The following is a 115,343-nucleotide window of genomic DNA, read 5'->3' as shown; positions in this document are numbered from 1 at the left end:
CATCTCGCCGCGCGAGGCGCTGGGCATGGACCCGCAGCAGCGACTGCTGCTGGAGACGTCCTGGGAAGCCTTCGAGCGCGCCGGGATCGACCCGAAGTCGGTGCGCGGCCAGGAAATCGGCGTGTTCGCCGGCACCAACAGCCAGGACTACGCCGCGCTGCTGCAGAGCTCCGGCGAGGACGTCGAGGGCTACCTGGCCACCGGCAACGCGGGCAGCGTGGTCTCCGGCCGGCTGTCCTACACCTTCGGCTTCACCGGCCCGGCGGTCACTGTGGACACCGCGTGCTCGTCTTCGCTGGTGGCACTGCACCTCGCCGCGCAGTCGCTGCGTTCTGGCGAGTGCTCGCTCGCGCTCGCCGGTGGTGTCGCGGTGATGTCGACGCCCACCACGTTCGTCGAGTTCTCGCGTCAGCGCGGCCTCGCCGAGGACGGGCGGGTCAAGGCGTTCGCCGCCGCGGCCGACGGCACGGGCTGGGGCGAAGGCGCCGGCATGCTCCTGCTGGAAAGGCTTTCCGACGCCCAGCGCCACGGTCACCAGGTACTGGCCGTGGTGCGCGGCAGCGCGATCAACCAGGACGGCGCGTCCAACGGCATCACCGCCCCCAGCGGTCCGGCCCAGCAACGCGTCATCCGCCAGGCCCTCGCCAACGCCGGACTGTCCACTTCGGACGTCGATGCCGTCGAGGCGCACGGCACCGGCACGACCCTGGGCGACCCGATCGAAGCCCAGGCGCTGATCGCCACCTACGGCACCGACCGTGAGACGCCGCTGTGGCTCGGCTCGGTCAAGTCGAACATCGGGCACACCCAGGCCGCGGCGGGTGTCGGCGGGATCATCAAGATGGTCCAGGCGATGCGTCACGGCGTGCTGCCCGCGACCTTGCACGTCGACGAGCCGACCCCACACGTCGACTGGTCGGCCGGCACCGTCCGGCTGCTCACCGAGGCCACGGCCTGGCCGGAGACCGGCCGCCCGCGCCGTGCCGGTGTCTCGTCGTTCGGGTTCAGCGGCACCAACGCGCACACGATCATCGAGCAGGCGCCGCCATCGGAAGCCATCGTCGCGCCGGAAACGCTGCCCGCGCTCGTGCCGGTGGTGGTGTCCGGTGCGGACGAAGACGGTCTTCGCGCCCAAGCGCGTCGTTTGGCCGCATACCTCGACGAATTCGAGCCGGCCGAAGCCGCCGCCGCGCTCGCCGTCACCCGTTCCGCGCTGGAGCACCGCGCCGGATTCCTGGCGACGAGCCGGGAGGACCTGCTGGCCGGGCTCGCCGCTGTCGCCCGGGGCGAGGGCGCTCACGGCACCGCGACCGGCGGTGGCCTCGCGTTCCTGTTCACCGGACAGGGCAGCCAGCGGCTCGGCATGGGCCGGGAGCTGCACGAGACCTACCCGGTGTTCGCGGCCGCGTTCGACGAGATCCGCACCGCGTTCGACTTCGACCTCGACGGCGGCGACCTCGACCAGACGCAGTACGCCCAGGCGAACCTGTTCGCGCTGGAAGTGGCGTTGTTCCGGCTCTTCGAGTCTTGGGGCGTGCGGCCGGACTTCCTCGCCGGGCACTCGATCGGCGAGCTGGCCGCGGCCCACGTCGCGGGCGTGTTCTCGCTGGCCGACGCGGTCAAGCTGGTCTCGGCTCGCGGACGGCTCATGCAGGTGCTGCCGACCGGCGGCGCGATGGTCGCGATCCAGGCGAGCGAGGACGAGGTCACGCCGTTCCTGTCGGAGGCGGTCAGCATCGCGGCCTTGAACGGTCCCGAGTCGACGGTCGTTTCCGGTGACGAGGACGCCGTCCTGGCCCTCGTGGCGCGGTTCGAAGGCCGCAAGACCAAGCGGCTCACGGTGAGCCACGCGTTCCACTCGTCGCGTATGGACGCCATGCTCGACGACTTCCGCGCGGTGGCGGAAACTCTGACCTTCCACGCGCCGCGTATTCCTGTCGTGTCCACTGTGTCCGGTGAGCTGGCGACCGGCCTGACCGACCCGGGTTACTGGGTGGACCAGGTCCGCGGCACGGTCCGGTTCCTCGACGCGATGCGCACGCTCGCCGCCCGCGGCGTGACGACGTTCCTGGAGCTCGGCCCCGAGGGTGTGCTGACCGCGGCGGGCCAGGACTGCGTGACCGGCGACTTCACCGCCGCGCTGCGTGGCGGCCGCGCCGAGACCGCGTCGGTGCTGACCGCGCTGACCGAGGTCCACATCCACGGCGCCGACGTCGACTGGGCATCGGTGTTCGCTGGCGTCCCGACACGGCGCGTCGCGCTGCCGACGTATGCCTTCCAACGACGGCGCTACTGGCCGGAGCAGCCGGCCGCCGTCGTCACGACGACGTCGGCGAGCCCGGCCGAAGCCGAGTTCTGGACGGCGGTCGAGAACGCCGACTTCGCCACCGTCACCGGCACTCTCGCTCTCGATGGTGACCAGCCGCTCAGCGCCGTGCTGCCCGCTCTTTCCGCCTGGCACCGACAGCAACGCGTCGAGTCCGTTGTGGACGGCTGGCGCTACCGCGTCGCCTGGCAGCCGGTGACCGACCTCGCGGCGCCCGTACTGCGCGGCACGTGGCTGGTCGTCGGCGACGCCGAACACCCGCTGTGCGGCGCGCTCACCCGCGCCGGGGCCGACGTCGTCGTCACCGACGGCGAGATCCCCGAGGACACCGCTTTCGACGGTGTTGTCTCGCTGCTCGGCACCAACGACGAGCCGCACCCCGAACACCCCGGCGTCACGCTCGGCGCCGCCGCGAACCTCACGCTGGTCCGCGCGCTCGGCGAGGCCGGGATCGACGCTCCCTTGTGGATGGTGACACGCGGCGCGGTCTCGACCGGCCGCGCCGACGTCCTCGGCTCGGCGTCCCAGGCGCTGGTCTGGGGCATCGGCCAGGTCGCCGGCCTGGAGCTGCCGCACCGCTGGGGCGGCTTGCTCGACCTGCCCGCCGAACTGGACGACCGGGCGCTTGCCCGGGTCGCCGGCGCGCTGGCCGGCACCGAAGACCAGGTCGCGGTCCGCGGCTCCGGCGTCTACGTGCGCCGGCTCGTGCCCGCGCCGCTGCCGGCCGGTGTCACGTCGTGGACTCCGCGCGGCACTGTGCTGATCACCGGAGGAACCGGCGCGCTGGGTGCCGAGGTCGCCCGCTGGGCGGCTGCGGGTGGTGCGGAACGGCTGGTGCTGACCAGCCGCGCCGGACTCGCCGCACCCGGTGCCGGGGCACTGCGCGACGAACTCGCCGAGTCCGGTGTGGACGTCGTGGTCGCCGCGCTGGACGTCACCGATCGTGACGCCCTGACCGCGCTCGTCGCCGAGTACCCGGTCGACGCCGTCGTACATGCGGCCGGCGTCGAATGGGCGACACCACTGGACACTGTGGACGTCGCCGGGTTCGCCGAGGTGCTGTCCGCCAAGGTGACCGGCGCCGTCAACCTGGACGCCGTGCTCGGAACGTCCGAACTGGACGCTTTTGTGCTCTTCTCGTCGATCTCGGGCATCTGGGGCTCGGGTGGGCAGGCCGCCTACGCGGCGGCGAACGCCTACCTCGACGCCCTCGCCCAGGCCCGGCGGGCACGCGGGCTCGCCGCCACCGCCGTGGCGTGGGGCCCGTGGGCCGGGGGCGGCATGGCCGCCCGTGGTGACGCGATCGACCAGCTGCGCCGCCGCGGCCTCGAGCCCCTCGCGCCGGCCTCGGCGATTGCCGCCCTCGGCCGTGCGGTCGGTGCGGACGAGACCGCGGTCGTGGTCGCCGATGTCGACTGGGCGAAGTTCGCCCCGGCGTTCACCGCGGCCCGGCCGCGGCCGCTGCTGGACGGCGTGCCCGAGGTGCGCCGTGTGCTCGCTGATTCCACTGTGGACACGGCGTCCGCCGACGTCTCCGAGCTGGCCGGCCGGCTGGCCGGGCTGGGGGAGGCCGAGCAGGCCCGCCTGCTCGTCGACTTGGTCCGGACCGAGGCCGCCGCGGTGCTCGGCCACACCGGCACCGACGCGGTCGTGCCCGACCGCGCGTTCAAGGAGCTCGGCTTCGACTCGCTGACCGCCGTCGAGCTGCGCAACCGGCTCACCGCGGCGACCGGCATCCGGCTCCCCGCGACGCTGGTGTTCGACTACCCGAACGCGACCGTCCTGGCCGGGCACCTGCGCACCGAACTCACCGGTGGCCGGGAGGTCGCCGGCGCGGACGTCGTGTCCGATAAGCGCACTGTGGCCGACGACCCGATCGCGATCGTCGCGATGAGCTGCCGGTATCCCGGTGGCGTCCGGTCGCCGGAGGAGCTGTGGCGCCTCGTCGCCGACGGCGTCGACGCGATCGCGGGCTTCCCGGCCGACCGCGGCTGGGACCTGGGCGCGCTGTTCGACCCGGACCCGGACAACACCGGCACCAGCTACGCCCGCACCGGCGGCTTCCTCGACGGCGTCGACCGCTTCGACGCGGCGTTCTTCGGGATCAGCCCGCGCGAAGCGCTCGCCATGGACCCGCAGCAGCGGCTGCTGCTCGAGACGACCTGGGAGGCCTTCGAACGGGCCGGCATCGACCCGCACGCCGTGCGCGGCAGCCGGACCGGCGTCTTCGCCGGGACGAACCTGCAGGACTACGGCACGCTGCTGACCGGGCAGCCCGGCCTCGAAGGGCACCTGGCCACCGGCAACGCCGCCGCGGTCGTCTCCGGCCGGCTGTCCTACACCTTCGGGCTCGAAGGCCCGGCGGTCACCGTCGACACAGCGTGCTCGTCTTCGCTGGTCGCGCTGCACCTCGCGGCGCAGGCCCTGCGGGCGGGCGAGTGCTCGCTCGCCCTGGCGGGCGGCGTGGTCGTCATGTCGACACCGAACGCGTTCATCGAGTTCTCCCGCCAGCGCGGGCTGGCCGAGGACGGCCGGTGCAAGCCGTTCGCCGAGGCCGCCGACGGCACCGGCTGGGGTGAAGGCGTCGGCATGCTCCTGCTGGAGCGGCTGTCCGACGCCCAGCGCAACGGCCACCCGGTCCTGGCGATCCTGCGGGGGAGCGCGATCAACCAGGACGGTGCGTCCAACGGCCTCACCGCGCCGAACGGGCCCGCGCAGCAGCGCGTGATCCGGCAGGCGTTGACCAGTGCCGGTCTGTCCACTTCGGACGTCGATGCCGTCGAAGGCCATGGCACCGGCACGACGTTGGGTGACCCGATCGAGGCACAGGCGCTTTTGGCCACCTACGGCCAGGGCCGGACCGAGCCTTTGTTGCTGGGCTCCCTGAAGTCGAACATCGGACACACGCAGGCCGCGGCGGGCGTCGGCGGGATCATCAAGATGGTCCAGGCGATGCAGCACGGGCTGCTGCCGAAGACGCTGCACGTCGACAAGCCGTCGTCCAAGGTGGACTGGACGTCGGGAGCGGTCGAGCTGCTGACCGACTCGCGCGCATGGCCGGCGGTGGACCGGCCGCGACGCGCCGCGGTGTCGTCGTTCGGCATGAGCGGCACGAACGCCCACGTCGTTCTCGAGCAGGCGCCCGAGATCGTCGAAGCGGAACGCGTGCTCGCCGGGGAACCAGCACCGTGGGTGCTCTCCGCCCGCGACGCCGACGCCCTGCGTGACCAGGCGATCCGCCTCCACGCGCAGCTCGACGGCGTGGACTGGGAGCCGGCCGACGTCGCCTTCTCGCTCGCCACGTCCCGCGCCCGGCACGAGCACCGCGCGGTGCTGACCGGGGACCGGGCCGAACTGCTCGCCGCCCTCGGCGCGCTCGGCCGCGGTGAACCCGCCGCGCAGCTGGTGCGGGACGTCGTCGCCGACGGCTCGACCGCGTTCCTGTTCACCGGCCAGGGCAGCCAGCGGGCCGGGATGGGTCGTGAGCTGTACGCGGCGTTCCCGGTGTTCGCGGACGCCCTGGACGCGGTCTGCGCCGAGTTCGACACACACCTGGACCGTCCACTCCGGACGGTCGTCTTCGAGGACTCCGCCCTGCTCGACCAGACGGCCTACACCCAGGCCGCGTTGTTCGCGGTCGAGGTGGCGCTGTTCCGGCTGCTGGAAAGCCTCGGCGTCCGGCCGGGCTTCCTGCTCGGCCACTCGATCGGCGAGCTGGCGGCGGCGCACGTCGCGGGTGTTCTCTCGCTGACGGACGCGGTCACGCTGGTCGCCGCCCGGGGTCGCTTGATGCAGGCCCTGCCGCCCGGTGGCGCGATGGTGGCTGTGCAGGCGACCGAGGCGGAAGTTTCGGTATATCTGTCAGACCGTGTGACCGTTGCGGCGTTGAACGGCCCGACCTCGACCGTGATCTCCGGCGACGAGGACGCTGTGCTGGCAGTGGCTGCGCAGTTCGCCGAGCTGGGTCGCAAGACCAAGCGGCTGGTCGTCAGCCATGCGTTCCACTCGCCGTTGATGGACCCGATGCTGGCCGAGTTCCGCGGTATAGCTGAGTCTCTGTCTTACGGTAAGACGGTTATACCGATCGTCTCGAACGTCACCGGCGAACTGGTGACCGAGTTCGACGCGGACTACTGGGTGCGCCATGTGCGTGAGGCCGTCCGGTTCGTCGACGGCATCCGGACCCTCTCCGCCCAGGGCGTGACCAGGTTCGTCGAACTGGGCCCGGACGGCGTCCTGTCCGCACTCGGCCAGGACTGCCTGGACGAGCCCGCCGTGTTCACCGCCGTCCTGCGCGGCGACCGGCCGGAACGCCGGACCCTGCTCACCGCCCTCGCCACGGCCTACACCCACGGCGCGGACGTCGACTGGGCCGTGCTGACCACCGGCGCGCGCCGGATCACCCTGCCTACCTACGCTTTCCAGCGGAGCCGCTTCTGGCCGACGCCCACCGCGTCGAGCCGAGGCGCCGCCGCCGGGCTGGGCCTGGACGCGGCCGGGCACCCGATGCTCGGCGCGGCCGTCTCGCTGGCCGGCGGCGACGGCGTGCTGTTCACCAGCAGGCTGTCGACGCTGACCCACCCGTGGCTGGCCGACCACGCCGTGCACGGCACCGTGCTCGTGCCCGGCACCGGCCTGGTCGAGCTGGCCGTCCGCGCCGGGGACCAGGTGGGTTGTGACCACCTCGAAGAACTCACCTTGCAGGCACCGCTGGTGCTGCCCGCCGACGGCGGCGTCCAGCTGCAGGTCACCGTGGGCGAACCGGATGCGGACGGCCGCCGCGAGGTGACCGTCCACTCGCGACCAGAAGGCACCACGTTCGGCCACCCGTGGACGACGCACGCCACCGGTCTGCTCGGCACCGTCGCCGCGACACCGCCCGCCGAGCTGGCCGAATGGCCGCCCGCCGGGGCCACGGCGCTGGAGACGTCACGGCTCTACGACGACCTCGCCGGAGCCGGTTTCGGCTACGGCCCGGCGTTCCGCGGCCTGCGTTCCGCGTGGCAGCTCGGTGACGACGTCTACGCCGAGGTCACCCTTGAGTCCGAAGTGGACGAATCATTCGGACTGCACCCGGGACTGTTCGACTCGGTGCTGCACGCGATCGGCCTGAGCGGCCGGCTCACCGGTGAGGGCACGGGCATTCCGTTCGCCTGGACCGACGTCACGCTGCACGCCTCGGGCGCGTCGGCACTGCGGGCCAAGCTGTCCCCGGCCGGCAGCGGCGTCTCGCTGGAACTGTTCGACGCCGCCGGGCAGCCGGTCGCGACGGTCGGCTCGCTCGTGCTGCGCCCGGTCTCGGCCGACGCACTCGACACCGCCCGGACCGAGTCGATGTTCCGCCTGGAATGGACGCCGGTCCAGCCATCGGGAACGGCCGAGATCGGCCACCTCGACCGGCTCGGCGACACCCGGCCCGAGTTCGTACTGGCCACTGTGGACGCCGAGGACTCGGCGGCCGGAGCGCACGAAGCCGCGCACCGGGCGTTGGCGCTGGTCCAGGAGTGGATCGACGGGTCCGACGAGGCAAAGCTCGTGCTGGTCACCCGCGGCGCGGTCGCCGTCCAGCCGGAGGACGACGTCCCCGGCCTGGCCGCCGCCACCGTCTGGGGCTTGGTCCGGTCGGCGCAGTCCGAGAACCCGGACCGCCTCGTCCTGCTGGACACCGACACCGATGACGAGCAGGCCGTCGCCGCCGCCCTGGCGACCGGCGAACCGCAGCTCGCTCTGCGTGCGGGGGAGACGTACGTCCCACGCCTGGCGCGGGCCGCGCTCCCGGTGACTGAAGAGTCCACTATGGACGTCAACGGCACGGTGCTGGTCACCGGCGGTACCGGCGCGCTGGGCGCGTTGTTCACCCGCCACCTCGTCACCCGCCACGGCGCGCGGCACCTGCTGCTGCTCAGCCGTCGCGGCAGCGCTGCCGAAGGCGCCGACGCCCTCGCGGCCGAACTCGCCGAACTGGGCGCCGAAGTCCGGTTCGTGGCCTGTGACGCCGCCGACCGTGACGCCCTCGCCGCGGTCCTCGCGGCGATCCCGGCCGAGCACCCGCTGACCGCCGTTGTGCACACCGCCGGGGTGCTGGACGACGGCGTCGTCGGCACGCTCACCCCCGAGCGGATCGACACCGTGCTGCGGCCGAAGGTCGACGCGGCGCTCAACCTGCACGAACTCACCACGGACCTGTCCGCGTTCGTGCTGTTCTCCTCGGCCTCCGGCGTGTTCGGCGCCGCCGGCCAGGCGAACTACGCGGCCGCCAACGTGTTCCTCGACTCCCTGGCCGCGCGCCGTCGCGCCGCCGGGCAGCCGGCGACGTCGCTGGGCTGGGGCCTGTGGGCCGACGGCGGCAGTATGGCCGGCGGGCTTGGCGAGGCGGACCGGCGGCGGATGAACCGCGCCGGCGTCGCCGCGCTGGCCGCGGACGAGGGCGTCGTGCTGTTCGACGCCGCGCTCGCGTCCGGCGAGGCCGCGCTGGTCCCGATGCGGATGGACGCCGCCGCCCTGCGCGACCCGGGCACCGCGGTGCCGGCCGTGCTGCGCGGTCTGGTCCGGACCACCACCCGCCGCGTGGTGACGGCCGACGTCGTCGCGAGTGGCTCGGCGTTGGCCGACCGGTTGTCCACTATGGATGAGGCGGAGCGCGAGCGCACCCTGCTCGGCGTCGTCCGCCAGACCGTCGCAGCCGCCCTCGGCTACGACTCGTCCGACGCGGTGGACGCCGGGAAGGCGTTCAAGGAGCTCGGGTTCGACTCCCTGACCTCGGTCGACCTGCGCAACCGCCTCAACACCGCCACCGGTCTGCGACTGCCGGCCACCCTGGTGTTCGACTACCCGAACGCGACAACCCTCGCCGCGCACCTGCGCACCGAGCTGCTCGGCTCGGCCGAGCCGGTCGCGGTGGCACCGGTCCGCGCGGTCGACGTCGACGAGCCGATCGCCATCGTGGCGATGAGCTGCCGGTACCCCGGCGGCATCCGTGGGCCGGAAGACCTGTGGCGGCTGGTGTCGACCGGCGCCGACGCGATCTCGCCGTTCCCGGTCAACCGCGGCTGGGACCTCGAGAAACTGTTCCACCCCGAGCCCGGCCACAGCGGCACGAGCTACGCCCGCGAGGGCGGGTTCCTGCACGAGGCGGACGAGTTCGACGCCGAGTTCTTCGGCATCTCCCCGCGTGAGGCCCTCGCCATGGACCCGCAGCAGCGCCTGCTGCTGGAGACGTCGTGGGAGGTCTTCGAACGCGCCGGCATCGCGCCGGAAGCGTTGCGGGGCAGCCGGACCGGTGTGTTCGCCGGGCTGATGTACCACGACTACGCCGCACGCCTGCCGGAGATCCCGGAGGAGGTCGAAGGTTACCTCGGCACCGGCAACGCGGGCAGTGTCCTTTCCGGACGACTGGCGTACACCTTCGGGCTCGAAGGCCCGGCCGTCACGGTCGACACCGCGTGCTCGTCTTCGCTGGTGGCGCTGCACCTCGCCGCGCAGGCGCTGCGCAACGGCGAGTGCGAAATGGCGCTGGCCGGCGGTGTCACGGTGATGTCGACGCCGACGACGTTCGTCGACTTCTCCCGCCAGCGCGGCCTCGCCGCGGACGGCCGGTGCAAGTCGTTCGCCGAGGCGGCGGACGGCACCGGCTGGTCCGAGGGTGCCGGTCTCCTGCTGCTGGAAAGGCTTTCCGACGCTCGCCGCAACGGCCACCAGGTCCTCGCGGTGGTGCGCGGCAGCGCGATCAACCAGGACGGCGCGTCGAACGGCTTGACCGCGCCCAACGGTCCGTCGCAGCAACGCGTGATCCGGCAAGCACTCGCCTCAGCCGGTCTGTCCACTTCGGACGTCGACGCCGTCGAGGCGCACGGCACCGGCACCACCCTGGGCGACCCGATCGAGGCCCAGGCCCTGCTGGCCACCTACGGCGCCGGCCGCACCGGCGACCCGCTGTACCTCGGCTCGATCAAGTCCAACATCGGCCACAGCCAGGCCGCCGCGGGGGTCGCCGGGATCATCAAGATGGTCATGGCCATGCGGCACGGCGAGCTGCCGGCCACCCTGCACGTCGACGAACCCTCGCGGCACGTCGACTGGGAAGCCGGCGCGGTCGAGCTGCTCACCGAGCGGACGCCGTGGCCGGAGACCGGACGGCCGCGGCGCGCCGCGGTGTCGTCCTTCGGCATCAGCGGCACCAACGCGCACACGATCATCGAGCAGGCACCGGACTTCGCCGAGCCGATCGTGGGGGAGAAGCCTGCGATCGCCACGCCGTTCGTGCTGTCGGCGCGGGACGCGGACGCCCTGCGCGAGCAGGCGTCGCGTCTGCACGCCGTCGCCGCGGAGCAGGACGCGCTCGACGTCGCCCACTCCCTGGTGACCACACGCAGCCGGATGCCGCTGCGGGCGGTGGTGTCCGGTGTGGACCGTGACGAGCTGCTGCGCGGCCTGGCCGCGCTGGCCGCCGGTGAGTCCGGCGGTGTCGTGACGGGTGCGGTGTCGCCGGGTTCGCTGGCGTTCCTCTTCACCGGCCAGGGCAGCCAGCGGCTCGGCATGGGCCGTGAGCTGTACGAAAAGTTCCCGGTGTTCGCGGCCGCGTTCGACGAGATCCGCGCCGAGTTCGACTTCGACGTGGCGCTCGACACCGACGAGCTGCACCAGACCCAGCACACCCAGGCGGCGCTGTTCGCCCTGGAAGTGGCGCTGTTCCGACTCTTCGAGCACTTCGGCGTCCGGCCGGACTTCGTCGCCGGGCACTCGATCGGCGAGCTGGCCGCGGCACACGTCGCCGGTGTCTTCTCACTGGCCGACGCGGTCAAGCTGGTGTCCGCGCGGGGACGTCTCATGCAGGCGCTGCCGACCGGCGGCGCGATGGTCGCGATCCAAGCGACCGAAGACGAGATCACGCCACACCTGTCGGACCTGGTGAGCATCGCCGCGCTCAACGGTCCGATGTCGACGGTGATCTCCGGCGACGAAACCGCCGTGCTGGCGGTCGCAGCGCACTTCGCGGACCGCAAGACCAAGCGGCTCACGGTGAGCCACGCGTTCCACTCGCCGCTCATGGACCCGATGCTCGAGGAGTTCCGCGCGGTCGCGGAGACGTTGACGTTCGCCGAGCCGCGTATCCCGATCGTGTCCACCGTGGATGGTGACGTGACGTCGTCGGACTACTGGGTGGACCAGGTCCGCGGCGCGGTCCGGTTCCTCGACGCGGTGCGCACGCTGGAAAGCCGCGGCGTCACGACGTTCGTCGAGCTGGGTCCGGACGGCGTGCTGTCCGCGCTCGGCCAGGAGATCGCCGCGACCGCGACGTTCGTCCCGGTCCTGCGCAAGGGACGGTCCGAACCGGACACGCTGCTCACCGCGCTCGCCGAGGCCGACGTCCGCGGCGCCGACGTCGACTGGACGCGGCTGTGGGCCGGGTCGGGGGCACGCACTATCGACCTTCCGACCTACGCTTTCCGCCGTCGCCGTTACTGGCTGCACAGCGCGGCGTCCGCCGCGGACGCCTCCGGTCTCGGGCTCGGCAAGGCCGACCACCCGCTGCTCGGCGCGTCCGTCGAGCTGGCCGAAGGAGACGGTCTGGTCTTCACCGGGCGGCTCTCTGCGCAGACGCACCCGTGGCTGGCCGAGCACGCGATCCACGGCGTCACCGTGCTGCCGGGGACGGCCTTCGTCGAGCTCGCGATCCGCGCGGGCGACGAGGTCGGCTGCGACCGCCTCGAAGAGCTGACGCTCGAAGCGCCGCTGGTCATCCCGGCCCAGGGCGGTGTCGCCGTCCAGATCACCGTCGGCGCGGCCGACACGTCCGGGCGCCGGACCCTGTCCGTCCACTCGCGACCGGACGGCGAGCCGTGGGTCCGCCACGCCGGCGGCGTGCTCGCCGCGACCGGCGCCCCGATCCCGGCGACCCCGGCCGAGTGGCCGCCCGCCGGCGCCGAGGCCGTCGACGTCACCGAGCTGTACGACGGCCTGCAGTCGGCCGGCCTGGCCTACGGCCCGCTGTTCCAGGGCCTGACCGCGGCCTGGCGCCGCGGCACGGAGGTGTTCGCCGAGGTCAGCCTGCCCGAGGACGTCGAACTGTCCGGGTTCGGCCTGCACCCGGCGCTGCTCGACGCGGCCCTGCACGGCATCGGCCTCGGCGCCCTCCCGGCCGAAGGTGGCGCGCGCCTGCCGTTCGTCTGGTCCGGCGTTTCGCTGCACGCGTCCGGCGCCCGGGCACTGCGCGTCCACCTCGCCGCGACCGGCGCCGAGGCGGTGTCGGTGCACGTCGCCGACCCGGCCGGGGCGCCGGTGTTCTCGGCCGACTCCCTGGTGTTGCGGCCGGTTTCCGCTGGTCAGCTCACCGGCGGGATCGCCCGAAGCTCGCTGTTCCAGATCGACTGGACCACTGTCCCCAGGCCCGAAACGGCCGTCCCGGACGGCTGGCCGGAAGCCGACGGCTTCGTCATCGCGCCGGTCGCCGACGCCGTGTCCGCGCTCGCCGTGGTCCAGACGTGGCTGCCCACCGAGGCGACGGTCGTCGTCGTGACCCGCGACGCCGACCCCGCCGCCGCGGCGGCCCACGGCCTGGTCCGCTCGGCGCAGGCCGAGCACCCGGGCCGGTTCGTCCTGGTCGACCTGGACACGACCGCCGGTCCCGCGGAACTGCACGCCGCGGTGGCCACCGGCGAACCGCAGATCGCGGTGCGTGACGGCGTGCTCACGGTGCCCCGCCTCGCGCGGGCCGCACTGTCCGAAACGGACGTCCACTTCGGAGACGGGACTGTCCTGGTCACCGGCGGTACCGGCGCGCTCGGCGCGTTGTTCGCCGAGCACCTGGTCACCCGGTACGCCGTCCGGGACCTGCTGCTCACCAGCCGTCGTGGTGCGGACGCGCCCGGCGCGGCCGAGCTGGCGACGCGCTTGCGTGAACTCGGCGCCGACGTGACGATCGCCGCCTGCGACGTCGCCGATCGTGATGGCCTTGCAAATCTGCTGTCCGAACACCGCGTGACCGCGGTGGTGCACAGCGCGGGCGTCCTCGACGACGGCCTCGTCGAATCCCTCACTTCCGAACGCCTCGCGACCGTGCTGGCCGCCAAGGCGGACGCGGCGCAGAACCTGCACGACCTGACCACCGACCTCGACGCGTTCGTCCTGTTCTCCTCGGTCGCCGGGACGTTCGGCGGCGCGGGGCAGGCGAACTACGCCGCGGCCAACGCCTACCTCGACGCGCTCGCCGAGCAGCGGCGCGCGGCCGGTCTGCCGGCGACGTCCCTGGCCTGGGGCCTGTGGGACGGCGGCATGGCGGGCAGCCTCAGCGAGGCCGACGTCGCCCGGCTGGTCCGGGCCGGCACCGCGCCACTGTCCACTGAGGACGGATTGGCGTTGTTCGACGCGGCGCTGGCGGCGGACCGCGCGGTCCTGCTGCCGGTGCACCTCGACCCGGCGGCCATCCGCGCCGCGACCGGCGAGGTCCCGCCGTTGCTGCGTGGCCTGGTCCGCGCTCCGGCGCGACGGGTCGCGGCGACGACCGGCGCGGCCGGGGCGTTCGCGGACAGCCTGTCCGGGCTGGCCGCCGACGAGCAGCGTGACCGGCTGCTGACGCTGGTCCGCAGCGAGGTCGCGGGCGTGCTCGGCTACGACTCGGGCGACGAGGTCGACCCGGCCAAGGCGTTCCGCGACGCCGGTTTCGACTCGCTGACCGCGATCGAGCTGCGCAACCGCCTGCATACGGCCACCGGCCTGCGGCTGCCCGCGACGCTGGTGTTCGACTACCCGACACCGGACGCGCTCGCCGGACACGTCCACACCGAACTGTTCGGCGGCCGGGAAGCCGTCGAGGTCGTCGCGGCCACCGGTTCCGACGACCCGATCGCCATCGTCGCGATGAGCTGCCGGTACCCCGGCGGTGTCACGACACCCGAGCAGCTGTGGAACCTCGTCGCGGCCGGCGGCGACGCCATCACGACGTTCCCGGACAACCGCGGCTGGGACCTCGACGGTCTGTACCACCCGGACCCCGACCACCTCGGCACCAGCTACTCGCGCGAAGGCGGGTTCCTGCACGACGCGGGCGGCTTCGACCCGGTGTTCTTCGGGATCTCGCCACGCGAGGCCGTCACGATGGACCCGCAGCACCGGCTGCTGCTGGAGACGTCCTGGGAAGCCTTCGAACGCGCCGGCATCGCGCCGGAAGCGTTGCGCGGCAGCAAGACCGGCGTCTTCGCCGGCGTGATGTACCACGACTACTCCGCGCTGCTCGACGGCGCGGACGAGGACTACGAAGGCCACCTCGGCACCGGCAACGCGGGCAGCATCGCCTCCGGCCGGGTCGCCTACACCTTCGGGCTCGAAGGCCCGGCGGTCACTGTGGACACCGCCTGTTCGTCCTCTTTGGTCGCCCTGCACTGGGCGCTTCAGGCGCTGCGCAACGGCGAATGCACCATGGCGCTCGCCGGTGGCGTGACGGTCATGGCGACGCCGAACGCGTTCATCGAGTTCTCCCGCCAGCGCGGCCTCGCCGCCGACGGCCGCTGCAAGGCGTTCTCCGCGGACGCCGACGGCACGGGTTGGTCCGAAGGCGCGGGCATGATCCTGCTGGAGCGCCTCTCCGACGCCCAGCGCAACGGCCACCCGGTGCTGGCGGTCGTGCGCGGCAGCGCCATCAACCAGGACGGCGCGTCGAACGGCCTGACCGCGCCGAACGGTCCGTCACAGCAACGTGTGATCCGGCAGGCGCTGGCCAACGCGGGTCTCGTACCGTCCGATGTGGACGTCGTCGAGGCGCACGGCACCGGGACGTCGCTGGGCGACCCGATCGAGGCGCAGGCGCTGCTCGCGACCTACGGCGCCGAGCGCACCGGCGACCCGCTGTGGCTCGGCTCGCTCAAGTCGAACATCGGCCACAGCCAGGCGGCCGCGGGTGTCGGCGGCGTGATCAAGATGGTCATGGCGCTGCGCAGCGGCGAACTGCCCAAGACCCTGCACGCCGACGAGCCGTCGCCGCACGTCGACTGGGCGTCGGGCGCCGTCGAGCTGCTGACCGAGGCGCGAGCCTGGCCGGTGACCGGACGGGCGCGCCGCGCGGCGGTGTCGTCGTTCGGGTTCAGCGGCACCAACGCCCACGCGATCATCGAGCAGGCCCCGGAACCCGCGCCGAAGCCGCAGGTCCCGGCGCCGGCGGTGGTCCCGCTGGTGCTGTCGGCGAAGTCGCCGGCCGCGCTGGCCGGCCAGGCCGCGCGGCTGCGCGAGCACCTGACGGCCGGGTTCGCCCCGGCGGACGTCGCGGCCTCGCTGCACGTCCGCACCCGGTTCGAGCACCGTGCGGTGATCACCGGCGCCAGCGCTGACGACCTGCTGACCGGCTTGTCGACGGCCGAGGCCGTCGAAGCCGGGACGGGCGGGACGGCGTTCCTGTTCACCGGACAGGGCAGTCAGCGGCTCGGCATGGGCCGCGAGCTGTACGAGACGTACCCGGTGTTCGCGGCGGCCTTCGACGCGATCCGCGCCGAGTTCGACCTGGACCTCGACACCACGGAGATCGACCGGACGCAGTACACCCAGGCGACCCTGTTCGCCCTGGAAGTCGCGTTGTTCCGGCTCTACGAGTCGTGGGGCCTGCGGCCGGACGTGCTGGTCGGCCACTCGATCGGTGAGCTGGCGGCCGCGCACGTCGCGGGCGTGCTGTCCCTGACCGACGCCGTGACGCTGGTGTCGGCCCGCGGACGGCTCATGCAGGCGCTGCCGGAAGGCGGCGCGATGGTGGCGATCCAGGCCACCGAGGACGAGATCACGCCACACCTCTCGGACGCGGTGAGCATCGCCGCGCTCAACGGCCCGGACTCGACCGTGATCTCCGGCGTCGAGAAGGCGGTGCGGGCGGTCGCCCGGAAGTTCAAGGGCCGCAAGACCAAGCGGCTCAAGGTGAGCCACGCGTTCCACTCGCCGTTGATGGACCCGATGCTCGCGGAGTTCCGCGGTATAGCTGAGTCTCTGTCTTACGGTAAGACGGTTATACCGATCGTCTCGAACGTGACCGGTGAGCTGGTGACCGAGTTCGACGCGGACTACTGGGTGCGGCACGTCCGGGAGGCCGTGCGCTTCCTCGACGGCGTCCGCACGGCCGCGGCCCGGGGCGTCACGACGTTCGTCGAGCTGGGCCCGGACGGCGTGCTGTCCGCACTCGGCCAGGAGATCGTCCCCGACGCGACCTTCGTCCCGGCCATGCGCAAGGGCCGGCCGGAGGCGCTCACCGCTGTCACCGCGCTCGGGACCGCCCACGCCCACGGCGCCGACGTCGACTGGACCGCCGTCCTCGGCGGCGCCGGGCAACACGTCGACCTGCCGACCTACGCCTTCCAGCGCGACCTGTACTGGCCGAAGCCGGGCACCCGCACCGGGGACCTGACCGCGGCCGGCCTCGGCGCGGCGGACCACCCGCTGCTGGGCGCGGCCGTCGCCCGGGCCGACGACGGCGGGTTCCTGCTCACCGGCCGGCTCTCGCTCAAGACCCACCCGTGGCTGGCCGAGCACACCGTGCGCGACGTCGTCGTGCTGCCCGGGACGGCCTTCGCCGACCTCGCGCTGCACGCCGGCGAACCGGCCGGCTGTGACCGCGTCGAGGAGCTGGTCCTCGAGGCACCGCTGGTCGTCCCGGCCGACGGCGTCGTCGTGCAGGTCTCGCTCGGTGCCGAAGACGAGTCGGGCCACCGCTCGCTCGTCGTGCACTCCCGCACCGGCGACGCACCCTGGGTGCGCCACGCCACCGGTGAACTTGCCCCCGGCACCGGGGCGGCGACGCCGTTCGCGGCCGAATGGCCGCCGTCCGGTGCCGAACCGGTCGACGTCTCCGCGCTCTACGAAGGCCTGCTGGCCGGCGGGCTCGGCTACGGCCCGGTCTTCCAGGGCCTGACCACGGCCTGGCGACGGGACGGCGAGGTGTTCGCCGAGGTCACGCTGCCGGACGACGTCGACGTCACCGGGTTCGGCCTGCACCCGGCACTGTTCGACGCGGCCCTGCACGGGGTCGGGCTCGGCGCGTTCGTCGAGGACACCGGGACGGCGAGGCTGCCGTTCAGCTGGATCGGCATCGAGCTGCACGCCACCGGCGCCCGCACGCTGCGGGTCCGCCTGGCGGCCGCAGGCACCGACGCGGTGTCCGTGCACGCCGCCGACACCACCGGCGAGCCGGTGCTGTCGGTCGAATCCCTTGCCCTGCGCCCGGTTTCGGGTGTTCCGGCCGACGACGTCGCCCGCCATTCGCTGTACACAGTGGACTGGACGGCCGTCGCCGTGCCCGCCGGCACCGACCCGGACACCCCGGTGCTGCTGGTGCCGCGCGGGGAAACGCCGGACGAGGTCCGCGCGGCGGTGCACCTCGTGCTCGACGCGCTCCAGCGGCAGTCCGATCCGGACAGCCGGCTGGCCGTCGTCACCCGCGGCGCGGCCGCGGTGCTGGACGGCGACGTGCCGGACCTCGCCGGTGCCGCGGTCTGGGGCCTGGTCCGCGCGGCCCAGGCCGAGCAGCCCGGCCGGTTCACGCTGATCGACCTCGACACGACGGCCGACCTGGCCGAACTGCCGGGGATCCTCACCTCCGGCGAACCGCAGCTCGCCGTTCGCGGCGGAGCAGTGCTCGCGCCGCGGCTGGCGCGGGCCACCGTCGCGGACCACGAGCCCGCGACGTTCGACGGAACGGTGCTGGTCACCGGCGCGACGGGCGCGCTCGGCGCGGTCTTCGCCCGCCGGCTCGCCGAACGCGGCGCGCGGCACCTGCTGCTGGTCAGCCGGTCCGCCACCGCGGACTCCCTCTCCGACCTGACCGCCGAGCTGACCGAACTCGGCGCGGACGTGACCGTCGCGGCCTGCGACGTCGCGGACCGGGACGCCCTGGCCGCCCTGCTGGCCGAGCACCCCGTGACCGGCGTGGTGCACGCGGCCGGCGTCCTCGACGACGGCGTGCTGGCGTCGCTCACCCCCGAGCGCGTCGACGCCGTGCTGCGGCCGAAGGTCGACGCCGCGTGGAACCTCCACGAGCTGGCCGGCGACGCTTCCCTGTTCGTGCTGTTCTCCTCGGCCTCCGGGGTGTTCGGCGGCGCGGGCCAGGGCAGCTACTCGGCCGCGAACGCCTACCTGGACGCGCTGGCGCACCGCCGTCACGCCGCCGGGCAGGCCGCAACGTCACTCGCGTGGGGCCTGTGGGCCGGCGATGACAGCATGGCCGCCGACCTGGCCGACGCCGACTTGCGGCGGATGTCCGCCGCCGGCATCGGCGCACTGTCCACCGAGGACGGTCTGACGCTGTTCGACGCCGCACTGTCCACAGGGGACGCCGTGCTGGTCCCGGTGCGCTTGGACCTGGCTGCGGTCCGGTCCCGGGGCGCGGTGCCGTCGTTGCTGCGGGGGCTGGTGCCCGCGTCGAAGCGGCGGACGGCGGTCTCGACCGTCACCGCGTCGCTGGAGCAACGCCTCGGTGCCCTCGGCGCGGCCGAGCGCGAACGGGCGCTCGTCGACCTGGTCCGCACCGAGGTCGCGCAGGTGCTCGCGTTCGCCTCGACGGACGCGGTCGGCGCGGCCCGGACGTTCACCGAGCTCGGCTTCGACTCCCTCACCGCGATCGAGCTGCGCAACAAGCTGCACACGGCGACCGGCCTGCGGCTGCCCGCCACGCTGATCTTCGACTACCCGACCCCGGACGCTCTCGCCGCGTACCTCGCGGGCGAACTGTTCGGAGTGGACGGTCCGGCCGAGGTCAACACCGTGCTGGCCGTCGACGAGCCGATCGCCATCGTCGCGATGAGCTGCCGGTTCCCCGGCGGCGTCACGACCCCGGAAGAGCTGTGGGACCTGGTCGCCGGGGGAGTGGACGGCATGACGCCGTTCCCCGCCGACCGCGGCTGGGACGTCGAAGGGCTGTACCACCCGGACCCCGACCACGTCGGCACGAGCTACGCCCGCGAGGGCGGGTTCCTGCGCGACGCGGTGAACTTCGACCCCGAGTTCTTCGGCATCTCGCCGCGTGAAGCGGTGACGATGGACCCGCAGCACCGGTTGCTGCTGGAGACGTCGTGGGAGGCCATCGAACGCGCCGGCATCGCGCCGGAAGCGTTGCGGGGCAGCCGGACCGGCGTGTTCGCCGGGATCATGTACCACGACTACGCCAACCTCCTCGAGGCCGCGCCGGAGGACTACGTCGGCCACCTCGGCACCGGCAACGCGGGCAGCGTCGCCTCCGGCCGCGTGTCCTACACCTTCGGGCTCGAAGGCCCGGCGGTGACCATCGACACCGCGTGCTCGTCGTCGCTGGTCGCCCTGCACTGGGCGGTCCAGGCACTCCGTCACGGCGAGTGCACGATGGCCCTCGCGGGCGGTGCCACGGTGATGGCGACGCCGGGCGCGTTCCTGGAGTTCTCGCGCCAGCGCGGGCTTTCGGCCGACGGCCGCTGCAAGGCGTTCTCCGCGGACGCCGACGGCACGGGCTGGTCCGAGGGCGCGGGCATGATCCTGCTGGAGCGTCTCTCCGACGCCCAGCGCAACGGGCACCCGGTGCTCGCCGTGGTCCGCGGCAGCGCGATCAACCAGGACGGCGCGTCCAACGGCTTGACCGCGCCGAACGGTCCGTCCCAGCAACGCGTGATCCGCCAAGCGCTCGCCGACGCCGGTTTGTCCACTTCGGACGTCGACGCCGTCGAGGCGCACGGAACGGGCACGTCGCTGGGCGACCCGATCGAGGCACAGGCGCTGCTCGCGACCTACGGCGCCGAGCGTGCGGGTGACCCGCTGTGGCTGGGCTCGCTCAAGTCCAACATCGGGCACAGCCAGGCGGCAGCGGGTGTCGGCGGCGTGATCAAGATGGTGCAGGCACTGCGCAACGGCGTCCTGCCGAAGACACTGCACATCACCGAACCGTCGCCGCACGTCGACTGGGCATCCGGCGCGGTCGAGCTGCTGACCGAGACGCGGGACTGGCCGGACACCGGCCGGACCCGCCGGGCCGGTGTGTCGTCATTCGGGTTCAGCGGCACCAACGCCCACGTGATCATCGAGCAGGCCCCGGAAAGCGCCCCGCTGACGGTCGAGACCCCGGTCGTCACCCCGCTGGTCTTCTCGGCGCGGACGCCGGAAGCCTTGCGGGAACAGGCCGAACGTCTGCGCACGGCGCTGACCACAGTGGACGTCGCCGAGCTGGGTTCGGCGCTCGTCACCCGGCGCTCGCTGTTCGAGCACCGCGCGGTCGTCCTCGACCCGGCCGGTCTGGCGGGGCTCTCCGGTGCCGTCACCGGTGAAGTCACCGACGGCGGCACGGCGTTCCTCTTCACCGGCCAGGGCAGCCAGCGGGCCGGCATGGGCCGCGAGCTGTACCAGGCGTTCCCGGTGTTCGCCGCGGCGTTCGACGCGGTGCGGGCCGAGTTCGACTTCGACCTCGACGGCGGTGACGTCGACGAGACGCAGTACGCCCAGGCGAACCTGTTCGCCCTGGAAGTGGCGTTGTTCCGGCTCTTCGAGCACTTCGGCGTCACGCCCGGCACGCTGGCCGGGCACTCGATCGGCGAGCTGGCGGCCGCCCACGCGGCCGGGGTGTTCTCGCTGGCCGACGCGGTGCGGCTGGTCTCCGCCCGGGGCCGCCTCATGCAGGCGCTCCCGGCCGGCGGCGCGATGGTCGCGATCCAGGCCACCGAGGCCGAGATCACGCCACACCTGTCGGACCGGGTGGCCATCGCCGCGCTCAACGGCGACGAGTCCACAGTGGTCTCCGGCGACGAAGACGCCGTGCTGACCGTCGTGGCACAGTTCAAGGGCCGCAAGACCAAGCGGCTCACGGTGAGCCACGCGTTCCACTCGTCCCACATGGACGCGATGCTGGATGACTTCCGTGCCGTCGCCGAGACGGTGACCTACCACGAGCCGCGCATCCCGCTCGTCACCACCGGCGGGACGACCGAGCCGACGACGCCGGACTACTGGGTCGCCCAGGTCCGCAACACCGTCCGGTTCACCGACGCGATCCGGACCCTGGAAGCCGCCGGTGTCACGACGTTCGTCGAGCTGGGCCCGGACGGCGTGCTGACCGCGCTCGGCCGCGAGATCCTGCCGGAGGCGACCTTCGCGCCCGCGCTGCGCAAGGGCCGCCCCGAACCGGACACCCTGGTCACGGCGCTGGCCGAGGCCTATGTCCACGGCACGGCCGTCGACTGGACGGCCCTGTACCCGGTGGCCGCGCAGGTCGACCTGCCGACCTACCCGTTCCAGCGCGTGCGGTACTGGCCGCGGCCGGGCAACGCTACGGGCGACGCCACCGGTCTCGGCCTGGGCGCGGCGGAGCACCCGCTGCTCGGCGCGGCCGTGAGCCGCGCCGACGGTGACGGGTTCCTGCTCACCGGCCGGCTGTCCACGCAGACTCACCCGTGGCTGGCCGAGCACGCGGTGGCCGGCGCGATCCTCGTGCCGGGCACGGCGTTCGTCGAGCTCGCGGTGCGCGCGGCCGACCTCGCCGGATGCCGCCAGGTCGAGGAACTGACCATCGAGGCCCCGCTGGTGCTCCCGGAGCGCGGCGCGGTGCAAGTCCAGCTCTGGGTCGGCGCGGCGGACGCGGCTGGGCGTCGCGAGCTGACGCTGTACTCGCGGGCCGAGGACGCGGCCGACCTGCCGTGGACCCGCAACGTCGGTGGTCTTATCGCCGCCGACGCCCCCGAGGTCCCCGAGACGCTCGCCGAGTGGCCCCCCGCCGCTCAGTCGGTCGAGGTCGGCTCGCGGTACGACGACCTGACCGCCGCCGGCTTCGGCTACGGCCCGGCGTTCCAGGGCCTGACCGCGGCCTGGCGCCGTGACGGCGAGGTGTTCGCCGAGGTCAGCCTGCCCGAGGACGTCGAGGTCACCGGCTTCGGTGTGCACCCGGCGCTGCTCGACGCGGCCCTGCACGCGGTCGGCCTGGGTGACCTGCTCGACGACGACCGGGCGCGCCTGCCGTTCTCGTGGGCGGGTGTCGGCCTGCACGCCGAAGGGGCCCGCACACTGCGGGTCCGGCTGGCGAAGGCCGGCCCGGAAGCGGTTTCCCTGACCGCCGCCGACGAGTCCGGCGCGGTCGTGGTGTCGGCCGAGTCGCTGGTGCTGCGCCCGATGGCGGTCGAGGACCTCGCGAAGCGGCCCGAATCGCTGTTCCGGATCGACCAGGTGGAAGTCCCTGGTGGACAGTCCACAGCAGACTGGGACGTGTACGACCAGGCCGGCACCGGCGACACGCCGGACGACGTCCGTGCGGCCACCCACCGCGTCCTGGCCGTCCTGCAGGACTGGCTGACCAAGCCGGAAGACGCCCGGCTCGCGGTCGTCACGCGGGGCGACAGCCTCGCCGCGGCCGCGGTGCACGGCCTGGTCCGCTCGGCCCGTACCGAGCACCCGGACCGGTTCGCGCTGGTCAGCCTGGACGTCGAAGCCGGATCCGAGGACCTGCGGGCCGCGCTGACGTCCGGCGAGCCCGAGGTGACGGTCCGCGACGGCAAGCTGTACGCGCCGCGGCTGGCCCGGGCGACGGTGTCCGCACCGGCGTTCACCACCGACGGCACGGTCCTGCTCACCGGCGGCACCGGCGCGCTGGGTGCCGCCGTGGCGGAGTACCTGGTCACCGAGTTCGGCGTGCGCCGGCTGGTGCTGACCAGCCGTCGTGGCCCGGACGCTCCTGGCGCCGCGGAACTGCGGAACGCCCTGGTCAGCGCCGGTGCCGAGATCGATGTCGTCGCCTGCGACGCGGCCGACCGCGACGCCTTGGCCGCGCTGCTGGCCGGGATCACCGACCTCAAGGCCGTGGTGCACGCGGCCGGCGTCCTCGACGACGGCGTGCTGTCGTCGCTGACGCCCGAGCGTCTCGACGCGGTGCTGCGGCCGAAGGTCGACGCCGCGTGGAACCTCCACGAGCTGACCGCCGACCTCGACGCGTTTGTGCTGTTCTCCTCCGCGGCCGGCGTGTTCGGCGGCGCGGGGCAGGGCAACTACGCCGCCGCAAACGCTTTCCTCGACGCACTGGCCACCCAGCGCCGTGCGGCCGGGCTGCCCGCGACGTCGCTCGCGTGGGGCCTCTGGGCGACCGGCACGAGCATGGCCGGGCACTTGGGCGACACGGACCTGGGCCGGCTCGCCGGCGCGGGCGTCGCCGCGCTGTCCACCGAGGACGGTCTCGCGCTGTTCGGCGCCGGTCTGTCCGCAGAGGACGCCGTGCTGGTGCCGATCCGGCTGGACCTCGCCGCCGTGCGGGCGTCCGGCCAGGTGCCGCCGCTGCTGCGCGGCCTGGTGACCGCCCCGCTCCGGCGGACCGCGGTCGCCGTGACCGGCTCGCGGCTGAGCCAGGACGGGATCCTCGACCTGGTCCGCGACGAGGTCGCGACGGTGCTCGGGTTCGCCTCGGCCGCCGCCGTCGGCGCGACCAGGGCGTTCACCGAGCTGGGCTTCGACTCGCTGACCGCGATCGAGCTGCGCAACCGGCTCAACGCGGCCACCGGGCTGCGGCTGCCGGCGACGCTGATCTTCGACCACCCGACACCGTCGGCGCTGGCCGAAGAGATCGTCGGACGCCTGTTCGGTACCGAAGAGCAGGCCGTCGCGGAAGTGACCACAAGGGACGACGAGCCGATCGCCATCGTGGCGATGAGCTGCCGGTTCCCGGGTGGCATCACCAGTCCTGAGCAGCTGTGGGCACTGGTCGAGTCCGGGCAGGACGCGATCGGCCCGATGCCCGCGGACCGCGGCTGGGACCTCGACGCGCTGTACGACCCCGACTCCACACGCCCGGGCACGAGCTACACCCGCCACGGCGGATTCCTGCGCGACGTCACCGAGTTCGACCCCGAGTTCTTCGGGATCAGCCCGCGTGAAGCCCTGGCCATGGACCCGCAGCAGCGGATGCTGCTGGAGACGTCGTGGGAGGTCTTCGAGCGGGCCGGGATCCCGGCGGAGTCAATTCGCGGCAGCCGGACCGGCGTGTTCGCCGGCCTGATGTACCACGACTACGTCAGCCTCCTCGAGCGGTCGAAGGACGACGTCGCCGGGCATCTCGGCACCGGCAACTCGGGCAGCGTCGTCACCGGCCGCCTGTCCTACCACTTCGGACTCGAGGGCCCGGCGGTCACTGTGGACACCGCGTGCTCGTCTTCGCTGGTGGCGCTGCACCTCGCGGCGCAGGCCCTGCGCAACGGCGAGTGCACGATGGCCCTGGCCGGTGGCGTCACGGTGATGTCGACGCCCGCCGCGTTCATCGAGTTCAGCAAGCAGCGCGGGCTTTCGCCGGACGGCCGCTGCAAGGCGTTCTCCGCGGACGCCGACGGCACCGGCTGGGCCGAAGGCGCCGGCATGATCCTGCTGGAGCGTCTCTCCGACGCCCAGCGCAACGGGCACCCCGTGCTCGCCGTCGTGCGCGGCACCGCGATCAACCAGGACGGTGCGTCCAACGGCTTGACGGCGCCGAACGGCCCGTCGCAGCAACGCGTGATCCGCCAGGCCCTCGCCGATGCCGGTCTGTCCACTTCGGACGTCGACGTCGTCGAGGCGCACGGCACCGGGACGTCACTCGGCGACCCGATCGAAGCACAGGCACTGCTGGCCACCTACGGCGCCGACCGCGCCGGTGACCCGCTGTGGCTCGGCTCGCTGAAGTCGAACCTCGGCCACAGCCAGGCCGCGGCCGGCGTCGGCGGGATCATCAAGATGGTCATGGCGATGCGGCACGGCACGCTGCCGAAGACGCTGCACGTCTCCGAGCCGTCGGGGCACATCGACTGGACCGCGGGCGCGGTGGAACTGCTCACCGAGGCCCGGCCCTGGCCGTCGGTGGATCGGCCGCGCCGCGCGGCGGTGTCGTCGTTCGGGTTCAGCGGGACGAACGCGCACACGATCATCGAGCAGGCACCTGCTTCTGCAGAGGTTCCCCCGGGCGAGGACGTCCTCGCCCCGCTGGTGCTCTCGGCGAAGACCGCCGACGGCGTCCGCGCCCAGGCGGGTCGTCTGCTCGAACTGTTCGAGGTAGACCCTCCGCGCATGACCGACGTGGCACTTTCGCTGATTCAGTGCCGCCACCGGATGGAGCACCGCAGCGTCCTGCTCGCGCGGGACGCCGAGGAGGCCCGTACAGGTCTCGCCGCGCTGGCCGCGGGGGAGCCCGCCAACGCCGTCCACGGCTTGGCGGGCACCGGGAAGGTCGCGTTCGTCTTCCCCGGCCAGGGTTCGCAGTGGCCGCGGATGGCCGTCGAGCTGCTGGAGACCTCGCCGGTCTTCGCCGCGCGGATGGCCGACTGCGCCGACGCGCTGGCGCCGTTCGTCGACTGGTCGCTGCTCGACGTCCTGCGTGCGGCGGAACCCCTCGAACGCGTCGACGTCGTCCAGCCCGCGCTGTGGGCGATGATGGTCTCGCTGGCCGCGGTCTGGCGCCACCACGGCGTCGAGCCGGCCGCGGTGGTCGGCCACTCGCAGGGCGAGATCGCGGCGGCGGTCGTCGCGGGTGCACTGTCTCTTGAGGACGGTGCGCTGGTGGTCGCGTTGCGCAGCAAGGCGATCCTGGCGCTGGCCGGACGCGGTGGCATGGTCTCCGTGCCCCTCCCGTCGGCCGAGGTCACGACGGCCATCGAACCGTGGGGCGACCGGATCTCGATCGCCGTCGTCAACGGGCCGCGGGCGACCGTGGTCTCGGGTGACGCCGACGCCCTGGACGAGTTCCTCGCCCGCTGCGAGGAGCAGGAGATCCGGGCCAAGCGGATCCCGGTGGACTACGCGTCCCACTCGGCGCACGTCGCGTCGCTGGAAGCGGAACTCCTGGAGGTGCTCGCCCCGGTGCGCCCGCGCCCGGCGGAGATCCCGTTCTACTCCACGGTGACCGGCTCGCTGATCGATTCCGGCCTCGACGCCGGTTACTGGTACCGGAACCTGCGCCAGACAGTGCGCTTCACCGACGCGATCGAGGCCATGGCCGGCCACGGCCACGACGTGTTCGTCGAGGTCAGCCCGCACCCGGTGGTCGCCACCGGCCTGCAGGACATCCTCGAGGACGCAGGTGCGCCCGCAACGGTCACCGGCACCCTGCGCCGAGACCAGGGCGGCTTCACCCGGGTGCTCACCTCGCTGGCCCAGGCCCACACGGGCGGCGCGCGGGTGGCGTGGGACACGGTGTTCAGCGGAGGCCGGCGGATCGACCTGCCGACCTACGCCTTCCAGCGCAGCCGCTTCTGGCCGGAACTCGCCGACACGGTCACCACGGGTGACGGGTTCGCCGACAGCTCCTTCTGGGACGCCGTCGACAGCGACGACCCGGCCGCGGTCGCGGCCGCGTTGGAGATCGACGGCACCGACGAGGAGACACTGCGGGCCGCACTGCCCGTGTTGTCGACTTGGCGACGCAACCGCCGTGACAAGTCCACTGTGGACAAGTGGCGGTACCGGATCGCGTGGACTGCTTTGGACTTCGAGGCCGCGAACCTGGACGGCGACTGGCTGGTGCCGGTCCCGGCCGGCGCGCACGCCGAGATCGAGGCGGTCACCGCACTGCTGACCACCCACGGCGCCCGGCCACACGTGCTCCCGATCGAACCGGGCACGTCGGCAGAGGAACTGGCTGCGCTGCTCCCGGAGCTGGAGTTCCGCGGTGTGCTGTCCCTGCTGGCGCTCGACGAGCGGCCCGACCCCGAACACCCCGTCGTCCCGGCCGGGCTCGCGCTGACCGCCGCACTGATCCGGGCGCTGGACGGCGTCGCGGCTCCGCTCTGGCTCGCCACCCGCGGCGCCGTCTCCGCAAGCCGGTCCGACCGGCTGACCTCGGCCGTCCAGGCGCAGGTCTGGGGCCTCGGCCGGGTCGCCGGGCTGGAGCACCCCGAACGCTGGGGTGGCCTGCTCGACCTGCCGGAAGACCTCGACCCGCGGGCCTCGGCCCGGGTGGCCGCGGTACTGGCCGGCAACAGCGACGAGGACCAGCTCGCGGTGCGCCCGTCCGGCGTCTTCGCCCGCCGCCTGGTGCGCGCCCCGCTGGACGAGCGGCCGGCGATCACCGGCTGGACCCCGCGCGGCACGGTGCTCGTCACCGGCGGTACCGGTGCGGTCGGTGCGCAGATCGCGCGCTGGCTGGCCCGGCACGGCGCCGAGCACCTGGTGCTCACCAGCCGTCGCGGTCTCGACTCGCCTGGCGCACAAGAGCTGGTCGAGGAGCTGACCGGGCTCGGCGCCCGGGTCACCGTCGACCCGTGTGACGTCGCCGACTTCGAGTCGGTGCGACGCCTCGTCGCCGAGCACCGGTTCACCGCGGTGCTGCACGCCGCGGGTGTCGGGGTCTCGCCGCCGCTGGCCGAGACCGGGCCCGCCGACCTCGCGGTCAATGCGGCCGCGAAGGTCGTGGGCGCGGTCAACCTCGACCGCGTGCTCGCGGATACAGAGCTGGACGCGTTTGTGCTCTTCTCCTCCAACGCCGGGGTCTGGGGCGGCGGTGGCCAGGGCGCGTACGCCGCGGCCAACGCCTTCCTCGACGCCTTCGCCGAACAGCGGCGCGCTCGCGGCGCGAAGGCCACCTCGGTGGCGTGGGGTGCGTGGGCCGAGGGCGGCATGGCCGAAGGCGAAGCCGGCGAGCAGATGCGCCGGCGCGGGCTGCGGCCGATGGCGCCGGAGCTGGCGATCTCGGTGCTGCAGCAGGCCCTCGACGCGGACGAGACGTTCCTCGCGGTGGCCGATGTGGACTGGGCGAAGTTCGCGCCCGCGTTCACGGCGCTGCGAGCGCGTCCGCTGATCGCCGACCTGCCTGAAGTGTCCGCTTTGGACGTCGAGGCGGCAGCAACAGTCCACAACGGACTGGCCGGACGGCTCGCCGAACTGCCCGCGGCCGAACGCAAGCGCGTGCTGCTCGACCTGGTCCGGGCCGAGGCGGCCGCGGTGCTCGGCCACGCCGGCACCGACGCCGTCCCGCCCGCCCGGGCGTTCCGCGAGCTGGGCTTCGACTCGGTGACCGCGGTCGAGGTCCGCACCCGGCTGGTCACGGCCACCGGGCTCAAGCTGCCCGCGACCCTCGTGTTCGACTACCCGACCCCCCTCGACCTGACCACGTTCCTGCTGGGCGAGCTGCTCGGCGCCGAGCCGGACACCACGACGACCGCGGTCGTCACGACCGGGTCCGACGAGCCGATCGCGATCGTCGCGATGGGCTGCCGGTTCCCCGGCGGCGTCCGCTCGCCCGAGGACCTCTGGCGGCTGGTCGCGGCCGGCGACGACGCGATCGGGCCGTTCCCGGCCGACCGCGGCTGGGACCTGGACTCGCTCTACCACCCGGACCCGGAGCACGCGGGCACGACCTACACCAAGGAAGGCGGTTTCCTCCACGACGCCGGCGAGTTCGACCCGGGCCTGTTCGGCATCAGCCCGCGCGAGGCCCTGGCGATGGATCCGCAGCAGCGGCTGCTGCTGGAGACGTCGTGGGAGGTCTTCGAGCGCGCCGGCATCGACGTGCGGACCCTGCGCGGCACCCGCACCGGGGTGTTCCTCGGCGCGGCGGCCTCCGGGTACGGCGCGGGCGCCGGTGAGCTGCCCGACGGCGTCGAGGGTCACATGCTGACCGGCAACGTCGGCAGTGTCCTTTCCGGACGGCTGGCCTACTCCTACGGGCTCGAGGGTTCGGCGGTCACGCTCGACACCGCGTGCTCGTCGTCCCTGGTCGCGCTGCACTGGGCGGCGCAGGCCCTGCGGTCGGGTGAGTGCTCGATGGCGCTGGCCGGCGGTGTCGCCGTGATGGCCGACCCGGGCGGGTTCGTCGAGTTCGCCCGGCAGCGCGGCCTGGCCGCCGACGGCCGGTGCAAGCCCTTCGCCGAAGCGGCAGACGGCACTGGCTGGTCCGAAGGCGTCGGCCTGCTCCTGCTGGAGCGACTGTCGGACGCCCGTCGCCACGGCCACCAGGTCCTGGCAGTCGTGCGGGGCTCCGCGGTGAACTCCGACGGCGCGTCCAACGGCCTCAGCGCCCCCAACGGTCCCGCGCAGCAGAAGGTGATCCGCCAGGCGCTGGCCAATGCCGGACTGTCCACTTCGGACGTCGACGTCGTGGAAGCGCACGGCACGGGCACCCGGCTCGGCGACCCGATCGAGGCGCAGGCGCTGCTGGCGACCTACGGCCGGGACCGGTCCGAGCCGCTGTGGCTCGGCTCGCTGAAGTCCAACATCGGGCACACGCAGTCCGCGGCCGGTGTCGCGGGCGTGATCAAGATGGTCCAGGCCATGCGGCACGGTGTGCTGCCGGCCAGCCTGCACGTCGACGAGCCGTCGACGCAGGTCGACTGGTCGGCCGGCGCGGTCGAGCTGCTGACCACGGCCCAGCCGTGGCCCGAGACCGGTGCGCCGCGCCGGGCCGGGGTGTCCGCGTTCGGCGTCTCCGGAACCAACGCGCACGCGATCATCGAAGCCGTTCCCGCCGAGGAACCGGCCGACGTGGTCGAGTCGCCGCTGCCGGTGCCGATCGTCCTTTCCGGACGGACGGCCGCCGCGCTGCGGGCCCAGGCGGCTTCGCTGGCCGCCTCGGACACGCCGGACCTGGACGCCTTCGGGTACGCCCTGGCCACGACCCGGTCCGCGCTCGACCACCGCGCGGCCCTGCTGGCCACCGACCACGACGACCTGCGGACGGCGCTGACCGCGCTGGCCGAGGACGTCACTGCACCCGGCGTGTTGCGCGGGGTCGCCCGCGACCGGGGACAGCTGGCCTTCCTCTTCACCGGCCAGGGCAGCCAGCGGACCGGCATGGGCCGCGAGCTGTACGACGCGTTCCCGGTCTTCGCCGACGCGCTGGACGCGGTGTGCGCCGAGTTCGACGCGCACCTCGACCGTCCCCTGCGGACGGTCCTGTTCGAGGACGGCGAGCCGCTGGACCGGACCGGCTACACCCAGGCGGCCTTGTTCGCCCTGGAAGTGGCGTTGTTCCGGCTCTTCGAGCACTTCGGGTTCCAGCCGGACTTCCTGGCCGGGCACTCGATCGGCGAGCTGGCCGCGGCGCACGTCGCCGAGGTCCTGACGCTGGCGGACGCCGTGACGCTGGTCGCCGCACGCGGTCGTCTCATGCAGGCGCTGCCGGAAGGCGGCGCGATGGTGGCGATCCAGGCGACCGAGGCGGAAGTTTCGGTATATCTGTCTGACCGTGTGACCATCGCCGCGCTGAACAGCCCGGACTCGACGGTCGTCTCCGGCGAGGAAGACGCCGTGCTGGCGGTCGCGGCACAGTTCAGTGACCGCAAGACGAAGCGCCTGGTCGTGAGCCACGCGTTCCACTCGCCGCTGATGGACCCGATGTTGGCGGAGTTCCGGGCGGTGGCGGAGACGCTGTCCTACGCGGCGCCGACAGTCCCGATCGTCTCGAACCTCACCGGCGAGCTGGTGACGCGATTCGACGCGGACTACTGGGTGCGCCACGTGCGTGAAGCGGTGCGGTTCGCCGACGGCGTCCGGACGCTCGCCGCGAGCGGTGTCTCGGTGTTCGTCGAGCTGGGGCCGGACGGCGTGCTGTCGGCCATGGGCCAGGCGTGCGCCGACGGCGAGTTCGTCCCGGCCATGCGAGCCGGCCGGGCCGAGCCCGATGCGCTGCTGACCGCGGTGCTCGGCGCGCACGTCCACGGCGTCGAACCGGACTGGGCCGCGGTGTTCGGCACCGCCGCCCGGCGCCGGGTCGAGCTGCCGACGTACCCGTTCCAACGGCAGCGCTTTTGGCTCCGGACCAGCGCGGGCGGAGACGTCACGGCCGCCGGCCTCGGCGCTACCCGGCACCCGCTGCTGCGCGCGGCGGTGGCCCGGGCCGACGGGGACGGGTTCCTGCTCACCGGGCGCCTGTCCACGCAGCTCCTGAGCGGCGCGGCACCGGGCTCGGTGTTCGCCGAGCTGGTCTCGCGGGCCGCGGACGAGGTGGGCTGCGGGCTGGTCGAACGGCTGTCCGTCGACGTGCCGCTCGTGCTCCCCGAACGCGGGGCGCTCCAGCTGCAGGTCTGGGTCGGCGAGCCGGACGGCGCCGGCCGCCGGGCCGTGACCGTCCACTCGCGACCGGAAGACGGCGGCGCGTGGACAAGGCACGCCGAGGGCGTGCTCGCGGTCGTGCTGCCGAAGATTCCCGAGTGGACGGACGAGAACGTCGTCGAGGTGTCGCTGCCGGAAGGCGTCGAGCCCGGACGGTTCGGCCTGCACCCGGCGCTGCTCGACGCGGCGTTCGGCGGCCTCTCGCCGGTCGCCTGGTCGGGGTTCGCGCTGCACGCCTCGGGCGCCCGTGACCTGCGGGTCCGTCTGACCGACCTGGGTGACGACACCGTTTCGCTGCACGCGGTCGACGCGGAAGGCACGGCCGTGGTCACCGCCGACGCGGTGACGCTGCGTCCGACGGAGTCCGTCAAGACCGTCGACTCGCTGTTCCGCATCGACTGGGTGCCGGTGCAGGCGGGACCTCCTGGCGAACTGCCGGAGGTCTATCGGGTGCCGGAAGGCGAGTCGCCGGAGGACGTCCACCGGATCGTCGGCGACGTGCTCGCGAAGCTGCAGACCGGCAAGAACCTGGTCGTCGTGACACGGGGCGCGGCCGGGCCGGACGCCGGTGCCGACCTGGCGGGTGCCGCGGTCTGGGGCCTGGTCCGTTCGGCGCAGTCCGAGCAGCCCGGCCGCTTCGTCCTGGTCGACACCGACGACACCGACGCGGTGGCCGCGGCCGTCGCCACCGGCGAACCGCAGGTCGTCGTCCGTGCCGGGGAGACGTTCGCACCGCGACTGGTGCGAGCGGCCGTCCCAGAAGAAGCGAAGACGCTAGGCGAAGGCACGGTCCTGGTCACCGGCGGCACCGGCGCCCTGGGCGCCGAGCTGGCGAAACACCTGGTCACGACCCAGGGCGTGCGAAGGCTGGTGCTCACCAGCCGCCGTGGGCCCGACGCCCCGGGCGCGGCCGAGCTGGCCGACGAGCTGGCCGCCGCGGGTGCCGAGGTGGACGTCGTGGCCTGCGACGTCGCCGACCGCGAAGCCGCGGCGACCCTGCTCGACGGGATCGCCGACCTCACCGCCGTGGTGCACACCGCGGGCGTCCTCGACGACGGAATGCTGGCGTCGCTCACACCGGAGCGCGTCGCCACCGTGCTGCGGCCCAAGGTCGACGCGGCCTGGCACCTGCACGAGCTGACCGCCGACCGGGAGCTGACGGCGTTCGTCGTCTTCTCCTCGGCCGCCGGGGTGCTCGGCGGCGCCGGGCAGGCGAGCTACGCCGCGGCGAACGTGTTCCTCGACGCGCTGATGCAGCGCCGCCGGAGCACCGGGCGGCCCGGGACGTCGCTGGCCTGGGGCATGTGGTCCGGCGCCGGCAGCATGGCGGCCCGGCTCACGGCCGCGGACCTGCGGCGGATGACCGAAGCCGGGATCGGTGCCCTGTCCGTCGCGGACGGCATGGCGTTGTTCGACACGGCAGTGTCCACAAGCGACGCCGTGCTCGTGCCGATCAAGCTGGATCTGCCGGCCCTGCGGGCGAGCATCACGGGTGACGTGCCGCCGATGCTGCGCGGCCTGGTCACCGTCCCGCGTCGCCGGGCAGAAGTGTCCACAGTAGACCGTAAGGAGCGGCGAGACACCCGGGCCCTGCTCGACCTCGTCCGCGCCGAAGTGGCGGCCGTGCTCGGCTACCGCTCGGCCGTCGAGGTCGAACCGGACCTGCCGTTCCGCGAACTCGGGTTCGACTCGCTGACCGCGGTCGAGCTGGCCAAGCGGGTCGGCGCGGCTACCGGGCAGACGATGCCCTCGACGCTGGTGTTCGACTACCCGACGCCGGCCGTGCTCGCCGCGCACTTGCGCGGCGACGAAGCGGACGACGTCATCACCCCCGCGGCGACCGACGACGACCCGATCGTCATCGTGGCGATGAGCTGCCGCTTCCCCGGCGGCGTCACGACGCCGGAAGAACTGTGGCAGCTCGTGTCGGAAGGCACGGACGCGATCACGCCGTTCCCGACGGACCGCGGCTGGGATCTGGCCGCGCTCTACAACCCGGACCCCGACCACAGCGGCACGTGCTACATCCGTGAAGGCGGTTTCCTCGCCGGTGCGGGGGAGTTCGACCCGGCGTTCTTCGGGATCAGCCCGCGGGAAGCGCTGGCCATGGACCCGCAGCAGCGCCTGCTGCTCGAGATCACCTGGGAGGCGTTCGAGCGGGCCGGGATCGACCCGCGGTCGGTGCGCGGCAGCCGGACCGGCGTGTTCGCCGGCACCAGCGGCCAGGACTACGGCACGCTGCTCGCCGACACCGAGGAAGCCGAGGGCTACCTGGCCACCGGCACCGCGGCGAGCGTCGTCTCCGGCCGGCTGTCCTACACCTTCGGGCTCGAGGGTCCGGCGGTCACGATCGACACGGCGTGCTCGTCTTCACTGGTCGCCCTGCACCTCGCGGCGCAGGCGCTGCGGGCCGGTGAGTGCTCGCTGGCGCTGGCCGGCGGCGTGATCGTCACGTCGACGCCGGGTGTGTTCGTCGAGTTCTCGCGGCAACGCGGGCTCGCGATGAACGGCCGCTGCAAGTCCTTCGCCGAGGCTGCCGACGGCACCGGTTGGGGCGAGGGCGCCGGAATGCTCGTGCTGGAAAGGCTTTCCGACGCCCAGCGCAACGGCCACCCGGTCCTCGCGGTGGTCCGCGGCAGCGCGGTCAACCAGGACGGCGCGTCCAACGGCCTGACGGCGCCGAACGGTCCCTCGCAGCAGCGGGTGATCCGCCAGGCCCTGGCCGCGGCCGGTCTGTCCACTTCGGACGTCGACGCGGTCGAGGCGCATGGCACCGGCACGAAGCTGGGCGACCCGATCGAGGCGCAGGCGCTGCTGGCGACCTACGGCCAGGACCGGGAGACGCCGTTGCTGCTGGGCTCGCTGAAGTCCAACATCGGGCACACGCAGGCGGCGGCCGGGGTTGCCGGGGTGATGAAGATGGTGCTGGCCATGCAGCACGGGACGCTCCCGAAGACGCTGCACGTCGACGCGCCGTCGTCCCAGGTGGACTGGACGGCGGGCGCGATCGAGCTGCTGACCGAGCCGCGCGAGTGGCCGGAGACCAGCCGTCCGCGCCGGGCCGGCGTCTCCTCGTTCGGCGTGAGCGGCACCAACGCGCACGTCGTGATCGAGCAGGCCCCGGCACCCGTGGTCCTGCCGGACGTGCAGGGCCCGGCCGTGGTCCCGGTCGTGCTTTCCGGTCACGACGCCGCCGCGCTCGCCGCGCAGGCGTCGAGGCTGCGCGAGCACGACGGCGAACCGGCGGAGCTGGCCTACGCGCTGGCCACCACCCGGTCCGTCTTCGAGCACCGCGCCGTGGTGCTCGCGAGCGACCGCGACGAACTGCTCGCCGGGTTGGACGCGGTCGCGTCCGGCGGCCCGGCGGCGGGCGTCAGCAGCGGGACGGCACGGGCAGGCGGGCTGGCGTTCGCCTTCTCGGGGCAGGGCAGCCAGCGGGCCGGCATGGGCCGTGAGCTGTACGACGCGTACCCGGTGTTCGCCGCGGCGCTCGACGAGATCTGCGCCGCGTTCGATTCCCGGTTGGACAGTCCACTCAAGACGGTCATGTTCACCGAGAACGACCTGCTCGATCGCACGGTCTACACGCAGCCCGCGTTGTTCGCCCTCGAGGTGGCGCTCTTCCGGCTGCTGGCGAGCTGGGACGTCCGGCCGGACGTCCTGGTCGGCCACTCGATCGGCGAGCTGGCCGCGGCGCACGTCGCCGGGGTGCTCACCCTGGCCGACGCCGTCGAGCTGGTCGCCGCGCGCGGCCGGCTGATGCAGGAGCTGCCCTCTGGTGGCGCGATGGTCGCGGTCCAGGCGTCCGAAGAGGAGGTCCTGCCGCTGCTGGCGGGCTTCGAGGACGTCGTCGGGATCGCGGCGGTCAACGGCCCGGCCGCGGTGGTCATCGCCGGCGACGAGGAGCCGGTGGCCGAGGTCGCGGCGCGGCTCGCCGCGCTGGGGCGCAAGACGAAGCGGCTGACCGTCAGCCACGCGTTCCACTCGCCGCGGATGGAGCCGATGCTGGCCGAGTTCGCCGCGATCGCGCAGCGGCTCGACTACCACGAGCCGACGGTGCCGCTGGTGTCCACATTGACCGGTGCGCCGGTCACCGCGGACGAGTTCCGGACGGCGGACTACTGGGTGCGCCACGTTCGTGCGGCAGTCCGGTTCGCCGACGGCATCCGCGCGGTGTTCGCCGCCGGAGTGTCCACTGTGGTCGAACTGGGCCCGGACGGGGTGCTGACGGCGATGGCGCAGGACTGCGCCGCGGTCGACGGCGGCACGCCCGTGGTGGTGCCGGCGCTGCGACGCGGGCGTCCCGAGGCGGAGGCTCTGCTCACCGCGGTGGCCGCGGCTCACGTCAACGGCGTCGCCGTGGACTGGGCGGCGCTGTTCACGCCGGGCCGGGTGGTCGCGCTGCCGACGTACCCGTTCCAGCGCGAGCGCTACTGGCCGGAGCCGGTGGCCGCACCCGCGCCGCGGGACGCCGCCGAGGACCGCTTCTGGGCGGCCGTCGAGCGCGAGGACGTCGACGAGCTGGCCGGGACGCTCCCGGCGGGCGTCGACCGCGAGTCGCTCGGCACGCTCCTGCCGGTGCTGTCCGGCTGGCGGCGGCAACGCCGTGAACTGTCCACACTGGATGACTGGCGGTACCGGGTGTCGTGGACCGCGGTGGCCGAACCGGAGACACCGCTGTTCACCGGCGGCTGGCTGGTGATCTTGCCCGAGACGGAGGCCGCGTGGTGCGGCCAGGTCGTCGAGGCGCTGCGGGCACACGGCGCCGAAGTGCGCACGGTGCGCGGCACCGCGAACCTCGTCGAGGACGGCCTCCCGCTGGCCGGGGTGCTTTCGCTGCTGGCCGTGGACACCCGGCCGCACGCGGAACACGGCATGGTCGCCACCGGCGTCGCGGGCACCCTGGAGCTGATCCAGGCGCTCGGTACGGCAGGCATCAACGCTCCCTTGTGGACGATCACGCGGGACGCGGTGTACGGCGACCACGTCGACATCGCCGGCGCCGAGGTCTGGGGCCTGGGCCGGGTCGCGGCCCTGGAACACCCGGACCGCTGGGGTGGCCTGATCGACCTGCCCGCGGTGCTAGACGACCGCGTCGCCGAACTGCTGGCGGGCGTGCTCGCCGGGGACGGCGTGGAGGACCAGCTCGCGGTGCGGGCCGACGGCGTCTTCGCCCGGCGGCTGGCCCGGGCACCGCTGCCCACGACGCCGGCCGAGCCGTGGCAGCCGCGCGGCACGGTGCTGGTCACCGGCGGTACCGGTGGTCTCGGCGCCCGGATGGCGCGGTGGCTGGCCGAGCACGGTGCCGAGCACCTGGTGCTGGTCAGCCGGCGCGGCCCGGCCGCGCCGGGAGCCGAGGAGCTGCGAGCCGAGCTGGTCGCGACCGGCGTCGAGGTCACCGTCGCCGCCTGCGACGTCGGGGACCGGGACGCGCTGGCCGCGCTCGTCGGTGGGCTGGACTCCCCGGTGCGCGCGGTCGTGCACGCCGCGGGCGTCAGCCAGGGCACGCCGATCGCGGCGAGCAGCGTCGCGGAGTTCGCCTCCGTGGTGGACGCCAAGGTGACCGGCGCGCTCGCGCTGGACGAGCTGTTCGGCGAGCTGGACGCGTTCGTGCTGTTCTCGTCGGTCGCGGCGACCTGGGGTGGCAGCGGCCAGTCCGGGTACGCGGCGGCGAACGCGGCCCTCGACGCGCTGGCCCAGCGGCGGCGGGCGGCCGGCCTGGCCGCGACGTCGATCGCGTGGGGCCCGTGGGGCGGCGGCGGGATGGCGGCCGAGGGGGAGCACGAGGAGCAGCTGCGACGTCGTGGCCTCCCGGCGCTCGACCCGGGCCTGGCCGTCGCGGCGCTGACCCAGGCCGTCGAGCACGGCGAGGCGGCGGTCACGGTGGCCGACGTCGACTGGGCGAAGTTCGCGCCCGGCTTCACCGCGCTGCGGCCGAACGCGTTCATCGCGGACCTGCCGGAGGTGCGGGCGGTCCTCGAGGCGGAGGTCGTCGAAGAGGCCGACACGGGCGCCGAGCTGCGCGGCAAGCTCGCGGAGCTGGACGAGGCCGGCCGGCGGCGGACGCTGCTGGAGCTGGTCCGCACCGACGTCGCGCTGGTGCTCGGGCACCGCGGCACGGCCGCGGTCGCGCCGGACCGGGCGTTCACCGAGCTGGGCTTCGACTCGCTGACGGCGGTCGAGCTCCGCAACCGGCTGACCGCCGGGACCGGGCTGAAGCTGGCCGCGTCGCTGGTGTTCGACTACCCGACCCCGCAGGACCTCGCCGCGCACCTGGGCCGGGAACTGGGCGGCGAGGACGGCGTCGCGTCGGTGTTCGGCGAGCTGGACCGGCTGGAGGCCGTGCTGTCGGCGGCCGCCACGGACGAGCTGACCCGCGCCAAGGTCAAGGTCCGCGTCCAGGCCCTGCTGGCGAAGTGGGAGAACGAAGAGGTCGAGGACAGCCCGGCGGGCGTCTTCGACGGCGCGTCCGACGAAGAGCTCTTCGAGTTCATCAACAAGGACCTCGGCCGCTCCTGACCCTCCCGCACCCTCCCGCAGGTCCGTGAAGGCCTCCTTACCGGCTCTAAGCGCCGGTAAGGAGGCCTTCACGGCTTTCTGCTCCCGGCGCGGCATCCCGGGGCTTTTCCGCAGGTCGGAGCCGGGTTCGCCTAGGGGCGTAGGGGGTCGCTAAGGGTTGTCGCGGGAGTCTGCGGATTCATAGGTTTCCCTGGCACCGGTTCGTCGGGGCAGCGCTGTGACCACGGGAAAGACCACGGGAACCGCGCGCACCGAACGAAGCCGGGGGACGCAGACACGGCGACAAGTGAGGTGTGCGGCGATGGCCGATGAGGCGACGCTCCGTGACTATCTGAAGTGGGTCACCGCCGACCTGCACCAGACCCGGCAGAAACTGCGCAGCCTCGAGGACCGGACGCAGGAACCGATCGCCGTCGTCGCGATGAGCTGCCGGTACCCCGGCGGCGTGCGGACCCCGGAACAGCTCTGGGAGCTGGTGTCGGAGGGGCGCGACGTCATCGGCCCGTTCCCCGAGGACCGCGGCTGGGACACCGACGCCGTCTTCGATCCGGACCCCGACCACAGCGGCACCACCTACGCCAACGAAGGCGGCTTCCTCCGCGAAGCAGGCCGGTTCGACGCCGCGTTCTTCGGCATCTCGCCGCGTGAAGCGCTCGCCATGGACCCGCAGCAGCGGCTGCTTCTCGAGACGTCGTGGGAGGCCTTCGAGCGCGCCGGGATCGTCCCCGCTTCGCTGAAGGGCACCCAGTGCGGGGTCTTCGTCGGCACCACCAGCCACGACTACGCGACGCTTCTCGCCGACGCGCCCGAAGGCGTCGAAGGGCACGTAGCGACGGGAAGCGCAGCGAGCGTCTTCTCCGGCCGGGTCGCCTACAGCTTCGGCCTCGAAGGCCCCGCCGTCACCGTCGACACCGCGTGCTCGTCGAGCCTGGTCTCGCTGCACCTCGCCGCGCAGGCGCTGCGCCGCGACGAGTGCTCGCTCGCGCTGGCCGGCGGCGTCACCGTGATGTCAACGCCGGGCGCGTTCATCGAGTTCAGCCGCCAGCGCGGCCTCGCGCCGGACGGCCGCTGCAAGGCGTTCGACGCCGCCGCCGACGGCACCGGCTGGGCCGAGGGCGTCGGCATGCTGCTGCTGGCCCGGCTGTCCGACGCGCGTCGCCTCGGCTACCCCGTGCTCGCGGTGGTGCGCGGCACGGCGATCAACTCCGACGGCGCGTCCAACGGCCTCACCGCCCCCAACGGCCCGGCCCAGCAGAAGGTCATCCTGCAGGCGCTGGCCAACGCGCGGCTGTCGGCCGGGCAGGTCGACGCGGTCGAGGCGCACGGCACCGGCACCTCCCTCGGCGACCCGATCGAGGCCCAGGCGCTGCTCGCCACCTACGGCCAGGACCGCCCGGACGGACGCCCGCTGCTGCTCGGCTCGATGAAGACCAACATCGGGCACTCGCAGGCCGCGGCCGGCGTCGGCGGCATCATCAAGATGGTCCAGGCCATCCGGCACGGCGTCCTGCCGAAGACCCTGCACGTCACCGAGCCCACCCCGCACGTCGACTGGGCGGCCGGCGCGGTCGAGCTGCTCACCGAGGAGCGGACCTGGCCGGAGACCGGCGAACCGCGCCGCGCGGCCGTCTCGTCGTTCGGCATGAGCGGCACCAACGCGCACGCGATCATCGAGCAGGCGCCTGAGCCGGAAACCCCCGAAGAGCACCGGGCTCCCGTCGGCGGCACCCTGCCGCTGCTGCTGTCCGGGTGCACCGAGGCCGCGCTGACCCGGCAGGCGGAAGCACTGCGCGACCACCTCGCCGCGCACCCGGGGCTGTCCCTTGTGGACGTCGCCCGCACGCTCGCCACCACACGGGCGGCCTTCGAACATCGCGCCGTCGTGGAAGCTTCCGACCGGGACGCGCTGCTGTCCGCTTTGGACGATCTGTCAACGGCCACGCGCGCCGCGGTCACCGGCTCCGGCCGGACCGCCTTCGTCTTCCCCGGCGCCGGCGCGCAGTGGGAAGGCATGGCCCGCGAGCTGATGACGGCGTCACCCGTCTTCGCCGCCCGGATGCGCGAATGCGCCGCCGCGCTGGCCCCGCTCGTCGACTGGTCGCTGCTCGACGTCGTCGCCGGCGCCGAGGGCGCACCATCCGAAGTGGACCGCGTGGACGTGCAGCAGGTGGTGCTGTGGGCTGTGATGGTCTCGCTCGCCGAGGTCTGGCGCGCGCACGGCGTGACGGCCGACGCGTTCGTCGGGCACTCCCAGGGAGAGATCGCTGCCGCGGTCGCCGCGGGCGCACTGTCCATCGAGGACGGTGCCCTGGTCATCGTGACGCGCAGCCGCCTGGTGCTCCGGGTGTCCGGCCGCGGCGGCATGGTCTCCGTGGCGCTGCCGCAGGCCGACGTCGAGGCCCTGATCGCGGATGGCCCGCTGTCCATCGGCGCGGTCAACGGTCCGGCCAGCACGGTCGTCTCCGGTGACGACGGTGCGCTCGACGCGCTGCTCGCCCGGTGCGAGCGCGACGGTGTGCGCGCCAAGCGCGTCGCCGTCGACTACGCCGCGCACTCGGCGCAGCTGGAGGAACTGCGCGAAGAGTTCGAGCGCGCCGTCGCGCCGGTCCGTCCACATGCGACCGAAGTGCCGTTCTACTCGACCGTCACCGGCGAGCGGATCGACACCGCGACCCTCGACGTCCGCTACTGGTTCCGCAACCTGCGTGAGACCGTGCGGTTCGACGGCACCGTCCGCGTCATGCTCGCCGAGGAGGTCGGCGCGTTCGTCGAGGTCGCGCCGCACGCGGTGCTCACCGTCGGGCTGCAGGAGATCTTCGAGGACGAAGGCGTCGAAGCGGCCGCGCTGCGGACCCTGCGCCGCGGCGAAGGCGGCCTCGGCCGGTTCCACCTGTCGCTGGCCGAGGCGCTGGCCGGTGGGGTCGTGCCCGACTGGGCGGTGCTGTACGGCACCGGCGAGCGCGCCGACCTGCCGACCTACGCCTTCGAGCCCAGCCGGTTCTGGCCGGACGTCTCCGCGATCCGCACCGGTGACCTCGGCTCGGCCGGGCTCGGCGCGGCCGCGCACCCGCTGCTCGGCGCCACCGTCGCGCTGGCTGACGGCGACGGCTTCCTGTTCACCGGCCGGCTCTCCGCGCACACCCAGCCGTGGCTGGCCGACCACGCCGTCGGCGGCACGATCCTGTTCCCCGGCACCGCTTTTGTCGAGCTGGCCGTGCGGGCGGGGGACCAGGCCGGCTGCGACCGGCTGGCCGAACTGACCATCGAGGCGCCGCTGGTGCTGCCCGCACGCGGCGGCGTCACACTGCAGGTGACGGTCGGCGCCGGCGACCCGCGGACCATCGAGTTCTACTCCCGGCTCGCCGACGCCGCCTTCGACGAGCCGTGGACGCGGCACGCCACCGGCACGCTCACGACGTCCGGCACCCCGGCGCCCGTCGACACCGTGACCTGGCCGCCGGAAGGCGCGCAGGTGGTCCCGGTCGACGGCCTCTACGACGCCTTCGCCGCCGCCGGTTTTCAGTACGGGCCCGCCTTCCGCGGCCTGCACGCCGCCTGGCGATCCGGCGACGACTTCTACCTCGACGTCCGCCTGCCCGACGCGGTCAAGCCGACGGCCGGCCGGTTCGGCCTGCACCCGGCCCTGCTCGACGCCGCGCTGCACGGCGTCGGCCTGACCGGTTCCGCACGTGGGCTGCTGCCGTTCTCCTGGACCGGCGTGACGCTCTTCGCGGCCGGGGCCGACGCGATCCGCGTCAAGCTGAGCCCCGCCGGGCCGGACACGATCTCGCTCGACGTCGCCGACCCGAGCGGCCGGCCGGTCGCCGCGGTCGAGTCGCTGGTCCTGCGACCGGTCGACGCCGCGGCCATCGGCGACGCCGGCCGCGTCCGGGACGCGCTGTACCGAGTGGACTGGCCGGAGCTGCCGCTGTCCGTTGTGGACGGTTCGGCCACCTGGGCGCAGCTCGGCACGCCGCTGGGCGGCTCGGTCGCCTCCTGGACCGATCTCGCCGCGCTCGCCGCGTCGAGCGAAGGCGGCGCACCGGACTTCGTCGTGGTCGCGCCGGGTGGGGGAGACGGGCTCGCGGCCGCCGCGCACCGGGCCGCCCAGGACACCCTCGATCTGGTCCAGACCTGGCTCGCGGAGCCGAAGTTCGACCGCTCCCGCCTGGTCTTCGTGACCCGCGGCGCGCTCGGCCCGGACGGCAGTGACGACCCCGCCGCGGCGACGGTCTGGGGCTTGCTGCGCGTGGCGCGCTCGGAACACCCGGGACGCTTCGCCGTCGCCGACCTCGACGCCGTTACGCCGGACAGCCTGCTCGACCTGCTCCCGGCCGCACTCGCCGCCGACGAGGCCGAGCTGGCCGTGCGAGACGGCGTCGCGTACGTCCCGCGCCTGGCGCGGCACACGGTGTCCGATGTGGACGACACGGTGTTCGGTCCAGATGGGACGGTCCTGATCACCGGTGGCACCGGGACTCTCGGTGGGCTCGTGGCTCGCCACCTCGTCGTCGAGCGCGGCGTCCGGCGGCTGCTGCTCGCGGGACGTCGTGGCCTCGCCGCCGACGGCGCCGCTTCGCTGGCCGAGGAGCTGACCGCGCTGGGCGCCGACGTCGAGATCGCGGCGTGTGACGTCGCCGACCGCGACGCCCTCGAAGCGCTGCTGGCGCGGACCGGCGATCTCACCGCGGTCGTGCACACCGCGGGCGTGCTCGACGACGGGACCGTGGAGTCCCTGACCGCCGAACGCCTGGCCGCCGTGCTGCGCCCGAAGGTCGACGCCGCCGCGAACCTCCACGAACTGACGGCGGATTTGCCGCTGCGCGCGTTCGTGCTGTTCTCCGGCGCCGCCGGGATCTTCGGCGGCCCGGGCCAGGCCAACTACGCCGCCGCCAACGTCTTCCTCGACGCGTTGGCCGCGCACCGGCGCGCCGCCGGGCTGCCCGCGACGTCGCTGGCCTGGGGTTTGTGGGCGCAGGCGTCCGGCATGACCGGTCACCTCGACGACGGCGACCTCGGCCGGATGAGCCGCGGCGGCATCGAACCGCTGCCCACCGAAGACGCCCTCGCCCTGTTCGACCTGGCCACCGGGAGCGGCGACGCCCTGCTCGTGCCGGTCCGGCTGGCCACCTCGACGGCGAAGCCCGGCACAGTGCCGGCGCTGCTGCGCGGGCTCGTCCGCGCTCCGGCCCGCCGCACCACGGCCGGTGCCGCCGAGGACGAATCCCTGCTGCGCGAACGCCTTAGTGGCCTCGGCGAGGCCGAGGTCGAGCAGTCGCTGCTCGACCTGGTCCGGACCACCGCGGCCGCCGCGCTGGGCCACGCGTCCGCCGAAGCCGTGCGGGACGGCAAGCCGTTCAAGGACCTCGGTTTCGACTCGCTGACCGCGGTCGACCTCCGCAACCGCCTCAACCTCGCGACCGGCCTGCGGCTGCCGGCAACTCTCGTGTTCGACCACCCGACGCCGCTCGCGCTGGCCCGGCACGTGCGCGGGGAACTGTTCGGTACCGGCGAGATCGTGCCCACCCGGCGCGTCAAGTCCACTGTGGATGACGCGGACGACCGGATCGCGATCGTCGCGATGAGCTGCCGCTATCCCGGTGGCGTCCGGACGCCGGAAGACCTGTGGCAGCTGGTCTCCTCGGGCACCGACGCCATCGGCGCGCTGCCCGCCGACCGCGGCTGGGACCCCGAGCTGCTCTACGGACAGGACCCGGACGGCGACGGCACCCGCTTCGCCCGCGAGGGTGGTTTCCTTTACGACGCCGCCGATTTCGACCCGGAGTTCTTCGGCATCAGCCCGCGCGAGGCGATGGCGATGGACCCGCAGCAGCGGCTCCTGCTGACCACGACGTGGGAGGCCTTCGAGCGCGCCGGGATCGACCCGGCGGCCGCGCGTGGCTCCCGGACCGGCGTGTTCGCCGGCGTGATGTACCACGACTACGGTTCCCGGCTCTACGCTTCGGACGGTCTCGACGAGTACAGCGCCCACCTCGGCAACGGCGGCGCGGGCAGCATCACGTCCGGCCGCATCGCCTACACCTTCGGCCTCGAAGGCCCGGCCGTCACCATCGACACGGCCTGCTCGTCGTCGCTGGTCGCGCTGCACCTGGCCGCGCAGGCGCTGCGCACCGGTGAATGCACGATGGCGCTGGCCGGCGGCGTGTCCGTGATGAACACCCCGACGATCTTCATGGAGTTCCTGCGCCAGCGCGGGCTCGCCGAGAACGCGCGGTGCAAGTCGTTCGCCGACGGCGCCGACGGCACGGGCTGGGGCGAAGGCGTCGGCATGCTGTTGCTGGAACGGCTTTCCGACGCGCGCCGCAACGGGCACCCGGTCCTCGCGGTGGTCCGCGGCAGCGCGGTCAACCAGGACGGCGCGTCCAACGGCATGACCGCGCCGAACGGCCCGGCCCAGCAGCGGGTGATCCGCCAGGCGGTCGCCGCGGCCGGTCTCGAACTGTCCGATGTGGACGTCGTCGAGGCGCACGGCACGGGCACGTCACTCGGTGACCCGATCGAGGCGCAGGCCCTGCTGGCCACTTACGGCCGCGATCGCGCCGGGGACCCCCTCTGGCTCGGCTCGATCAAGTCCAACTTCGGCCACACGCAGGCCGCGGCCGGCGTCGCCGGGATCATCAAGATGGTCATGGCGATGCGGCACGGCACGCTGCCGAAGACCCTGCACGCCGAGCGGCCGTCCACCCGGATCGACTGGGCGGACGGCGCGGTCGAGGTGCTGCGCGACACGCGCGACTGGCCCGCGACGGGACGTCCGCGTCGCGCCGGCGTGTCGTCGTTCGGCATCAGCGGCACCAACGCGCACGCCGTGCTGGAACAGGGTGACCCGGCCCCCGAGCTGCCCGCCCCCGCCGACGGCCCGGTGTCCTGGGTCCTTTCCGGACGGACGGAAGCCGCGTTGCGCGCCCAGGCGTCCCGGCTGCTGGAGCACGCCGGTGCCTGGCACCCGCACGACATCGGCCACGCGCTGGCCACCGCACGCTCGGCGTTCGACGTCCGCGCTGCGGTCGTCGGCGAGAACACCGACGAGCTCGTCCGCGGCCTGACCGCCCTCGCCGGGGGATCGGCGGCCGCGAACGTCGTCCGCGGTGCGGCGACCGGCGTCGCGCCCGCGTTCCTGTGCACCGGCCAGGGCAGCCAGCGCCCGGGCATGGGCCGCGACCTCTACGACGTCCACCCCGAGTTCGCCGCCGCGCTGGACGCGGTGTGCGCGGAGTTCGACGCCTACCTGGACCGGCCGCTGCGGATGGTCATGTTCGCCGAAGCCGGGTCGGCCGACGCCGATCTGCTCGGCCGCACCGCCTACACCCAGCCGGCGCTGTTCGCGCTGGAAGTCGCGCTGTACCGGCTCTTCGAGCACTGGGGTGTCCGGCCGAGTCACCTGCTGGGCCACTCCGTCGGCGAAATCGCCGCGGCGCACATGGCCGAGGTGCTGTCGCTGGCCGACGCGGTCAAGTTGGTCGCCGCACGCGGCCGCTTGATGGACGCCCTGCCGCCGGGTGGTGCGATGGTGGCACTACAGGCGACCGAGGCGGAGGTGTCGGTATATCTGTCTGACGGTATGACCATCGCCGCGGTAAACGGCCCAGCCTCGACGGTCATCTCAGGCGACGAGGACGCCGTCCTGGCGGTCGCCGCACACTTCACCGACCTGGGCCGCAAGACCAAGCGCCTGGTCGTGAGCCACGCGTTCCACTCGCCGTTGATGGATCCCATGCTGGCGGAGTTCCGCGGTATAGCTGAGTCTCTGTCTTACGGTAAGACGGTTATACCGATTGTCTCGAACGTCACCGGCGAGCTGATCACGGAGTTCAACGCCGAGTACTGGGTACGGCACGTGCGTGAGGCCGTCCGTTTCGCCGACGGCATGCGGACACTGGAAGCCCGCGGGGTCACGACGTTCATCGAGCTGGGCCCGGACGCCGTGCTAGCCGCGATGGGCCCGGAGTGCCTGGACGGCGCCGCCGCCACCGCTGCCAGTGGCACCGGCACCGGCACCTTCGCCGCCGCGCTGCGCGAAGGCCGTCCCGCAGCCCGCACGGTGCTGACCGCACTCGCCGCCGCCTACACCGGCGGTGCCCGGGTCGACTGGACCGCCGTCTTCGGCCCCGCCGCCCGCGTCGACCTGCCCACCTACGCCTTCCAAGAGCAGCGCTACTGGCTCGACGTCCCGGCCGTCTCCGCGACCGGACCGGCCGACGAAGGCGAGGCACAGTTCTGGGACGCCGTCGAACGCGAGGACGTCGAAGCACTCGCCGGCACACTCACCCTGCCCGAAGGTGAAGTCGGCCCGGTCGTCTCCGCGCTGTCGGCATGGCGCCGATCCCGCACTGAACTGTCCATTTCGGACTCCTGGCACTACCGCATCACCTGGCAGCCGCTGCCCGCAGCCGCGAACCGGGTCGGCGGCACCTGGCTGCTGGTCGCCCCGGGTGGCGAGGAGGACACCCTCGCCGCGGTCGTCGACACCCTGACCGAAGCCGGCGCCGAGACGCGGATCCTGCGCGTCCCGATCACGACCGACCGCACGATCTTCGCCGAGCTGCTGCGCGAGGCGTTCGCCGAAGGCCCGGTCTCCGGCCTCCTGTCGCTGCTAGCCACGGCGGACCCCGGCGGGAACGCCGGACTCCCGGACGGCATCACGGCAACCGCGGCCCTGGCCCAGGCCCTCGGCGACATCACCGGGGCGAACGCGGGGGCCCCGGACGGTATGGCGCCGACCCAGGCCCTGAGTGACGTGGCGGCCACGAGCGACAAGAACGCTGCGATTCCGGGTGGTGTTGCACCGTCCCAGGCTCTCGGCGGCGTCGCCGCTGCGGCCCGGTTGTGGCTGGTCACCCGGGGTGCGGTGGCCGTCGGCCGGGCGGACCGGCCGGCGGGGGACCGGCGTGCCTTCGCCGCCCAGGCCGCCGTGGCCGGGCTCGGCCGCGCGGTCGCGCTCGAACACCCCGGCCGGATCGCCGGGAGCGTCGACCTCCCGCGTGACCTCGACCCCCGCGCCCTGCTGCGGCTGCCCGGCGTGCTGGCCGGGCTCGGTGCCGAAGACCAGATCGCGGTCCGCGCCAACGGTCTCTTCGCCCGCCGCCTCACCCGCGCCACCGGTCGCGACGGCGTCTGGACGCCGCGCGGGACCGTGCTGGTCACCGGCGGCACCGGCGCGCTCGGCGCCGAGGTCGCCCGTTGGCTCGCCGCGAACGGCGCAACCAAGCTGGTGCTCACCAGCCGCCGCGGCCCGGACGCTCCGGGCGCCGCGGAGCTGCGCGCCGAACTGTCCGATGTGGACGTCGAGATCGTCGCCTGCGACATCGCGGACCGCGACGCCCTTGCCGCGCTGCTGGCCGAGCACCCGGTGAACGCCGTCGTGCACGCGGCCGGCGTCGCCCAGGCCCAGGCCTTCGACGAGATGTCGCCGGCCGACCTGGCCGACGTCGTCGGCGCGAAGGTCGCCGGGGCCACCCACCTCGACGAGCTGCTGGGTGAGCTGGACGCCTTCGTGCTGTTTTCGTCCATCGCCGGCACCTGGGGTGGCGCCGGCCAGTCGGCCTACGCCGCCGGCAACGCCTTCCTCGACGCGCTGGCCCAGGCTCGCCACGCCACCGGATTGCCCGCGACGTCCGTCGCATGGGGCCCGTGGGCCGAGGCCGGGATGGCGACCGGCGACGCCGCCGAGCACCTGCGGCGCCGGGGCGTGACGCCGATGGAGCCGCGGTTCGCGGTCACCGCGCTGGCCCGCGCGGTCGCCGGGGACGACCCGGTCGTCACGGTCGCCGACGTCGACTGGGCGCGCTTCGCACCCGGCTTCACCGCGGCACGGCCCAGCCCCCTGCTCGGTGAGCTGCCCGAGGTCCGCGCGGCGCTGGACAGCCGGCCCGCCGCCGAGCCCGAGGAGCTTTCGGCCCTTCAGCGTCGGCTCGCAGGGGCGTCTGCCTCGGAGCGTTCGGCCGTCCTGCTGGACCTGGTGCGCCACCAGGTCGCCGGGGTGCTCGGGTACGCCGGGACCGACGCGGTCGAGCCCGGCCGCGCCTTCCGCGAGCTCGGCTTCGACTCGGTGATGGCCGTCGAGCTGCGTGACCTGGTCGAGTCCGCGACCGGCCTGCGACTGCCGGCGACGCTGGTGTTCGACCACCCGAACCCGCTCGCGCTGGCCGACCTGCTGGCCGCCGAGCTGTTCGATGAATCCACTGTGGACGAGATCGTCGAGTCCGCTGTGGACGGTACCGAGCCGATCGCGATCGTCGCCATGAGCTGCCGGTTCCCCGGTGGTGTCCGCACCCCCGAGCAGTTCTGGGACCTGCTGCGCGCCGGCGGCGACGCCGTCTCGGACTTCCCCGCCGACCGCGGCTGGGACACCGACGCGCTCTACGACCCCGACCCCGACAACCACGGCACCAGCTACTCGCGCTCGGGCGGGTTCCTCGACGGCGCCGAGGAATTCGACGCGGCGTTCTTCGGGGTCAGCCCGCGTGAGGCCCTCGCCATGGACCCGCAGCAGCGGTTGCTGCTGGAGACGTCGTGGGAGGTCTTCGAGCGGGCGGGCGTCGACCCGCGCACGGTGCGCGGCAGCCGGACCGGCGTCTTCACCGGCACCAACGGCCAGGACTACGTCAACCTGCTGATGGCCTCGGTCGAGGCGATGGAGGGCCACGTCGCCACCGGCAACGCGGCGAGCGTGGTGTCCGGGCGGCTGGCCTACACCTTCGGACTCGAGGGCCCGGCGGTCACCGTCGACACCGCGTGCTCGTCTTCGCTGGTCGCGGTGCACCTCGCCGCCCAGGCCCTGCGGTCGGGCGAGTGCTCGCTGGCGCTGGCCGGCGGCGCGACGGTCATGGCGACCCCGGCGGCGTTCATCGAGTTCTCCCGCCAGCGGGGCCTCGCCGCCGACGGCCGCTGCAAGGCGTTCGCCGACGCGGCCGACGGCACCGGCTGGGGCGAGGGCGCCGGCATGGTCCTGCTGGAAAGGCTTTCCGACGCCCAGCGCCACGGGCACCCGGTGCTCGCGGTGCTGCGCGGTTCCGCCGTCAACTCCGACGGCGCGTCCAACGGCCTCACCGCGCCGAACGGCCCTTCGCAGCAACGCGTGATCCGCCAGGCGCTCGCGGCCGCCGGACTGTCCACTTCGGACGTCGACGTCGTCGAGGCGCACGGAACCGGGACCCAGCTGGGCGACCCGATCGAGGCGCAGGCACTGCTCGCGACCTACGGCCGTGACCGCGAGCGCCCGCTGTGGCTCGGTTCGGTGAAGTCCAACATCGGGCACACCCAGGCCGCGGCCGGGGTGGCCGGGCTGATCAAGATGGTGCTCGCGGTCGAACACGGCGTGCTGCCCCAGACCCTGCACGTCGACGCGCCGTCGTCCCACGTGGACTGGTCGGCGGGGTCGGTAGCGCTGGTCACCGAGCCGACACCGTGGCCGGAGACGGGCGCGCCCCGCCGGTTCGGCCTCTCGTCGTTCGGCATGAGCGGCACCAACGCCCACGCGGTCTTCGAGCAGGCCCCGGCACCGGCGGCGGTGGAGTTCTCGGAAACCGAACTTTCGACAGCCCCGTTCGTGCTGTCGGCCCGCAACGCCGACGCCTTGCGCGACCAGGCCCAGCGCCTCCGCGCCCAGCTCGACGACCAGCCGGAAGTCAGCCTGGCCGGCCTCGGCGCCGCCCTGACGGGCACCCGCGCCGTCCACGAACACCGCGCGGTCGTACTCGCCGATGACCGCATCGCCCTGCTCGACGGTCTCGGCGCACTGGCCCGCGGCGAGTCGGCCGCCGGCCTGATCGAGGGGACGGCCCCGGCGACCGGCCGGACGGCGTTCCTCTTCACCGGCCAGGGCAGCCAGCGGGTCGGCATGGGCCGCGAACTGTACGAGACGTACCCGGTCTTCGCCTCGGCGCTGGACGCGGTGTGCGCGGAGTTCGACACCCACCTGGACCGTCCACTGCAGACGGTCATGTTCGGCGAACCCGAGCTGCTCGACCAGACCGCCTACACCCAGCCCGCGCTGTTCGCGCTGCAGGTGGCGCTGTTCCGGCAGCTGGAGCACTTCGGCGTCCGGCCCGACTTCCTGGCCGGCCACTCGATCGGCGAGCTGGCCGCGGCGCACGTCGCCGGTGTCCTCTCGCTGGCCGACGCGGTGACGCTGGTCGCCGCGCGCGGCTGTCTCATGCAGGCCCTGCCGTCCGGTGGCGCGATGCTGGCGATCCAGGCGACCGAGGACGAGGTTTCGGTATATCTGTCTGACCGTGTGACCATCGCCGCGCTGAACGGCCCGGACTCGACGGTCATCTCCGGCGACGAGGCTGCCGTAAAAGCCGTGGCGGAGCACTTCGCGGATCGTAAAACCAAGCGGCTGACGGTGAGCCATGCGTTCCACTCGCCGCTGATGGACCCGATGCTGGCCGAGTTCCGCGGTATAGCTGAGTCTCTGTCATACGGTCAGTCGGTTATACCGATAGTCTCGACCGTCACCGGCGAGCCGGTGCTGGAGTTCGACGCCGGCTACTGGGTCCGGCACGCCCGCGAAGCCGTCCGGTTCCTCGACGGCGTCCGCACGCTGGAGGCCGCCGGCGTCACCCGCTTCCTCGAACTGGGCCCCGACAGCGTCCTGTCCGCGATGGGCCAGGACTGCGTCACCGCCGACGCCGTGTTCGCACCGACCCAGCGCGCCGGCCGGCCCGAGGAGGCCGCGCTGCTCGCCGGGCTGGCGACGGCGTTCGTCCACGGCACCCCGGTCGGCTGGTCCGCGGCCTTCCCCGCCGCGGTCCCGCGGGTCGCCCTGCCGACCTACGCCTTCCAGCGCCGCCGCCACTGGCCGACGCTGCGCGCGGCCACCACCGGCGACCCGTCGGCCCTCGGCGTCGCCGCGGCCGGGCACCCGCTGCTCGGCGCGGCCGTCGCGACCGCCGGCGACGACGGGTTCCTGCTCACCGGCCGGCTTTCCGTCCGGACCCACCCGTGGCTCGCCGAACACCGGGTGCGCGGCGCGATCCTGGTGCCCGGCACCGCGTTCGTCGAACTGGCCGTGCGCGCCGGGGACGAGGCCGGCCACGACCGCATCGAGGACCTGACCCTGCACGCCCCGCTGGTCCTGCCCGAGGACGGGGCGGTCGACGTCCAGGTCCGCGTGGGCGAGGCCGACGAGCGGGGACTCCGCCCGCTGACCGTCCACGCCCGCGTGGCCGGGGGCGGCGAATGGACCCTGCACGCAGAAGGCGCGCTCGGGACTTCAGCGGCCGTGCCGTCCGAAGGGCTGGCCGTGTGGCCGCCCACCGGCGCCGAGCCCATCGACGTCAGCGGTCTGTATGACGGTATGACCGAGGCCGGGTTCGGTTACGGCCCGAGCTTCCGCGGCCTGTCCGCGGCTTGGCGGACAGCCACCGAGATCTACGCCGAGGTCGCGCTGCCGGCCGGCACCGCGGAGTTCGGCCTGCACCCGGGCCTGCTCGACTCGGCCCTGCACGCGCTTGCCCTCGGCACCGGCGACCAGCTCGCCCAGCCCGGCGAGCGCCCGGCCCGGCTGCCGTTCGCGTGGACCGGCGTCACCCTGCACGCCGCCGGTGCCGCGAAACTGCGCGTCCGGCTGACCCCGTCCGGCGACGACGCCGTGTCGCTGCTGGTCGCGGACGCGTCCGGGGCGCCGGTCGCCACCGTCGAATCCCTGGTGCTGCGCCCGGTTTCGGCCGTGGCGGACTCCGGCCCCGCGGCACCCGAGTCGCTGTACCGGCTCGCCTGGACGCCGATCCCGAAGCCGGACGCGGTCGCCGTCGCGGTCCCGCTCAGCGAGATCGCCGACGAAGTGCCCGAACTGGTCGTGGCCGACGCGAAGACCGTCACCGAGGTCCTGGAGCTGGTCCAGAGCTGGATTTCCGAAGAGCGCTTCGCCGACTCGAAGCTGGTGCTGCGGACCCGCGGCGCGGTGCACACAGACGCGGACCCGGCCGTGGCCGCGGTCTGGGGCCTGGTCCGGTCCGCGCAGGCCGAGCACCCGGGCCGGTTCGTCCTCGTCGACGCGCCCGACGGCGAGCCGCTCGACGCGGCCCTGGCCACCGGTGAACCGCAGGTCGCGATCCGGGGCGGGGACCTGTTCATCCCGCGGGTCACGCGGGGCGGCGGCGCGCTGCAACCGCCGTCCGGTGAACGGGCCTGGCGGCTTGACACCCGGGCCAAGGGCACCCTGGACAACCTCGTCCTCGTGCCCAGCCCGGAGGCCGTCGCGCCGCTCGCCGGCCACGAGGTCCGGGTCGGCGTCCGCGCCGCCGGGCTCAACTTCCGCGACGTGCTGAACGCGCTGGGCATGTACCCCGGCGAGGCCGGGCTGCTCGGCATCGAGGGCGCCGGCGTCGTGCTGGAGGTCGGCGCCGACGTCACCCGGCTGGCCCCGGGTGACCGCGTGATGGGCCTGCTCGCCGGCGGATTCGGGCCGGTCTCGGTGTCCGACAACCGTTACCTGGTCACGGTTCCCGACGGCTGGAGCTTCGAGCAGGCCGCGTCCGCGCCGATCGTGTTCCTGACCGCGTTTTACGCGCTGGTTCAGCTCGGCGCGCTCCAGCCGGGCGAGCGCGTGCTCATCCACTCCGCCGCGGGCGGCGTCGGCATGGCCGCCGTCCAGCTCGCCCGGCACCTCGGCGCCGAGGTCTTCGGCACCGCGAGCCCCGGCAAGTGGGACGTCCTGCGCGGCATGGGCCTGGACGACGCGCACCTCGCCAGCTCCCGCACGCTCGAGTTCGAGCAGTCGTTCGGCGGCGGGATGCACGTCGTGCTCGACGCGCTCGCCGGCGAGTTCGTCGACGCGTCGCTGCGCAGCACCGCACCCGGCGGGCGGTTCCTGGAGATGGGCAAGACCGACGTCCGCGACCCGGAGCAGGTGGCCGCCGCGCACGACGTCCGTTACCAGGCGTTCGACCTGATCGACGCCGGGCCGGACCGGATCGCCGCACTGTTCGTGGACGTCCTCGCGCTGTTCGCGAGCGGCGCGCTCGAACCGTTGCCACTGTCCACATGGGACGTCCGGCACGCGCCGGAGGCGTTCCGCTACCTCAGCCAGGCCAAGCACGTCGGCAAGGTCGTGCTGCGGGTGCCGCGCCCGCTCGACCCGGCGGGCACCGCGCTGATCACCGGCGGCACCGGGGCGCTCGGCCGCCTCGTCGCCCGGCACCTGGTCACCACGCACGGCCTCAAGCACCTGCTGCTGCTCAGCCGGCGCGGTGGCGCCGAAGACCTCGTCGAGGAACTGGCCGGGCTGGGCGCCGAAGTCACCGTCGCGGCGTGCGACGTCACCGACGGTGCGGCGCTGGGCGCGGTGCTCGGCACCATTCCCGCCGAGCACCCGCTCACCGCTGTGGTGCACACCGCCGGCGTCCTCGACGACGGCACCGTCGAAGCGCTCACCCCCGAGCGGCTCGACACCGTGTGGGCACCGAAAGCCCTTGCGGCGCAACGGCTGCACGAGCTGACCGCAGACGCCGACCTGGCCGCGTTCGTGCTGTTCTCCTCGGTCGCGGGGACGTTCGGCAACGCCGGGCAGGCCAACTACGCGGCGGCCAACGTGTTCCTGGACGCCCTCGCCCAGCGGCGCGTGGCGGCCGGGCTGCCCGCGACGTCGCTGGCCTGGGGCCCCTGGGCGGGCGGCGGCATGCTCGGCAGCCTCACCGAGGCCGACGTGCGCCGGATGACCCGCGGCGGGATGCCGCCGCTGACCGCGGACGAAGGCCTGGCGCTGTTCGACGCGGGCCTGGCCTCGGCCGAACCGGCGCTGCTGCCGGTGCGGTTGGACCTGGCGGCGTTGCGGGCCCGCGCCGCCGGCGGAGGCGTGCCCACTGTCCTCAACGGACTGATCCGGCACCGCGCCCGCCGGGCCGCGGAGAACTCCGCCGGTGGCGGGATCGCGCTGAAGACGCGGCTGGCCGCGATGTCCGAAGTGGAGCGTGAGCAGTTGCTGACCGAGCTGGTCTGCGGCGAGGTCGCCGCGGTGCTCGGCCACCTCTCGGCCGCCGAGGTCGACCCGGCCCGGCCGTTCAAGGAGCTCGGGTTCGACTCGCTGACCTCGGTCGAGCTGCGTAACCGGCTCAACGCCGGCACCGGCCTGCGGCTGCCCGCGACGTTGGTGTTCGACCAGCCGACGCCCCTCGAACTGGCCCGGTACCTGCGCGAGGCGCTGCTGGACGAGCCCGTCGCCGCGGCCCGCCCGGCCGTGCTCGGTGAGCTGGACCGGCTCGAAGCGCTGCTGATGGCGCCCGGCCACGACGAAGCCGAGCAGCCCCGGATCACGTTGCGGCTGCAGAGCTTGCTGGCGAAGTGGAGCGACGCGCACCGGAGCGCGGACACGGCCGACGCCGAGCTCGAGTCGGCCACCGGCGACGACATCTTCGAGCTGCTCGACAAAGAACTGGGCATGTCGTGAACCCCCGCCCCAGCCCCCGTTCCCCCCGCGTCCCCGAGGTGACTTCGAATGCCTGACGAAAGCAAGTACCTCGAGTACTTGAAGCGGCTCACGGCTGACCTGCGCACTGCCCGCCGGCAGCTGCGCGACGTCGAGGAGCGGGACACCGAGCCGATCGCCATCGTCGCGTCGAGCTGCCGCTTCCCGGGTGGGGTGCGCAGCCCGGAGGACCTGTGGGAGCTGGTCACGACCGGCGGTGACGCGATCTCGGACTTCCCCGGCGACCGCGGCTGGCAGCTCGAACCCGGTCCCGGCGGGCGGGTTCCGCAGGGCGGATTCCTTTACGACGCACCGAAGTTCGACGCCGGGTTCTTCGGCATCAGCCCGCGCGAGGCGCTGGCCGTCGACCCGCAGCAGCGCGTTCTGCTCGAGGTCGCTTGGGAGGTGTTCGAGCGGGCGGGCATCCCGGCGGACGCCGTGCGCGGCTCGGACACCGGCGTCTTCATCGGCGCGGCGTCTTCGCAGTACGGCGCGGGCGGCGGCGCGGAGCTGGCGGGGCTCGCGGGGCACCTGCTCACCGGCAACGCGACCAGCGTCGTCTCCGGCCGGCTGGCCTACACCTTCGGGCTGGAGGGCCCGGCGGTCACTGTGGACACTGCGTGCTCGTCTTCGTTGGTGTCACTGCACTTGGCGGTGCACGCGCTGCGCACCGGCGAGTGCTCGATGGCATTGGCCGGCGGCGTGACCGTGATGGCGCACCAGGGCACGTTCGTCGCCTTCGACAGCCAGCAAGGGCTTTCTCCGGACGGGCGCTGCAAGGCGTTCGCCGCCGCGGCCGACGGCACCGGCTGGGCCGAGGGCGCCGGCGTCCTGCTGCTGGAAACGCTTTCCGATGCCCGCCGCAACGGCCACGACGTCCTCGCCGTCGTGCGCGGCACCGCGGTCAACTCCGACGGCGCGTCCAACGGCCTGACCGCCCCGCACGGCCCGTCCCAGCGCCGGGTCATCCGCCAGGCGCTGGCCAACGCGCGGCTGTCCGCCGCGCACGTCGACCTGCTCGAAGCGCACGGCACCGGCACGAAGCTGGGTGACCCGATCGAGGCGCAGGCGCTGCTCGCCACCTACGGTCAGGAGCGCGAGCCGGGGCTGCCGCTGTGGCTGGGCTCGCTGAAGTCGAACCTGGGCCACGCCCAGGCCGCGGCCGGCGTCGGCGGCGTGATCAAGCTGGTCGAGGCGTTGCGGCACGCGAAGATGCCGCGCACCCTGCACGTCGACGAGCCGACCCCGCACGTCGACTGGGCTTCGGGTGCGGTCGAGCTGCTCACCGAGGAACGCGACTGGCCGGAGACCGGACGTCCCCGCCGCGCCGCGGTCTCCGGTTTCGGGATCAGTGGGACCAACGCGCACGCGATCCTGGAAGAGGCGCCGCCCGCACCGGTCGCTTCGGAGTCCGAGGACGCCGAGGTCGTCGTCATCCCGCCGCGCCCGCTGCCGTCGCCGCTGCCGGTGCTGGTGTCCGCCCGCAGCGCGGAGGCCCTGCGCGCACTCGCCGGGGATTTCGTCACCCACCTGACCGCGCGCCCCGAGCTGGGGCTCCCTGACGTCGCGTTCTCGGCCGCGGCCGGTCGCTCTTCCCTGGAACACCGGGCCGTCCTGCTCGCTGACGACCGCGACGCGCTGCTCTCCGGCCTCGCCGCGCTGGCGGGCGACACCGCCGCGCCGGGCTTGGTCCGCGGGGTCACGGCCGTGCGTGGCCGGCTGGCGTTCCTGTTCACCGGTCAGGGCAGCCAGCGGGCCGGCGCCGGACGCGAGCTGTACGCCGCGTTCCCGGAGTTCGCGGCCGCGGTCGACGAGATCTGCGCCGCGTTCGAGCCTCACTTGGCCCATCCACTCAAGACAGTCCTGTTCGACGAAACCGGTCTGCTCGACCGGACCGAGTACACCCAGGCCGCGCTGTTCACCCTCGAAGTGGCGCTGTTCCGGCTGCTGGCGCACTTCGGCGTCACGCCGGACTTCCTGGTCGGTCACTCGATCGGCGAGCTGGCCGCCGCACACGTCGCCGGGGTCTGGTCTCTGTCCGACGCGGTGACGCTGGTCGCCGCGCGCGGCCGGCTCATGCAGGCGCTCCCTTCGGGTGGCGCGATGGTGGCTCTGCAGGCGACCGAGGCTGAGGTTTCGGTATATCTGTCAGACCGTGTGACCGTTGCGGCGGTGAACGGTCCGGACTCGACGGTCATCTCGGGTGACGAGGACGCGATGCTGGCGGTCGCGGCACACTTCACCGACCTGGGCCGCAAGACCAAGCGGCTGACGGTGAGCCACGCGTTCCACTCGCCGCTGATGGATCCGATGCTGGCCGAGTTCCGCGGTATAGCTGAGTCTCTGTCTTACGGTCAGCCGGTTATACCGATCGTCTCCAACGTCACCGGCGCCCCGGCCACCGCGGCCGAGCTGGCCGACCCGGAGTACTGGGTGCGGCACGTGCGTGAGGCCGTCCGGTTCGCCGACGGCATGCGCACGCTGACCGCGAAGGGCGTCACGACGTTCCTCGAGCTGGGTCCGGACGGTGTGCTGTCCGCGCTCGGCCGCGAGTCCGCCGGCCCGGACGCGGTGTTCGCCGCCGTGCTGCGGGCCGGCCGTCCCGAGCAGGCCTCGGCGCTGGCCGCGCTCGCCGCCGTCCACGTGCACGGCGTCGCAGTGACCTGGCCGGTGCTGTTCGAGGGTGCTCGGCGGGTCGAGCTGCCGACCTACCCGTTCCAGCGGGAGCACTACTGGATCGAGCCGAGCGCCTCCACGCCGGCCACCACCGCCGAGGACTCCGGCTTCTGGCAGGCCGTCGACAGCGGCGACCCGGCCGCGCTCGCCGCCACGATCGACCCGGGCAACGCGCAGCTGGCGTCGTCGCTGGGCGAGGTCCTGCCCGCACTGGCCTCCTGGCGCGACCGCCGCCGCGAAGAATCCACTGTGGACGGCTGGCGATACCGGATCTCCTGGACCCCCAAGCCGACCGCGGCCGCCGAACTGTCCGGTACCTGGCTGGTCGTCGGCCCGCCCGGTCCGCTCACCGACTCGGCCGTCGAGGCCCTGGCCGCACACGGCGCGCGGGTCCGCTGGATCGCCGACGCGAGTGAATTGCCCGGCAACCTCACCGGTGTGAGCGGCCTCGCCGGTACGGGTGACATGGCTGGCAACCTCGCCGACGCGAGCGATCTGGCCAGCGACCTTGCCGATGAACCGCTCGCCGGTGTGCTCTCCCTGCTGGCGCTCGACGAGACCCCCGACCCCACCCACCTCGGTCTGACCACGGGCCTGACCGCCACGATCGAGCTGATCCAGGCCCTCGGCGTCACCGCGCCGATCTGGCTCGCCACCTCTGGCGCCGTCGCCACCGGCCGCGCCGACCGGGCCGTCGTCCCGGTACAGGCGCAGATCTGGGGCCTCGGCCGGGTGCTCGGCCTGGAGGAGCCCGGCCGCTGGGGTGGGCTCGTCGACCTCCCGGCCGAACTCGACGCCCGCGCCGGCGCCCGGCTGGCCGCGGTGCTCGCCGACGCCAGCGAAGACCAGGTCGCCGTGCGCGCCAGCGGCGTGTTCGCCCGCCGCCTGGTCCGCGCCCCGGCGACGCCGGTGCGCTCCTGGGCCCCGCGCGGCACCGTCCTGATCACCGGCGGCACCGGCGCCCTCGGCGCGCAGGTCGCCCGCCGCCTCGCCGCCACCGGCGCGGAACGCCTGGTGCTGACCGGCCGCCGCGGCCTGGACGCGCCGGGCGCGGCCGAGCTGCGCGACGAACTCACCGCGCTCGGCGTGGACGTCGTCGTCGCGGCGTGCGACGTCGCCGACCGCGACGCCCTGGCCGCGCTGCTCGCCGAACACCCGGTGACGTCGGTGTTCCACGCCGCCGGCGCAACCGGCTCGGCGCCGCTGCACGAGACGTCCCTTGCGGCGTTCGCGGAACTGTTGCGTGCCAAGGTGCTCGGCGCGGCCAACCTCGACGAACTCGTCGGCGACGTCGACGCCTTCGTCCTGTTCTCCTCGATCGCCGGGGTCTGGGGGAGTGGCGGGCAGGCCGCGTACGCGGCGGCCAACGCCCACCTGGACGCCCTGGCCGAGCAACGCCGTTCGCGTGGCCTGGCCGCGACCGCCATCGCCTGGGGCCCGTGGGCCGGGGGCGGCATGGTCGAAGGTGACGGTGAGCAGCAGCTGCGCCGTCGCGGCCTGCCGCCGATGGCCGCCGAGCCGGCGCTCGCCGCGCTGGCCGGCGCGCTCGACGGTGACGAGACCACGGTGACCGTCGCCGACGTGACCTGGGCGTCCTTCGCGCCCGGGTTCGCCGCGGCCCGCCCGCGTCCGCTGCTCGCCGAGCTGCCCGAAGCGGTCGCCGCGCTGACCGGCGGGCCCGCCCGCACCGAGTCCGGGGCCGGTGCCGAACTGCGTGCGCGGCTCGCCGCGCAACCGTCCGAAAAGGACGCTCTCGGCGTGCTCGCCGGGATCGTCCGCGCCGGCGTCGCCGCCGTGCTCGGGTTCACCTCGGTGGCCGACGTGCGCGACGACCGGCCGCTGGCCGACCTCGGTTTCGACTCGCTCACCGCCGTCGAGCTGCGTGATCTGCTGGCCACCGAGACCGGGCTGAACCTGCCCGCGTCGCTGGTGTTCGACCGGCCGACGCCGGAGCTGCTCGCCGCGCACCTGCACGCCGAGCTGATCGGCGACGCGCCGGTGGCGACCATCGTCACCACGTCCACTGTGGACGATCCGATCGCCATCGTGGCGATGAGCTGCCGGTACCCCGGCGGCGTCACCTCGCCCGAGGACCTCTGGCGCCTGGTGGAAGGTGGCCTCGACGGCATCGGCCCGTTCCCGGCCGACCGCGGCTGGGACCTCGACGCGCTGTACGACCCCGACCCGGACAACCCGGGCACCAGCTACACCCGCGAAGGCGGCTTCCTGCCCGCGGTCGGCGGGTTCGACGCGGCCTTCTTCGGCATCTCGCCGCGCGAAGCGCTGGCCATGGACCCGCAGCAGCGTGTGCTGCTGGAGACCGCGTGGGAGGCGTTCGAGCGCGCGGGCATCGACCCGCGTTCGGTGCGCGGCAGCCGGTCCGGCGTGTTCGTCGGCTCGAACGGCCAGGACTACGCGGCCCTCCTGATGCGCTCCGGCAACGCCGGTGAGGGCTACCTCGCCACGGGCAACGCCGCCGCCGTCGTGTCCGGCCGGCTGGCCTACACGTTCGGCCTCGAAGGCCCCGCGCTGACTGTCGACACGGCGTGCTCGTCGTCGCTGGTCGCGCTCCACTTGGCCGCCCAGGCGCTGCGCAACGGCGAGTGCGAGCTGGCACTGGCCGGCGGCGTCACGGTGATGACCACGCCGACCGCGTTCGCCGAGTTCTCCCGTCAGCGCGGCCTGGCCGCCGACGGCCGCTGCAAGTCCTTCGCCGCCGCGGCCGACGGCACCGGCTGGGGCGAGGGCGCCGGGCTTCTGCTGCTGGAAAGGCTTTCCGACGCGCAGCGCAACGGCCACCCGGTCCTCGCGCTCGTCGCGGGCAGCGCGGTCAACTCAGACGGCACGTCCAACGGCCTCACCGCGCCCAACGGCCCGGCCCAGCAGAACGTCATCCGCCAGGCGCTCGGCGCGGCCGGCCTCACGACGTCCGATGTGGACACCGTGGAGGCGCACGGCACCGGCACCGTTCTCGGCGACCCGATCGAGGCACAGGCCCTGCTGGCCACCTACGGCCGCGACCGCGACGGCGAGCCGCTGTGGCTGGGCTCGCTGAAGTCGAACATCGGGCACACCCAGGCCGCCGCCGGGGTCGGCGGCGTGATCAAGACGGTCCTCGCGATGCGGCACGGCCTCTTGCCCCGCACGCTGCACGTCGACGAGCCGACCCCGCACGTGGACTGGACGTCCGGTGCGGTCGAGCTGCTGACCGAGCCGCGGGCCTGGCCCGAGACCGGACGTCCGCGCCGCGCCGGCGTGTCGTCGTTCGGAGTCGGCGGGACCAACGCGCACACGATCATCGAGCAGGCCCCTTCGGCCGACCCGGCTCCGGAACGCGGCGCCCGCCCGTCGCTGGCGCCGGTCGTGCTGTCCGCGCGCACGCCGGCGGCACTGCGGGCGCAGGCGGCGGCGCTGACTGTGGACGTCGACCTGGGCGACCTCGCCTACTCCCTGGCCACCTCGCGGGCGGCGCTCGACCACCGCGCGGTCGTCACCGGGGAGACCGCCGAAGACGTCGAGCGCGCGTTGCGTGCACTGGCCGACGGCCGGTCCGACGCCGCTCTCGTCCGCGGTGAGGCCGGAGGCGGGCTGGCGTTCCTGTTCACCGGCCAGGGCAGCCAGCGAGCCGGGATGGGCAGTGAGCTGTACGCAACCCACCCGGTCTTCGCCGACGCGCTCGACGCGGTGTGCGCGGAGTTCGACACGCACCTCGACCGTCCACTGCGGACGGTCCTGGTCGAAGACTCCGCCTTGCTGGACCAGACCGCGTACACCCAGGCCGCGTTGTTCGCGGTCGAGGTCGCACTGTTCCGGCTGGTCGAGTCCTGGGGCCTGCGGCCGGACTTCCTGGCCGGGCACTCGATCGGCGAGCTGGCCGCGGCCCACGTCGCCGGGGTGCTGTCGCTGGCTGACGCGGTGACGCTGGTCGCCGCCCGGGGCCGCCTGATGCAGGCGCTGCCATCGGGTGGCGCAATGGTCGCCATCCAGGCGACCGAAGACGAGGTCACCCCGCACCTGACCGAGCGCGTGAGCATCGCCGCGCTCAACGGTCCGAACGCGACTGTCGTCTCCGGCGACGAGGACGCCGTGCTGGCCGTCGCCGCGCAGTTCGCGGACCGCAAGACCAAGCGGCTCACGGTGAGCCACGCGTTCCACTCGCCGCTGATGGACCCGATGCTCGACGAGTTCCGTGCGGTCGCCCGGTCCCTGACGTTCGCCCCGCCGCGGACCCCGATCGTCGCCGGTGACGTCACCGACCCGGAGTACTGGGTCCGGCACGTCCGCGACGCCGTCCGGTTCGCCGACGGCATGCGCACCCTGGCCGACCACGGCGTCACGACGTTCCTCGAGCTGGGCCCCGACGGCGTGCTGTCCGCCATGGGCCAGGACTGCGTCGCCGACGGCACTTTCGCGCCGCTGCTGCGGTCCGGCCGCCCGGAGCGCGACGCCGTCGCCACCGCGTTGGCCACCGCGTACGCGCACGGCGCGAAGATCGACTGGGCCGGGCTGTTCGCGGGCGCCGACGTCCGCCGGATCGACCTGCCCACCTACCCCTTCGAGCACACGACGTTCTGGCCCGAGCCCGCCACCGCCCAGGTTTCGGGCAGCGAAGACGCCGGGTTCTGGCAGGCCGTCGAAACCGGCGACGCGGACGCGCTCGCCGCGACCCTGAACCTGCCCGCCGGTTCGCTCGCCGACGTCCTGCCCGCGCTCGCCGGCTACCGCCGCCGCGGCCAGGACAAGTCCACTGTGGACTCCTGGCGCTACCGGATCGAGTGGCTGCCGGTGCCGTCGGACACGACCCCGGAGCTGGCCGGTCGCTGGCTGCTGGCCGGATCCGACGCTCTCGGCGTCACCGCCGCCCTCACCGCGCACGGCGCCGACGTCGAGCCGCTGACCCCGGCGGCGCTCGACGGCCCGGTCGCCGGTGTCGTCTCCCTGCTCTCGCTGGACGAGCGGGACGGCCTCGCCGCGACGCTGGACCTGGTCCAGACCCTGGCCGCGCACGAGGTCGCCGCCCCGCTGTGGCTGGTCACCTCGGGCGCCGTCGGCACCGGCCGCGCCGACCGGCCGCGCAGCGCGACCCAGGCGATGACCTGGGGTTTCGGCCGCGTTGTCGGCCTGGAGTACCCGCAGCACGGCGGTGGCCTGATCGACCTGGACACCACGCTGGACGAGCGCGCCGCCACCCGGTTCGCCCGGGTGCTGGCCGACGGCACCGAGGACCAGGTCGCGATCCGCGCCACCGGCGTCTTCGGCCGGCGCCTCACGCACGCCGCCCCCGCCACCACGGCCTGGACGCCGCGCGGGACCGTGCTGGTCACCGGCGGCACCGGCGCGCTCGGCGCCCACGTCGCCCGCTACCTGGCCGCGGAGGGCGTCGACCGGCTGGTGCTCACCAGCCGTCGCGGCCTGGACGCGCCGGGCGCGGCCGAACTGCGCGACGCACTCGCCGAGTCCGGTGTGGACGTTGTCGTCGCGGCGTGCGACGTCGCCGACCGCGACGCGCTCGCCGCGCTGCTGGCCGAGCACCCGGTGAACGCCGTCGTGCACGCGGCCGGCGCGGGTGACCCGGCGCGGCTCGCCGACCTGACGCGGGACGGGCTCGCCGCCGTCGTCGAGGCCAAGGTCGCCGGCGCGGCCAACCTCGACGAACTCGTCGGGGACGTCGACGCCTTTGTGCTCTTCTCGTCGATCGCGGGAGTGTGGGGGAGTGGTGGCCAGGCCGCCTACGCCGCTGCAAACGCTTTCCTCGACGCGCTCGCCGAGCAGCGGCGCGCCCGGGGCGTCCCGGCGACCGCGATCGCCTGGGGCCCGTGGGCCGAGGGCGGCATGGTCGGCGCCGAAGCCGAGGCCGACCTGCGTCGCCGTGGTCTGCCGGCGCTCGCACCCGAACTCGCCGTCACGGCGCTGACCTGCAACGATGCTGCTGTCGTCGTCGCTGACGTCGACTGGGCCCGCTTCGCTCCCGGTTACCAGCTGGTCCGGCCGCGGCCGCTGATCGGCGACCTGCCCGAAGTCCGCGCGCTCGACACCATCCCGGCGACCGGGGACCGGCCCGCGCTCGTCACCCGCCTCGCGCCGCTCGCCCCCGCCGAACGCGAGCGCGCTCTGCTCGACGTCGTTCGCGCGGAGGCCGCGCTCGCGCTCGGACACTCCGGCCCGGACGCCACCGCCGCGGTGCCGGCGGCCCGCGCGTTCCGCGACCTCGGGTTCGACTCGCTGACCGCCGTCGACCTGCGCAACCGCCTCACCGCGGCGACCGGGCTCGCGCTGCCCGCGTCGCTCGCCTTCGACCACCCGAACCCCGAGGCGCTCGCCCGGCAGCTCGACGCGGAGCTGTTCGGCGCCGTCCACAATGGACCCGAGACGCCGGTCGCGGTGGTGACCGGTGACGACCCGATCGTCGTCGTCGCGATGAGCTGCCGCCTGCCCGGCGGCGTGCGCAGCCCGGAAGACCTCTGGGACCTGGTCGTCTCCGGCGGCGACGCGGTGACCGAGTTCCCCGCCGACCGCGGCTGGGACCTCGGCGCGCTCTACCACCCGGACCCGGCGCACCCCGGCACGTCCTACGCCCGTACCGGCGGTTTCCTGCACGACGCGGGCGACTTCGACCCGGCGTTCTTCGGTATCAGCCCGCGTGAAGCGCTTTCGATGGACCCGCAGCAGCGGCTGCTGCTGGAGACGTCGTGGGAGGCGTTCGAACGGGCCGGCATCCCGGCGGAGTCCCTGCGGGGAAGCCGGACCGGGGTGTTTGTCGGCTCTAACAGCCAGGACTACGCGACCTTGCTGATGGTCGCGCGGCAGGACGCCGAGGGGTACGTCGCCACCGGCAACGCCGCGAGCGTCGTGTCCGGTCGGCTCGCCTACACCTTCGGGCTGGAGGGCCCGGCCGCGACGATCGACACCGCGTGCTCGTCTTCGCTGGTCGCGGTGCACTGGGCCGCGCAGGCGCTGCGGGCCGGCGAGTGCTCGCTGGCGCTGGCCGGCGGGGCGCTGGTGATGGCCACGCCCGGCACGTTCATCGAGTTCTCGCGCCAGCGCGGCCTCGCCGCGGACGGCCGTTGCAAGGCGTTCGCCGACGCGGCCGACGGCACCGGCTGGGGCGAAGGTGCCGGGATGCTGGTGCTGGAAAGGCTTTCCGACGCCCGTCGCAACGGGCACCCGGTTCTCGCGGTCCTGCGAGGCTCGGCGATCAACTCCGACGGCGCGTCCAACGGCCTCACCGCGCCGAACGGCCCGGCGCAGCAACGCGTGATCCGCCAGGCCCTCGCCGCGGCCGGACTGTCCACTTCGGACGTCGACGTCGTCGAAGCGCACGGCACCGGCACCACCCTGGGCGACCCGATCGAAGCGCAGGCCGTGCTCGCCACCTACGGTCGTGACCGCGACGGCGAGCCGCTGCTGCTGGGCTCGCTGAAGTCCAACATCGGGCACACGCAGGCCGCCGCCGGCGTCGCCGGGATGATGAAGATGATCCTGGCGATGCAGCACGGCACCGTGCCGAAGACGCTGCACGTCGACGCGCCGTCGTCCCAAGTGGACTGGACCGCGGGTGCGGTCGAGCTGGTCACCGAGGCCCGCCCGTGGCCCGAGGTGAGTCGTGCGCGGCGCGCCGCCGTGTCGTCGTTCGGCATGAGCGGCACGAACGCACACGTGGTGCTGGAAGAGGCGCCGCCCGCCGACCAGGCGCCCGCCGTCGCGGTGCCGGTGGCGCCGTGGACGCTGTCCGCGCACACCGCCGAAGCCCTGCGCGAGCAGGCCGCCCGGCTGCTGACGCACCTGGACACCGATGGCTGGGAGCCCGCGGACGTCGCGTATTCGCTGGCCACGACCCGGTCGCGGCAGCCGCACCGCGCGGCCGTGCTCGGCGCCGATCGCGAGACGCTGCTGGCCGGGCTCGCGGCTCTGGCCGCGGGCGAACCGTCGGCCCTCACCGGCGTCGCGGGGGAAGGCCGGCTGGCGTTCCTGTTCACCGGCCAGGGCAGCCAGCGGGCCGGGATGGGCCGTGAGCTGTACTCGACGCACCCGGTTTTCGCGGACACGCTGGACGCGGTGTGCGCGGAGTTCGACACGCACCTGGACCGTCCACTGCGGACTGTCCTCTTCGAGGCCTCCGAGCTGCTGGACCAGACGGCGTACACCCAGGCCGCGCTGTTCGCACTCGAGGTCGCCCTGTTCCGGCTGGTGGAGCACTACGGCCTCCGGCCCGGCTTCCTCGCGGGCCACTCGGTCGGCGAACTGGCCGCGGCGCACGTCGCCGGGGTCCTGTCGCTGGCGGACGCCGTGACGCTGGTCGCCGCGCGGGGTCGCCTCATGCAGGCGCTGCCGACCGGTGGCGCGATGGTCGCGATCCAGGCGACGGAGGCCGAGGTTTCGGTATATCTGTCAGACCGTGTGACCATCGCCGCGATCAACGGCCCGGCCTCGACCGTGATCTCCGGCGACGAGGACGCCGTCCTGGCGGTCGCGGAGCACTTCGCCGACCGCAAGACCAAGCGGCTCACCGTGAGCCACGCGTTCCACTCGCCGTTGATGGATCCAATGCTGGCGGAGTTCCGCGGTATAGCTGAGTCTCTGTCATACGGTCAGTCGGTTATACCGATCGTCTCCAACGTCACCGGCGAACTGATGACCGAGTTCGACGCGGACTACTGGGTCCGGCATGTGCGTGAGGCCGTGAGGTTCGCCGACGGCATGCAGACCTTGGCTGGTCGCGGTGTCACCACGTTCCTGGAGCTGGGCCCGGACGGCGTGCTCTCTGCGATGGGGCAGGACTGTGTCGCCGACGCCGTCTTCGCGCCCGTGCTGCGGAGTGGCCGGTCCGAGGAGCAGGCGTTCGCCCACGCTCTCGGCCAGGCGCACGTCCGCGGCCACGTCCCGGACTGGGCCACCGTCTTGACCGGCGCCCGTCGGATCGACCTGCCCACCTACGCCTTCCAGAACCGCCGCTATTGGCCGGAAGTCGAGCTGCCCAATGGGTTCGAGACCTCTTCGGACGATGCCGAGTTCTGGACCGTCGTCGAGGCTGACGACGCCACCGCGCTCGCCACGACCCTCGCCATTACCGAGCGCGACGCCGAGACCCTGCTGCCCGCACTGGCGAACTGGCGCCGGTCCGGCCAGGAGAAGTCCACAGTGGACTCCTGGCGGTACCGGATCACCTGGCAGCCGCTGACCGATCTGCCCGCGCCGGTGCTGTCCGGCACCTGGCTGCTGCTCGCCCCCGCCGGCCACCCCCTGTCCGGGGTGCTGACCCGCTACGGCGCGGAGACCGTCGTCGTCGAGCCCGCGGCCCGCGAAACCCTGGCCGTCGAGATCGCCGGCGCCGTCTGGGAACGCGAGATCGCCGGCGTGCTTTCGCTGGTCACGGCCGACGACCCGGCCACCGCGTCCGCGCAGCTGCTCGACGTGCTGCGGGCGCTGGGTGACGCCGACGTCGCCGCGCCGCTGTGGGTGGCGACGGAAGGCGCCGTCTCCACCGGACGCGCCGACCGCGTCCGCGCCGCCGGCCAGGCCGCCGCGTGGGGCCTGGGCCGGGTGGCCGGCCTCGAACTGCCGCAGCGCTGGGGTGGCCTCGTCGACCTGCCTGAGGTGCTCGACGAGCGAGCAGGCGCCCGCCTCGCCGGGGTGCTCACCGGCCCCGAGGACCAGGTCGCCGTCCGCGGCTCGGGTGTCCACGTCCGCCGTCTCGTCCGCGCCGACAAGTCCATAAAGGACGTCTGGACGCCGCGGGGCACTGTGCTCGTCACCGGCGGCACTGGCGCCCTGGGCGCGCAGGTCGCCCGCTGGGCCGCGGAAAACGGCGCCGAGCGGCTCGTCCTGACCAGCCGTTCCGGGCTCGCCGCGCCAGGTGCCGAAGCCTTGCGAGACGAACTCGGCGTCGACGTCGTGATCGCCGCCTGTGACGTCACCGACCGCGACGCCGTCGCCGCTCTGATCGCCGAACACCCCGTGGACGCCGTGGTGCACGCCGCCGGCGTCGACCGCCCGACGCCCCTGGCCGACGGCGACGCGGCCGAGTTCGCCGACGTCTTGGCGGCCAAGGTCGCGGGCGCGGCGAACCTCGACGCCGTGCTCGGCGAGACCGCGCTCGACGCGTTCGTCCTCTTCGCCTCGATCTCCGGGACCTGGGGATCCGGCGGCCAGGGCGCGTACTCCGCCGCCAACGCCTACCTCGACGCGCTGGCGCAGTCCCGCCGCGACCGCGGCTTGACCGCGACCGCCGTCGCGTGGGGCCCGTGGGACGGCGGCGGCATGGCCTCGCGCGGCGACGCCGCCGACCAGCTGCGCCGCCGCGGCCTCGAGCCGATGTCAGCGACGCTCGCGGTTCGCGCGCTCGCCCAGGCCGTCGGCGCCGGCGAAACCGCGCTGGTCGTGGCCGACGTCGACTGGGCGCGGTTCGCGCCGTCGTTCGCCGCGGGCCGCCCGCGTCCGCTGCTCGACACCATCCCCGAGGTCGCCGCCGCACTGGCCGGCGACGAAGAGACCGCCGAGACGTCCGAGTTCGCCCGGCAGCTGACCGGGCTGGCCGACGCCGAGCGCGAGCGGGTGCTGCTGGACCTGGTGCGCACGCACGCGGCCGCCGTTCTCGGCCACGCCGGCGTCGCCGAGGTCGAGCCCGCGAAAGCTTTCCGTGAGCTGGGTTTCGACTCACTCACCGCGGTCGAGCTGCGCAACGCCCTGGGCACCGCGACCGGCCTGCGCCTGCCCGCGACGCTGGTGTTCGACCACCCGACGCCGGCCGTCCTGGCCACGCACCTCGCCACGCTGCTGCTCGGCGGCGAGGCCGTCGCGCGGACCGCGGTCAGCACCGTGCGCGACGCCGACGACCCGATCGCGATCGTGGCCATGAGCTGCCGGTACCCCGGGGGCGTCCGCTCGCCGGAGGACCTCTGGCGGCTGGTGGCCGACGGCCGCGACGCGGTGTCCGAAATGCCCGGCGACCGCGGCTGGAACCTCGACGCGCTGTACGACCCGGACCCCGAGAGCGAAGGCACGTCCTACGCCCGCGAAGGCGGCTTCCTGCACGACGTGGCCGAGTTCGACGCCGACTTCTTCGGCATCTCGCCGCGCGAAGCGCTCGGCATGGACCCGCAGCAGCGGCTCCTGCTCGAGATCACCTGGGAGGCGTTCGAACGCGCCGGCATCGACCCGAAGGCGGTGCGCGGCACCGAGGTCGGCGTCTTCGCCGGCACCAACAGCCAGGACTACGCGGCGCTGCTGATGGCCGCGCCGCAGGGCGCCGAGGGACACGTCGCGACCGGCAACTCCGCCAGCGTCGTCTCCGGCCGGCTCGCCTACACCTTCGGGCTCGAAGGCCCGGCCGTCACGGTGGACACCGCGTGCTCGTCTTCGCTGGTCGCGCTGCACCTCGCGGCGCAGGCCCTGCGCAACGGCGAGTGCTCGCTGGCCCTGGCCGGCGGCGCGCTGGTGATGGCGACCCCGGGCACGTTCGTCGAGTTCTCGCGGCAGCGGGGCCTCGCGCCGGACGGCCGCTGCAAGGCGTTCGCCGCGGCCGCCGACGGCACGGGCTGGGGCGAGGGCGCCGGCATGCTGCTGCTGGAGCGGCTGTCCGACGCGCGCCGCCACGGCCACCCGGTGCTCGCGCTGGTGCGCGGGACGGCGATCAACCAGGACGGCGCGTCCAACGGCCTCACCGCCCCCAGCGGCCCCGCCCAGCAGCGCGTCATCCGGCAGGCACTGGCCAACGCCGGTCTGGCTGCTTCGGACGTCGACGCGGTCGAGGCGCACGGTACCGGCACAGTGCTCGGCGACCCGATCGAGGCCCAGGCACTGCTGGCCACCTATGGCCAGGACCGGTCCGAGCCCTTGTTCCTGGGGTCGCTGAAGTCGAACATCGGCCACACCCAGGCGGCCGCGGGTGTCGGCGGGATCATCAAGATGGTCCAGGCGATGCGCCACGGCGTGTTGCCGAAGACGCTGCACGTCGACGAGCCGTCCCCGCACGTCGACTGGACCGCGGGCGCGGTGTCGCTGCTGACCGAGGCGCACGACTGGCCGTCGGTGGACCGGCCGCGGCGAGCTGCGGTGTCGTCGTTCGGGATGAGCGGGACCAACGCGCACGCCGTCATCGAGCAGGCGCCGGACTCCACTCAGGCGCCGAACCTCACGACGGACGCCCAGCCGGTCGGCCGGGTGCCGCTGCTGGTGTCGGGCACCGACGCCGAAGCCGTCCGGGCGCAGGCCCGACAGTTGCTCGCGCACTGGGACGCCGCTCCGCACGTGACGCCGGCCGAGCTGGCCGTCGCGTCGGCGACCACCCGGGCCGCGCTGCCCGCCCGCGCCGCGCTCCTGGCCACCGGCCGCGACGAACTGCGGGCTGCCCTCGGTGCCCTCGGCCGCGGTGAAGCCGGAGCCGTCACCGGCACGGCGTCCGGTGGCCGGCTGGCGTTCCTGTTCACCGGCCAGGGGAGTCAGCGCGTCGGGATGGGCCGTGAGCTGTACGCGGCCTACCCGGTCTTCGCCGACGCCCTGGACGCGGTCTGCGCGGAGTTCGACACCCACCTGGACCGTCCACTCCGGACAGTCGTCTTCGAGGACTCCGCTCTGCTCGACCAGACCGCCTACACCCAGGCCGCGCTGTTCGCGATCGAGGTCGCCCTGTTCCGGTTGCTGGAGCACTGGGGCCTGCGACCGGACTTCCTGGTGGGCCACTCGATCGGCGAGCTGGCCGCAGCCCACGTCTCTGGTGTGCTGTCCCTGGCCGACGCGGTGACGCTGGTCGCCGCGCGGGGCCGCCTGATGCAGGCCCTGCCGTCCGGTGGCGCGATGGTCGCGCTCCAGGCGACCGAGGACGAGGTTTCGGTATATCTGTCTGACCGTGTGACCATCGCCGCTCTGAACGGCCCGACCTCGACGGTGATCTCCGGCGACGAGGACGCGGTGTTGGCGGTCGCGGTGCACTTCGCGGACCGCAAGACCAAGCGCCTCGCCGTCAGCCACGCGTTCCACTCGCCGCTGATGGACCCGATGCTGGCCGAGTTCCGCGGTATTACGGAGTCTCTGTCTTACGGTAAGACGGTTATACCGATCGTCTCCAACGTCACCGGTGAGCTGATCACCGAGTTCGACGCGGACTACTGGGTGCGCCACGTGCGCGAGGCCGTGCGATTCGTCGATGGCATGCAGACGTTGGAAGCGGCCGGGGTCACGACCTACCTCGAGCTGGGCCCGGACGGCGTGCTGACCGCACTCGCCCAGGACTGCGTGGCCGGCGGGGTGTTCGCCTCGGCGCTGCGGGGTGACCGTCCCGAGGAGGACGCGCTCGTCGCGGCCGTCGCCACTGCGCACGTCCACGGCGTTTCGCCGGACTGGGCGGCGGTGGCCGGGGGCCGTGGTGGCCACGTCGATCTGCCGACCTACGCGTTCCGGCGCCGTCGGTTCTGGCCCGAGGCCGCGGCGTCGGCCGAGCCTGTGGCCGGGACCGAAGCCGAGCGCGAGTTCTGGACCGCGGTGGAGAACGCCGATCTCGGCCGCCTCACCGGCACCCTCGCGCTCACCGGCGACGAGCCGTTCAGCGAGGTCCTGCCCGCCCTGTCGGCCTGGCGCCGGCAGCAGCACACCGAATCCACAGTGGACGGCTGGCGGTACCGGGCGACTTGGCAGCCCTGGACGGACCTCGGCGAACCCACACTGTCCGGCACCTGGCTGGTCTCCGACGGCGGCGCCGCCGTGTCCGACGCCGTGACCAGGGCCGGTGCGGACGTCGTCCGGATCACCCTGGACGAGACCCTCGCCGCGCAGCTCGCCGGCGTCGGCGAGGTGGCGGGCGTGCTCGCGGTGCTCACCGAGGACGACAGCGACCTCGCGATGCCGGGCAGCCTGAAGGCCGCCCTGACGGCGGTCCAGGCCGGCGTCGACGCCCCGCTGTGGGTGCTGACCAGCGGCGCCGTGTCGACCGGCCGGGCCGATCGGCTGCGCAACGCGGCCCAGGCGATGGTTTGGGGCCTCGGCCGCGTCGCCGCGCTCGAACTGCCCCAGCGCTGGGGCGGGCTGATCGACCTGCCCGAGGACTTCGACGAGCGGGCCGGCGCCCGCCTCGCCGGGGTCCTCGCCAGCGGCTTCGCTGGTACCGTCGGTGCCGCTGGCAACCGCGGCACCGACGGCATCTCCGGCGCTGGCAACCGCGGCACCGGCGGCATCTCCGGCGCTGGCAGCAATGGCGGCGGTGGCGGCACCAGCGGCAATGGCCGCAACGGCGAGACCGGCAGCAACGGCGGCGAGGACCAGGTCGCCGTCCGCGGCTCCGGCGTCTACGTGCGCCGTCTCGTCCGGGCTCCGCGACCGACGGCCACAACGTCGTGGACGCCTCGCGGGACCGTCCTGGTCACCGGCGGTACCGGGGCCCTGGGCGCGGAAGTCGCCCGCTGGGCCGCCAAGAACGGCGCCGAGCGGCTGGTGCTGACCAGCCGCCGCGGCCTCGACGCACCCGGAGCCGCGCAGCTGCGCGACGAACTCGCCGAGTCCGGTGTGGACGTCGTGATCGCCGCCTGCGACGTCGCCGACCGCGACGCCGTGGAGACCCTGCTGGCCGAGCACCCGGTAGACGCCGTGGTGCACACCGCGGGTGTCGACTTGCCGACCGATCTGACCACTGTGGACACCGAGGCGTTCGCTGACGTGCTGTCCGCAAAGGTTCTCGGAGCGGCCCACCTGGACAGTCTCGCCGGCGACGTGGACGCGTTCGTCCTCTTCTCCTCGATCTCCGGCGTGTGGGGCGCGGGTGGGCAGGCCGCCTACTCGGCCGCCAACGCCTACCTCGACGCGCTCGCCCAGTCACGCCGCGACCGCGGGCTGCCGGCCACGGCCGTCGCCTGGGGACCGTGGGCCGGCGGTGGCATGGCCTCGCGCGGTGACGCGACGGCCCACCTGCGCCGCCGCGGTGTCACGCCGATGCGGCCGGAGACGGCGATCGCCGCGCTCGCCCAGGCAGTGAACCAGGATCCGGCCGTGGTCGTGGCCGATGTGGACTGGACGCGGTTCGCGCCGTCGTTCGCCTCGGTCCGCCCGCGTCCGCTGCTCGACGGCGTGCCCGAGGCCCGGGCCGCCCTCGCCGCGGCCGAGGCCGGGCCGGTGCCCGGCGACGACACGTTCCGCACCCGGCTGGCCGGTATGGGCCGCGCCGAGCAGGACCGGACGCTGGTTGCACTGGTCCGGGCCGAGGCGGCCGCGGTGCTGGGCCACGACGGCGCCGCAGCGATCGAGCCCGGCCGGGCGTTCAAAGACCTGGGCTTCGACTCGCTCACCGCCGTCGAGCTCCGCAACCGGCTCGCGACCGCGACCGGTGTCCGGCTGCCCGCGACTCTCGTCTTCGACCACCCGAACTCCACCGCGCTGGCCGCGAGCCTGCGGGCGGATCTGGTCGGCGACACGGCGACCACCGTCGTGGAGACCATGTCCACAGTGGACGACGACCCGATCGCCATCGTGGCGATGAGCTGCCGTTACCCCGGCGGCGTGCGGTCGCCGGAAGACCTGTGGCACCTGGTCGCCGACGGCATCGACGCCGTCTCCGAGTTCCCCGCCGACCGCGGCTGGGACCTCGGCACGCTGTACGACCCGAGCCAGGAAGCGCCCGGAACGAGCTACGCCAAGGAAGGCGGCTTCCTGGACGGCGCGGCGGACTTCGATCCGGCGTTCTTCGGTATCAGCCCGCGCGAGGCCCTGGCGATGGACCCGCAGCAGCGGTTGCTGCTGGAGACGTCGTGGGAGGCGTTCGAGCGCGCAGGCATTCCGCCCGAGGCGTTCCGCGGCAGCCGGACCGGCGTGTTCGCCGGCACCAACAGCCAGGACTACGCGGCGCTGCTGTTCGGCGCGGCGGAGAACACCGAGGGGTACGTCGCCACCAGCAACGCGGCGAGCGTCGTCTCCGGGCGGCTGTCCTACACGTTCGGCCTGGAAGGCCCGGCGCTGACGGTCGACACGGCGTGCTCGTCGTCGCTGGTCGCGGTGCACCTCGCGGCCCAGGCGCTGCGGCAGGGCGAGTGTGAACTCGCACTGGCCGGCGGTGTCCTGGTCATGGCGACCCCGGGCACGTTCATCGAGTTCTCCCGCCAGCGCGCGCTGTCGGCGGACGGTCGCTGCAAGGCCTTCGCCGACGCCGCCGACGGCACGGGCTGGGGTGAAGGCGTCGGCATGCTCCTGCTGGAGCGGTTGTCGGACGCGCAACGCAATGGCCACCCGGTCCTGGCGATCGTGCGGGGGAGTGCGATCAACCAGGACGGCGCGTCCAACGGCTTGACCGCACCCAACGGTCCCGCGCAGCAGCGCGTGATCCGCCAGGCGCTGGCCGGCGCGAGCCTGTCCACTTCGGACGTCGACGCCGTCGAGGGTCATGGCACCGGAACCACCCTGGGCGACCCGATCGAGGCCCAGGCACTGCTGGCGACTTATGGCCAGGACCGCGAGACGCCGTTGCTGCTGGGGTCGTTGAAGTCCAACATCGGGCACACGCAAGCGGCGGCGGGTGTCGGCGGGATCATCAAGATGGTTCAGGCGATGCAGCACGGTCTCCTGCCGAAGACGCTGCACGTCGACGCGCCGTCGTCCCAAGTGGACTGGAATGCCGGTTCCGTCGAGCTGCTGACCGAGGCACGCGAGTGGCCCGAGGTGGGACGTCCGCGGCGCGCCGGCGTCTCGTCGTTCGGCATGAGCGGCACAAACGCTCACGTCATCCTCGAACAAGCCCCCGAAACGCAGGAGGCCACTGCCTCGGAGACACGGCCGGCGCTCCTGCCCTGGGTGCTGTCCGCGCGCAGTGCCCCGGCGCTGCGGGCCAGGGCTGCCGAACTGGCCGCCGACGTCGATCCGCTGGACCTCGCGCACGCTCTCGCCACCCGGCGCGGCGCGCACGAGCACCGCGCGATGATCGTCGCACCGGACCAGGAGACGCGGCTCGCGGCGCTGGCCGCGCTCGCCGCCGGTGCCGCCGCACCCGGCCTGGTCGAGGGCACGGTCGGCAACGGGGCGCTGGCGTTCCTGTTCACCGGGCAGGGCGCGCAGCGTGCCGGGATGGGCCGGGAGCTGTACGCGGCACACCCGGCGTTCGCGACCGCGTTCGACGCCGTCTGCGCTCACCTCGACCAGCACTTGGACCGTCCACTGCGGACGGTCGTGTTCGCCGCGCCCGGCTCGGACGACGCGGCGCTGCTCGACCACACCGGCTACACCCAGCCCGCGCTGTTCGCCCTCGAAGTCGCGCTGTTCCGGCTGCTCGAGAGCCTCGGCGTGACGCCCGGCTTCGTCGCCGGGCACTCCATCGGCGAACTGGCTGCCGCGCACGTCGCCGGGGTGTTCGACCTGGCCGACGCGGCCGCGCTGGTGGCGGCCCGCGGCCGGCTGATGCAGGCCCTGCCGTCCGGCGGTGCGATGGTCGCGATCCAGGCGAGCGAGGACGAGGTCGTGCCGCTGCTCACCGACGGCGTGGCGATCGCCGCGGTCAACGGTCCACAAGCGACGGTCGTGTCCGGCGACGAGCAGGCTGTACTGGATCTGGCCGCCGGATTCGGGGCCACCGGGCGCAAGACCCGGCGGCTCACTGTCAGCCACGCGTTCCACTCGCCGCGGATGGACCCGATGCTGGCGGAGTTCCGGGCCGTCGCCGAACGCGTCACCTACGCGTCGCCGCGGATCCCGCTGGTGTCCACAGTGACCGGTGAGCCGGCGACCGAGCTCGGCGCGGACTACTGGGTCGGCCAGGTCCGCGAGGCGGTGCGTTTCGCGGACGCGGTCCGCGCTCTGGAGGCGGCCGGCGCGACGACGTTCGCCGAGATCGGCCCGGACGGCGTGCTCAGCGCGATGGCCGCCGAGTCGTTCACCGGCGTGACCGAGGACCCGGTCGTGACGCCGGCCCTGCGCGGCGACCGGCCCGAGGCCGACGCGTTCGCCGCCGCCCTGGCCAGGCTCTACGTCCGCGGGTTCGCCCCGGACTGGGACGTCGTCTTCGCCGGCACCACGCCGCGCCGGGTCGACCTCCCGACCTACCCGTTCCAGCACGCCCGCTTCTGGCCCACGGCCGCGCCCGTTCCGGAAAAGGCTTCCGCGGGCGACGACGAGTTCTGGACGGCCGTGCGCCAGGGTGACTTGTCGACACTGCCGGGGTTCCCCGCAGACGCACTGCAGGAAGCGCTGCCCGCGTTGACCGAGTGGCACGAAGGCCGCCGGGAACAGTCCATCGTGGACTCCTGGCGCTACGGCGTCCGCTGGGTCCCGTTCGAGACCAGCGCCTCGCCGATGCTCAAGGGGACGTGGCTGGTCGTCGGCGTGCCCGGCGACGAGCGCACCGCTTCGATCGCCGACGCGCTGGAAACGCACGGCGCGAAGGTCGTCGGCATCGACGTCGACCCGCACGCGGCGTTCGCGGACCAGCTGCTGCTCGCCACCGCCGGGCACGAGTTCGCGGGCGTGCTTTCGCTGCTCGGCACCGCCGGGGGCGCGCACCCGGAGCACCCGGTGCTGCCCACGGCGGTGGCCGGCACGGTCACTCTCGTCCAGGCGCTGGAGGAGATCGGGCTCGTCGCTCCTTTGTGGATCGTCACCCGCGACGGCGTCGACCGGCCGGAACCGGCGCAGGTCTGGGGCCTCGGCCGGGTCGTCGCGCTGGAGTACCCGCAGCGCTGGGGCGGTCTGGTCGATATCCCCGAGCGGTTCGACGAGCGCGCCGCGACCCGCCTGGCCGCGGTGCTCGCAGGCAATCGAGACGGGGAGGACCAGGTCGTGATCCGGCCGTCCGGGACGCTGGCCCGCCGGCTGGAACGGCGGCCGCGCACCGGCACCGGCACCTGGACCCCGCGTGGCACGGTGCTCGTCACCGGCGGCACCGGCGCCCTCGGTGCCCGGGTCGCGCTGTGGCTGGCGAAGAGCGGCGCCGAGCACCTGGTCCTGACCAGCCGCCGGGGCGCGGACGCGCCCGGCGCCGCCGAACTGACCGCCGGGCTCACCGAGCTGGGTGCCCGGGTGAGCGTGGTCGCCTGCGACGTCGCCGACCGCGACGCCGTGGCGAAGCTGGTCGCCGAGTACCCACCCAACGCCGTCGTGCACGCCGCCGGACTGGACGTCCCGGTGCCGCTGCCCGAAGTCACACCGGCGCTGTTCGCGCAGGTCCTGGCCGGGAAGGTGGCCGGCGCGCGGCACCTGGACGAGCTGCTCGGCGACACCCCGCTCGACGCGTTCGTGCTGTTCTCCTCGATCTCCGGGATCTGGGGCAGCGGCGGCCAGCCGGCCTACGCGGCGGCCAACGCGAGCCTCGACGCGCTCGCCGTGTCCCGGCACGCCCGGGGCCTGGCGGCGACCGCGGTCTCGTGGGGTCCGTGGGCCGACGGCGGCATGGCGCAGGGCGCACCCGAAGAGCACTTGCGCCGTCGTGGCCTGCCCGCGATCGCGCCGGACGCGGCGATCACCGCGCTCGGCCAGGCTCTCGCGGACGGCGACCCGCAGTTGACCGTCGCCGACGTCGACTGGGCGCGGTTCGCCCCGGCGTTCTCGGTGAGCCGGGCGCGGCCGCTGCTGACCGGCGTGCCGGAGGCGGCGAAAGCCGTGGCCCCGGCGGAAGAACCGGTCGCCGTCGGCGAAACCGCTTTCAGCCGGCTGCTCGCCGACGCTCCGGCGTCCGAGCGGCAGGACGCGCTCACCGGGGCGATCCGGCGGGAGGCCGCGGCCGTGCTGGGCCACGCCGACGGCGTCGAGCAGGTCGGCCCGAACCGGGCGTTCCGCGAGCTCGGGTTCGACTCGCTGACCGCGGTCGAACTGCGCGACCGGCTCGCCACCGCGTCCGGGCTGCGGCTGCCGGCGACGCTGGTCTTCGACTACCCGACGCCGTCGGCGCTGGCCGCGCACCTGCTGGCCGGGCTGGCCCCGGACGCCGGTTCGTCGCTGCTGGACGAGTTGGAACGCCTGGAGACGGCGTTGGCCACCGCCGGCGTTCCGTCCGGAGTGGACGATCTGCACGGCGCGGTCGCCGCCCGGCTGCAGGCGGTGCTGGCGCGCTGGAACGACCGCCGCGCCGCCGAGCCGAAGGTGACCGCCGCGCAGCAGCTGAGCGACGCGAGCGCGGACGAACTCCTCGAATTCATCGACAACGAGCTGGGGATGTCATGACGGGCACGAACCGTCCACTGGGGAATGAGGGGCAGGCCTGACATGGCGACCGAAGAAAAACTGGTGACCTACCTCAAGAAGGTCACCGCAGATCTGCACGAGACCCGGCAGCGCCTGGCCGCGGCCGAGTCGACCGACACCGAGCCGATCGCGATCGTCGCGATGAGCTGCCGCTACGCCGGCGGCGTCGACACGCCCGAGGCGCTGTGGCAGGTCGCGGTCGACGAGACCGACGCGATCACATCGTTCCCCGGCGACCGCGGCTGGGACCTCGACGCGATCTACGACGAGGACCCCGACCACCAGGGCACGAGCTACGTCCGAGAAGGCGGTTTCCTGGACCGGGCCACCGAGTTCGATTCGGCGTTCTTCGGCATCAGCCCGCGAGAGGCGCTGGCGATGGACCCGCAGCAGCGGCTGCTGCTGGAGACGTCGTGGGAGGTCCTCGAGCGCGCCGGGATCGACCCGGAGTCGTTGCGCGGCAGCAAGACCGGCGTGTTCGCGGGCACCAACATGCAGGACTACGCGACGCTCCTGCTGCTGGCGCGCGACGGCATGGAAGGCCACCTCGGCACCGGCAACGCGGCCAGCGTCGTCTCCGGCCGGATCGCCTACACCCTCGGCTTGGAGGGCCCGGCGGTCACGGTGGACACCGCCTGCTCGTCCGGTCTCGTGTCGCTGCACCTGGCCGTGCAAGCCCTGCGCAACGGCGAGTGCGGCCTGGCGATGGCGAGCGGCGTCGCGGTGATGTCGACGCCGGGCGCGTTCGTGGAGTTCTCGCGCCAGCGCGGGCTGGCCGTCGACGGTCGCTGCAAGGCGTTCGCCGAGGCCGCCGACGGCACCAACTGGGGTGAAGGCGTCGGCGTCCTGCTGCTGGAAAGGCTGTCCGACGCGCAGCGCAACGGCCATCCGGTGCTCGCGGTCGTCCGCGGTTCGGCGGTCAACTCCGACGGCGCGTCCAACGGCCTGACCGCCCCCAACGGTCCCGCGCAGCAGCGGGTGATCCGGCAGGCCGTCACCGCCGCCGGGCTTGCACTGTCCGATGTGGATGCCGTCGAGGCGCACGGCACCGGCACCGCGCTGGGCGACCCGATCGAGGCGCAGGCGCTGCTGGCCACCTACGGCCGGAACCGGCCCGCGGGCCGGCCGCTGTGGCTCGGCTCGCTCAAGGCGAACATCGGGCACACGCAGTCCGCGTCGGGCATCGCCGGCGTGATCAAGATGGTCCTCGCGATGCGGCACGGCCTGCTGCCGAAGACGCTGCACGTCGACGCGCCGTCGTCCAAAGTGGACTGGACGGCGGGCGAGGTCGAGCTGCTCACCGAGGCCCGGCCGTGGCCGGAGACCGGTGCGCCGCGCCGGGCGGCGGTTTCGTCGTTCGGGATGAGCGGGACGAACGCGCACGTCGTGCTGGAGCAGGCGCCGGTGGTCTCGCCGTCGGCCGCGCGGCCTGCGGAGGAGCCTCGGCTGCGGCCGTGGGTGCTCTCCGCGCGCAGTGGCGCGGCCCTACGCGAACTCGCCGCGTCGCTGCGCGGGCAGCTGGCCACCGACGTCCGACTCGACGACCTCGGCCACTCGCTGGCCGTCACCCGGACCGCCCACGAGCACCGGGCGGTGCTGATCGAGGCGGACCGCGCCGGCTTCGCCGACGCGCTGTTCGCGCTGGCGTCGGACACCGAGCGACCCGGCCAGGTCCGCGGCACGGTGGCCGACGGCAAGCTCGCGTTCCTGTTCACCGGCCAGGGCAGTCAGCGTGTCGGCGCGGGTGCCGAGCTGTACCGGACCCAGCCGGTGTACGCGGCCGCGTTCGACGAGGTCTGCGCCGCGCTGGACGTCCACCTCGACCGTCCGCTGGCGACCGTCCTGGACGACGCCGAGCAGCTCGGCCGGACCGCGTACACCCAGCCCGCGCTGTTCGCCATCGAGGTCGCGCTCTACCGCTTGGTCACCCACCTCGGGTTGCGGCCGCGATTCCTGCTCGGCCACTCGGTCGGTGAGCTGGCCGCCGCGCACGTGGCCGGGGTGCTCTCCCTGGCCGACGCCGCCGAGCTGGTCGCCGCGCGTGGCCGGCTCATGCAGGCACTGCCGTCCGGTGGCGCGATGGTGGCTTTACAGGCGACCGAAGCAGAGGTCTCGGTATATCTGTCTGACCGTGTGACCGTCGCTGCGGTGAACGGCCCGGAGTCGACGGTCATCTCGGGCGACGAGTCCGAGGTGCTGGCCGTGGCGGCGCACTTCGCAGATCGCAAGACGAAGCGGCTGACGGTGAGCCATGCGTTCCACTCGCCGTTGATGGATCCGATGTTGGCGGAGTTCCGGGGTATAGCTGAGTCTCTGTCTTACGGTAAGACGGTTATACCGATTGTCTCGAACGTCACCGGTGAGCTGGTCACGGAGTTCGACGCGGACTACTGGGTGCGCCACGTGCGTGAGGCCGTCCGGTTCGCCGACGGCATCCGCACCCTGCGTGCGAACGAAGTCGACACCTTCCTCGAGCTGGGCCCCGACGCCGTGCTGTCGGCGATGGGCGCCGACTGTGCCGATGACGCCTCCTTCAGCTCGGTGCTGCGCGCGGACCGGCCGGAGGAGCGCACCCTGCTGACCGCGCTCGCCGAGGTCCACGTGCGTGGCCCGGTGCCGGACTGGGCGGCGCTGCTGCCCGATGGTCGCCGTGTCGAGCTGCCCACCTACCCCTTCCAGCGGTCCGTGTACTGGCCCGAACTCGCCACCTCCGGCCCCGGCGACCTCACCTCGGCCGGGCTGAGCGCCGTCGAGCACCCGCTGCTCGGCGCCGCCGTCGCGCTGGCGGACGGTGACGGGTTCCTCTTCACCGGCCGGCTTTCGCTGCGTTCGCACCCGTGGCTGGCCGAGCACCGGGTGTCCGGGCCGGCCGTGCTTCCCGGCACCGCGTTCGTCGAGCTGGCCGTCCGCGCCGGTGACCAGGCCGGCTGCGACCACCTCGAAGAGCTGACCCTGCAGGCCCCGCTGGTGCTGCCGGAGACCGGCGGTGTCGCCGTCCAGCTGGCCCTCGGCGCGCCGGACCACGACGGGCGCCGCAGCCTGACCGTCCACTCGCGACTCGACGACGAGCCCTGGACCCTCCACGCCTCCGGCATTCTGGCTACCGCGAGTGCGTCCACTGAGGACGGACTAGCCGAGTGGCCCCCGGCCGACGCCGAGCAGGTCGACCTGACCGGCTTCTACGACCGGACCGTCGAACGCGGCTTCGGCTACGGCCCGGTCTTCCGTGGCTTAAAGACGGCTTGGCGCCGCGGCGACGACGTGTTCGCCGAGGTCGCGCTGCCCGCCGGCACGGACGCCGCGCCGTTCGGGCTGCACCCGGCGTTGCTCGACAGCGCCCTGCACGCCGTCGGGCTCGGCCGCTTCCTCACCGAGACCGGCGGCGGCAGCCTGCCCTTCGCGTGGACCGACGTCCGGCTGCACGCCACCGGTGCGTCCGCACTGCGGGTCCGGCTGAGCCGGGCCGGGACCGACGCCGTCGCACTCACCCTGGCCGACGCCGAAGGCCGCCCGGTCGCCTCGATCGGGTCCCTGGTGCTGCGGCCGGTGTCGGCCGCGCAGATCGCGGCCGCGCGGACCCGGGGCCACGACAGCCTGTTCCGCGTCGACTGGACCGCCGTCCCGGCCACCCCGGCGCGGCACGAGTACGTCCTCGTCGGCCCGGACGAGCTGGGCCTCGGCGGCGCCGCCGAGCTGGGCGACGACGTGCCGGAAGTGGTCGTCGTCGGGTTCGCCGGAGACGACGCGGCGGAGCGGGCACTGGCCGTGCTCCAGGAGTTCCTGACCGACCCGCGGTGTGAAGAGTCCGCGCTGGTCGTGGCCACGCGGGGCGCGGTACCGGTAGGCGAGGCGGGCGTGGCAGACCTGGCAGCCGCGCCGGTCTGGGGCCTGGTGCGGTCCGCGCAGTCGGAGAACCCCGGCCGGTTCTTCCTGGTCGACCTGGACGCGGCCGCGGGCATCGGCGACCTGGTCGCGGCGGCCGCCACCGGCGAGCCGCAGACCGCCGTCCGCGACGGCGGTGTGCTCGCCCCTCGCCTGGCGCGGGTCGCCCGGGCGGACGAAACGCCGTCCGAGCTGGACCCGGACGGCACGGTCCTGATCACCGGCGGCACCGGTGCGCTGGGCAAGCTGTTCGCCCGGCACCTCGCCGAGCGTCACGGCGTCCGGCACCTGCTGCTGGTCAGCCGCCGCGGCGCCGACGCCGACGGCGCCGCCGAGCTGGCCGCCGAACTGGGGGACCGGGTCACTTTCGCCGCCTGCGACGTCGCGGACCGCGACGCCCTCGCCGCGGTGCTGGCCGCCGTCCCGGCCGCGCACCCGCTGACCGCGGTCGTGCACACCGCCGGCGTGCTCGACGACGGCGTCATCTCCGCGCTCACCCCGGAGCGGCTCGCGACCGTGGCCCGCCCGAAGGCTGCCGCCGCGCTGAACCTGCACGAGCTGACCGTGGACGCCGACCTGCGCGCGTTCGTCCTGTTCTCGTCCGCGTCCGGCATCACCGGCAGTGCGGGCCAGGCCAACTACGCGGCCGCCAACACCTTCCTCGACGCCCTCGCCGCGCACCGCCGCGCCCAGGGCCTCGCCGCGACGTCGCTGGCCTGGGGCCTGTGGGCCGCGGGCGGCAGCATGGCCGCGTCGCTGGACGACGCCGACCGCGCCCGGATGAACCGCGCCGGCGTGCTAGCGCTTTCTGCCGAGCAGGGCACCGAACTGTTCGACACGGCTCTGTCCACATCGGACTCCGTGCTCGTGCCGATGCGGATCGATCCCGCCGCGCTGCGGGCCGAGGCGTCCACCGGCGCGCTCGCGCCGATCATGCGTGGGCTGGCCGGGGTGCCCGTCCGCCGCGTGGTGGACACCGCCGTGGCCGCCTCGACGCTGGGCTCGCGGATCGCCGAGCTGTCCCCGGCCGACCGCGACACCGCGCTGCTGGACCTGGTCCGGACGCAGGTGGCGCTGGCCCTCGGGCACGCCGACGCGGGCGAGATCGAGCCGGGCCGGGCGTTCAAGGACCTCGGGTTCGACTCCCTCACCGCGGTCGACCTGCGCAACCGCATCGCCGCCGCGACCGGCCTACGGCTGCCCGCGACGCTGGTGTTCGACCACCCGAACCCGGCCAAGGTCGCCGGGTACCTCGGCGGCGAACTGACCGGCGGCCCGAGCCGCGCGCGCGTCGCCGTGACGACGTCCGGCAGCGACGAGCCGATCGCGATCGTCGCGATGAGCTGCCGCTACCCCGGCGGCATCGCCGGCCCGGAAGACCTGTGGCGGCTGGTGCTCGACGGCGGCGACGGTATCTCGCCGTTCCCCACCGACCGCGGCTGGAACCTCGACGCGCTGCACGACGTCGACCCGGATTCCGCGGGCACGTCCTACGTCCGGGAAGGCGGTTTCCTGCACGACGCGGGTGAGTTCGACCCGGCCTTCTTCGGGATCAGCCCCCGTGAGGCCCTGGCGATGGACCCACAGCAGCGGTTGCTACTCGAGACGTCGTGGGAGGCGTTCGAGCGTGCCGGGATCCCGGCGGAGTCCGTGCGCGGCACGCGGACCGGCGTGTTCGCCGGCGTGATGTACCACGACTACGCATCGCGGCTGCACACGATCCCGCCCGGCGTCGAGGGCTACCTCGGCACCGGCGGGTCGAGCAGCATCGCGTCCGGCCGCGTCGCCTACACCTTCGGCCTCGAAGGCCCGGCGATCACTGTGGACACTGCGTGCTCGTCGTCGCTGGTCGCGCTGCACTGGGCGGCCAAGGCGCTGCGCTCGGGCGAGTGCGAACTGGCGCTGGCCGGCGGGGTCACCGTGATGTCGACGCCGGGGGCGTTCGTCGAGTTCAGCAAGCAGCGCGGGCTGTCGTTCGACGGCCGGTGCAAGTCGTTCGCCGCCGCGGCGGACGGCACCGGCTGGTCCGAGGGCGCGGGCATGCTGCTGCTGGAGAAGCTGTCCGACGCGCGCCGCAACGGGCACCCCGTGCTCGCCGTGGTCCGCGGCTCGGCGCTGAACTCCGACGGCGCGTCCAACGGCCTCACCGCGCCGAGCGGACCCGCGCAGCAGACCGTGATCCGGCAGGCGCTGGCCGAAGCGCGGCTCGCACCGTCCGATGTGGACGTCGTCGAGGCGCACGGCACGGGCACCACGCTGGGCGACCCGATCGAGGCGCAGGCCCTGCTGGCCACCTACGGTGCCGAGCGTACCGGCGAGCCGCTGTGGCTCGGGTCGTTCAAGTCGAACGTCGGCCACACGCAGGCCGCGGCGGGCGTCGGCGGGATCATCAAGGTCGTCATGGCGATGCGCCACGGCGTTCTGCCGCGCACGCTGCACGTCGACGAGCCGACCCCGCACGTGGACTGGGCGTCCGGCGCGGTGGAACTGCTCACCGAGCAGCGGCCGTGGCCCGAGACGGGACGGCCGCGGCGCGCGGCGGTGTCGTCGTTCGGCGTCAGCGGGACCAACGCGCACACGATCATCGAGCAGTACCCGGAGCCTTCTCCGGTTGTCACGCCGGCGTCGATGCCGGTGGTGCCGTGGGTGCTCTCGGCTAAGACGTCGGAGGCACTGCGCGGGCAGGCCGCGACCCTTTTGGACTTCCTCGCCGGCCAGGACCCGGCCGACATCGGGTTCTCGCTGGCGACCGGGCGGGTTCGCTTCGCGCACCGCGCCGTCGTGACCGGCTCGGATGTCGCCGAGCTGCGCGCCGGGCTGGAAGCGGTCGCGCGCGGTGAGTCCAGTGCCGTGGCCGGCGGTGGGCTGGGGTACCTGTTCACCGGCCAGGGCAGCCAGCGGGCCGGGATGGGCCGGGAGCTGTACGCGGCGTACCCGGTGTTCGCGACGGCGTTCGACGAGATCGCCGCCGGGCTGGACCTCGACGGGGACGTCGACCAGACCCAGTACACCCAGGCGGCGCTGTTCGCGCTGGAAGTGTCGCTGTTCCGGCTCTACGAGTCGTGGGGCCTGCGGCCGGACGTGCTGGTCGGCCACTCGATCGGCGAACTGGCCGCGGCGCACGTCTCGGGTGTCCTGTCGCTGCCGGACGCGGTGAAGCTGGTGTCGGCGCGGGGCCGTCTGATGCAGGCGCTGCCGTCGGGTGGCGCGATGGTGGCTCTGGACGCGACCGAGGACGAGGTCTCGGTATATCTGTCAGACAGTGTGACCGTTGCGGCGTTGAATGGCCCGTCTTCGACGGTCATCTCGGGTGACGAGGACGCGGTACTGGCCGTGGCGGCGCACTTCGCCGACCTGGGCCGCAAGACGAAGAGGCTGGTCGTGAGCCACGCCTTCCACTCACCGCTGATGGACCCGATGCTCGAGGAGTTCCGCGGTATAGCGGAGTCTCTGTCATACGGTAAGACGGTTATACCGATTGTCTCGAACGTCACCGGCGAGCCGATCACGGAGTTCGACGCTGACTACTGGGTGCGGCACGTGCGTGAGGCCGTGCGGTTCCTCGACGGCGTCCGCGCGGCGGCGGCCCGGGGCGTCACGACGTTCGTCGAGCTGGGTCCGGACGGCGTGTTGTCGGCGCTGGGCCAGGAGATCGTTCCCGACGCGACGTTCGTCCCGACACTGCGCAAGGGACGTCCGGAAGCGCACACCGCGGTGGCGGCGCTCGGCGTGGCGCACACGACCGGCGCCCCGGTGGACTGGGCCGCGCTGTTCGACGGTGCCCGTCGTGTCGACCTGCCCACCTACGCCTTCGAGCGCAGCTGGTTCTGGCTGCACGCCCCGGTCAGCGCGGCCGACGTCGCCGCCGCGGGTCTGGTCGCGACGGGGCATCCGCTGCTCGGCGCGGCCGTCGAACTGGCCGAGGTGGACAGTGTGCTGTTCACCGGCCGGCTGTCCGTGGCCGCCCAGCCGTGGCTGGCCGAGCACCAGGTGCACGGCGCGATCGTGCTGCCGGGCACCGCGCTGGTCGAGCTCGCCCTGCGGGCCGGCGCCGACCTCGGGTGCGCTCGGATCGAAGAACTGACCCTCCAGCAGCCGATCGTCCTGCCCGCCGAGGGCGAGGTCACGGTGCAGCTGACCCTCGGCGCCGCCCTCGGCGACCGCCGGTCGCTGGCGGTGCACTCGCGGGTCGGTGGCGAACCGTGGGTTCGCAACGCGAGCGGCGCCCTGGTGCCGGAGACCGTGGCGCGAGTGTCCGATGTGGAGTGGCCGCCCGCTGGGGCCGAACCGGTCGACGTTGCCGGGCTCTACGACGCGCTTTACGCCACCGGTCTCGGTTATGGCCCGGTGTTCCAGGGCCTGCGGGCCGCCTGGCGCCGTGGCGGCGAGGTGTTCGCCGAGGTCGCGCTCGACGCCGACGTCGAGTCGTCGCGGTTCGGGGCGCACCCGGCCCTGCTCGACGCGGCCCTGCACGGCATCGGTCTCGGCGTCCTCGACGCCGATGGTGCCCGGCTGCCGTTCTCGTGGGCGGGAGTCTCGCTGCACGCCACCGGTGCGTCCGCGCTGCGGGTGCGGCTGGCCGCAGCGGGCACCGACGCCGTCTCGATCGAGGCGACCGATCCCGCCGGCCAGCCGGTGCTGAGCGTGGACTCCCTGGTCCTGCGCCCGATCCAGGCCGCGCAGCTCGCCGGGGACCACCTGCCGCTGTACAAAGTGGACTGGGCTGCGGTCGCCGCCGGTGCCGAGCCGGACCCGGCGACCTACTCCGTGGTGACCGAGCTCGCCGAGCTGACCGAGGTGCCCTCGGCCGTCGTGGTCGAGGTGTCCGAAGTGGACCGAACCCTGGCGCTGGCTCAGGCGTGGCTTTCCGACGAACGCTTCGCGGAGTCCGCGCTGGTCGTGGTCACGCGCGGCGCGGTTGCCGCCGGGCCGGACGACCGGATCACCGACCTCCGCGCGGCCGCGTCGATCGGCCTCATCCGCACCGCCCAGACCGAGAACCCGGGCCGGTTCACGCTGGTCGACGCCGGTGACGCCGACGTCACCCGGATCCTCACGGCCGCCGGGAGCGGCGAGCCGCAGACGGCGATCCGCGACGGAAGGGTGCTCGCGCCGCGCTTGGCCGTGGAGACCACGGGTACGCCGGTGACGTTCCGGCCCGACGGGACCGTCCTGATCACCGGCGGCACCGGCGCGCTCGGTTCGCTGTGTGCCCGGCACCTGGTGACCACGCACGGTGTGCGAAACCTGCTGCTGGTCAGTCGCCGCGGCACCGACACCGGACTGGGTGCCGAGCTGCGGGAGCTGGGCGCCGAGGTGACGTTCGCGGCCTGCGACGTCGCCGACCGCGACGCCCTCGAAGCACTGCTGGCCGAACACCCGGTGACCGCCGTCGTGCACACCGCCGGTGTCCTCGACGACGGCGTCCTCGGCTCGCTGACCCCCGAGCGGCTCGCCGCGGTGCTCCGCCCGAAGGCGGACGCGGCGCTCAACCTGCACGAGCTGACCGAAGACCTCGACGCGTTTGTCCTGTTCTCCTCGGCCGCCGGCGTCTTCGGCGGCGCGGGCCAGGCGGCCTACGCCGCGGCCAACAGCCACCTCGACGCCCTCGCCGCCCACCGCCGTGAGCTGGGCGAACCCGCCACGTCGCTGGCCTGGGGCCTGTGGGCCGAGACCGGCGGCATGGGCGGCACTCTCGACGAAGCCGACCTGCGCCGGATGGAGTCGTCCGGGGTCGCCGCGCTGTCCACTCAGGACGGTCTCCGGCTCTTCGACGCCGGGTTGGCCGCCGACCAGGCCCAGCTCGTGCCCGTCCGGCTGGTGCTCGACGTGCTCCGGGCGCAGGCCGCAGCGAGCGGGACGGTGCAGCCGCTGCTGCGCGGCCTCGTGCGTGCCCCGGCCCGCCGCGCCGCCGCGGCCGCCGAGCCCGGTTCCCTCGCGGCGCGGCTGGCCACGGCCGAGGACCGCGACGCGCTGGTGCTCGACGTCGTCCGCGCGGAGGTCGCCGGCGTGCTCGGCCACGCCACGCCGGACGCGATCGGCGCGCGCACCGCGTTCACCGAGCTGGGCTTCGACTCGCTGACCGCGATCGAGCTGCGCAACCGGCTCAACGCGGCCACCGGGCTGCGGCTGCCCGCGACGCTCGTCTTCGACTACCCGACCCCGGAGGTCCTGGCCGGCTTCCTCGCCGCCGAGCTGCTCGGCACGCAGGAGCGTCAGACGGTCGTGGCCGCGGCGTCCCATGTGGACGAACCGATCGCGATCGTCGCGATGGCCTGCCGCTACCCCGGCGGCGTGCGGACGCCGGAGGAGCTGTGGCGCCTGGTCGAGACCGGCGGCGACGCCGTCTCGGAGTTTCCCGCCAATCGCGGCTGGGACCTCGCCTCGCTCTACGCCGAGGACCGTGGCCAGGCCGGCACGAGCTACACCCGGCACGGCGGGTTCCTGCACGACGCCGACCAGTTCGACCCGGCGTTCTTCGGGATCAGCCCGCGCGAGGCCCTGACCATGGACCCGCAGCAGCGGTTGCTGCTGGAGACGTCGTGGGAGGCGTTCGAGCGGGCGGGCATCGATCCGCACGCGGTCCGCGGCAGCCGCACCGGCGTGTTCGCCGGCGTGATGTACAACGACTATTCCGCGCTGCTGCACACCGTTCCGGCCGGCGCCGAGGGCTACCTGGGCACCGGGACGTCCGGCAGTGTCGCGTCCGGCCGGGTCGCCTACACCTTCGGCCTCGAAGGCCCGGCGGTCACCGTGGACACGGCCTGTTCGTCGTCGCTGGTGGCGCTGCACCTCGCGGCGCAGGCGCTGCGGCAGGGCGAGTGCGAACTGGCACTGGCCGGCGGGGTCGCGGTGATGTCGACCCCAGCCGCGTTCATCGACTTCAGTCGCCAGCAGGGCCTGGCCGAAGACGGCCGCTGCAAGGCGTTCGCCGCGGCGGCGGATGGCACCGGCTGGTCCGAAGGCACCGGAATGCTCTTACTGGAAAGGCTTTCCGACGCACGGCGCAACGGGCACCCGGTGCTCGCGATCGTCCGCGGTACGGCCGTGAACTCCGACGGCGCGTCCAACGGCCTGACCGCGCCGAACGGCCCGTCGCAGCAGCGGGTGATCCGCCAGGCGCTGGCCAACGCGCGGCTCGAACCGTCCGATGTGGACGCCGTCGAGGGCCACGGCACGGGCACGGTCCTCGGCGACCCGATCGAAGCGCAGGCACTGCTCGCGACCTACGGCGCCGAGCGCACCGGCGAGCCGCTGTGGCTGGGCTCGCTGAAGTCCAACATCGGGCACAGCCAGTCGGCGGCCGGGGTGGGCGGCGTGATCAAGATGGTCCAGGCCATTCGCCACGGTGTGCTGCCGAAGACGCTGCACGTCGACGAGCCGTCGCCGCACATCGACTGGTCGGCAGGCGCGGTCGAGCTGCTCACCGAGCAGCGGGCGTGGCCGGAGACCGGGCGCCCGCGCCGGGCGGCGGTGTCGTCGTTCGGGTTCAGCGGCACCAACGCGCACACGATCATCGAGCAGGTCCCGGCCGCGGCGGAGCCGCCGGTCACGGGCGCCGCCGGGCCGCACCCGTGGGTGCTCTCGGCCCGCGAGCCGCAGGCCCTGCGGGACCAGGCGCAGCGGCTGCGCGCCCACCTCGACGCCCACCCGGGGCTCGGCCTGGCCGAGATCGGCCGGGCGCTGACGGACACGCGGGCGTCGTTCGACCACCGCGCGGCCGTCGTCGCGGCCGACCGGGACGGCTTCCGCGCCGGGCTGGGCGTGCTGGCCCGCGGCGAGCACGCACCGTCCGTTGTGGAGGGTGAGGTGACGACCGGCGGGCTGGCCGTGCTTTTCACCGGGCAGGGCAGCCAGCGGGCCGGGATGGGCCGCGAGCTGTACGACACGTACCCGGTGTTCGCAGCCGCGCTGGACGCCGTGTGCGCGGAGTTCGACGGTCCACTGCGGACGGTCGTCTTCGAGGACGCGGCCGCTCTCGACCGCACGGAGTACACGCAGCCCGCGCTGTTCGCGCTGGAAGTCGCGCTGTACCGGTTGTTCGAGGACTGGGGGATGCGGCCGGGACATCTGCTCGGGCACTCGGTCGGCGAGATCGCCGCCGCTCACGTGGCGGGGGTGCTGTCGCTGGCGGACGCGGTGACGCTGGTCGCGGCCCGCGGCCGGCTCATGCAGGCGCTGCCGTCGGGTGGCGCGATGGTCGCGATCCAAGCGACCGAGGACGAAGTTTCGGTATATCTGTCAGACCGTGTGACCATCGCCGCGCTGAACGGCCCGGCATCCACGGTCATCTCGGGCGATGAGGACGCCGTGCTGGCGGTGGTCGAGAAGTTCGCGGACCGCAAGACCAAGCGGCTGGTCGTGAGCCACGCCTTCCATTCGCCGCTGATGGCCCCGATGCTCGAAGAGTTCCGCGGTATAGCTGAGTCTCTGTCTTACAGTAAGACGGTTATCCCGATCGTCTCGAACGTCACCGGCGAGCTGGTGACCGAGTTCGACGCGGAGTACTGGGTTACTCACGTCCGCGCGGCCGTCCGGTTCACCGACGGAGTGCGCGAGCTGGCCGCCCAGGGTGTCACGACGTTCCTCGAGCTGGGACCGGACGCCGTCCTGACGGCGCTGGCCCAGGAAAGCGCCACCGGCACCTTCGTGAGCGCGCTGCGCTCGGGTCGGCCCGAGCCGCTCACCGCGGTCACCGCGCTGGGCACCCTTCAGGTACGCGGGCACGTCACCCGGCCGTTCGGCCCGGCATCGACCCGGCCGATCCCGCTGCCGACGTACGCCTTCCAGCGCCAGAGTTTCTGGCCGTCGGCGGGCGCACCGCGTCCGGGCGACGCGAGCGCGTTCGGCCTCGCCCCGGGCGGCCACCCGCTGCTCGGCGCGACCGTCGCGCTGGCCGGGGGCGAAGGACTCGTCGCGACCGGCGTGCTGTCGACGCGGACCCACCCGTGGCTCGCCGACCATGCCGTCCAGGGCGTGATCCTGCTGCCGGGCACCGCCTTCGTCGAACTCGCGCTGCGAGCCGGCGATCAGGCGGGCTGCCCGCGGGTCGAGGAGCTGACCCTGGAGACGCCGCTGGTCCTGCCCGAACAGGGCGGCGTCGCGGTGCAGGTCGGCGTCGGTGCGCCGGACGCGTCCGGCCGCCGTCCGGTGACCGTCCACTCGCGACCGGAGAACACCGAGGACCCCTGGACGCGGCACGCAGCCGGGACGCTCACCCCCGAGCCGGGACTGGCCGCCGCGGACCTCGAGTCCTGGCCGCCGGAGGCCGAGCAGGTGCCCCTGGACGGCTGGTACGGGGCCCTGGCCGGTGCCGGATTCGAGTACGGCCCGGCGTTCCAGGGCCTCCAGGCCGCCTGGCGGCGCGACGGCGAGGTCTTCGCCGAAGTCGAACTCGCCGAGGAGACCATCGGGTTCGGGCTGCACCCCGCCCTGCTCGACGCCGCGCTCCACGCGGTCGGGCTCGGCACGCTGGTCGACGACACCGGCACCGGCCGCCTGCCGTTCTCCTTCACCGGGGTCGGGCTGCACGCCACCGGGGCGTCACGGCTGCGCGTCCGGCTGAGCGGCGCGGGCAAAGATGCGGTCAAGCTGGACATCGCGGACGCCACCGGCGCGCCGGTCGCCACGATCGACGCCCTGGTGCTCCGCCCGGCCGGGCGGCTGGCCCCGGCCCGCTCGGGGTCGCTGTTCCAGCTGGGCTGGTCCGGCGTCCCGCTGGCGGCGCAGCAGCCCGGCACCTGGGCGATTGCCGGCGACGACCCCGCGTTGGCGGATGCCCTGCGAGCGAGTGGCGCCGAAGTCCGCGAATACGAGGACTTCCTCTCCGCAACCGACGACGACGCCGCGGCGCCGGACGTCCTGGTGCTGCCGTGCGAGGCGGGCCCGGCCGACGCCGGTGCGGTGCGGCTGGCCGTCTTCCGTGCACTGGCCCAGGCCCAGGCCGCCCTGGCTGACGATCGTCTGCTGGACACGAAGATCGTGTTCCGGACCCGGTACGCGGCCGGTCCGGACGTGGACGACCTCGCGAACGCCGCGGTCTGGGGCCTGCTGCGCTCGGCGCAGTCGGAGTACCCGGACCGCCTGGTGCTGGTGGACGCCGACGACCAGGACGCGTCGCTACGCGCTCTGCCCGCGGCGCTGGCCACCGGCGAGCCGCAGCTGATGCTCCGCCGGGGCGTGGCGAGCGCGCCGCGACTGGCACGTGCCGAGACCGCGAACGAGGGGCTCGCGTCCCTCGACCCGGCCGGAACGGTGCTGGTCACCGGGGCCACCGGCGCGCTGGGCGGGCTGTTCGCCCGGCACTTGGTCACGGCGTACGGCGTGCGGAACCTGCTGCTGGTCAGCCGCCGCGGCACCGACACCGGGCTCGGCGACGAGCTGCGCGAGCTGGGCGCCGCGGTGACGTTCGCGGCCTGCGACGTCGCCGACCGCGACGCCGTGGCGGCCCTGCTGGCCGAGCATCCGGTGTCCGCGGTCGTGCACACCGCCGGTGTCCTCGACGACTGCACGTTCGCCGGGCTCGACCCCGACCGCCTCGACGTCGTGCTGCGGCCGAAGGTCGACGCCGCGCTGAACCTGCACGAGCTGGCCGGGGACGTCGAGGCGTTCGTCCTGTTCTCCTCGGCGGCGGGCACGATGGGCAACGCCGGCCAAGCGAACTACGCGGCGGCAAACGCTTTCCTGGACGCGCTGGCCGCGTACCGGCGAGCCCAGGGCTTGCCGGCGACGTCGCTGGCCTGGGGCCTGTGGGCGACCGAGGGCGGCGGCATGGGCGCCGACGCCGACGTCAAGCGGATGTCCCGCGGCGGTGTGGCCGCGCTGACCGAAGACGAAGGACTGGCGCTGTTCGACGCCGCGCTGGCGTCCGGGGAACCCGCGTTCGTGCCGATGCGGCTCGACACCGGGCTGGTCCAGGCCCGCGCGGCGACGCACGGGGTCCCCGCGGTCCTGCGCGGTCTGGTCCGGACGCCGGCCCGCCGCGTGGCGGCGGAGGCGGATCCGGCGGCCGCGGTGCTCGCCGCACTGTCCGGAGTGGACGGTGTGGACCGGGTCGCGCTGCTGCTGGACCTCGTACGTTCGCAGGCCGCCGCGGTGCTCGGGCACAGCGGAGCGGAGGCGATCGTCCCGGCCCGCGGGTTCCTCGAGCAGGGGTTCGACTCGCTGACCGCGCTGGAACTGCGCAACCGGATCGGTACCGCGACCGGCCTGCGGCTGCCCGCGACGCTGCTGTTCGACCACCCGAGCCCGGACGTCCTCGCCGCGCACCTCGCCGGTGAGCTGGGGGCCGTCGACACGGCGGGCCCGGCGCCGGTGCTCGCCGAGCTGGGCCGCCTGGAGACCGCGCTCGGGGACGCGCTGACCGGGCTGGGCGACGACGCCCGCGCCGGGCTCGCCGTCCGGCTGCAGGCATTGCTCGGCCGATGCGCACCCGCGTCCACTGTGGACGAATCGGTCTCGCGGCTCGGTTCGGCCAGCGACGACGAGATCTTCGACTTCATCGACAACCAACTCGGCATCTGAACGGGACGCAGCCATGGTGAACGAAGAGAAACTCCGCGATTACCTCAAGCGGGTGACCGCCGACCTGGCCCAGACCCGGCAGCGACTGCAGGAGGTCGAGGCCGAGCCGATCGCGATCGTCGCGATGAGCTGCCGCTACCCGGGCGGGATCACGAGCCCGGAAGACCTGTGGCAGCTCGTCGAGTCCGGTGTGGACGGTGTGACGCCGTTCCCGCGCGACCGCGGCTGGGACGTCGAGAAGCTGTACCACCCGGACCCCGACCACGCCGGCACGTCTTATTCGGCCGAGGGCGGGTTCCTGCACGACGCGGCCGAGTTCGACCCGGCGTTTTTCGGGATCAGCCCGCGTGAGGCGCTCGCCATGGATCCGCAGCAACGGCTGCTGCTGGAGACGTCGTGGGAGGCCTTCGAGCGGGCCGGGATCGACCCGGTTTCGTTGCGCGGCAGCCGGACCGGCGTGTTCGCCGGCGTGATGTACCACGACTACGCGTCGCGGTTGCCGATGGTGCCCGAAGGAGTCGAGGGTTACCTCGGCACCGGTAGCTCCGGCAGTGTCGCCTCGGGCCGGGTGTCGTTCACCTTCGGGCTGGAGGGCCCGGCAGTCACCGTCGACACCGCGTGTTCGTCCTCTTTGGTCGCGATGCACTGGGCCTGCCAGGCGCTGCGCCGCCAGGAGTGCACGATGGCGCTGGCCGGCGGCGTGACGGTGATGTCCACCCCGGCCGCGTTCATCGACTTCAGCCGTCAGCGCGGGCTCGCCGCCGACGGCCGCTGCAAGGCGTTCTCCGCCGACGCGGACGGCACCGGCTGGGCCGAAGGCGCTGGGATGCTGTTGCTGGAAAGGCTCTCCGACGCGCGTCGCAACGGGCACCCGGTGCTCGCGGTGATCCGGGGAAGCGCGGTCAACTCCGACGGCGCCAGCAGCGGCCTGACCGCGCCCAACGGCCCGTCGCAGCAGCGCGTGATCCGCCAGGCGCTGGCCGATGCGCGACTGTCCACAGCGGACGTCGACGCCGTCGAAGCGCACGGTACCGGCACCACGCTCGGCGACCCGATCGAAGCCCAGGCGCTGCTCGCGACCTACGGCGCCGAGCGCGCCGGCGAGCCGCTGTGGCTGGGCTCGTTCAAGTCCAACATCGGACACGCGCAGGCCGCCGCCGGCGTGGGTGGCGTGATCAAGATGGTCCAGGCCATCCGCCACGGTGTCCTGCCTCAGACGCTGCACGTCGGCGAGCCGTCGCCGCACATCGACTGGTCGGCGGGCGCAGTGGAGCTGCTCACCGAGCGGCGTGAGTGGCCGTCGGTGGACCGGCCGCGCCGCGCCGGTGTGTCGTCGTTCGGGTTCAGCGGTACCAACGCGCACACCATCATCGAGCAGGCGCCGGCGGAAGATTTCGCCGCACTGTCGCGAGTGGACGTTCCGGCGGTGCCGCGGGTCGTCTCGGCGCGCTCGCCGGAGGCGCTGGCCGCGCAGGTCGAGGCGATCCGCGAGCTGACGGCCGACCCCGCCGACGTCGCCCACGCGCTGGCGACCGGGCGGGCCGCGCACGAGCACCGCGCGGTACTGGTCGGCGACACCACCGTCACGGGCGTGGCCGGGGAAGGGAAACTGGCCTTCCTGTTCACCGGGCAGGGCAGTCAGCGGATCGGCATGGGGCGCGAGCTGTATGCCGCCTATCCGGAGTTCGCGGCCGCGTTCGACGCCGTCTGCGAGCGTCTGGAGCTGGACCGCGACGTCGTGTTCGGTGACGACGCCGACCGGCTGAACCAGACGCGGTACACGCAGGCCGCGCTGTTCGCCGTCGAGGTGGCGCTGTTCCGGCTCGTCGAGCACTGGGGCCTGCGGCCGGACCTGGTGATCGGGCATTCGATCGGTGAGATCGCCGCCGCGCACGTCGCCGGGGTGTTGTCGCTCGACGACGCGGCCAAGCTTGTCACGGCGCGCGGCCGGCTGATGCAGGCGCTGCCCGAGGGCGGTGCGATGCTGGCCGTCCAGGCGTCCGAGGCCGAGGTCGTCCCGCACCTGACGGACCGGGTGGCGATCGCCGCCGTGAACGGTCCGATGTCGACGGTGCTCTCGGGTGACGAGGACGCGGTGCTCGCCGTCGCCGCGCACTTCACCGAGCGCAAGACCAAGCGGCTCACCGTGAGCCACGCGTTCCACTCGCCGCTGATGGACCCGATGCTGGCGGAGTTCCGGGCGGTCGCGGAGTCCCTCACCTACAGCGAACCGCGAATCCCCGTGGTGTCCTCGGTGGATCTGGGTACGCAGCTGGCCGACCCCGGGTACTGGGTGCGGAACGTCCGCGAGACCGTCCGGTTCGCCGACGCCGTGACCGCCGCGCACGAGGCCGGCGCCCGCACGTTCGTCGAACTGGGCCCCGACGGCGTTCTCTCCGCGCTCACCTCTCAGACCGTTGAAGGCGTCCAGGCGCTGCCCGTGTTGCGCGCCGGCCGTCCCGAGCCCGAGACCGCCGTGGCCGCGCTCGGCCTGGCCTGGGCGACCGGCGCGCGCGTCGACTGGACGCGGCTGCTGCCCGGCGACCACGCGCGGGTCGATCTGCCCACCTACCGGTTCCAGAAGGAGCACTTCTGGCTGTACCCGGCGCGGACCTTCACCGGCTCGGCCACCGGGTTCGGCCTCGGCCCGGCCGACCACCCGCTGCTCGGCGCCGCGGTGGGCGTCGCCGGTGCCGACGGTGGCCTGCTGCTCACCGGCCGGCTCGCGCTGGACAGCCACCCGTGGCTGGCCGACCACGCCGTCGGCGGCACCGTGCTGCTGCCCGGGACCGCGTTCGTCGAGCTCGCGGTGCGGGCCGGCGACCAGGTCGGCGCGCGGAGCGTCGACGAGCTGACCCTGCACGCGCCGCTGGTGCTGCCCGAGCGCGACGCCGTCCACCTGCAGGTGTGGGTCGGTGCCGCGGACGAGCAGGGCCGGTACCCGCTGACCGTCCATTCGCGACTCGAAAGCGCGCTCGCCGACGAGCCGTGGACGCGGCACGCCGAAGGCACCTTGACCGCGTCGGAGATCCCGGCCGAGCCGCTGGGGGACTGGCCCCCGGCCGGCGACCCGATCGACCTGTCCGGCCACTACGCCGCGCTCGCCGAGGCCGGCTTCGGCTACGGGCCGTCGTTCCAGGGCCTGCGCGCGGCTTGGCGCCGCGGCGAGGACGTCTACGCCGAGGTCGCGCTGCCCGACGAGCGTGCGGCCGCCGGGTTCGCGCTGCACCCCGCGCTGCTCGACGCCGCGCTGCACGCCATCGGGCTCGGCGCGTTCGTCGAGCCGGGCCAGGCGCACCTGCCGTTCGCGTGGTCCGGTGTAGCGCTGCACGCCACCGGTGCCACTGAGCTGCGGGTTCGTCTTAAGTCCACTGTGGACGGGGTCGCGCTGACCGTCGCCGACGGCACCGGCGCACCCGTCGCGACCGTGTCGTCCTTGGCCCTGCGCCCGCTGGCGGGCGTCGAGCGCGGCACCGACGCGCTGTTCGGCGTCGACTGGGTGCCGGTGCCCGCCGAGACGGCCGTCGACGGCCGCTGGGTGCTGCTCGGCCCGGACGCTGGTCTGGACATCGAGCGGTACGACGACTTCCTCGAGTTGGACGAAGACCTGGAGTCGGCGCCGGACGTCCTGGTGCTGAACCTCACCGGCGACGTCCACGAGCGCGGGCATCTCGCCCTGGCGCTGCTGCAGACCCTGCTCACCGACGTCCGCTTCGCCGAGACGTCGCTGGTCGTGCTCACCCGCGGCGCCGCCGTGCTGCCCGGCGAGGACGTCACCGACCTCGCCGGTGCGGCCGCTGGGGGCCTCGTGCGGTCGGCGCAGGCTGAGCACCCGGGCCGCATAGCGCTCGTCGACACCGACGGCTCGGTCGCGCTGTCCACCGCCGTTTCCGCTGGTGAGCCGTATGTCGCGGTCCGCGGCGGCCGAGTGCTCGCGCCGCGGCTGACTCGGGTGAGCGCGTCCGGCGGCACCTTCGCCGGGCTCCGTCCTCATGGGACTGTGCTGGTCACCGGCGCCACTGGCGCGCTTGGCAGCGCGGTTGCCCGGCACTTGGTCGCGGCGCACGGCGTCCGGCGGCTGCTGCTGATTAGCCGTCGTGGGCCAGATGCGCCCGGCGCGTCCGAGCTGGTGGCGGAGCTGCGTGAGCTGGGCGCCGAGGTGACCGTGGCCGCGTGCGACGTCGCCGACCGTGCTGCGCTGGCCGCGTTGCTGGCCGAGCACCCGGTGACCGCCGTCGTGCACGCCGCCGGGATCCTCGACGACGGAGTGCTGTCCACGCTGACGGCCGATCGCCTGGACGCCGTCCTGCGTCCGAAGGCCGACGCGGCGCTCAACCTGCACGAGCTGACCGAAGACCTCGACGCGTTCGTGCTGTTCTCCTCCGCCGCCGGGGTTTTCGGCAATGCCGGCCAGGGCAACTACGCCGCTGCAAACGCTTTCCTCGATGCCCTCGCGGCCCACCGGCGCGCCCAGGGCCTGGCCGCGACGTCGCTGGCCTGGGGCCTGTGGGACGACGGCATGATCGACGGCGCCGACGTCGGCCGGCTGGGCCGCGGCGGGGTCGCCGCACTGTCCACGGAGGACGGACTGGCACTGCTCGACGCGGACGCCGGGCGGGCCCTGGTCGTGCCGATCCGGCTGGACCTGGCCGGCATCCAGGCCGGCGGGGACGTTCCGCCGCTGCTGCGCGGGCTGATCCGCACGGCCGCGCGACGGACCGCGGCGGCCGGGCCGACCGGCTCGCCGCTGGCGCGCAAGCTCGCCGCCACGCCCGAAGCCGACCGCGAGGCCCTGGTGCTGGCGACGCTGCGCACGCAGATCGCCGCGGTGCTCGGGCACGCGGCCGTCGAGGACGTCGACGTCACCCGCACCTTCGGTGACCTCGGGTTCGACTCGCTGACCGCCGTCGAACTGCGCAACCGGCTCGGCGCGGCCACCGGGCTGCGGCTGCCCGCGACGCTGATCTTCGACTACCCGACCCCGGCCGCGCTGGCCGGGCAGCTCCGGACCGACCTGCTCGGCGAGGTCGCCGAAGCCGAGGCGGTCACCGCGAAGACCGGCGTCGACGAGCCGATCGCGATCGTCGCGGCCGCCTGCCGTTACCCCGGCGGCGTGCGCAGCCCCGAGGACCTGTGGGACCTGGTGCGGGACGGCCGGGACGCGATCTCGGCGTTCCCGGACGACCGCGGCTGGGACGTCTCCGGGCTCTTCGGCGGCGACCCGGATCGCGAGGGCAGCAGCCACGCCTCCGAGGGCGGGTTCGTCTACGACGCGGGCGAGTTCGACCCGGCGTTCTTCGGCATTTCGCCGCGTGAGGCGATCGCGATGGACCCGCAGCAGCGGTTGCTGCTGGAGACGTCGTGGGAGGCCGTCGAGCGGGCCGGGATCGACCCGACTTCCCTGCGCGGCAGCAAAACCGGCGTGTTCGCCGGCGTGATGTACCACGACTACCTGTCGCGGCTGCCCGCGATTCCGCCGGGCGTCGAGGGCTACCTGGGCACCGGCGGGTCGGGCAGCGTCGCCTCCGGCCGAGTGTCCTATGTGCTCGGTCTGGAAGGCCCCGCGGTCACGGTCGACACGGCGTGTTCGTCCTCTTTGGTCGCGGTGCACCTGGCCGCGCAGGCCCTGCGCTCCGGCGAGTGCACGATGGCGCTGGCCGGTGGTGTGACGGTGATGGCGACGCCGGGCGCGTTCGTCGAGTTCAGCCGGCAGCGCGGGCTCGCGTCCGACGGTCGCTGCAAGGCTTTCTCGGCCGACGCGGACGGCACGGGCTGGGCCGAGGGCGCCGGCGTGCTGCTGCTGGAGCGGCTGTCGGACGCGCGGCGCAACGGTCACGAGGTGCTCGCGGTGGTCCGGGGGAGTGCGATCAACCAGGACGGTGCGTCCAACGGCTTGACCGCGCCGAACGGACCGTCGCAGCAACGCGTGATCCGTCAGGCCCTTGCCGACGCCGGTCTGTCCACTTCGGACGTCGACGTCGTCGAGGCGCACGGCACCGGGACGTCGCTGGGTGACCCGATCGAGGCGCAGGCGCTGCTGGCCACCTACGGCGCCGAGCGCGCCGGTGAGCCGCTGCTGCTGGGCTCGGTCAAGTCGAACCTGGGGCACACGCAGGCCGCGGCCGGCGTGGCCGGGATCATCAAGGTGGTCGAGGCGATGCGCCGTGGCGTGGTGCCGCGGACGCTGCACGTCGGCGAGCCGACCCCGCACGTCGACTGGTCGGCCGGCGCGGTCTCGCTGCTGACCGAGCAGCGGGCCTGGCCGTCGGTGGACCGGCCGCGGCGGGCGGCGGTGTCGTCGTTCGGGTTCAGCGGGACCAACGCGCACACGATCATCGAGCAGGCGCCTGTTGAGCCTTCACGCGTCGTGCCGGGAGTGGACCGTGCGGTGCCGGTGGTCGTCTCCGGCCGCACCGACGCGGCGCTGCGCTCGCAGGCGCGACGGCTGCGTGACCACCTGGCGGGTACGGACTTCCGTGTGGCCGATGTCGCGTTCTCGCAGGCTACGACCCGGACTCTGCACGAGCGTCGCGTGGTGCTTACCGCCGAGGAGCCCGGTGCGCTGCTGGATGCCTTGGGTGCGGTGGAGACCGGCGCCACCGCTGGTGGCTTGGCGTTCTTGTTCACCGGCCAGGGCAGCCAGCGTTCGGGCATGGGGCGTGAGTTGTACGACGCGTTCCCGGTGTTCGCTTCTGCTCTGGACACGGTGTGTTCTGAGTTCACCTTGGACACTCCACTGAAGACGGTTCTCTTCGACGAGAACGCGCTGTTGGACCGGACCGACTACACCCAGGCCGCGTTGTTCGCGGTCGAGGTGGCGCTGTTCCGGCTGTTCGAGAGCTGGGGCGTCAAGCCGGGGTACCTGGCTGGGCACTCGATCGGCGAGATCGTCGCCGCCCACGTCGGCGGGGTGTTGTCCCTGGCCGACGCGGTGACGCTGGTCGCCGCGCGGGGCCGGTTGATGCAGGCGCTGCCGTCCGGTGGGGCGATGGTGGCCCTGCAGGCGACCGAGTACGAGGTTTCGGTATATCTGTCAGACCGTGTGACCGTTGCGGCGTTGAACGGCCCGGACTCGACGGTCATCTCCGGTGACGAGGCCGAGGTGCTGGCGATCGTTGGGCACTTCGCTGACCGCAAGACGAAGCGGCTGACGGTGAGCCACGCGTTCCACTCGCCGTTGATGGATCCGATGCTGGAGGAGTTCCGCGGTATAGCTGAGTCTCTGTCTTACGGTAAGACGGTTATACCGATTGTCTCGAACGTCACCGGTGAGCTGATCACCGAGTTCGACGCCGACTACTGGGTGCGGCACGTTCGGGAGGCCGTGCGGTTCGTTGATGGCGTGCGGACGTTGGAGGCGGCTGGGGTCACGACGTTCGTGGAGCTGGGGCCGGACGGCGTGTTGTCCGCGATGGCCCAGGACACCGTGGTCGCGACGGCGGTCCCGGCGCTGCGCAAGGGCCGCCCGGAGGTCGCCTCGGCGGTCACCGCACTCGGCGCCGCGATCGCGGCGGGCGCCACCGCGGACTGGACGACGGTGTTCGCCGGGACCGGGGCGCGGCGGGTTGCCCTGCCGACTTACGCCTTCCAGCGTGAATGGTTCTGGCTGCACCCGCCGGCGATGGTCGGTGATGTCGCGTCGGCGGGGCTTGGTGCCGCTGGGCATCCGCTGCTTGGTGCGAGTGTTGACCTGGCCGGCGACGACTCCGTCGTGTTCACCGGGTTGCTGTCGCGGCGGACGCACCCGTGGCTGGCCGACCACGCCGTCGGGGGCATCGTGCTGCTGCCCGGCACCGCGTTCGTCGAACTCGCGCTGCGGGCCGGTGACCAGGTCGGCTGTGACCGCGTCGAGGAACTGACGCTTGCCGCGCCGTTGGTTCTGCCCGAGCAGGGTTCCGTCCAGCTGCAGCTTTCCGTCGGGGCCCCCGGCGAGTCCGGGGTCCGGGAACTCGCGCTGCACTCGCGCACCGGGGACGGTGAGCCGTGGACCGTGCATGCCACCGGTGCCCTTGCGAGCGGTGCGGTCGTCCCGGAGATGCTTACCGAGTGGCCGCCGGCCACAGCCGAATCCGTGACGGTGGAGGGGATTTACGACGACCTCGCGCTGGCGGGATTTGACTACGGGCCGGCGTTCCAAGGGCTGCGGGCGATCTGGCGGGACGGCGAGGACGTCTACGCCGAGGTCGCGCTGTCCGATGATGCCGACGCAACGGCGTTCGGCCTGCACCCGGCGCTGCTCGACGCCGCGCTGCACGCGATGTCGCGGGGGAGCACGAAGACCGGGGGAGACGGTGGGCCGCGGCTGCCGTTCTCCTGGTCCGGCGTCTCCCTGTACGCCATCGGGGCGACCGCGCTGCGGGTCCGGCTGCGTCCGGCCGGTGCGGACGCGATCGCGCTCGACGTCACCGATCACGCCGGTACGCCGGTCGCCCGCGTCGAGTCGCTGGTGGTTCGGCCGCTTGCGCTGCCGGCTGGGGGCAGCGTCGAGTCGTTGTTCCGGATGGGCTGGCAGCCCGTTACCCCGGTTGCCCACGGCGTCCGGCAGCTCGCCCTGCTCACCGCTGATCCGGCCGCGGCCGAGGCGATCGGGGCTGTAGCCCATGCGGACTTCGCTGCGCTCACCGACGTCCTCGACGACGGCGGACCGGCGCCGGACACGTTGGTCGTGCCGGTCGTCGGCGGGCTTACCGCCGCGGCCGCGCACGAGACCACCGGGTTCGCATTGGCACTGGTCCAGGCGGTGCTTGCGGACGAGCGGTTCGCCGCGACTCAGCTGGTGCTGCTCACTCGCGGTGCGATCGCCGCGGCCGAGGGTGACACCGTGCCGGACCCCGCCGCCGCTGCGGTCTGGGGTCTCATCCGCACCGCGCAGTCCGAGGAGCCCGGCCGGTTCCGGCTGGCCGACCTCGACGACGACGTCGAGTCCTCGAAGGCGCTGGCCGGGGCGTTGGCCACCGATGAGCCGCAGCTGGTCGTGCGTGCCGGGGACGTCTTCGCGCCGCGGCTGGCGCGGGTGTCGCGGCCGGAGGACGCGCTGCGGTTCCGGCCGGGCGGGCGGGTGCTGCTCACCGGTGCGACCGGCGCGCTCGGCCGGGTGCTCGCGCGGCACCTCGTCACCGCGCACGACGTCCGTGACCTGCTGTTGCTCAGCCGTCGTGGTGCGGACGCCGAGCTGGCGGCGGACCTCTCGGGACTGGGCGCGGAGGTGCAGATGGTCGCCTGCGACGTCGCCGATCGCGACGCCTTGGCCGCGGTGCTGGCCGAGCACCCGGTGACCGCCGTCGTGCACGCGGCCGGTGTGCTCGACGACGGTGTCCTGTCGGCGCTCACGCCCGAGCGGGTCGGCGCCGTGCTGCGGCCGAAGGTCGACGCCGCGGTCAACCTGCACGAGCTGACCGGTGACCTCGACGCGTTCGTCCTGTTCTCCTCCGCGGCCGGCGTGTTCGGCAACGCGGGGCAGGGGAACTACGCCGCCGCAAACGCTTTCCTCGACGCGCTGGCCGCACACCGGCACGCCCGGGGGCTGCCGGCGACATCGCTCGCCTGGGGTCTGTGGGACGACGGGATGGCCGGGAGCGCCGACGTCCGGCGCCTGCACCGGGGCGGCGTTGTCGCACTGTCCACGGAGGAGGGTCTGGCGCTGTTCGACACGGCGGTCGCGACCGGTGAGCCGGCGCTCGTGCCGGTGCGGCTCGACCTCGCCGCGGCTCGCGCGCAGGGTGAGGTGCCCGCGTTGCTGCGGGGTCTCGTCCGGGTTCCCGCGCGGCGCGGCGCGGACGTCTCGGCGGGGGCCGGGGCGGCGCTGGCCGCGAGGTTGTCGACCGCGTCGCCCGAGGACCGGGAGCGGATCCTGCTGGACCTGGTCCGCGGGCAGGTCGCCGCGGTGCTCGGGCACGCCGACGCCGACCTGGTCGAGCCGGCGCGGGCGTTCAAGGAGCTGGGGTTCGACTCACTGACGGCGGTGGAGCTGCGCAACCGGCTGGCCGTGGTCACCGGGCTGCGGATGCCCGCGACGCTGGTGTTCGACCACCCGACCCCGCTGGACTTGGCGGCGCGGCTCGCGGCCGACCTGGCCCCGGACGGCACCGCCGCGGTCACCGCGCTCCTGGCCGAGCTGGACCGGCTCGGTGCCGCGCTGACGCAGGTCGTGCCGGACGAGTCCGGCCGAGCCCGGATCGCCGGCCGGCTCCGCGGGTTGGCCTCGGCCTGGGCGGAGCCGGAACCGGAAGAGGAGCAGTCGGTCGCCGAAGACCTGGAAGTGGCCTCGGACGACGAGATCTTCGACTTCATCGGCAAGGAGTTCGGCATCTCATGACCACTCGACTCACGACCACCGACGGCCGACTCACCAACCGGAGTGGCCAACACGCCGCCCGAAGCGGCCAACTCGCCGCCGGGAGCGGCCAGCTCGCCAACCGGAGTGGCCGACTCCCCGCCCGGAGCGGCCAACTTGCCGCCGGGAGCGGCCAACTTGCTGACCGGAACGACCGACTCCCCGCCGGGAACGGCCGACTCAGCACCGCCAGCGGCTGGCTCGCTGACCGGAGCGGCCAAATCGCCGATGGGAACGGCCGACTCGCCGCCGGGAACGGCCGACACGGTGACCGGAGCGGCCAACACGCCGGAGCTGGGGCTCGGCGGCACACAGACTTCTACGGCTCGACGCTGAGGGGCGCGCTGACATGACCGAACAGAACGATGACAAGCTCAGGTACTTCCTCAAGCGGGTGACCGCTGACCTGCACGAGACGCGGCGCCGCCTTCGGGAGGCCGAAGCCGGGGCGCAGGAGCCGATCGCGATTGTGGCGATGGGGTGCCGGTATCCCGGTGGGGTGCGTACGCCCGCGGACCTCTGGCGGCTGGTCGCCGAGGGGCGGGATGGGGTCAGCGGGTTTCCCGCCGATCGCGGCTGGGACCTTGACGCGCTTTACGACGACGATCCCGATGCCGCGGGCACGAGCTACACCCGTGAGGGCGGGTTCCTGCACGACGCCGCGCAGTTCGACCCCGAGTTCTTCGGGATCTCGCCGCGTGAGGCCGTCGCGATGGATCCGCAGCAGCGGTTGCTGCTCGAGACGTCGTGGGAGGCCTTCGAGCGTGCCGGGATTCCGCCGGCCGCCGTGCGCGGCAGTCGTGTCGGTGTGTTTGCCGGCGTGATGTACCACGACTACGCGACTCGGCTGTTGGCTGTGCCTGAGGGCGTCGAGGGGTATCTGTCCACCGGTACCGCGGGCAGCGTTGTCACCGGCCGCGTGTCCTACGCGCTCGGGCTCGAGGGGCCGGCGGTCACCGTGGACACGGCCTGTTCGTCTTCGCTGGTCGCCGTGCATCTCGCCGCGCAGGCTCTGCGCAATGGGGAATGCACGCTCGCCCTGGCCGGTGGCGTGACGGTGATGGCATCGCCGGGCGCGTTCGTCGAGTTCAGCCGGCAGCGCGGGCTCGCTTCCGACGGCCGGTGCAAGGCCTTCTCCGCGGATGCCGACGGCACCGGCTGGGGTGAAGGCGCCGGCGTGCTGTTGCTGGAGAAGCTGTCTGACGCCCGTCGTAACGGCCACCCCGTGCTGGCCGTCGTCCGCGGGTCTGCGGTCAATCAGGACGGCGCTTCCAACGGCTTGACCGCGCCCAACGGGCCGTCGCAGCAGCGCGTGATCCACCAGGCGCTGGCGAACGCCGGACTGTCCACTTCGGATGTCGACGTCGTCGAGGCGCACGGCACCGGCACCCAGCTGGGCGATCCGATCGAGGCGCAGGCGCTGCTCGCGACCTACGGTCAGGACCGCGTCGGCGAGCCGCTGCTGCTCGGGTCGATCAAGTCGAACCTCGGCCACACCCAGGCCGCGGCCGGCGTTGCCGGGATCATCAAGATGGTCGAGGCGATGCGTCACGGCGTCCTGCCCAAGACCCTGCACCTGGCCGAGCCGACCCCGCACGTCGACTGGGAGTCCGGCGCCGTCGAGCTGCTCGCCGAAGAGCGCGCGTGGCCGGACGTCGACCGCGCTCGACGTGCCGGGATCAGCTCGTTCGGGTTCAGCGGCACCAACGCCCACGTGATCGTCGAGCAGGCCGAACCCGCCGAGGTCGACGAGCCCACCAACGACGGGCGGCGGGTTCCGCTGGTCGTCTCGGGCCGGTCCGACGCCGCCCTGCGCGCCCAGGCCGCGCAGTTGCGTGAGCAGCTTGACGAGTTCGACGTCACCGAAGTCGCCTACTCGCTGGCCACCACCCGGACCCTGCACGAGCACCGCGCGGTCGTCCTCGCCGACGAACCCGGTGAGGTCCTCGACGCCCTTGACGCGATCGCCGCGGGGGAGCCTGGCGCGATCACCGGGGTCGCCGGCGCCAAGACCGCGTTCCTGTTCACCGGCCAGGGCAGCCAGCGGGTCGGCATGGGCCGCGAGCTGTACGCCGCTCAGCCCGCGTTCGCCGAAGCACTGGACGCCGTCTGCGCCGCGTTCGGGTCCCGGTTGGACACTCCACTCAAGACAGTCCTGTTCGACGACCCCGAGCGGCTGTTGGACAAGACCCGTTACACGCAGGCCGCGCTGTTCGCCGTCGAGGTCGCGTTGTTCCGGCTGTTCGAGCACTTCGGCGTCACGCCGGACTTCCTGATCGGGCACTCGATCGGCGAGATCGCGGCCGCGCACGTCGCGGGCGTGCTGGACCTGCCGTCCGCGGTCGCGCTCGTCGCCGCGCGCGGTGAGCTGATGCAGGCGCTGCCCGAAGGCGGTGCGATGGTGGCGATCCAGGCCACCGAAGACGAGATCACGCCGCTGCTGACCGACGCGGTGAGCGTCGCCGCGCTCAACAGCCCAGCTTCGACCGTCATCTCCGGTGACGACGACGCCGTGCTCGCCGTCGCCGACCACTTCACCGCCCTGGGCCGCAAGACCAAGCTGCTCACGGTCAGTCACGCCTTCCACTCGCCGCGGATGGACGCGATGCTGGAGGACTTCTACGCCGTCGCGGAAACCCTGACCTACCACGAGCCGCGCATCCCGGTCGTGTCCAATGTGTCCGGACGTCTCGCCACGGCCGAAGAGCTGGCCGATCCGGACTACTGGGTGCGCCACGTCCGCCGCGCGGTGCGGTTCGCCGACGGCGTCCGCACGCTCGAGGAGCGCGGTGTCACGACGTTCGTCGAGCTGGGGCCGGACGGCATCCTCTGCGCGATGGCGCAGGAGTGCCTGACCGGCACCGTCACCGCCGTCCCGGCGCTGCGCGTCACGCGTGACGAAGAGACGACCGTGCGGCACGCGCTCGCCGCGGCCATCGCGGCCGGGGCGTCGCCGGACTGGTCCGCGCTCTTCGCCGGGATCAGCCCGAAGCGGATCGACCTGCCGACGTACCCGTTCCAGCGGGCGCGGTACTGGCTCGACGCGCCGGAACTGCCCGCCGGCGCGGCGTTCGGCGCCACGAACGCGCTCGAGTCCGCCTTCTGGGCCGCCGTCGATCGCGGTGACCTGGGGGAGCTGGTCGCGACGCTGGCCGTCGACGCCGACGACCCGCTGAGTGCGGTGCTGCCCGCGTTGTCGGCCTGGCACAGCCAGGCCGCCGACGAGTCCACTGTGGATGGATGGCGGTACCGGATCGCGTGGAACCCGCTGCCGGAACCGGCCGGGGTCCCGCAGGGCACTTGGCTCGTGGTCGTGCCCGAGGGCGTCGAGACCGCGTGGCCCGAGGCGCTGCGCGCGGCCGGTGTCGACGTCCGCGTCGTGACCGGTATCGACCAGGAAACCGAGCCCGTCGACGGCGTGCTTTCTTTGCTGGCGCTGGATGAACGGCCGCATCCGGACGCCGCGTCGGTCCCCGCGGGGCTGGCGGCCACTGCCGAGCTGATGCGGGCCCTGGGCGACACTCCACTGTGGATCGCCACCGCCGGTGCGGTCGCGCCGGTCTCGTCCGAGGCCCAGGCCGCGGTCTGGGGCCTGGGCCGGGTGTTCGGCCTGGAACGGCCCGAGCGCTGGGGCGGTCTGGTCGACCTGCCCGCCGAGGTCTCCGACCGCGCCGCCGCCCGGCTCGCCGCCGTGCTGACCGGCACCGAGGACCAGGTCGCGGTCCGCGACAACGGCGTCCTCGCGCGACGGCTGGTGCCCGCGCCCGCCGCGGGGACCGTCTCGCGTCGGCAGGGCTGGCGGCCGGACGGCGCGACCGTCCTGATCACCGGCGGCACCGGCGCGATCGGCGCGCACGTCGCCCGCTGGCTGGCGACCGCCGGGGCCGCGCACGTCGTGCTCACCAGCCGTCGCGGCGCCGACGCCCCGGGTGCGGCCGAACTGGCCGCCGAGCTGACCGAGCTGGGCACCCGCGTCACCGTCGCGGCCTGCGACGCCGCCGACCGCGACGCCCTCACCGCGCTCGCCGCGAGCCTGGACGACCCGGTCACCGCGGTCTTCCACGCGGCCGGCCTCGGCGAGACCGGCGCCGTCGACGACCTGGTCCTCGACGATCTGGCCCGGATCGCCACCGCCAAGATCAGCGGTGCGCAGGCACTCGAAGACGTCTTCCCCGAGCTGGACGCCTTCGTGCTCTTCTCCTCCAACGCGGGCGTCTGGGGCGGCGGTGGCCAGGGCGCGTACGCCGCGGCGAACGCCTACCTCGACGCCTTCGCCGAGCAGCGCCGCGCCCGCGGGCTGAAGGCCACCTCCATCGCGTGGGGCGCCTGGGCCGACGGCGGCATGGCCGAGGGCGAGGCGGGGGAGCAGATGCGCCGCCGCGGGGTCCCGGCCATGGACCCGAAGCTCGCGATCGCCGCGCTGCGCCAGGCTTTGGAGCGCGACGAGACGTTCCTGGCCGTCGCCGACGTCGTCTGGGAGCGGTTCTTCCCGGCGTTCACCGCGGCCCGGCCGCGGCCGCTGCTCGACGAGCTGCCCGCGGTCCGCGCGCTCCGGGCGGCGGCCGAGCAGGCCGCCTCCGAGCGCACGCCCGAGGCGTCCGCGCTGCACGCGCGGCTGAGCGGGATGTCGGCCGCCGACCAGGAAGACCTCCTGGTCGACCTGATCTCACAGCACGCCGCCGCGGTGCTCGGCTTCGCCGGCGCGGACGGCCTCGGCGCGCAGAAGGCGTTCCGTGAGCTCGGCTTCGACTCGCTGACCGCGGTCGAGCTGCGCAACCGGCTGACGGCCGTCACCGGCCTGACCTTGCCGACGACGCTGGTGTTCGACTACCCCTCGCCCCGGGTGCTCGCGGAGTTCCTGCGGGCCGAGGTGCTCGGGGTCGCGGCCGACGCGGCGCAGGTCACCGCCGTCGGGGCCACCGACGAGCCGATCGCGATCGTCGCGATGGCCTGCCGCTACCCGGGCGGGATCTCGACGCCGGAACAGCTGTGGGACCTCGTCGCCGAAGGCCGCGATGCGATCTCGACGTTCCCCGACAACCGCGGCTGGGCGCTGGACGCGCTGTACGACGACGACCCCGAGTCGGCCGGCACGAGCTACACCCGAGAAGGCGCTTTCCTGCACGAAGCGGGCCTGTTCGACGCCGGGTTCTTCGGGATCACGCCGCGTGAGGCGCTCAGCATGGACCCGCAGCAGCGGCTGCTGCTGGAGATCGCCTGGGAGGCGCTGGAACGCGCCGGGATCGATCCGGAAACCCTCCGCGGCAGCCGGTCCGGCGTGTTCGTCGGCGGGGCCACCCAGGACTACACCTCGGTGCTCACGAGCAGCACGGCGAACGCCGAGGGCTACATGCTCACCGGCACGTCGTCCAGCGTGATGTCCGGCCGGATCGCCTACACGCTCGGCCTCGAGGGCCCGGCGGTCACCGTGGACACGGCGTGTTCGTCGTCGCTGGTCGCGCTGCACTGGGCCGTGCAGGCGCTGCGCAGCGGCGAGTGCTCGATGGCGCTGGCCGGCGGCGTGCAGGTGATGCCGACGCCGGGGCCGTTCGTCGAGTTCTCCCGCCAGCGCGGGCTGGCCAAGGACGGCCGCTGCAAGCCGTACGCGTCCGCCGCCGACGGCACGGCCTGGGGCGAGGGCGCCGGGATGCTCGTCGTGGAACGGCTTTCCGACGCCCGCCGCAATGGGCACCCGGTGCTCGCGATCGTCCGGGGCAGCGCGGTCAACTCCGACGGCGCGTCCAACGGTCTCACCGCGCCGAACGGGCCCGCGCAGCAGAAGGTGATCCGCCAGGCCCTGGCCAACGCCGGACTGTCCACTTCGGACGTCGACGTCGTCGAAGGGCACGGCACCGGCACGACTCTCGGCGACCCGGTGGAAGCGCAGGCCCTGCTGGCCACCTACGGCCGCGAGCGCACGGAACCGCTCTGGCTCGGCTCGCTCAAGTCGAACATCGGACACACGCAGGCCGCGGCCGGCGTCGGTGGCGTGATCAAGATGGTCCAGGCCATCCAGCACGGTGTGCTGCCGCGCTCGCTGCACATCGACGAGCCGACCCCACACGTCGACTGGGCTTCGGGCGCGGTCGAACTGCTCGCCGAGGAGCGCGCGTGGCCGGAGACGGGCCGTCCGCGTCGCGCCGCCGTGTCGGCGTTCGGCGTCAGCGGCACCAACGCGCACGCGATCATCGAAGCACCGTCCGAAATGGATGCCGAGAACGTCGAACCCACTTACCAGGGAGCGATTCCCTGGGTCCTGACCGCGCGGACCGAAGGCGCGTTGCGGGCCCAGGCCGCTCGATTGGCCACTGTGGACGGTAACCCCGTCGACGTCGGTCACGCGCTGGCCACCACACGGTCGGTGTTCGAGCACCGCGCGGTCGTGGTGGGGCGCGACGCCGACGAGCTGAAGGAGCGGCTCGCCGCGCTGGCCGGTGGCATCGCCGGGCACGGCGTCTCGCAGGGGTTCGCCCGCGGTGAGCGGCCGGTGTTCGTGTTCCCCGGCCAGGGTTCGCAGTGGCCCGGCATGGCCGTCGAGCTGCTGGAGACCGAGCCGGTCTTCGCCGCGCGGATGGCCGAGTGCGCTGCCGCGCTGGCGCCGTTCGTCGACTTCCAGCTCCTGGACGTCGTCCGCGCGGCCGAGCCCATCGAGCGCGTGGACGTCGTCCAGCCGGTGCTGTGGGCGATCAACGTCTCGCTGGCCGAGGTCTGGCGCGCCTACGGCGTCCGCCCGGCCGCGGTGATCGGGCACTCGCAAGGCGAGATCGCGGCGGCCGCCGTCGCGGGGGCACTGTCCCTTTCGGACGCCGCTCGCGTCGTCGCGTTGCGCAGCCAGGCGATCCTGGCGCTGTCCGGTCGCGGCGGGATGGTCTCGCTCGCGCTTTCCCGCGCCGGTGCGGAAGAACTCCTGGCCGGGTGGACCGGGCGGATCTCCGTCGCCGCGGTCAATGGTCCTGAGGCGACCGTTGTTTCCGGCGACGCCGACGCGCTCGACGAGCTGGTCGAGCACTGCCGCGGCCACCACGTCCGCGCGCGCCGGATCGCCGTCGACTACGCGTCGCACTGCGGGCACGTCGAGGCCATCGAAGACGAGCTGCTGCGGCTGCTCGCCCCGATCCGGCCGCGCGACACCGACACGGTGTTCCACTCCACGGTCACCGGCGGCCCGGTCGAGACGTCCACTTTGGATGCCGCGTACTGGTACCGCAACTTGCGGCAGCAGGTCCGGTTCGAGGAGGTCACCCGCGCCCTGCTGGCGCTGGGCCACGAGTCGTTCGTCGAGGTCAGCGCGCACCCGGTGCTGACCGTCGGGATCCAGCAGACCATCGACGACGCCGGTTCGACGGCCACCGTCAGCGGCACGCTGCGCCGTGACGAGGGTGGCCGCGACCGCATGCTGCTCGCGCTGGCCGAGGCGTTCGCGCACGGCGTCACCGTCGACTGGGCCGCGGTGTTCGCTGGCTCCGGCGCCCGCCGCGCCGACCTGCCGACCTACGCCTTCCAGCACGAGCACTACTGGCCGGAGCCGGCCGCGCCCGCGTTCGCGGACGTGTCGTCGGCCGGGCTGGGTGCCGTCGCGCACCCGCTGCTGGGCGCCGCGGTCGGGTTCGCCGAGAACGCCGGGTACCTGTGCACCGGCCGGCTTTCCCGGCAGACGCACCCGTGGCTGGCCGACCACGTCGTCGGCGACGCGGTGCTGCTGCCGGGGACCGCGTTCGTCGAACTGGCGATCCGGGCCGGCGACCAGTCCGGCTGCGACCGCCTCGACGAGCTGACCCTGCACGCCCCGCTGGTGCTGCCCGAGACCGGCCACGTGCTGCTCCAGATCGTGGTCGGCGAGCCGGACCCGAACGGGATGCGCGCGTTCACGGTGTACTCGCGGGAAGAGCAGTCGCTGGACGAGCAGGCGTGGACGCGGCACGCGTCCGGTGTGCTCGGTTCCGGTGCGGTGGAGTCCGAAGTGGACACCGAGTGGCCGCCCGCGGGCGCCGAAGCGGTGTCGCTGGAGGGTTACTACGACGGCCTGGCCGACTACGGGTTCGCCTACGGCCCGGCGTTCCAGGGCCTGACCGCCGCTTGGCGGCGCGGGGTGGAGGTGTTCGCCGAGGTCACGCTGCCCGACGGCGCCGACGCGGCCGCGTTCGGCCTGCACCCGGCTCTGCTCGACGCCGCCGTCCAGGCCGCCGGGCTGGGACTGGTCGAGGGCGGGCGCCTGCCGTTCGCCTGGACCGGGGTCACGCTGCATGCTTCCGGCGCCAGTTCGCTGCGGGTCCGGCTCGCGCCGTCCGGAACCGACGGCCTCGCGCTGTCGGCGTCCGACCCGGCGGGCCGGCCGGTGGTGTCGGTGGAGTCGCTGGTGCTGCGGCCGATGGCGGCTCCGGCGCCGTCGTCCGCCGCGGACTCGCTCTTCCGCCTCACCTGGACCGAAGTCCCGGTCACCGAAGAGACGCCGTCGGTGGCCGTGCTCGGCGAGGACCCGTTCGGCCTGACCGGCGCGTTCGGCGCGGTCTGCCACGACACGCCGAACGCCCTCGCCGAGGCCGACCAGCCCGACCTGGTGCTGGTGAGCTTCGCCGCGGACGACGTCCGGGCGAACGCCGGACGCGCGCTGAAACTGGTGCGCGGCTGGCTGGCCGACGAGCGCTTCACTGGCCGGCTGGTGCTGGTCACGCGCGGCGCCGTCGCGATCGACGGCGAATCGCCCGACGTCGCGGCCGCGGCGGTCTGGGGCCTGCTCCGCTCGACGCAGTCCGAGCACCCGGGCCGGTTCCTGCTGCTCGACCTCGACCCGGCGGGCGAAATCCCGGCCGGTGCGCTGACCGGCGACGAGCCGCAGCGGGCGATCCGCGGCGACCGGGTCCTGGTGCCGCGCCTGGCGCCCGCCGAGTCCACTGTGGACGTCCTGGGCGGCGACGGCACGGTCCTGCTGACCGGCGCCACCGGCACGATCGGCTCGTTGCTGGCCCGGCACCTGGTGACCACGCACGGCGTCCGCCGGCTGCTGCTGACCGGCCGTCAGGGCTGGGCCGCGCCGGGCGCGCCGGAACTGGCCGCCGAGCTGACCGGGCTGGGTGCCGAGGTGACCATCGCGGCCTGCGACGTCGCCAACCGCGACGCCCTGGCCGAGCTGCTCGCCGGGGTGCCCGACCTGACCGCGGTGATCCACGCGGCGGCGGTCCTCGACGACGGCGTCGTCGAGGCGCAGACCGAAGCGCGCCTCGACACCGTGCTGCGGCCCAAGGCGGACGCGGCGCTGCACCTGGACGAGCTGACCGCGGACCGCGACCTGCGTGCGTTCGTGCTGTTCTCCTCGGCCGCCGGGCTGCTCGGCAGCGCCGGGCAGGCCAACTACGCCGTGGCCAACGCCGTGGTCGACGCGCTGGCCCAGCGCCGGCGCGCCGCGGGCAAGCCCGCGGTCTCGCTGGCCTGGGGTTTCTGGGAGGAGCGCAGCGCGCTGACCGGCGAACTCGACGACGCCGACGTCCGCCGGATGAGCCGCGGCGGGGTCGCCCCGCTGTCGTCGGCGCAGGGCATGGCGTTGTTCGACGCGGCCATCGGTTCGCCGGACGCGCTGGTCGTGCCGATGCGGCTCGACGTCCCGGCGCTGCGCAAGCAGGCCGCGGCCGGGATGATCCCGCCGGTCATGCGCGGCCTGGTCCGCGCGCCGGGCCGGCGGACGGCGGCGCTCGCGGGCGCGGACCGGGTCGATTCGGTCGAGGCGCGGCTGGCGGGCCTGCCCGCCGCCGAGCGCGCGGCGTTCCTGCTCGACCTGGTCCGCGGTCAAGCCGCCGCCGTCGCCGGGCACGCGTCGGCCGAGGCGGTCGACCCGGACCGCGCGTTCCGCGAGCTGGGCTTCGACTCGCTGACCGCGGTCGAGCTGCGCAACCGGCTCGGCGCGGCCACCGGCCTCCGGCTGCCCGCGACGATGGTCTTCGACTACCCGGCGCCCGCGGCGCTGGCCGCCGAGCTCGACCGCCGGCTGGCCGGCACGGCCCGGACCGGGCCGGTGGCCCGGAAGGCGGCCACGGCCGACGACCCGGTCGTGATCGTCGGCATGGGCTGCCGGTACCCGGGCGGCGTGCGCGGCCCGCAGGACCTGTGGCGGCTGGTGTCCGAGGGCACCGACGCGATCTCGGTCTTCCCGGCCGATCGCGGCTGGGACGTCGCCGGCCTCTTCGACGACGACCCGGACAACCAGGGCACCTCCTACGCCCGTGAAGGCGCTTTCCTCTACGACGCGGGCGAGTTCGACGCGGCCTTCTTCGGCATCTCGCCGCGTGAGGCCATCGCGATGGACCCGCAGCAGCGGTTGCTGCTGGAGACGTCGTGGGAAGCGTTCGAGCGCGCCGGGATCGACCCGGGCACGCTGCGCGGCAGCCGGACCGGCGTCTTCGCCGGCGTGATGTACCACGACTACGCGACTTCGCTGGCTTCGGTGCCGGAGGGCGTCGAGGGTTACCTCGGCACCGGCACCTCGGGCAGCGTCGCGTCCGGGCGGCTGTCGTACACCTTCGGGCTCGAGGGCCCGGCGGTCACCGTCGACACGGCGTGCTCGTCTTCGCTGGTCGCGTTGCACCTCGCGGCGCAGGCCCTGCGGTCCGGCGAGTGCGAGCTCGCGCTGGCCGGCGGCGTCACCGTGCTGGCCACGCCGAACGTGTTCATCGAGTTCTCCCGCCAGCGCGGCCTTTCCTCCGACGGCCGGTGCAAGTCGTTCGCCGACGCCGCCGACGGCACGGGCTGGGGCGAGGGCGCCGGCATGCTGCTGCTGGAGCGGCTGTCGGACGCGCGGCGCAACGGCCACGAGGTGCTCGCGGTCGTCCGCGGCACGGCGGTGAACCAGGATGGCGCGTCCAACGGCCTCACCGCGCCGAACGGCCCGGCGCAGCAGCGGGTGATCCGCCAGGCGCTGGCGACGGCGGGTCTGTCCACATCGGACGTCGACGCCGTGGAGGCACACGGCACCGGCACGAAGCTGGGCGACCCGATCGAGGCCCAGGCGTTGCTGGAGACCTACGGGCAGGACCGCTCCGGCGAACCGCTGTTGCTGGGGTCACTGAAGTCCAACATCGGCCACACCCAAGCGGCGGCGGGCGTCGGCGGCATCATCAAGATGGTCGAGGCGCTGCGCCGTGGCGTGCTACCGAAGACGTTGCACGTCGACGCGCCGTCGTCCCAAGTGGACTGGACGGCGGGTTCGGTCGAGCTGCTGACCGAGGAGCGCGCGTGGCCGGAGACCGGCCGCCCGCGTCGGGCCGGCGTCTCGTCGTTCGGCGTGAGCGGCACCAACGCCCACGCGATCATCGAGCAGGCGCCGTCGGTTACCGCGTCCGAAGAGTCCGCTGAGGACTCTTCGGTGCTGTCGTGGCTGATCTCCGGGCGGACCGCGGCCGCGCTGCGGGAGCAGGCGGATCGGCTGGCCGGTCACGTCGCCGGGGAACCGGAGCTGTCCGCGGTCGCGGTCGCCCGGACCCTCGCCGCGCACCGCGCCACCTGGGAGCACCGGGCCGTCGTGCTCGGCGCCGACCGCGACGAGCTGCTCGACGGCGTCCGCGCCGTGGCCGAAGGGTCCAACGGCCCTGGCGTCCTGCGCGGGACGGCGGGGCATGCCGGGGCGGTGGCCGTGCTGTTCTCGGGGCAGGGCAGCCAGCGCGCCGGCATGGGCCGCGAGCTGTACGCGACCGAGCCGGTGTTCGCCGCCGCGTTCGACGACGTCTGCGCGGCGCTGGACCGGCACCTCGACCGTCCACTGAAGACGATCATCGACGAGCCGGGCCTGCTCGACCGCACCGGTTACACGCAGCCGGCGCTGTTCGCGATCGAGGTCGCGCTGTACCGGCTGGCCGAGCACGCGGGGCTGCGCCCGGCGTACCTGCTCGGGCACTCGGTCGGCGAGATCGCCGCCGCGCACGTCGGCGGGGTGCTGTCGCTGGCCGACGCGGCCGAGCTGATCACCGCCCGGGCCCGGCTGATGGAGGCGCTGCCCGCGGGCGGCGCGATGGTCGCGGTGCAGGCCGGTGAGGACGAGGTTCACGCGCACCTGGGCGACGGCGTTTCGATCGCCGCGCTCAACGGCCCGGAGTCCACTGTGGTCTCCGGTGACGAGGACGCCGTGCTCGCGCTGGCCGAGCACTTCCGCGGCCTCGGCCGCAAGACCAAGCGGCTGAGCGTCAGCCACGCGTTCCACTCCGCGCGGATGCAGCCGATGCTCGAGGAGTTCCGCGGTATAGCGGAGTCCCTGTCTTACGGTAAGATGGTTATACCGATAGTCTCGAACGTCACCGGCGAGCTGCTCACCGAGGTGGACGCGGACTACTGGGTCCGGCACGTCCGCGCCGCGGTCCGGTTCGCCGACGGCGTCGCCGCGCTGCACGACCTGGGCGTCCGGACGTTCGTCGAGCTGGGACCGGACGCGCCGCTGTCCGGCCTCACCCGCGAGTCGCTCGACCACGACCCGGCGGTCCTGGTCGTCCCGGCCCTGCGGGGCGACCGGCCGGAACCGGCCGCGTTCGCCGCCGCGCTGGCCGCGCTGCACGTCCGCGGCGTCCGGC

Annotated in this window: 6 protein-coding genes (2 of these 6 only partly in view); all 6 read left to right on the top strand. The window is 73.8% G+C overall.

Going from position 1 to position 115,343, the window contains the following annotated elements:
• On the top strand, window positions 1-37,813 hold the 3' portion of the coding sequence (locus OHS58_RS21500; protein ID WP_328649606.1) for a type I polyketide synthase. The gene continues 9,344 nt to the left of window position 1, outside the view; only the last 37,813 of its 47,157 coding nucleotides appear in the window; its start codon lies beyond the left edge, outside the window; it ends in the stop codon at window positions 37,811-37,813.
• Between the two features lie 301 nt (window positions 37,814-38,114).
• Complete coding sequence (locus tag OHS58_RS21495) at window positions 38,115-54,224, top strand: type I polyketide synthase (RefSeq protein ID WP_328649605.1); 16,110 nt, start codon at window positions 38,115-38,117, stop codon at window positions 54,222-54,224.
• Window positions 54,225-54,272: 48 nt separating this feature from the next.
• A complete protein-coding gene (locus OHS58_RS21490; protein WP_328649604.1) occupies window positions 54,273-77,036 on the top strand; it encodes a type I polyketide synthase in 22,764 nt (7,587 codons plus the stop codon).
• Between the two features lie 63 nt (window positions 77,037-77,099).
• On the top strand, window positions 77,100-92,462 hold the full coding sequence (locus tag OHS58_RS21485; protein ID WP_442875567.1) for an SDR family NAD(P)-dependent oxidoreductase: 15,363 nt from the start codon (window positions 77,100-77,102) through the stop codon (window positions 92,460-92,462).
• Window positions 92,463-92,478: 16 nt separating this feature from the next.
• Entirely contained in the window at window positions 92,479-102,777 is a 10,299-nt protein-coding gene (locus OHS58_RS21480) for an SDR family NAD(P)-dependent oxidoreductase (protein ID WP_328649840.1), read from the top strand.
• A 367-nt stretch (window positions 102,778-103,144) separates the two neighbouring features.
• On the top strand, window positions 103,145-115,343 hold the 5' portion of the coding sequence (locus tag OHS58_RS21475) for a type I polyketide synthase (protein WP_328649602.1). Its footprint extends 2,573 nt past the window's final position; only the first 12,199 of its 14,772 coding nucleotides appear in the window; the start codon lies at window positions 103,145-103,147; the stop codon falls past the right edge of the window.

The organism is Amycolatopsis sp. NBC_00348, from assembly GCF_036114655.1.
GTDB lineage: Bacteria > Actinomycetota > Actinomycetes > Mycobacteriales > Pseudonocardiaceae > Amycolatopsis.
The sequence above is the reverse complement of the archived record's forward strand: the minus strand, read 5'-3'. Positions and strand labels throughout refer to the sequence as shown.

Coding starts and splice junctions, on each gene's coding strand:
- OHS58_RS21495 (WP_328649605.1), top strand. CDS start 38,115: ATGGCCGATGAGGCGACGCTCCGTGACTATCTGAAGTGGGTCACCGCC.
- OHS58_RS21490 (WP_328649604.1), top strand. CDS start 54,273: ATGCCTGACGAAAGCAAGTACCTCGAGTACTTGAAGCGGCTCACGGCT.